Here is a 115,343-nt window from a genome sequence, read left to right as displayed (position 1 = left end):
CGACCACGGTCCGCGCACGGAAACGGGGTTAGGGGCGCGGGGAACTGCGCGACCAGCCCCGCACGGTCCGCAGCTGAACCGGGGCCCCGGGGCGCAGCCCCCGGAAGCCCCACCCACCCCCATCCCCCCCCCGGAGGCCACGCGGCGGAGCCGCAAATGTCACAGCGGGAAGGGACGGGGAGGAGCCGAACCCCGGGGCCTGGGGCGGAGCCCCAGCGCACCCCAGGCCCGCACCCTGCCTCCGCCTCGGCGAGCAACGCAACACCTACTCAAGGGAGTTGAGAACCGACAACACCCCCTCACCCCACGTCGCGAGCTTCTTCTCCCCCACCCCCCCAATCGTGCCAAGCTCCCCCAAGGACCCCGGCCGAACCGCCGCAATCTCCCGAAGCGTCGCGTCATGGAAGATGACGTACGCCGGAACCCCCGCCTCCTTCGCCTGCGCCCCGCGCCACGCCCGCAGCGCCTCGAAGACCGGAAGCACCTCCGGCGGCAGGTCGGCCGCCACGGCGGACTTCTTCGCGGGGCCGCGCGCCGCCCGCACCGGCTTCTCGGGCTCCGTCCGCATCCGGACCTCCCGTCGGCCGGCCAGGATCTCGCCGCTCGCCTCGGTCAGGACCAGCGTCCCGTACTCGCCCTCCACCGCGAGCAGCCCCATCGCGAGCAACTGACGCGCCACACCACGCCATTGGGCCTCGGACAGCTCCTCGCCGATGCCGAACACGGACAGCTGGTCGTGGTCGAACTGGATGATCTTCGCGGTCCTGCGCCCGAGCAGGATGTCGATGATCTGGCCCGCCCCGAACTTCTGGCCCCGCTCACGCTGGAGGCGTACGACGGTGGACAGCACCTTCTGCGCGGCCACCGTGCCGTCCCACGTCTGCGGCGGCGTCAGACACGTGTCGCAGTTGCCGCAGTTCTCGGCCTCGGACTCCTGGCCGAAGTAGCCGAGCAGCTGGGCCCGCCGGCACGAGGCGGTCTCGCAGAGCGCCAGCATCGCGTCCAGATGCGCGGCCGCCCGGCGCCGGAACGCCTCGTCACCCTCGCTGCCCTGAATCAACTTCCGCTGCTGGACGACGTCTTGGAGGCCGTACGCCATCCACGCCGTCGAGGCGAGCCCGTCCCGGCCGGCGCGGCCGGTCTCCTGGTAGTAGCCCTCGACCGACTTGGGCAGGTCGAGGTGGGCCACGAACCGTACGTCCGGCTTGTCGATGCCCATGCCGAACGCGATCGTCGCCACCACCACGAGCCCGTCCTCCCGCAGGAAGCGGGACTGGTTGACCGCGCGCGTCCCCGCGTCGAGGCCCGCGTGGTAGGGGACGGCCCGCACGCCGTTGTCGCTCAGGTACTGCGCGGTCTTGTCCACGGAGGCCCGCGAGAGGCAGTAGACGATGCCCGCGTCCCCGTCGTGCTCCTCCTTGAGGAAGCCGAGGAGCTGCTTCTTCGGGTCGCTCTTGGGCACGATCCGGTACTGGATGTTCGGCCGGTCGAAGCTCGCCACGAAATGACGGGCGTTCGGCATGCCGAGGCGCTGGGTGATCTCGCGGTGCGTGGCATCCGTGGCGGTGGCGGTGAGCGCGATGCGGGGAACATCCGGCCAGCGCTCGCCGAGCAGGGACAGGGCCAGGTAGTCGGGCCGGAAGTCGTGGCCCCACTGGGCGACACAGTGCGCCTCGTCGATCGCGAAGACGGAGATCTTGGCTCGGGAGAGCAGATCGAGGGTGGCCTCGACGCGGAGCCGCTCGGGGGCGAGGTAGAGCAGGTCGAGCTCGCCCGCGAGCAGCTCTGCCTCGACCGTGCGGCGCTCGTCGAAGTCCTGCGTGGAGTTGATGAACCCGGCCCGCACGCCGAGCGCGCGCAGCGCGTCCACCTGGTCCTGCATCAGGGCGATGAGGGGGGAGACGACGACGCCCGTGCCGGGCCTGACCAGGGCGGGGATCTGGTAGCAGAGGGACTTTCCGCCGCCGGTGGGCATGAGCACGACGGCGTCGCCGCCCGCCACGACGTGGTCGATGACCTCGCCCTGGGCGCCGCGGAACGCCTCGTACCCGAAGACCCGGTGCAGTGTTGCCAGGGCCTCCGTCTCGGCGTCCGTCGTCTGCGTTCCGCCGGTTGCGCTCATCGCTCTGTCCCCCGTACTGGTCCGTCGACTGCCTCACCATTCACGCAAGCAACGGTAGCCGTCCCGGCCGACACCCCACGAAGTTATCCACAACCCCCGCTCTTCCCGACCGGCCCCGGGTGCACCGGGGCTCCGCCCCAGACCCGGGGTTTGGCCCCTCCGCTCCCCTTCCCGCTGTGACATTTGCGGCTCCGCCGCGTGGCCTCCGGGGGGAATGGGGGTGGGTGGGGCTTCCGGGGGCTGCGCCCCGGGGCCCCGGTTCAGCTGCGGACCGTGCGGGGCTGGTCGCGCAGTTCCCCGCGCCCCTAACCCCGTTTCGGTCTGCGGGCCGTGGTCGCTTCTCGCGCAGTTCCCCGCGCCCCCAACCCCGTTCCCGTGCGCGGACCGCGGTCGCTCCTCGCGCAGTTCCCCGCGCCCCCAACCCCGTTCCCGTGCGCGGACCGCGGTCGCTCCTCGCGCAGTTCCCCGCGCCCCTGAACCCGTTCCCGTCTGCGGACCGCGGTCGCTCCTCGCGCAGTTCCCCGCGCCCCTGAACCCGTTTCCGTGCGCGGACCGCGGTCGCTTTTCGCGCAGTTCCTCGCGCCCCTGTAGGTGGCCCCGAATGGCTCGGTGCTGGCCCGCATCGGCATCCTCAGCCCGTCATGGGGGTCCCCCCTGGCCCTTAAGGCCTTGGGGGAGTTTGAGGACGAGCGCCCTTAAGGCGCGACGGGGGGTGCAGGGGGCGGAGCCCCCTGCGGGGGGCCGAGGGGCGCAGCGCCTCAGCGGGGCCGGGCGGGGTGGGGAAAAGCAGAGGGGCCCCGGCGCCACCCACCCGCGCCGAGGCCCCACCACCCCCCGCTACCGAACGAACACGCTCGCGTTGTGCGCCAGGTCCAGGAAGTACTGCGGGGCGACACCCAGTACGAGCGTCACCGCCACCCCCACCCCGATCGCCGCCGTCGTCAGCGCCGACGGCACCGCCACCGTCGGCCCGTCCGCCTTCGGCTCGCTGAAGAACATCAGGACGATCACCCGGATGTAGAAGAACGCCGCGACAGCGGAGGAGATCACACCGACCACGACCAGCGCCCCGGCACCCCCTTCCGCCGCCGCCTTGAACACCGCGAACTTCCCGGAGAAGCCGGACGTCAGCGGGATGCCGGCGAAGGCGAGCAGGAAGACCGCGAAGACCGCCGCCACCAGGGGCGAACGACGGCCCAGGCCCGCCCACTTGGAGAGGTGCGTCGCCTCGCCGCCCGCGTCCCGCACCAGCGTGACGACGGCGAACGCGCCGATCGTCACGAACGAGTACGCGCCCAGGTAGAACAGCACGGACGAGATGCCGTCGGCGTTGGTGGCGATGACACCGGCCAGGATGAACCCGGCGTGCGCGATCGAGGAGTACGCGAGCAGCCGCTTGATGTCGGTCTGGGTGATCGCGACGACCGCGCCGCCCAGCATCGTGATGATCGCGACGCCCCACATGACCGGGCGCCAGTCCCAGCTCATGCCGGGCAGCACCACGTACAGGAGGCGGAGCAGCGCGCCGAAGGCCGCGACCTTGGTGGCCGCCGCCATGAAGCCCGTGACCGGGGTGGGCGCGCCCTGGTAGACGTCCGGCGTCCACATGTGGAACGGCACCGCGCCGACCTTGAACAGCAGGCCCATCAGGATCATCGCGCCGCCGATGAGCAGCAGCGCGTCGTTGCCCATGGTTCCGGCGAGCGCCGGGTCCACGTTCTGGACCGAGCCGCTGACGACATCCGCGATCGTGGCGTACGAGACGGAGCCCGCGTAGCCGTAGAGGAGCGCGATGCCGAAGAGCAGGAAGGCCGAGGAGAACGCGCCGAGCAGGAAGTACTTGACCGCCGCCTCCTGCGACATGAGCCGCTTGCGGCGGGCGAGGGCGCACAGCAGGTAGAGCGGGAGCGAGAAGACCTCCAGGGCCACGAACAGGGTCAGGAGGTCGTTCGCCGCCGGGAAGACCAGCATGCCGGAGACCGCGAACAGGGCGAGCGGGAAGACCTCGGTGGTGGTGAACCCGGCCTTGACCGCGGCCTGCTCGCTGTCGCTGCCCGGCACCGAGGCCGCCTGCGCGGCGAAGGAGTCCACCCTGCTGCCGTGCGCCTCCGGGTCCAGGCGGCGCTCGGCGAAGGTGAAGACCGCCACCACGGAGGCCAGCAGAATGGTGCCCTGGAGGAAGAGCGCGGGGCCGTCGACGGCGATCGCGCCCATCGCCGCGATGTGCGCCTTGGTGGTGCCGTAGCCGCCGGCCGCGAGGCCGACCACCGCCGCGAAGGCGGCGGCGAGCGCGACCACCGTCAGGAACACCTGGACGTAGTAGCGGCTGCGGCGCGGGACGAAGGCCTCGACGAGGACGCCGATCAGCGCCGCGCCGAGCACGATCAGCGTGGGTGCGAGCTGGGCGTACTCGATGTGCGGCGCGGGGATCTTGCCCAGCTTTCCCTCGGCCGCCGTGGTCCACAGGCTGTGGACAGCTGATGAGCTCACTTGGCCGCCTCCACCACCGGGTTGGGGTCCTTCTTCTGTACGTCCGACATGGTCTGGCGGACCGACGGGTTCACGATGTCGGTCAGCGGCTTCGGGTAGACCCCGAGGAAGATCAGCAGGCCGATCAGCGGGGCGACCACGAGCAGCTCGCGGACCTTGAGGTCGGGCATGCCCTGGATCTCGGCCTTGACCGGCCCGGTCATCGTCCGCTGGTAGAGGACGAGGACGTAGAGCGCGGCCAGGACGATGCCGAGGGTGGCGACGATGCCTGCCGCCGGGTAGCGGCTGAACGTGCCGACCAGGACCAGGAATTCACTCACGAAGGGAGCGAGGCCCGGCAGTGACAGGGTGGCCAGGCCGCCGATCAGGAACGTGCCGGCGAGCACCGGGGCGACCTTCTGGACGCCGCCGTAGTCCGAGATGAGCCGGGAGCCGCGGCGCGAGATCAGGAAGCCGGCCACCAGCATCAGGGCGGCCGTCGAGATCCCGTGGTTGACCATGTACAGCGTGGCGCCGGACTGGCCCTGGCTCGTCATCGCGAAGATGCCCATGATGATGAAGCCGAAGTGCGAGATCGACGCGTACGCCACCAGGCGCTTGATGTCGCGCTGGCCGACCGCGAGCAGTGCCCCGTAGATGATGCTGATCACGGCGAGCACCACGATCACGGGCGTCGCCCACTTGCTGGCCTCGGGGAAGAGCTGGAGGCAGAAGCGCAGCATCGCGAAGGTGCCGACCTTGTCGACGACCGCGGTGATCAGCACCGCGACCGGCGCCGTGGCCTCGCCCATCGCGTTGGGCAGCCAGGTGTGCAGCGGCCACAGCGGGGCCTTCACCGCGAAGGCGAAGAAGAAGCCGAGGAACAGCAGGCGCTCGGTGTTGGTCGCCATGTGGAGCGAGCCGCTCGCGCGGGCCGCGGCGATCTCGTTCAGCGAGAACGAGCCCGCCACCACGTACAGACCGATGACGGCGGCCAGCATGATGAGCCCGCCGACCAGGTTGTAGAGCAGGAACTTGACGGCCGCGTACGAGCGTTGGGTCGCCGCCGCCTCGTCGCCCTGAGCGTGTGCCCGGTCGCCGAAGCCGCCGATGAGGAAGTACATCGGGATGAGCATGGCTTCGAACAGGATGTAGAAGAGGAAGACGTCGGTGGCCTCGAAGGAGAGCACCACCATCGCCTCGACGGCGAGGATCAGGGCGAAGAAGCCCTGGGTGGGCCGCCAGCGGCTGCTGTTGGTCTCCAGGGGGTCGGCGTCGTGCCAGCCGGCCGCGATGATGAACGGGATGAGCAGCGCGGTGAGCCCGATGAGGGCAACGCCGATGCCGTCCACGCCCAGCTCGTAGCGGACGCCGAAGTCCTTGATCCAGGCGTGCGACTCGGTCAACTGGTAGCGCGCGCCGCCCGGTTCGAACCGTACGAGCTGGATCGCGGCGAGCACCAGGGTGCCCACCGAGACCAGCAGGGCCAGCCACTTGGCGGCGGTCCGCCGTGCGGCCGGGACGGCCGCGGTGGCGATCGCGCCGAGCGCCGGAAGGGCGGCCGTGGCGGTCAGGAGAGGGAAGGACATTGCGTTACACCGCCCTCATCAGCAGAGTCGCGGCGATGATCACCACAGCACCTCCGAACATCGAGACCGCGTAACTGCGGGCGAAGCCGTTCTGCAGCTTGCGCAGCCGGCCGGAGAGCCCGCCGACCGAGGCGGCGGTTCCATTGACGACTCCGTCGACCAGGCTGTGGTCGAGGTAGACGAGCGAGCGGGTGAGGTGTTCGCCGCCGCGGACCAGGACCACGTGGTTGAAGTCGTCCTGGAGCAGGTCGCGGCGGGCGGCCCGGGTGAGCAGCGAGCCGCGCGGGGCGACGGCCGGCACGGGCTTGCGGCCGTACTGGGCGACCGCGAGGCCCACGCCGATGAGCAGGCAGACGATGGTGGCGGCGGTGACCGTCCACTCCGCCACCGGCGAGTTGCCGTGGTCGAAGGATGTGACCGGCTCCAGCCACTTCACGAAGCGGTCGCCGATGCCGAAGATGCCGCCCGCGAAGACCGAGCCGAAGGCCAGGACGATCATGGGGATCGTCATGGACTTCGGGGACTCGTGCGGGTGCGGTTCGTCGTGGGCACCGTGCGTCTCGGCGGCGGGCTCCACGCCCGGCTGGTCCGGCGAAGCGGTCTTCGCGTGCTTCCAGCGCTCCTCGCCGAAGAACGTCATCACCATCACGCGCGTCATGTAGTACGCGGTGATCGCGGCGCCGAGCAGGGTGACCGCGCCGAGGATCCAGCCCTCGGTGCCGCCCTTGGCGAACGCCGCCTCGATGATCTTGTCCTTGGAGAAGAACCCGGACAGGCCGGGGAAGCCGATGATCGCCAGATAGCCGAGGCCGAAGGTGACGAAGGTGACCGGCATGTACTTGCGCAGGCCGCCGTACTTGCGCATGTCGACCTCGTCGTTCATGCCGTGCATCACCGAGCCGGCACCGAGGAAGAGCCCGGCCTTGAAGAAGCCGTGCGTCACCAGGTGCATGATCGCGAAGACGTAGCCGATCGGGCCGAGGCCGGTGGCCAGGACCATGTAGCCGATCTGCGACATCGTCGAGCCCGCGAGGGCCTTCTTGATGTCGTCCTTGGCGCAACCGACGATCGCACCGAACAGGAGCGTGACCGCGCCGACGATCACGACGACCGTCTGGACGTCGGGCACCGCGTTGAAGATCGCGCCGGAGCGGGTGATCAGGTAGACGCCCGCGGTCACCATGGTCGCCGCGTGGATGAGGGCCGAGACCGGGGTCGGGCCCTCCATCGCGTCGCCGAGCCAGGACTGGAGCGGGACCTGGGCCGACTTGCCGCAGGCGGCGAGGAGCAGCATCAGGCCGATGGCGGTGTTGCGGCCCGAGCTCGCCCCGCCGGTCTCACCGAGGACGGTGGAGAAGGCGAACGAGCCGAACGTCGTGAACATCACCATGATGGCGATGGACAGGCCCATGTCGCCGACCCGGTTGACCAGGAAGGCCTTCTTGGCGGCGGTCGCCGCGCTGGGCTTGTGCTGCCAGAAGCCGATGAGCAGGTAGGACGCGAGGCCCACGCCTTCCCAACCGACGTACAGCAGAAGGTAGTTGTCGGCGAGGACCAGGAGGAGCATCGCCGCGAGGAACAGGTTGAGGTAGCCGAAGAAGCGCCGGCGGTTCTCGTCGTGCTCCATGTAGCCGATCGAGTAGATGTGGATCAGCGTGCCCACACCGGTGATCAGCAGGACGAAGGTCATCGACAGCTGGTCGAGCTGGAAGCCGACGTTGGCCTGGAAGCCTTCGACCGGGATCCAGCTGAACAGGTGCTTGGTCACCGTCCGGTGATCGGCCGAGCGGCCCAGCATGTCGACGAAGAGGACCGCGCCGATCACGAAGGACGCGCCGGCGAGCAGCGTGCCCAGCCAGTGGCCGGCCTTGTCCAGTCTCCGTCCGCCGCACAGCAGTACGGCCGCTCCGAGCAGAGGCGCCGCGATGAGCAGCGCGATGAGGTTCTCCACGATTCAGCGACCCCTTACAGCTTCATCAGGCTGGCGTCGTCGACCGAGGCCGAGTGGCGGGAACGGAAGAGCGACACGATGATCGCGAGCCCGACGACGACCTCCGCGGCGGCGACGACCATCGTGAAGAACGCGATGATCTGGCCGTCGAGGTTGCCGTGCAGCCGGGAGAAGCAGACGAACGCGAGGTTGCAGGCGTTGAGCATCAGCTCGACGCACATGAAGACCACGATCGCGTTCCGCCTGATGAGCACTCCGGCCGCGCCGATGGTGAACAACAGGGCTGCCAGATAGAGGTAGTTGACCGGATTCACTTGACCGCCTCCTCGTCCCGGCCGAGCCGTTCCTCGGAGCGCTGCTCCAGGGCCTTGAGGTCGGCGATCGCCTCGCTGGAGACGTCCCGGATCTGGCCGCGGCCGCGCAGCGTCTGGTTGACGGTGAGCTCGGACGGGGTGCCGTCGGGCAGCAGGCCCGCGATGTCCACCGCGTTGTGCCGGGCGTAGACGCCGGGCGCGGGCAGCGGGGGCAGGTGCTTGCCGCGTACGCGCTCCTCGGACATCTCCCGCTGGGTCTTGGCGCGCTCGGTGCGCTCCCGGTGGGTGAGCACCATCGCGCCGACCGCCGAGGTGATCAGCAGGGCGCCGGTGATCTCGAAGGCGAAGACGTACTTGGTGAAGATGAGGGTGGCGAGCCCCTCCACATTGCCGTTGGCGTTGGCCGCGCCGAGGCCGGTGAAGGTGGTGAGCGAGGCGTTGCCGATGCCCGCGATGAGGAGCACTCCGAAGCCGAGCCCGCAGGCCGCGGCCCACCAGCGCTGGCCCTTGATGGTCTCCTTCAGCGAGTCGGCGGCCGTGACGCCGACCAGCATGACGACGAAGAGGAACAGCATCATGATCGCGCCGGTGTAGACGACGATCTGGACGATGCCCAGGAAGTAGGCCCCGTTGGCGAGGTAGAAGATCGCGAGGATGATCATGGTCCCGGCGAGGCAGAGCGCGCTGTGCACGGCCTTCTTCATCAGGATCGTGCACAGGGCGCCGATCACGGCGACCGTGCCGAGCACCCAGAACTGGAAGGCCTCACCGGTGGAGGTGTGCGAGGCGGCCGCGGCGAGCAGCTCGGTGGGCGCGCTCATGCCCCCACCACCTTTCCGGAGGCCGGCTCGTCCTCACCGAAGGTGGAGGCCGCCTCCTGGGGCCGCTCCCCCTTGCTGAGGGCGACCTGACGGACCGTGCCGGGCGCGGCCTCGGTGACCAGGCCGCGGTAGTAGTCCTGCTCGTCCATGCCCGGGTAGATGGCGTGCGGGCTGTCGACCATGGTGTCGTCGAGCCCGGCGAGCAGCTGCTCCTTGGTGTAGATCAGGTTCTCGCGGGAGGAGTCGGCCAGTTCGAACTCGTTGGTCATCGTCAGCGCCCGGGTGGGGCAGGCCTCGATGCACAGGCCGCACAGGATGCAGCGGGCGTAGTTGATCTGGTAGACGCGGCCGTAGCGCTCGCCCGGCGAGTAGCGCTCCTCGTCCGTGTTGTCGGCGCCCTCCACATAGATGGCGTCGGCGGGACAGGCCCAGGCGCACAGCTCGCAGCCGACGCACTTCTCCAGGCCGTCCGGATGCCGGTTGAGCTGATGGCGGCCGTGGAAGCGCGGCGCGGTGACCTTCTGCTGCTCCGGGTACTGCTCGGTCAGGCGCTTCTTGAACATGGCCTTGAAGGTCACGCCGAAGCCGGCCACGGGATTGAGGAACTTGTCCTCCGACTCCCCCGCCTGGTCCGGCTTTCCCGCCTGGCCCGACTTCCCGGCCGATGACTTGTCAGACACCGTCGTCCTCCCTTCCTTCTCCGTCACTGTGAGTATCCGCCCCACCACTGACAATCAACTCCCGCTCCCCTCGCCGCCGTCGGCGGGGTACGGGCGGCAGGGTCTGGCCGGGCAGCGGCGGCACCGGGAATCCACCGGCCATCGGGTCGAAGGCGGCGGGCGGCGCCTTGTCCTCGGCGTCGTCCTTCTTGCTCCGGAAGATGTCCGCGACGAAGGAGAGCAGCAGGATCGCGACGACCGCGCCGCCGACGTACAGCACGATCTTCGAGAAGTCGTAGCCGTCGTTGCGCAGCGCCCGCACGGTGGCGACCAGCATCAGCCAGACCACCGACACCGGGATGAGGACCTTCCACCCCAGCTTCATCAGCTGGTCGTAGCGGACCCGGGGCAGCGTGCCGCGCAGCCAGATGAAGAAGAAGAGGAGCAGCTGGACCTTGATGACGAACCAGAGCATCGGCCACCAGCCGTGGTTCGCGCCCGCCCAGAAGCCGCTGATGGGCCAGGGGGCGCGCCAGCCGCCGAGGAAGAGGGTGGTCGCGACGGCCGAGACGGTGACCATGTTGACGTACTCGGCCAGCATGAACATCGCGAACTTGATGGACGAGTACTCGGTGTTGAAGCCGCCGACCAGGTCGCCCTCGGACTCCGGCATGTCGAACGGCGCCCGGTTGGTCTCGCCGACCATCGTGATGATGTAGATGATGAAGGAGACCGGAAGCAGCACGATGTACCAGCGGTCGCCCTGCGCCTCGACGATCTTCGAGGTCGACATCGACCCCGAGTAGAGGAACACCGAGGCGAACGCCGCGCCCATCGCGATCTCGTACGAGATCATCTGCGCGCAGGAGCGCAGACCGCCGAGCAGCGGGTACGTCGAGCCGGACGACCAGCCCGCGAGCACGATGCCGTAGATGCCCACCGACGCGATGGCCAGGACGTACAGCATGGCGATCGGGAGGTCGGTGAGCTGCATCGTGGTGCGGTGGCCGAAGATCGACACCTCGTTGCCCGAGGGCCCGAACGGGATGACGGCGATCGCCATGAACGCCGGGATCGCGGCGATGATCGGGGCCAGGACGTAGACGACCTTGTCGGCCCGCTTGACGATGACGTCTTCCTTCAGCATCAGCTTGATGCCGTCGGCGAGCGACTGGAGCATGCCCCACGGACCGTGCCGGTTGGGGCCGATGCGCAGCTGCATCCAGGCGACGACCTTGCGCTCCCACACGATGGAGAACAGCACGGTCACCATCAGGAACGCGAAGCAGAAGACGGCCTTGACGACGACGAGCCACCAGGGGTCGCGGCCGAACAGGGAGAGGTCCTCCGCAGCGAGCGTGATCACGCCTCCACCACCTCCGTGGGAGCTTCCGTAACGGCCGGGCCGATGCGGACGAGCTGTCCGGGGACCGCGCCGGTGTCCGCGGTGACCCCGTCGCCGACGGAGTTCAGCGGCAGCCACACCACCCGGTCGGGCATCTCGCTGACCTGGAGCGGGAGTTGGACGCCGCCGGCCGGTCCGGTGACCTGAAGGAGGTCGCCGTCCTTGACCCCGGCCTCGGCCGCGGTGGCCGCGGAGAGCCGGGCCACGGCCGCGTGCCGGGTGCCGGCCAGCGCCTCGTCGCCCGCCTGGAGGCTGCCCCGGTCGAGCAGCATCCGGTGGCCGGCGAGGACCGCCTCGCCCTCGGCGGGCCGGGGCAGTTGCTGCGCCGACTCCAGGGGCTCGCTCGCCCGCGGCCCGTCCCAGGTGCCGAGCCGGGTCATCTCACCGCGTACGGACCGGACGTCGGGCAGCGCGAAGTGGACGTCCAGCGTGTCGGCCAGCATGTGCAGCACACGGGCGTCGGTGGGCGCCAGGCTGCGGGTCATCTGCTCCGGCTTGAGCGCGGCCTCGAACAGGCGCGCCCTGCCTTCCCAGTTGAGGAAGGTGCCGGGCTTCTCGGCGACGGCCGCGACCGGGAAGACCACGTCCGCGTGGGCGGTGACCTCGGTCGGCCGCAGTTCCAGGCTGACCACGAAGGCCTCGGCCAGGGCCTGGCGGGCCCGTGCCGGATCCGGCAGGTCCGCCGGGTCGACGCCCGCGACGAGCAGCGCGCCCAGTTCGCCGGTGGCCGCGGCCTCGACGATCTGGCCGGTGTCGCGCCCGTAGCGGTGCGGGAGTTCGCGCACGCCCCAGGCCGAGGCGACCTCTTCGCGGGCGCGCGGGTCGGTGGCCGGGCGGCCGCCGGGCAGCAGCGACGGGATCGCGCCCGCCTCCACCGCGCCGCGTTCGCCGGCCCGGCGCGGGATCCACACCAGTGCGGCGCCGGTCGCCGAGGCCGCGCGGACCGCGGCGGTCAGCGCGCCGGGCACGCCCGCGAGCCGTTCGCCGACGACGAGTACGGCGCCCGGGGAGCGCAGTGCTTCGGCCGCCTTCGCGCCGTCCGCGTCCAGGCCGACGCCGCCCGCGAGCGCGTCCAGCCACTCGGTCTCGGTGCCGGGGGCCGCGGGCAGCAGGGTGCCGCCCGCCTTGTGAAGGCCGCGGGTCATGTGGGTGGCGAGCGAGAAGGTGCGCTGGCCGTGCTTGCGCCAGGCCTTGCGCAGCCGCAGGAAGACGCCGGGTGCCTCCTCCTCGGACTCGAAGCCGACGAGCAGGACGGCGGGCGCGTTCTCCAGGGAGGTGTAGGTGGTGCCCCGCCCGTCGAGGTCCCGGCCGTGTCCGGCGACCCGGGCGGCCAGGAAGTCGGCCTCCTCGGCGGAGTGCACCCGGGCCCGGAAGTCGACGTCGTTGGTGTCGAGGACGATCCGGGCGAACTTGGCGTAGGCGTAGGCGTCCTCGACGGTCAGCCGGCCGCCGGCCAGGACGCCGGCCCGGCCGCGCGCGGCGGCCAGTCCGGTGGCGGCGGCCTCAAGTGCCTCGGGCCAGCTGGCCGGTTCGAGGACGCCGTCCTCGTTGCGGACCAGCGGAGTGGTGAGCCGGTCGGGCTGCTGCGCGTAGCGGAAGCCGAACCGGCCCTTGTCGCAGAGCCACTCCTCGTTGACCTCGGGGTCGTCGGCCGCCAGGCGCCGCATGACCTTGCCGCGCCGGTGGTCGGTGCGGGTCGCGCAGCCGCCCGCGCAGTGCTCGCACACCGACGGCGACGACACGAGGTCGAAGGGCCGGGAGCGGAAGCGGTAGGCGGCCGAGGTCAGCGCGCCGACCGGGCAGATCTGGATGGTGTTCCCGGAGAAGTACGACTCGAAGGGGTCGCCCTGGCCGGTGCCGACCTGCTGGAGCGCGCCCCGCTCGATCAGCTCGATCATCGGGTCGCCGGCGATCTGGTTGGAGAAGCGGGTGCAGCGCGCGCACAGCACACAGCGTTCGCGGTCCAGGAGCACCTGGGTGGAGATCGGGACCGGCTTCTCGTAGGTGCGCTTCCTGCCCTCGAAGCGCGAGTCTGTGTCGCCGACCTGCATGGCCTGGTTCTGCAGCGGGCACTCGCCGCCCTTGTCGCAGACCGGGCAGTCCAACGGGTGGTTGATCAGGAGGAGTTCCATGACTCCGCGCTGGGCCTTCTCGGCGACCGGCGAGGAGAGCTGGGACTTGACCACCATGCCGTCGGTGCAGGTGATGGTGCAGGACGCCATCGGCTTGCGCTGGCCCTCCACCTCGACGATGCACTGGCGGCAGGCACCGGCCGGGTCGAGCAGGGGGTGGTCGCAGAACCTCGGGATCTCGATGCCGAGCTGTTCGGCGGCACGGATCACCAGGGTGCCCTTGGGGACGCTGATGTCGATGCCGTCGATGGTCAGCGAGACGAGATCCTCCGGCGGCACGGCCGCCTCGCCGCCCCCGGAGGAAGCGCTACTCGTCGTCACAGTCATGCGTTCACCTCCGTGCTGTCGTCCGCCCAGGCGGTGGACCTGGCGGGGTCGAAGGGGCAGCCGTTGCCCGTGATGTGCTGCTCGTACTCGTCGCGGAAGTACTTGAGCGAGGAGAAGATCGGCGAGGCGGCGCCGTCGCCGAGCGCGCAGAACGACTTGCCGTTGATGTTGTCGGCGATGTCGTTCAGCTTGTCGAGGTCGTCCATCGAGCCCTTGCCGGCCTCGATGTCGCGGAGCAACTGGACCAGCCAGTACGTCCCTTCCCGGCATGGCGTGCACTTGCCGCAGGACTCATGGGCGTAGAACTCGGTCCAGCGGGTGACCGCCCGCACCACGCAGGTGGTCTCGTCGAAGCACTGGAGCGCCTTGGTGCCGAGCATCGACCCGGCCGCGCCCACGCCTTCGTAGTCCAGCGGCACATCGAGGTGCTCGTCGGTGAACATCGGCGTCGAAGAGCCGCCCGGCGTCCAGAACTTGAGCCGGTGGCCCTTGCGCATCCCGCCGCTCATGTCGAGCAGCTGGCGCAGCGTGATGCCGAGCGGCGCCTCGTACTGGCCGGGGCTGGTGACGTGCCCGCTGAGCGAATACAGCGTGAATCCGGGGGACTTCTCGCTGCCCATCGACTTGAACCAGTCCTTGCCCCGGTTCAGGATCGCGGGAACCGAGGCGATGGATTCGACGTTGTTCACCACAGTGGGGCATGCGTACAGACCGGCGACCGCGGGGAAGGGGGGGCGCAGCCGGGGCTGGCCGCGACGGCCTTCGAGGGAGTCCAGGAGTGCGGTCTCCTCGCCACAGATGTACGCGCCCGCGCCCGCGTGCACGGTGAGTTCGAGGTCGAGACCGCTGCCCAGGACGTCCTTGCCGAGGAAGCCGGCTTCGTACGCCTCGCGCACGGCCTCGTGCAGCCGCCTCAGCACGGGGACGACTTCGCCGCGCAGATAGATGAAGGCGTGCGAGGAGCGGATCGCGTAGCAGGCGATCACGATGCCCTCGATGAGGGAGTGCGGGTTGGCGAACAGGAGCGGGATGTCCTTGCAGGTCCCGGGCTCCGACTCGTCGGCGTTGACGACCAGGTAGTGCGGCTTGCCGTCGCCCTGCGGGATGAACTGCCACTTCATTCCGGTCGGGAAGCCCGCGCCGCCGCGGCCGCGCAGGCCGGAGTCCTTGACGTAGGCGATGAGGTCGTCCGGGGTCATCGCGAGCGCCTTGCGCAGGCCCTCGTAGCCCTCGTGGCGCCGGTAGGTCTCCAGGGTCCAGGATTCGGGCTGGTCCCAGAAGGCGGAGAGGACCGGCGCGAGCAGCTTCTCCGGGCTGCTCCCGTTGCCGTTTCCGTCGATCTCAGTGGCCAAGGTCATCACTCCCCCTCCTCGGCGGCGGGTCCGGCGGGGTGGGCCGGATCGGACGCTGAGGTCTGCTGCGGTGCGTCGTGCGAGCTCAAGTGCTGGGCGCCCGGCTGGGGTTCGTCGCGCGGTCCCTCGCCGCCGCGGCCTTCGCCGCGCGGGTGCACCACGCGCGCGCCCGGCGTCTCGCCCTTGGCGAGCCGGAGTCCGGCGAGCGAGGCGGGTCCGGCGCCGCCGGTCGCGGCGACCGCGCCGGGGCGCTCGTCGGGGAAGCCGGCCAGGATCCGCGCGGTCTCCTTGTACGTGCACAGCGGCGCGCCCCGGGTGGGTTCCACCGGGCGGCCGGCGCGCAGGTCGTCGACGAGACGCTTGGCGGTGGCGGGGGTCTGGTTGTCGAAGAACTCCCAGTTCACCATCACCACCGGCGCGAAGTCGCAGGCCGCGTTGCACTCGATGTGCTCCAGCGTCACCTTGCCGTCGTCGGTGGTCTCGTTGTTGCCGACGGCCAGGTGTTCCTTCAGCTCCTCGAAGATGGCGTCGCCGCCCATCACCGCGCAGAGCGTGTTGGTGCACACGCCGACCTGGTACTCGCCCGACGGCTTGCGCCGGTACATGGAGTAGAAGGTCGCCACGGCCGTGACCTCGGCCGTCGTCAGCTCCAGGAGGTCCGCGCAGAAGGCCATGCCGGTGCGCGTGACGTAACCCTCCTCGGCCTGGACGAGGTGGAGCAGCGGCAGCAGCGCGGAGCGGCTGTCGGGGTAGCGGGCGACGATCTCCTTGCCGTCCGCCTCCAGCCGGGCGCGCACATCGGCCGGGTAGTCGGGCGCGGGCAGTTGAGGCATGCCCAATTGGATGTCTGTCACCGGTCGACGCCTCCCATCACGGGGTCGATGGACGCGACGGCGACGATGACGTCGGCGACCTGGCCGCCCTCGCACATGGCCGCCATGGCCTGGAGATTGGTGAACGACGGGTCGCGGAAGTGGACCCGGTAGGGGCGGGTGCCGCCGTCGGAGACGACGTGCACGCCGAGTTCGCCCTTGGGTGACTCGACGGCCGTGTACGCCTGCCCGGAGGGGACCCGGAAGCCCTCGGTCACCAGCTTGAAGTGGTGGATGAGGGACTCCATGGAGGTGCCCATGATCTTCTTGATGTGGTCGAGGGAGTTGCCGAGCCCGTCCGGGCCGAGCGCGAGCTGTGCGGGCCAGGCGATCTTCTTGTCCTCGACCATGACCGGGCCCGGCTCCAGCCGGTCCAGGCACTGCTCGACGATCCTCAGGGACTGGCGCATCTCCTCCAGGCGGACCAGGAAGCGGCCGTAGGAGTCGCAGGTGTCCGCGGTCGGGATGTCGAAGTCGTAGTTCTCGTAGCCGCAGTACGGGTCGGTCTTGCGCAGGTCGTGCGGCAGCCCGGCCGAGCGCAGGATCGGGCCGGTGGCGCCGAGCGCCATGCAGCCGGTCAGGTCGAGGTAGCCGACGTCCTGCATACGGGCCTTGAAGATGGGGTTGCCGGTGGCGAGCTTGTCGTACTCCGGCAGGTTCTTCTTCATGGTCTTCACGAACTCGCGGAGCTGGTCGACCGCGCCGGCGGGCAGGTCCTGGGCGAGTCCGCCGGGGCGGATGAACGCGTGGTTCATGCGCAGGCCGGTGATCAACTCGTAGAGGTCGAGAATGAGTTCACGATCGCGGAAGCCGTAGATCATGATCGTGGTGGCGCCGAGCTCCATGCCGCCGGTGGCGATGCACACCAGGTGCGAGGAGAGCCGGTTGAGCTCCATGAGCAGCACCCGGATGACCGAGGCCCGGTCCGGGATCTGCTCGGTGATGCCGAGGAGCTTCTCGACGCCGAGGCAGTACGCCGTCTCGTTGAAGAACGGCGTCAGGTAGTCCATGCGCGTGACGAAGGTGGTGCCCTGCGTCCAGGTGCGGAATTCGAGGTTCTTCTCGATGCCGGTGTGCAGATAACCGATTCCGCAGCGGGCCTCGGTGACCGTCTCGCCCTCGATCTCCAGGATCAGCCGGAGCACACCGTGCGTGGAGGGGTGCTGGGGGCCCATGTTGACGACGATGCGCTCGTCGTCGGCCTTGGCCGCGGACTGGACGACGTCGTCCCAGTCGCCGCCGGTGACTGTATATACAGTCCCCTCGGTCGTTTCCCGAGCCTGCGAAAGGGGCGTCCCGGAGGGACTCGTCGAGGGGCGGCGGCCGGGTGACGGGTGGGCGTGTGGAGTGCTCATCAGCTGTACGACCTCCGCTGGTCCGGAGCCGGGATCTGGGCGCCCTTGTACTCGACCGCGATGCCGCCGAGGGGGTAGTCCTTGCGCTGCGGGAAGCCCTGCCAGTCGTCCGGCATCATGATCCGGGTGAGGGCGGGGTGGCCGTCGAAGACGATGCCGAAGAAGTCGTACGCCTCGCGCTCGTGCCAGTCGTTGGTCGGATAGACCTCGACGAGCGAGGGGATGTGCGGATCGCTGTCGGGGGCGCTCACTTCGAGCCGGATGAGCCGGCCGTGGGTCAGGGACCGCAGGTGGTAGACGGCGTGCAGCTCACGGCCCTTGTCACCGAGGAAGTGGACGCCGCTCACGCCCGTGCAGAGCTCGAAGCGCAGGGCGGGGTCGTCGCGCAGGGTGCGGGCGACCCGGGGCAGGTGCTCGCGCGCGATGTGGAAGGTGAGTTCGCCGCGGTCGACGACCGTCTTCTCGATGGCGTTCTCGGGGAGCAGGTCCTGCTCCTCCAGGGCGCCTTCGAGTTCGTCGGCCACCTCGTCGAACCATCCGCCGTACGGCCGCGAGGTGGCGCCGGGCAGCACGACCGTGCGCACCAGGCCGCCGTAGCCGCTGGTGTCACCGCCGTTGTCGGCGCCGAACATGCCCTTGCGTACGCGGATGACCTCGCCGGTGTCCTCGCGCGGGGCGGGGACACCGCTCTGCTCGGGGGTGTCCGGAGTATCGGGAGAGCTCACCGCAGCAGCCCCTTCATCTCAATGGTGGGGAGCGCCTTGAGGGCCGCCTCCTCCGCCTCGCGGGCCGCCTCCTCCTGGTTGACCCCGAGCTTGGAGCCCTGGATCTTCTGGTGGAGCTTGAGAATGGCGTCGAGCAGCATCTCGGGCCGGGGTGGGCAACCGGGCAGATAGATGTCTACCGGGACAATGTGGTCAACACCCTGAACAATTGCGTAATTATTGAACATTCCGCCCGACGAAGCACAAACCCCCATGGAAATAACCCACTTGGGGTTGGGCATCTGGTCATAGACCTGCCGCAGCACCGGCGCCATCTTCTGGCTGACCCGGCCGGCCACGATCATCAGGTCGGCCTGGCGCGGGGAGCCGCGGAAGACCTCCATGCCGAACCGGGCCAGGTCGTAGCGGCCCGCGCCCGTCGTCATCATCTCGATGGCACAGCAGGCGAGGCCGAAGGTGGCGGGGAAGACGGACGCCTTGCGCACCCAGCCCGCGGCCTGCTCAACAGTGGTCAGTACGAAGCCGCTAGGCAGTTTCTCTTCGAGTCCCATAGGTGCCCCTCAGCCCCTCAGTCCCATTCCAGGCCGCCGCGCCGCCACACATACGCGTAGGCGACGAAGACGGTGAGCACGAAGAGCAGCATCTCCACGAGCCCGAAAAGCCCCAGGGCGTCGAAGGTGACCGCCCAGGGGTAGAGGAAGACGATCTCGATGTCGAAGACGATGAAGAGCATCGCCGTCAGGTAGTACTTGATGGGGAAGCGGCCGCCGCCGGCCGGCGTGGGAGTGGGTTCGATGCCGCACTCGTACGCCTCAAGTTTCGCCCGGTTGTACCTCTTTGGGCCGATTAGCGTGGCCATGACCACGGAAAAGATCGCAAACCCTGCCCCGAGGGCGCCGAGCACGAGGATGGGCGCGTAGGCATTCACGCTCCTCGCTCCTTCCAGTCGTCCTTGACCGTTGGACCGCACACGGGTCTCGCGAAACGCCTCGCCGTCTCCCAGTTCCGCGCGAAGATCGCGTACATGTGAGGCAGTTCACAAGCCCGACTGCCCCGCATCCTATGCCCGCCGGTCTGTGATCTGCGACACGGGGTACGCCAACGTCTTTGTGATCTCCACCACCTGACGAAGGATCATGAAGTCGGATGAGCGGTGATCTTCACACGCGAAGCGCCTGAGTGATCACGAGACGTGACATCTTCAGGTGTTACCGCTGGTCGGCGGCCATCTGGCTTTATCAAGACATGTGCGCTACAGGCAAATTGGCGAGGAAAGCGCATCCAGTGATAAGCGGTCCGCGGTCACTCGCGGGAGGGACTCCGGGGCCTCCGGGTGGACGCGTGCGCGCGTTCACGAGAGCCGGCCCGGCCCTTCCATCGACTGGATCTCTCCACACTGTGACCTGCGTCACCCATCAACAGTCGTGAAATCAACGGGGCTTGGCCATCGACGTGAGGGGATGGTAAGCGCCGGGCAATTCGGGCGTTTCACAGAAAACCCATGATCACAGCCCTGATAGGGCGTGCCAGTTTTGTCCGTTACGGCGTCAATAAGTGCTGGCAAGAAGTGGATTCGGCCCTTCCGGCATCAACTGTGGCGCAGCACACGTTTCTTGAAGGGAACCCCGAACCCCTGATAGCGGTTGTCCCATGTCCCACACCGCTCACATACCCAGCCACCGGAAGCCCCGCCGCAGCGCCTCGAAGGTCTCGCTCCGGGCCGGAGTTGCCGGTGGCGTACTCAGCACCATCGCGCTGGCAGGTGCGGCCGCCCCGGCCATCGCCGCTCAGCCGGTCAACGAGACCATCGAGATGCCCACGCTGACGGGCGACCTCGCGACCACCGCCGCCGCGACCGCTCAGGCCACCAAGGCAGTTGCCGCCGACCTCCAGCTCCAGGCCGCACAGGACGCCGCCGCGTCCAGCGCCGCCAAGGACGCCAAGAAGGCCAAGGGCGACGCCGAGAAGAAGGTCGCCGAGGCCAAGGCGAAGGCCGACGCGGAGGCGAAGGCCAAGGCCGAAGCCGCCGCCGAGCGCGCCTCCCGCTCCGCCGAGCGCACCACGCTGAAGGCGTCGTCGTCCTCCTCCGGCGGCACGTCCACCGGCACGACCTCGTTCAAGGCGTCCAACGCCACGGGCTCCGCCGCCGCCATCGTCAACTTCGCGCTTGCCCAGGTCGGCAAGGCCTATGTCTCGGGCGCCACCGGCTCCAGCGCGTACGACTGCTCGGGTCTCGTGCAGGCCGCCTACCGCCAGGCCGGCATCGACCTGCCGCGCGTCTCGCAGGACCAGTCGACGGCCGGCACCGATGTGTCGCTGTCCAACCTCCAGCCGGGCGACATCCTGTACTGGGGCGGCAAGGGCTCCGCGTACCACGTGGCCATCTATGTGGGCGGCGGCAACTTCGTCGGCGCGCAGAACCCCTCCACCGGTGTCGTCGAGCGCAGCCTGGACTACGACTCCCCCTCGGGCGCCGTCCGCGTTCTCTGAGGCGTACAGCGGCCCTCTGAGCCGTACCCGCACCGCCTGCAAGGGCCGTTGCTCCCCCGCTCGGGAGGAACGGCCCTTCGGCATGCCCGGAATGTGTTGAACTCTGCCCGTTCCCGGGCAGAGTTCACCTATCAGGGGGTGGGCGCATGGACGAGCAGATACGGGACGCGGAACCGCAGCCGTACGAGGTCTACGCCGACGGGCTCGGCATGTTCGCCGCCATCGGGACCGTGTTCCTCGCGCTCGGCCTGTGGATGCTCACCGGCATCCGGCCGTGGCACGGCCCGGTCGACTGGGCCAAACTCGCCTTCGGCTGGGGCTTCGCGCTGTTCGTCATCGGCGCCGGCGCGTTCCTGGTGCTGGCCTGTGTGTACGGGACGGTGCGCCCGGTCATCCGCGCGGACGCGGCCGGCATACACCTGGCCACCCGCTTCGACGCGCCCTGGTCGCAGGTGCGCGAGATCGAGGTCGGCACCGTGGCGATCTGGGAGCTCGGGGACCAGGGCACCGCGGGCGGCTACGAACACCACCGAGCGGTCTGGGTGACCCTGCACAGCGGCAAGCGCCACGAATACATCGCCCGCCGCCAGGACGGGGGTCTCTCCCCGGACGAACTACGCACCGGTCTGTCCCGGTTCGCGGGAGAGATTCCGGTGCGGTGGACGGATGCGGTGGAGCGCCGCTGCTAGCACCGCTGTCGGCGGCACTGCTGGCGGCGCTCCGGATCAGACCTCGGGTCGGGTCTGCGGGTCGGGTCTGCGGATCAGGCCTTCGGGGCCACCTTCGACAACCCGTTGATGATGCGGTCCATCGCGTCGCCGCCCGTCGGGTCGGTCAGGTTGGCCAGCATCTTCAGCGTGAACTTCATCAGGAGCGGGTGGGTGAGCCCGCGCTGGGTGGCGATCTTCATGACCTTCGGGTTGCCGATCAGCTTCACGAAGGCGCGGCCCAGCGTGTAGTAGCCGCCGTAGGTGTCCTTGAGGATCTTCGGGTAGGCGTGCAGGGCGAGTTCGCGCTGCGAGGGGGTCGCGCGGGCGTGTGCCTGGACGATGACGTCCGCGGCGATCTGCCCCGATTCCATCGCATACGCGATGCCTTCGCCGTTGAACGGGTTCACCAGGCCGCCCGCGTCACCGACCAGCAACAGGCCCTTGGTGTAGTGCGGCTGGCGGTTGAAGGCCATCGGCAGGGCGGCGCCGCGGATCGGGCCCGTCATGTTCTCGGGCGTGTAGCCCCAGTCCTCGGGCATGGACGCGCACCACGCCTTGAGGATCTCGCGCCAGTCCAGCTCCTTGAAGGCGGAGGACGAGTTGAGGATGCCGAGGCCGACGTTGGACGTGCCGTCGCCCATGCCGAAGATCCAGCCGTAGCCGGGGAGCAGCCGCTCCTGCGGGCCGCGCCGGTCCCACAGTTCGAGCCAGGACTCCAGGTAGTCGTCGTCGTGCCGCGGCGAGGTGAAGTACGTCCGCACGGCCACGCCCATCGGACGGTCCTCGCGCCGGTGCAGGCCCATGGCGAGCGAGAGCCGCGTGGAGTTGCCGTCGGCGGCCACCACGAGCGGGGCGTGGAAGGTGACCGGGGTCTTCTCCTCGCCGAGCTTGGCGTTGACGCCGGTGATGCGGCCGGTGCGCTCGTCGACGATCGGGGCGCCGACGTTGCAGCGCTCGTACAGCCGGGCGCCGGCCTTCTGGGCCTGGCGGGCGAGCTGCTCGTCGAAGTCGTCGCGCTTGCGCACCAGTCCGTAGTCCGGGTACGAGGCGAGGTCCGGCCAGTCGAGCTGGAGGCGGACGCCGCCGCCGATGATCCGCAGGCCCTTGTTGCGCAGCCAGCCGGCCTCCTCGGAGATGTCGATCCCCATCGAGACCAGCTGCTTGGTGGCGCGCGGGGTAAGACCGTCACCGCACACCTTCTCGCGCGGGAAGGCGGTCTTCTCCAGGAGCAGCACGTCGAGTCCGGCCTTGGCCAGGTAGTACGCGGTCGTCGAACCGGCGGGACCGGCTCCTACGACGATCACGTCCGCGGTGTGTTCGGAGAGCGGCTCGGTCACAGCGGGATCTCCCGAAGACTCGAATTTGCGTGCCGAGAAGCACAGGACACGTGCAGTCTATGGGTGGCTGTTGATCGACATCGCGAAGGGTTGCCCACGCCATGAGCTCTGTGTCCCCCGGGTCCTCGGTACCGGAGAAGTCCCTGCCCGCAGTACGGCTGCGGGTGCCCACGGAGGAGGACGCGTACGCCTGGCACCGGGTGTTCGACGACCCGGAGGTGATGGAGTTCCACGGGGGCCGCGCGGCGGAGGTCTCCGTCTACGAGGAACTGACCGCGCGCCAGCGCAAGCACGACGCCGAACACGGCTTCTGCCTCTGGACGATGCTCGACGAGGACGACGAGGTCATCGGCTTCACCGGCGCCCAGCCCTGGCCCCTGGACGACTGGGGCCCGGTCGGCGAGATCGAGATCGGCTGGCGCCTGGCCCGCTCCCACTGGGGCCGCGGCTACGCGACGGCGGCGGGCCGCGCGACCCTGACCCGGGTACGCGCCGCCGGCGTCCCGCAGGTCGTGGCGATGGTCCACCCGGGGAACGCCCGTTCGGTGGCGGTGACGGAACGTCTGGGGATGACGCTGTCCGGAACGTATCCGTCCCGCAGGCTGGGGGTGGACGCGCTGTGCTTCCGGCTGGGGCTGGGTGGTTGAGCGCTTCCGGCGGTGGAGGAGCCGGGGTGCCCGGGAGGCGACGGCCCCCCGCGGGCCCCGGCTAGGCCGCCTTGAAGCCCCGGTGCAGGGCGACGACCCCGCCCGTCAGGTTGCGCCAGGCCACCTTGGACCAGCCCGCACCCTGGAGCCGCGCGGCGAGCGCGTCCTGGGCGGGCCAGGCCCGGATGGACTCCGCGAGGTACACGTACGCCTCCGGGTTCGACGACACCGCCGTCGCCACCGGCGGCAGCGCCCGCATCAAGTACTCCGTGTACACCGTCCGGAACGGCTTCCACGTCGGCTGCGAGAACTCGCAGATCACCACGCGCCCGCCCGGCTTGGTGACCCGGTACATCTCGCGCAGCGCGGCGTCCGTGTCCTGCACGTTGCGCAGCCCGAACGAGATCGTCACCGCGTCGAAGGTGTCGTCGCGGAACGGCAGCTTCGTCGCGTCGCCCGCCGTGAACGGCATGTGGGGCTGGCGCTCCTTGCCGACCTTCAGCATCCCGATCGAGAAGTCGCACGGCACCGTGTACGCCCCGGCCGCGGCGAAGGGCCGCGAGGACGTGGCCGTGCCGGCCGCGAGGTCGAGCACCTTCTGCGCGGGGCGCGCGTCGACCGCCTTCGCGACCTCCTTGCGCCAGAGCCGGGCCTGGCCGAGGGAGAGCACGTCGTTGGTGAGGTCGTAGTGGGCCGCGACGTCGTCGAACATCGAGGCGACTTCGTGCGGCTGCTTGTCCAGGGATGCGCGGGTCACGCCGCCCATTCAAGCAGTACGCGGGCCGCCACCGGGTGCCCGGGCCCCGGCGGCACAGGGGGGCCACGTACATTCGCCCTTCTGTGCCACGGGGGCGCGGGGATCACGAGAGCGGGTGCACACGACATGCGGAGATTCCTCGGAGTGCCGGTCGCGGGGGCCGGCGTCCTGGCCGCGCTGATGTGCGCGGGGTGCTCCTCGACGCCGGACCCCGCGGCCGCCCCGGAGCAGCTGCCCGCCGCCCCGGGTTCGCTGACGGACACGTACTCCCCCTACGTGAGCGCCACCACCGCCGCCCCGACCGACTCCGTCGGCGACCCCGCCGTCTACAACCTGTCCTTCGCCGTCGCCCACGGCAGCACCTGCCGGGCGGTGTGGGACGACGACACCGCGATCGCGGACAGTGACGTCAAGGACCGGGCGGCCGCGCTGAAGAGGTCGGGCGCCGCGGTGCGGGTGTCGTTCGGCGGGCAGGCCGGCAGGGAACTCGCGCTCACCTGCCGCACCCCGGCCCAACTGGCCGCTGCCTACGGCTCGGCCCTCGACGCGGCCGGCGCCACCGAGGCGGACTTCGACATCGAGGGCGCGGCCCTCACCGACCGGGCCGCGCTCACCCGGCGCGCCGAGGCGATAGCCCTGCTCCAGAAGCAGCGCGCCGGGCTGAAGGTGACCTTCACCCTCGCGGCGATGCCGACGGGGCTCACGCCCCAGGGGACGGCGCTGCTCAAGTCGGCCGAGGCCACGGCGTACGGATCTCGACGGTCAACGTCATGACGATGAACTACGGCACGTCGTTCGGCGGGGACATGGGCGACTACGCGGTACGGGCGGCCACCGCCGCGCAAGGTCAGCTCAAGCAGGTCCTGGGGCTCTCCGACCGCGCGGCCTGGCAGGGGCTCGGGGTCACCGCGATGATCGGCGTCAACGACGTGAAGGGCGAGACGTTCACGCTGGCCGACGCGGCGAAGGTGCGGGAGTTCGCCCGGGGCAAGGGTGTGGGGCGGCTCTCGATGTGGGTGACGTATCGCGACCAGCAGTGCGGGAGCGGGGTCAACTCGGCTGTGGCGCAGGCGAGTTGCAGCGGGGTGGTCCAGCGGCCCGGCGCGTTCGCGAGGGCGCTGTCCCAGCGGGGTGGGGCGGCCGGGGCTCCGCCCCGGACCCCGGGAGATGGCCCCTCCCCGCCCCTTCCCTAAACCCTCCGGGGGTGAAGCGCCCCTGGGGGCTCCGCCCCCAGACCCCCGTTCGCGCCTGAAAGGCGCTCGTCCTCAAACGCCGGACGGGCTGACTATGCCCCCGCACCGGTACCACCAGGGGCACGAGGCTGCGACATTCGCGTAGCTCCGCCACGGCGGGCGCGACCAACAGGCTCCGGGTCACCTACAGGGGCGCGGGGAACTGCGCGACCAGCCATCCACGGCTCGCGGACGAAATCGGGTTTGAGGGGCGCGGGGAACTGCGCAAAAAGGCGGACCAGGCACGCAGACCAGGCCCCGAGCGGAGCTGAGCGCGGAGCTAGGCGCGGCGGTGCCGCAGCCGCCCGCCGATGACGGTGGCGATACACGTCCCGGCCCCCCGCGCGGCGAGCGCGGCCGCGTCCGGTGCGGCGAAGACGGCGAAGCGGGCGGGGCCGTCCACCGCCAGCGGGGCCCGGAACGCGTCGGCGGGCGCGGTGCCGGCGAACGGATCCAGGGTGGCCGGGCCCTCCGCGTCGGGCATCGGGACGACCTCAAGTCCCGCTCGGTGCACGGCGGTTCGCACCGCGGGGGTGGTGAGCCGGGCCGCCACCGCCACCACACCGCGCGCCAGCAGCTTCTGGGTGCAGCGGCGTGCGCTGTTGCCCCGGCGGGACTCGTTCGGCGCCAGCCGCGCGAGGGCGGCCCCGGTGATCGGCTCGCCGCCCAGCTCGCCGAGCTCGAAGGGGTCGTCCGGGAAGTAGGTGTGCTCAAGGAGCGCCGTGCCGTGCCGGTTGAGCAGGCCGGGCGTGAGCACGCCGGGCCAGCGGCGGACCCGGGCGGCGGGGTGGCCGGCCGCCACGTCCTCGTACGGCCCGAGCGCGGCGATCCGGTCACCGTCGACGAGGACAGCGCCGCCCGGGACCGGCGCGCGGTCCCCGGGCAGCAGCAGCTCGGCGGCGTGGATCGTCAACACCTCAGGACCACAGCCTCAGTTGGAGGCGAGGAGCTTGAGCTCCGGGTGGGCGGTGCCGCCCTCGATCGCGGTCGAGGAGATGTGCGACTGGACGCGGGTGTCGACCGGGTCGTTCGCCGGGTCCTCGTGCACGACGAGGTGCTCGTAGGTGGTGGCGCGCTGCGCGGGCACCCGGTCCGCCTTGCGGATCATGTCGATCATCTCGATGAGGTTGGAGCGGTGCTTGGCACCGGCCGACGAGACGACGTTCTCCTCCAGCATCACCGAGCCGAGGTCGTCGGCGCCGTAGTGCAGCGAGAGCTGGCCGACCTCCTTGCCGGTGGTGAGCCAGGAGCCCTGGATGTGGGCGACGTTGTCGAAGAAGAGCCGCGCGATGGCGATCATGCGCAGGTACTCGAACAGGGTCGCCTGCGTGCGGCCCTTGAGGTGGTTGTTCTCGGGCTGGTAGGTGTACGGGATGAAGGCGCGGAAGCCGCCCGTACGGTCCTGCACGTCACGGATCATGCGCAGGTGCTCGATGCGCTCGGCGTTGGTCTCGCCGGTGCCCATGAGCATGGTGGAGGTCGACTCGACACCCAGTCCGTGCGCGGTCTCCATGATCTCCAGCCAGCGCTCGCCGGACTCCTTGAGCGGCGCGATCGCCTTGCGCGGCCGCTCGGGCAGCAGCTCGGCGCCGGCCCCGGCGAACGAGTCGAGCCCGGCGGCGTGGATGCGGCTGATGGCCTCCTCCACGCTCACCTTGGAGATGCGTGCCATGTGCTCGACCTCGGAGGCGCCGAGGGAGTGGATGACCAGCTGCGGGTAGGCCTTCTTGATCGCCGAGAAGTGCTCTTCGTAGTACTCCACGCCGAAGTCCGGGTGGTGACCGCCCTGGAACATGATCTGGGTGCCGCCGAGCTCGATCGTCTCCGCGCAGCGGCGCAGGATGTCGTCGAGGTCGCGGGTCCAGCCCTTGGCGGTGTCCTTGGGAGCGGCGTAGAACGCGCAGAACTTGCACGCCGTCACGCAGACGTTCGTGTAGTTGATGTTCCGCTCGATGATGTACGTCGCGATGTGCTCGGTACCGGCGTACCGGCGGCGGCGCACGGCGTCGGCGGCGGCGCCGAGCGCGTGCAGCGGCGCGGACCGGTAGAGGTCGAGCGCTTCCTCCGGGGTGATCCGCCCACCCTCGGCGGCACGGTCGAGAACGGACTGGAGATCGGCCTTCTCAGTCACCGGGGGGCCCTTTCAAGGGGGTACGGGCGGACCGATCCAGCGTACGCCAGCGGCCCTGCCCCGCTGCTCGGGGGCCGTGCCGCCCCGGGCTCACCCGACGGCCCCGCCGAGCAGCAGCGCCGCGAAGGCCCCGGCGATCAGGAACGGGCCGAGGGGGAACGCGGTCTTGCGGCTCGCCCGGCGGAACACGACGAGCCCCACCCCGTACACCGCGCCGAGCAGCAGCCCGAGCAGCGCCCCGGCCAGGAGGACCGGCCAGCCGTACCAGCCGAGGGCGACGCCGAGCCCGAGCGCGAGCTTCACGTCGCCGAAGCCCAGGCCGGCCGGATTGACCAGGAAGAGCACCAGGTAGCCACCGCCGAGCACGAGCCCGCCGAGCAGCGCGGTGGGCCAGGATCCGGCATGCCCGGGCAGCAGCGCGGCGAGCCCGAGCAGCGCGGCGGCCGCCCCGGCGAACGGGAGGGTGAGCGCGTCGGGCAGCCGGCGGACGGCCAGGTCGACGAGGCAGAGCAGCACCGCGAGGGGGGCGAGCAGCAGCCAGACCGCGAGTTCCGGGTGGGCCCCGGTGGCGGCGGCGAGCGCGGCACAGACGACCGCGGTCACCAGGGCGATGCTGACGGCTCGTCCGTGGCCCCCGCCCTCGTCGCAGTCCCGGCACCGGCCCGATCCGGCCCACCCGCCGATCGGATGCCCGGCCGGGCAGGCATCCCGCCAGGGCTCACCGGGTTCGACGGAGAGCCGGTAGCGCGGCCGGGCCAGCAGGAATCCCGCGCCCGCGCCCCATGCGGCGGCCACGAGGGTCAGCGTCAGGTGCACCGGGACAGTGTTCACCGGATCAGGGTGCCCGTCAGCCCGCCGGCACGGCGGCGGGGCCCGCCCCACCGCGCCAGGTCGGCAGGAGCTCGTCGAGCAGGGCGACGGTGCGCGGAGGCAGGCCGCGCGGCCCGCTGCGGGTGCCGAGCTCGCCGATCAGCGCGAGCAGGCCCTCCCGGTCGCCGGTGTCGTGGGTGGCCCGCAGCAGTTCGTTCCACAGCCGCTCGTCCGAGGGCGAGCTGGCCATCGCGGTGCGGAGCGCCCCGATGGCCTTCTGCGGCCGCTCCCGCTCCCGGTGGTGGGCGCAGAGCGCGAGGGCCACGTCCGCTACCAGGAGCGGGAGTTGGGTGTCGATGATCTCGTGCCCGAGCCAGCCGTAGCGCCCCTCGGGGCGGTCGGAGAGAAGCGGGCCGCGCACCAGGCCGAGGGCGTCGGTGAGCAGCCGCTCGCGTACCGAGGCGCGGCGGGTGCCGGAGCCCTCGGTCGCCTCGTAGTGCAGCGAGCGCAGCACATCGAGGTCGGACACGACCGACCGGGCGAGGGTGAGCCGCCCGGCGGCGTCCGTTCGCAGCCGGGGCAAGCCGTCCTCGTCGGTGCCGAGCCACTCCCTGAGTCGGCCGATCAGCGCCTCGCGCACCTCGTCGGTCACCCCGCGCGGCCACATCGCGGACGCGAGGACCAGCGGGTGGACGCCTTCGCGGTGCAGGAGCAGCAGGGCGAGCGCCTCGTGGAGGAGCGCGCTGCGGTCGTCGTCGGGTGTCGGTAGCCCGATGATCTCGTACGTTCCGACCAGCCGGGCGTACACCGCGGGGCGGCCCTGTTCGGTGATGTCCACCAGGAAGGCGTGCGGGGCGGGCGCCGGGTCGTCGCCGTCCGGGCCCGGCATCGCGTCGGCCGAGGCGAAGAGCCGTACGACCGCGTCGTGCACCGCGGCGGGCAGGAGTTGGGCGGTGAGCTCCAGGCCGAGCAGCGGGGCGGTGAGGCGGCCCGCCTCGGTGACCTCCAAGTCCCATGAGGCGCGCAGGTGTTGGGCACCCCCATCGACCCCGATGAGACAGCCGATGCCCAACTTGCCCGCGCCTGCCGTCAGTTCGGCGAGAGCGGCCGCCTCGGCATCGGTCGGCGTGCCGGCGATCATCACGAGATGCGGTGCCCAGCGGGTGTGCTCCGCGGGACCGGTGCGCCCGGTGAGGACGGAGTCGTGACCCGCCGCGCCCAGGGCGGCCCGCCGCCGCTGGATCTCCGCGCCGAGGTCCTCCAGGAGCACCTGGACGGAGTCGAGGTGGCGCAGCCGGGTCGGGGCGAGGGCGCCCAGCTCCCGGCCGAAGCCCACGACGGTGACGGTCATCCGGTCGGACCAGCCGTTGGTGGCGAGTTCGGCGGCGACCGAGGAGAGCACGGCGGCACGGGCCCCGTCGGGGCCACTGAGCGAGACCAGCCCGGGCGCGGCTTCGAGGTTCAGCAGGAGCCGCGCGCCGTCCAGTGTGCCGAGGCTGACCAGACCCGGGTAGGGGGCCGCCACCTCGGCGAGGTCGGGCCGCGCGCCCACGGGCGCGGCCGCGCGCTCCAGGCGCCACAGATTCGCGTCCGAGCCCTGCTGCCAGGGGGTGGGCGGCGGGCCGGCGGGCTGGGCCAGCTGGAGGTGCAGATCGGTGTCCGTGAACCAGGCGGCGTAGACGACGGGCAGTGGCCGGTTCGCCTCGCCGAGCGCGGCGGACAGGCCCCGCAGAGCCTGGTCGAGGAACCGTACGGCCTGCGGGTCGGCGCCGATCAGCAGGGCGTCGTGGACATCGGCGTCGGCGCCGGTGGGCACCGGCGGTTCCATTCCGCGTCGCCCCGCGACCGCCGTCATCGCGGACTGCCACAGCGCCAGCCGGCGGCGCCGGCCGAGCGCGCCGAGGATGCCGGCGGCGAGCAGCGGTGCCCCGATGAGCGCCTCGGACAGCCCGAACCCGCTCTCGGACGAGGCCGGTGTGGCGGTCTCCTGGGCCTGTTCCCGCTGCTGCGCGGGCCCGGCCGGGGTCCGCTGCTCCGGCGCGGAGCCGGTGTCCGCTCCCCCGGGTCGTGCCCCGGCCCCCTGCTGGGCGGGCTGGGCGTGATCGCCGGACTTGGCGTACTCGGCGATCTGCTGCTGCACCTTGGGCGGGGCCTCGGGCGCCTGCTGTGCCATCTCGACCAGGTCCCCGCCGTGGGCGTCGGCCGGCATCTCCATGATCCAGCCGGGCCGGATCAGGCTCGCCTCGGACAGCTTGGAGCCGTCCGGCTGCACCCGGTCCTTGTTGAGCTGATAGATCTCGTGGTAGCGCCGCCCGTCTCCGAGATGCCGTTCGGCGACCTCCCACAGCGAGTCGTGGTGCCGGCCCTCGGGTGGCTGGATCCGGTAGAACTTGGTGGCTCCCGACCCCGCTTCCGAGCCGCCCTGCTCCTCCGCCGCGTGATGTGCCTGTGCCGCCGCCTGTCGCTGCATCGCCTCGGCCACCGTGGCCGCCTGCTGCTGGCCCGGCAGTTGCTGGGCCGTCGCGACGGTCGGCCGATGGGTGTTCTCGACGGCCGGGCCGTGCTGTCCAAGACCCGGCGCGAAACTGGCGGCGGTGGCGGTGATGAGCAGTACGGCCGCGATCAGCTGGCGCGCGAGCAGCTGGCTCGGCCCGGCGCCGGGCACCCGCGAGGGCAGCCCGACTCCGGACACGGCGGCCTTGACCTCCACGAGCACACAAGCCGTGAACTGGGCCCAGGCCAGCCACACGACCAGCGTGAGGATCTTCACGAACACGTTCACGGAGATCTGCTGCTGCACCATGTCGAGCGACGGCATCCGGTGCGGCAGCGGCCAGCCCGCGAACGAGGCGAGCGCCGCGGGCACCCCCACCACGAGCCCGAGCAGCGCGACGAACGCGAGGAACGCCTTGGCGAAGTCGCCGGGCGTACGACGCCGCGGCAACGGCTGCGGCGTCCGATTTGCCGGACCCGTCGCGCGGGTGGGTGTGCGAGCCATGGGGGTTTTCCTGGGGTGAGGTAAGCGACCCGTCGGGCCGCGCCGGGGGCGGGGGTTGGGGGCCTTGGCCGCCAACACCCTTGGACCGGCTAGCGGTTGATGGACTGGATTTCCTGGACGGTGACGGTCTGGGGCGGGGTGGTGTAGATGCTGTCGGGCAGGTTGTCGCCACCACCTGTCGTGGCCGTCCAGCTGATCTTCCACGTAACGCTGGCCTTCAGGCCGTACGTTCCGGCCCGCTGATACGTGACGCCGCACGATGGCGTCTGCCCAGCCATACCGGCCACGAATTCATTGCCGATGCTGCCGTCGGCGTTGATCGAACAGGTTCCCGATGCCGGGAACAGCGTGGCGTCCGATGTTCCGGGGGCGAGGTGCAGGGCGACGGGCGTGGCGGTCGCAGTAGCGGTGATGCCTGCCACCGAGGCGGAGGCGTGCTTTTCCTTGAAGCCCTTGCTTGGCGTCCAGACCCATGTCGGCAGGTTCACGGTCGAAGTCGTGCTCGGCGCCATGGCGATTTCGGTGGGCGTCAGATCCACAGTGCCCGCCGCAGCCTCGCCGAGGACCCTCGGGCTCACTGCCAGTGGCTCCTTCGGGGTTTGCCCGTTGTCCACCCAGAAGGGCGGCTTGTCGCACAAGTTCGCCTCGGGGTCGTCCTCGCGGTCGGGGTTCTTCACCGCCGCCCAGAACATCCCCTTGCCTTCCTGGTCCAGGTTGTAGTCCTTGTACCCGCCGTCCTTCGGGTCTCCGGTCTTGTACTTGCTGTCGTACAGGTTGCCAATGAGGTCACCGATACCGAAGATCTTGATGTCACGCCAGTCCTTGACCATGGCCTCCATCTCCTTCGGCGAGTACGTGGGCTCGTACCAGCAGGCGGGCGGAGTCCAGTTGCCATCGACCGACTTCAGGTCGGCAGTCGACTGCGCACCCTTGCGCTTCGTGTCACCGGAGTAGCGCACCTTGGAGACCCCTACGGTCACCTGCTTGCCGTTCGTCGCAGCGTTCGCGGCACCCTGTCCGCTGGCCCCCGGCACCGAGACCGTCGCCTGAGCCGGGACGGCCTGAAGCGCGACGGCGGCTCCAACGGCGACCGTGACCGTGACGCCCTTCCAGTTCCTCACCGCTGGCATTTCTTGTCCCCCCGCACCGAAGAGAGCTTCGTGGCCTGCCATACGCCCTTGTCGCTCTTCCGCAGCACCAGGGCGTACGAGATGTACGAATCACTGTTGGCCGGCGTGACGTTGACCTTGCCCGTTTTCCGGTCCTTGGTGAATCCCTTGGTCTCGTCACCGCAGTACGTGAGTGTCGCCGCGCCATCCTGCCGGACGGAGACCTGCCGATCGAAGTAGCGGATCGTCCCGGTGATGGAGACGCCCTGCTTGGTGACCGCGGCGATCCACTGAAGGGCGCCCACCAAGGCGTCGTCCTTGGCGTAGAACGCCACCTTGGTCGCCTTGCCGTCTTGGTCGGCGATCGCTTCATCGACGGCGCGTACATACTCCGCGTTGTCCCTGAGCACCGCGTCCTTGACGGGATCGCCGGTCGTCTCCGGGTCGAAGGACAGCGTCTCCCCCGCCGGCAGCGTCACCTTCGGCCGGTTCGCCCGGTCGGCCGGAGTCGCCGAGGCCGACGCGGACGGCGTCGCCGAACCGGTGGTGTCCGCCCCCGGGACCGTCTTCGCCCCCGCGCCCTGGGAACCCCCACCGCACCCGGTCAGCAGAAGCGCGGCCGCCAGGGCAGCCGCGGCCGTCGTGGCCTTGTGGTTACGCATCGGGGGTCCTACCTCCATGAGAGAAAACAAAAGTCACCTCAGCCCACCTCGTTCTTCGCCACGGACCGGCCGTGCACCACGACCTCCCCGCCGTAGAAGAACCCGGTGAACACCGGCTTGTACGTCAACTGGATCTCGACCTCGACCTGTTGGGCATCGCCCCCCACGCAGTGGGAGGCCGCGATGTCGGGGCCGGAGAGGCCGGACGCCCGGGCGAAGGCCTTCACGCGGGCGCCGCAGTTCTCGTAGCGGATGGGCGCCCCCGCACCGGAGCCGTCGTACAGGGCTTCCTTGTCGATGTCCTGCGCCGCGTAGCGCGCGGCCTGTTCGGCGATGTCCGCCGCGCGTTCACGCTTGGAGATGGACAGGCCGCCGTCGATGACGAACGCCGCGAGGCCGAGGAAGAGCAGGGCGAAGACGATGACCGCCGCCGCGCCGGAACCCCGGTCGTCGAGGCGGGCGCGCCGCACCCGGAGCCAGGCGTAGGCGGGGTGGAGCACGGCCCGGTGCCGCGGCGCGCTCATGCGGTCTTCCTCTTGAACGGGTCGAGCGGCGAGGTCGAGGTACCGGTCAGCGTCGTGGGAACGTCCAGGCCCAGCATCGCGAGGCCCCTGATGCGGCAGCTGACCTCCACCGTGAAGAACTCCGCGTCGGTCCAGCCCGCGCTGGTCTGGCGTACGGTCACCGGCCCCGAGCAGACGTCCGCCAGGTCGGCCTGCGCGGCGGCCTTCGCCTCGGACAGGGCGGTGCCCAGGTCCTTCTGGATGGAGCCGGCCCGTGCCGCGTCCCGCGCCGCACCGTCCACCGCGCCACGCCCGTCGACGAGTTGCCCGAACGCCACCAGGACCAGGATGAACAGGATCATCACCGGCGCCAGGATGACCACCTCGATGGTGGAGAGGCCCCGGTCGGAGGCGGCCGTCACCCGGCGTCGCAGGGCACGGGCGAGCCCGGACGCCACGGTGCGTACCGAAGCGGGGGTGCGTACCGAAGCCACGACGCGTCCCCGCCGCGTGCCGCCCATCAGTTCGCCCCCTCGCGTACGAATCGTTCGACCGGCCCCTGCGAGCGCGCGTGAACGGTGAGGTGCAGACCGGGGAAGACCGTCGGCACCTTGGCCTTGATCTCCACACCCACCGTGTTCTGCTCGGGTTGGATCGCCTGGACGTCGGGGCCGAGGACGAGCTTCGGGCCGAGCTGCTCGATGTAGCTGGACGCCTGGTCGCGGGCCTCGCCACGCCAGGTACCGGGCTGCTCGTCGGCCATGGCCCGCGCCTTGCGGGCGCCCGCCTGGGCGGCGGCCTGCGCGACGTGGTCCGCGAAGAAGTACAGGCCGAACTGCACGGTCGCGAAGATCATGAAGAAGAGCACCGGGGTCAGCAGCACGAACTCGATCGCGGTCATGCCGGAGTCGCCGCGGGCGGAGGCTGCCTCCACCCGGCGGCGCACCAGGGCCCGGAGTCTGTCGCGCAAGGGAACGGCGCTCAGCAGGTCTTGTCGGCGCTCGCGCCCTTGATGCAGTCGCTGACCTTGGTGGCGCCGTCCTTGAGGGCCAGGTTGATGACCCCGGCGACCACACCGACGATCGCCACGACGACCGCGGAGATGATGACCCACTCGACCGCGGACGCGCCGCGGTCGAGCTCCCCGGAGCGGGCGCGCTGGACGCGGCCCTTCAGGAAGGTGACCAGGAGGTCGACGGCCGGGTGGCTGACCTTGGGGAACTGCGGGCGGTTCATGGTGTTCGTTTCCTCTCGACAGAAGTGGGGGGCGCGCTCAGACCTGGAAGACGCGCATCGCGGCGGGAAAGATCAGGAAGACCAGGAAGCCCGCGCAGAGCAGGAGCTGGGCGACGAGCATCGACTGGGACTTCTCACCCGCCGCACCCTCGATCTCGGCCATCTCCCGATGCCGCATCGTTTCGGCTCGGGACGCGAGGGACTCCCGTACCTTCGCTCCGTCGTCCGCCACCAGGGCGAGCGAGGAGGACAGGTCCTTCAGTTCCTCGACGCCGAGTTCCTCGCCGAGCCGGCCGAGCGCCAGCCACTGGCTGGTGCCGGTGATCCGGGCGTCCGCGAGGGTGTTGCGCAGTCTGCGCAGCGCCCAGCCGTCGCTGACCTCGGCAGCCGCCATCAGCGCCTCGGGCAGTCCTCGGCCGCCGGCCAGGTTCATGGCCACCAGGTCGAGGTAGGCCCCGATGACCCGGCGCAGATCACGGCGCTTGTCCGCGGCGTCCCGACGGATTTCGAGGTCCGGCAGGAAGAAGAAGACCGCCCCGCACAGCAGCGCCAGCCAGACCGGGACGATCGGGCTGCGGGCGAAGCCGAGCGTCGCGACGATCACGAAGACCAGCGGGCCGAAGACGAGCCCCGCCATGCCGAGCAGCACCTTGGTCGCCAGGAACCGTTCCCAGCCCCGCTCCAGGACCGCGAGGTCGGCGCGGATCGAGCGCTGCTCCCAGCCCTGCTTGAGGTACAGCTCGGCGACTCTCGCGCCGATGCCCGAGCGCAGCCCGGAGAGGCGCCCGGAGCCCGATGCCTCGGACTGCGGGGTGTAGCCGCCGCCGGCCGAGCGCATCGCGTCGATCCGTGCGACCTGCGACACCGCGGAGCGCTTGGTCCGCGTCAGCGCCCTGATCAGGACGTAGATGCCGAGGCCGAGGACCGCGCCGATCAGCACCGGCCCGGTGATGGTGTCGGTCACCGCACTCCCTCCCCAGCGGTAACAGGACGCTGTCCGCCCGCGTCCCGGTTCCCGGCCGCACCCCCGGCCGCGTCGGGGCGCACGAAGCGGGCATCGGGCTCGTGCCGGACCAGGAAGCGGTCCGGGGTCTCGATCACGGAGAGCTTGCGCAGCCACCAGAAACCGAGCGCGAACAGACCGCACACACCCGCAAGCACGAGCTGGCCGATCGTCGAGTTGTACGGCTCCACGAAGTCGCGGTTGAAGACGGCGAGGCCAAGCACGAACGCGATCGAAACGCCGACCACGATCTGCACACTGCGCCGCGTGGAGGAGCGCTGGGCCATCACCCGGTGACGCATGTCGATCTCCTCGCGCGCCGACTTGGCGAGCGCACCGAGTACCTGGCGCAGCCCGGGACCGCGCAGCCGGGCGTTGAGGATCAGTGCCGCCACGATGATGTCGGCCGACGCGTCGTCGATCTCGTCGGCGAGCAGCTGAAGCGCATCGGGCAGCGGCGTCCGCGCCCGCAAGCGGTCGACCAGCGCGTCGAGATGGGGCCGCAGCGCGGGAGCCGCGGCACGCGCCGAGGCGGGGATGGCCTGTTCGAGGCCGACCGCGCCCGCGATGGTGTCACGCAGCGACTCGGTCCACGCGGCGAGCGCCTCGACCCGCTTCATCGCGGCCTTCTCCTGCGCGGCGCCGCCGAAGAGCTTGTCCCAGAAGAAGACGAGCAGGCCGGTGGCGATGCCGGCCACCGTCCACCGGGTGAGCAGCAGCACGAGCAGGCCGACGCCGACCGCGATCGAGCCGCGTTTGCCCACGAACTGAAAGAACTCACCGGCGCGTTCGCCCCGGCTGCTGCGGTCGGCCGACTTCGGCTCGACACCGCGGATCGCGACGACGAGCAGGGCGAGCCCACCGCCGACCGCGAGTCCCGCCGCGAGCGCGTACAGGGTCTGGGCCTCGAAGAGACCTCCCATGGAGGGAATGCTGTTCATACGGCCCCGCTCACCCCCAGGCCCCGGAGGGCCGGTAGCCGTGCACGGCGAGATCCTCGATGCAGCTGACGGGGGCGTGCGGAACGACCCGCCCGTCCGGCGTCTCGGCGAAGACCTCGCTGGACAGGACGCGCCCGTCGCAGCCGTTCACCTCGCGCACCGAGGTGACCATGCGCTGCAACCGGCCGCCGCTCTCGTAGTTGTTGCGCCGCTCCACGAAGACGACGAAGTTGACGGCTCCCGCGATCAGCATCTGGCTGGCCTCGATGGGCAGCCGCTCGGTCGCCTGGAGGGCGTACGTCGAGATGCGGTTGAAGACCTCGGCGGAGCTGTTGGCGTGGATCGTGGAGAGCGAGCCGTCGTTGCCCTGCGACATTGCGTTGAGCATGGTGACGATCTCGTCGCCGAGCACCTCGCCGACGATGACCCGGGAGGGGTTCATACGCAGCGACCGCCGCACCAGGTCCGCCATCGGGATCATGCCGAGACCCTCGGAGTTGGGCAGTCGCTCCTCGAACGCCACGACGTTGGGGTGGAGTTCGGGGAACTGGTCGAGACCGAGCTCCAGGGCCCGCTCGACCGTGATCAGGCGCTCCTGGATCGGGATCTCATTGGCGAGCGCCCGCAGCAGCGTGGTCTTTCCGGCGTTGGTCGCGCCCGCGATCATGATGTTCTTGCGGGCTCGCACCGCGCAGGCCAGGAAGTGCGCCAACTCCGGCGTGACGGTGCCGTTTCCGACCAGGTCCGCCATGAAGACCTTGCCCATGCGGGCCCGGCGGATGGACAGCGCGGGCCGCCGTGCGACCTCCATGACGGCGGACAGACGCGAGCCGTCGGGCAGTCGCAGGTCGAGCTGCGGATTGGCGGAGTCGAAGGGCCGCGAGGAGAGGCCGGAGTAGGCACCGAGCACCTGAATGAGCTCGATGAGCTCCTCGTCCGTCTCGGCGACGGGATCGGCCCGTACCTCGCGGCCGTCCGCGTACCCGACGAAGACCTGGTCGCAGCCGTTGATGTCGATGTTCTCGACCTCGGGGTCGTCGAGGAGCGGCTGGAGCCGGCCGACACCGAACAGGGCCGCGTGCACGGCGGCCGCGTACTGCTCCTCGGTCTCCGCGTCGAGCGGAGTACGCCCGGAGTTGATCTCCGTACGGGCGTACTCCTCCAGTATCTGGGCGATGACGGCACGGGCGTACTGGCGCTCGTCCTCGCCCGACATCGCCGCCACACCGCGCGCCTGGTCGACGCGCCGCTGCTCGGCGATCCCGTCACCGGCCTCCTGGCGGAACCGCTTGACGAGAGCGTGGTCCACTGCGCTCATCGGCCGACCCCGGCTCCGGCCCATGCGGCGCCGAACTGCTGGTACAGGTCGGCCGAGACCTTGCGGGCGCTGCGGATGAGCAGTGACTTGTCGAGCCGGCCGCGGCCCCGTCCGGACAGCAGGGCCGCACCCGAGGGGTCGTGCGCGAGGGTGCCCACTACGCGGGCCCCGGTCTGCCCGGCCACCAGCATGTCGTTGACCTGGTGGGCGAGCTTGGCGGAGGCACCGGCCTCGGCGACCAGGACCACGCCGATGAAGGGGGTGGCGAGGGCGTTGCCGCGCGGGGCGCCGTGGAGTTGTGCGGTGAGCGTCGCGGCCCGGTCGCGCACCCGGGCCAGGTGCTCGGGTTCGGTGCGCGAGACGAGCAGCGCGAGGGCCGCGTGCGGCAGCAGGTCGAGGGCGGGTGAACCGCCGCTGATGCGGCCGATGTCGGCGATCACGTCGGCGGGGGCGTGCGGCGACTCGCCGAGCGAGGCGAAGGCCCGGCCGAGCGTCGGCCAGCTGCCGGCCAGGCCGGCGGCCTGCTCGGCGGCGCCGAGCCCCACGAGCAGGTCGAGGCCGCCCGCCATCGGCTGGGCGTGGTCCCAGAGCTGGTCGGCGGCGAGACCGCGGCGGGCGGCCGCGGCCAGCGAGAGCAGCCCCGTGTTCGGGTTGAGGGGACCGCCGTTGGTGGCCGTGCAGCGGTACACCAGGTCCCCGCCGGCCGGGTCCGTCTCGGCGAGCAGCGCGCGGCGCGGCCATACGGCGGCCAGGGCCAGGGCCGCGGTGGTGACACCGGGGGACCCCTTGTCGGAGGCGAGTGCGATGAGCGCCATGTCTTCTGGGTCTTCTGTCTCTTCTACGTCGCCGGGTCGCCGTGCGACTCAGCCGTTGCCCGGGGCGACCCGCACGACGGCGACTTCACCGGCGGACGCGGCCTGGGTGAGCGCGGCCGCGTCGGCGGTGCTGACGGTGAGGGTGACGGCGAGGTTGCCGCTGCCGAAGGACTTGTCCTGGGCACCGGTGTCACTGACGACGGCACGCTGAACCAGCGGCGCACCGCCGCCCGTCGACCCGGAGCTTCCGCTCCCGCTGGACCCGCTCCCCTTGCCGCTGCCGCTGCTGCTGCCGCCGGCACTGGACCCGACCCGGTAGACGGCGACCGTCTCGCCGGCCTTGAGGCTGCTGGGGTACTGGCCTTCCTTGAGCGAGACGCCGACGGAGGCCTTGCCGGCCTGGATGCCGCCGTCCTCGGCGAACATCTCGCCGACGAGGACGGACCCCGCGTACAGGTTGGACTTGGCCCGCAACTTGCGCAGTGCTTCCCGCTCGTCGGGGTGGATGTAGTGGGTCTTGTCGTCCGCGGCCACCATCACCGTGGTGAGGTCGCCGTCCTGGACGGCGTGCCCGGCGGCGACATCGCCCTTGAGCTTGTACACCTCGACCCGGTTACCCGCCCGCAGTACGAGCACGGTCGCCCCGAGGGCGCCGATCAGGATGAGCAGGACGGCAAGGGCAGCAAGAGCCGGCTTGCGCTCCCGAGGCGGCGCCGGAAGCCGCTCACCAAGTGGCTGCCCGGGCACCGAGCCCCGGTGGGTCCCGGCCCCGCCGCGCTCCTGGACCTTCACGTCGCTTCTCCCCGTGGTAATTCTTTTGCGACCGCGTCTGGTTGTACAACGCAGAACCAATACCGGCGCACACCTGAAAATCAAGTCACTTCAAGCAGCGGCGACTTGCACTTGATTCGCCAGCCGTGGCTTGCCAGAGGCCTTGCGCGAGGCCGTCGGAACGCTGTCAGATCATGTGATCTGACCGTAGCAGCAGCCCATAAGCGCCCTCAAGGCGAGTTAAAGATCGCGAACACCACTCGCCCCATCAGTTCCGCCACGAACTCGACACAAACCACGCACAATGGCGCCGCTCCCGTCCACCTTCGCCGCGTTTCCGTTATCACTGTGCAATCCGCAGCGTACGGACAACCGGACATACCAGGTCATCACCAGCCCTCCACTCGCGCAGGACTACTCAGGACGGCACGCTCGCCGTACGCACGGATCGTCATGCGGGCGGAACCCGGCAACACCAGCCCGAGCGACCACTCCTCGCCCGAACCGACCTCGCCCCAGCATCATCGCCATCATCTCCAGGCCCGTCCTGAGTACCCGTACTCATTTGGAACCAGGCCCCACACAGGACACTGGAATTCAGCGCGAACGACGCCTTCCGGAAGGGGAGATCGTGCAGGCGCACCTCCCAGGTCCATACCGATGAGTCCCCTATGCCCCACCCTGTCGCGAACTTTGCCCTAGCGAAACCGACTCACCCTCGATAACTTCCACTGACTCGCGACCACACCTGTCCCACCGGGAGCACCCTTGAACCGCCGCATCCTGCCGCCGGCCGCAACCGCACTCGCCGCGACAGCCGCGCTCGTACTGACCGCGTGCAGTAGCAATGACGCCAAGTCTCAGAGTTCGGACAAGATCGCAGGAGCCAACCAGAACAGCGGCTCGTCGGCGACTCCGAGGGCATTGGCCTCAGCGTCGGCGCCCTCGACGGACCGGCCGAAGATCGAGCTTCCCTCGGACCTGTCCTACACCTTCGACTGGCCCAAGAACGGCGACACGGCGCAGAGCGCCGTCCTCTCCGATGCCGAGCAGTTCATCAAAGCCATCGACTACGCCATCGTCAAACAGGACCCTCTCCAGGAGGCGTACCGCTTCTATTCGGAAGGAGAGTTGGCCGCCTCAACTCAGGCGTACGTCCAGGAGTACGTCAAGGCCAAGTCGCGCGTCACCGGCTCTTCCCGCTACTACAACGCGACCCCGCTGGTCAGCGACCACGGAACGGCTTCCCTGTCCTACTGCCAGGACCAGAGCAAGGCCTACGACATGGCCATCCTGACGGGCAAGGTCGACAAGACGCCCGCCACCAAGAACAGTTACGTGCTCTACAACACCGCACTCCGCAAGAACGACCGAGGCATCTGGATCACCACCAAGATGCTCTCCACCAGGGGGAGTTCGAAGTGCCAGCCTTGATGTCGCGCAGCTTCGCGGTGGTCGGCACCGCCGTTGTGGCATCGCTACTGCTCTTGGGCGACCCGGCAGCCGCGGACAACAGAATCGGCGGCGGTGCCAAGGGTGCCACCCCGACGGGTGGCAGCTCCACTTCCGACGGGACCCTCTCCGCCACCGCGGGCGGCGTGGTCTACGACCGCTCCAAAAACGGCACCGGCAACTCCACCGGCCCCGTCACCGCAGTCGGCAACTGGACGCCCCCCGCCTGCTGGTACGCACCCAAATACTCCCCCGCACAGTTCAAGGCATACGTAGAGCCGATCTGGAACGCCGAGTCCACCGGCTACGAGTGGGACAACCAGCAGCGGGACAAATACGTCAACGGAAAGCCATACACCAACTTCAACCTGGACAAGGCCGACAAGGGCTACTGGTGGGACTCCTACGTCAACCCGAGCTACCCGCCCGGCTGGGACACCTGCAACAAGCCCTACTTCTGGGTCGACAAGGGCGCACCCCCGCCCGCCGACGCACCCGAGGCCATCACGCCCGAGGTACTCGCCAAGCTGGCATACGCGGAAATCCGCGTGCCATCCACCAAGGTCACCCTCAAACCCGACGGCACCACAAAGGTGAACCTGCCGACCTGGGCCTGGCTGGACAAGACCGACTTCCACCCCGTCTCGGTCACCGCATCCGTCCCGGTCCTCAACATCTCGGCAACCACCACCGCCACCCCGATCTCCCTCAAACTCGAACCCGGCACCGGCGACGCCACCGTCTTCCCCGCGACCGGGGAGTGCCCGATCAACGCCGACGGCTCCATCGGCACCCCGTACGAGGCGGGCAACGCCGACAAGACCCCGCCCTGCGGCGTGACCTACCTCCGCGCCACCAGCACCACCCCCTACACCCTCAAAGCCACGGTCACCTGGAAGATCCACTGGACCGGCACCGGCACCCCCGGCGGCAACCTGCCAGACGGCACATTCGGACAAGACCAGCAAGTCACCGTCCAGGAAATCCAAGCAATCAACCGCTGAGCCCCCAGCCGATCCCACAGCAAGCTTCCACCACGCTTCCACCACGAGACAGAGGACGATTACATGGCCACCGCGGGCCTCCGGAAGATCTCCACGGCCGTATTGATCGTGCTTGTCGCATGCGGTTGCTCAATGAGTTCAAGCAAGAAGAGTGAAAGCGGCCCCACATACCAGCAGGCCATGGAAGCTCTGTATCCGGACGTGCTGAGCGCCATGCGGGCCACGATGCCAGGTGTTCGACCCGACGAGTATTCGGGTGGCACGGAAAACTGCGGCGGGTCCGAGTGGCTCGACAGCAAGGACGCCAGCAAGCGCACCATATCGTCATACATCTCGCTGCCGGGCGCCCCCTCGGACAAGCGGACGCCTGCCTCTCTGGTCGATGGCGTGCTACAGCAACTCCGTGTTCACGGCTGGACGGAGGACACCCATCGACCATCAAATGTCCCAGGCAACGAAGTTACCAAATATGCGAAAAAACAAGGCGGAAACGGCATCGTGGTCATATCTGCCTCTCCGTTCAAAACGGCCTCGGGAGACAGGATTCAGACACTCGTTGCCCAGGTGGTGACGGACTGTCTACGAAATCCGGACTACAACAAGAGTTGACCGAGGGACGACCCGGCTCCGATACGGACGAGACAGCAGCCGTGGCGACTCATCTACGCCCCTTCCCGTCCCCTTCAGGGTCCTTCCGATTCGCTGCCTCCCCCTCGATCGCATCGGCCATGATGGCCAACTTCGACTTGCGTCCAGAAAGTTCGCTGCGGATTCGTTCTGCATTCGGCCCGGCCCAACGCTCTTCCGTCGGCACGTTCCGGTCTGATGCGAGGGCAATGGGCTCGTCGAGCAACCTTCGGATGTCGTCGGCCAATTTTCTCAGATCGCCAGCTTCGCGTGATGTCATACTCGCTACCCCGTCTCACAAGATCATCTGATCAACCGTGTACCGCAATCGTCTCTCAGGCGCTACGGTACTCGATCATGGGTTTAGTTTTCGCGGATCCGAACATGCTGGAGCGCTTGGCGAGATCATTCGATGACAGGGCGGGAGCGATACCACAACTAAAGAGTCGAGCCACGGCCCTGAACGTGGGCAGTGACGTGTCTCAATTGCCCATGATTGCACGCTGGCTTGAGGATGAAGCGCGTGATCTACGACGCCGGGCAGGGATCCTCCGGACACCTTCGGAATCTCCCTTTGCCTCGCTCAGTAAGTTCGGCCTGCCCACTCCGACAGCTACGGAAGCCGACGCCGGAAAGAAACTGGACGCCGGCCTCAGGGCCATCTTGGCGACCCACAAGAACGGAACCCCGCAGGAACAGGCTGCAGCCGTCAAAGAATACTTCGCCTCCCTATCCCCCACACAGCAGGCAGTCGTCGCAGCAGCAGACCCGTCGTTCGTAGGAAATTTGGAGGGGGTCCCCCCGAAAGTCCGCTTCGCGGCAAACCGAATATCCATACAGAAGGAATTCGATGAGGAAAATTCCTACTTCCAAGGTCTAGCCACCAATGATCCCGCCTACAAGCGCACCAAGGCTCGGATCGAAACCCTCCGGAGTTTTCTCAACCCCCGCCTCAAGAAGACAAGTGACGGGAACGGCAGAATAGTGGACGTAGAAGCCACGAGACAGTTCCTGATATTCGATGCACACTTCGGCTCGACCGGCGACCCGAAAGCATCCCCCTTCCCGGACGGCAGGGTAGCGGAGGTCGTGGGCGACCTGGAAAAGGCCGAGCATGTCGCCTTCCGGGTACCTGGCATCCTCAACCGCCTGGACAATTTCAACGATTTTTCCAAAGGTGGATACAACCTGATCCAGGATGCCAAGAGGGTTGAGCAGCCGGATACCGCGGTCGTGAGTTGGCTCGGGTACGACACTCCGGAGGTCGGCGATTCCGTCGACCCGACCAAGGCGATCTTGGGCGGATATCAGCTCAATGCATTCCGCCAGGGAATATCCGTGAACCTGCGCCAGGACGCGAAAACCTCCTTATTTGCGCACAGCTACGGAACTCTGGTGACCAGTAAGGCCCTTCAAAGCGGCCTCACGAATATTGACAACGTCACTTTCATGGGTAGCCCCGGCCTTGGACCAAACATTCACTCGGTCGCCGACTTTCATATGCCGAACACCAACTTCTTCGCGATGCGGGCAGTCGGAGATCCGGTCTCCTACACGCAAGGGCACGGCGATGACCCGGCCGACTTCCCCGACATCAAACGGCTGGGAACCGACGGCGCCACGGGGCACTCGGATTACTACAAGGTCGGCACGGGATCCTTGGCGAACATGCAGCAGATATTGTTCGGCGACACGAAAAAGCTTACCTTTACAAACACAACTCTCGACCAGGAAAAGGTGGGCGCCGCCGAAGTCCGTGAACTGGTGATGTTCCTGCATGAGCGCGTGGATCCGGAAGTCGTCAACAAGATGGGGGCAGACCTGGACCCCATCGTTCAAGGGATCCTCAACGGCAGAAGCTCACTCAAAGACGTCATTTTGCCGATCCACTCCGTACTCAACAAGTACAACATGCTGGACAGGGTCAAGCCGGATGAATTGTTTGGCGAGGTTCAGAAACTGGCCGGAAACCTCGCGTACAAACAGACGTACAAGGCGGCAAAGGACCGAGGGGCACCGGACTTCGTTGCCAAGATCGCCGCCAATACGGCAGCGACGAGCTCCCGAGGTCTGCTCACTGTGGTGACGTGGCCCGTCGTCAAGGTCCTTGAGTTTGACCGGCTGCGGAATAACACGCGTCAACTCGTCGACGGACTCAGGTCGGACGGCAGGAAGATGCTGGGGGACGGCCAAGAAATGACCTCCGAAGTCGCGCAAGATGGCCGCCGGATCGTCTCGGACGGAACACAAATGGGGGGCACTCTCTTCAAGGACGGCGGCAATATTGCGCTGGGCATCGGCGACACCTTCGTCCATCCCGGCCACGTCATCGACAATACGGCCGGCGCCCTGAAGTCGATGGATCATGCCAAGAGCCAATTCCTAAGCAAGGGGGGCGATGCCGTCGCTGCCTTCAACCGCGCTACGAATACCGTGGTCGACAAGAGTGGAAGCATCATCCACACAGGTAGGGACATGGGCAGCAAAGCCCTGCACAAGGGGACAGACGTAATCGATTCGGCGTTGAACTTCGTCGGGTTCTAAGCTGTCGCAATCACCACTGGAGGGAAGCAGCATGGGGCACGGGCCGAACCAGGCGCGGGTGCGCTTCGTCGACGAGATCACAGCAGTCGTGCGGGCGACACTGAGAGACGCAACCGTGATGGACCTGCCGTCGTCCATCGCCAAGGAGGCCGTCGCCATCACCGCCTTCGACGAGTCGGAGACGCGACAGACGCAGGAGTTGATCGACGCGCTGATCGACGCGCTGAGCGCCGGCGGCTGGTCGGTTGACGCCCGCGGGCGTCGTGAGACCGAGCCGTCCCTGTACGCGGCCAAGCTCGATGTCGGCGGTGGCTCGTTCGCCGTGCAGTCCCCTGCCATCTCCTTCAACGGGTTGGTGGACGGTGCTGAGCGCTTCGGTTGAGCCGCAAAGGGCCACAACGACCTGAGCACCCCGAGAGACGACGAGTGAGTCTCCCCAGAACACTACGAGGGACAAGGAAGACGGTATGGCAGGCATTACGGCGTCCTCCCCCGAGGAAGCTCGTCAGCAGGTTTCCGCCCAGATCCGTGACGCGATCAAAGAGGCTACCCCGCACGCTGTTTACCCGGACGACGAGTTCGAAGGGCGTTCCGTGCGGGTCGCCGGATGGGACCCGGAGGAGACGCAGTCCAACGAGGCGCTGCTCCAGCGCAGCACTGCGCGGCTGGCGGCCCGCGGGTGGCAGGTTTTCCCCGAGGCCACTGATAGCGAAGACCGCTCGGCACTGCTGTTCAAGGACGGCCTCGCCAACGGGCGTCTATACGCTGCCAATCAGTCCCTGACGTTCGTCGGTGACCTGGAGGCTTGATGCGCTCCTCGGACGGCGCAGGCCGCGGTGGCGTGAGCCGGCTCCTGGCGGTGCGCCGACCGGGATCAATGGCGCACGTCGACGCGAAGAAGCTTGCGACACCGCCGATCGCATGATCCGCGTCGGTGCCCTGATCAGGAGACGAATGCCGAGGCCGAGGACCGCACCGCTCAGCACCGGCACGGTGGTGGTGTCGGTCATCGCGCTCCCGCCCCAGCGGTAACCCGTGCGAGCCAGCACGAAGCCACGGTTGGAGACGGCAAGACCAAGAACGAACCCGATCGACACACCGACCACGATCTGGACACCGCGCTGTGCTGAAGCGCCTCGGGCAGCGGCGTCCGCGCCCGCAAGCGGTCGACCAACGCGTCGAGATGGGGCCGCAGCGCGGGAGCCGCGGTACGGGCCGAGGCAAGTATGGCCTGTTCGAGGCTGCGTTCCGCGGCCCTTTGGCACTGCCTCATAAATCGCGGTGACTGACCCCCCGAGATCCGCCGCTCAGTGCGTTTGCAAACAGCTGCCGCGGCCAGCGGGGAAGGCCAGAGCACACCAAGGACGTCATTGCCTATCCCGGCGTCCGGAGAGTCCACCAACGCGGACGACTCCATCGGCTCAACGTACATCCAGGCAAAGCCAACCGACGCAATCCCTCAATCACCTACAGGCCACGGGATTTCCGGACTTTACGGGCGGCGAGCAACTGCGGCATGGTCAAAGGTCGGTCCTCGTTTTCCCAAGAAATCGGAACGAAAGCGCTCACGCCGTAGGATCAAACGCTGTTGTCTGCGCGCGGGAACGCCGGGGCACCATGTGTGCGGTGACGTCGCACCGCCGGGCTGACGGATCGCTGGGTGGGGGCAGCTCGCGCACGGCGGTCACCGTAGCTCGGCAAAACTCTGGAAATCGTCCCGACCGCCAGTCTCCGGACCGCCGCACCGCCGGGACGAATGCAAGTGAAAGGCATTGTGTTCATGGGGGACTACGTCGGCGTCGATCCCGTACGGGTGCGCAAACTCGCGGACCGCCTCGCGGACTTGGAGGGTGCCCTGGCAAAGCACGGGGCATTGATCCGGAAGAACTTCACGTCCTGGCAGGGCGGTCTCGACCTGTCCCTGCTGGCCCAGCAGACACAGGCGGTGGGCGATGACGCCCGCAGCATGTCCAAGCGCGCCGATCTGGCCCGCGAGCTGGAGAAGGCCGGCGAAGCCACCGGAATGTGCACGCCGGACGGGAACATCATCAACATCCCGTGGGACATGGCGGACGTCAACGCGCAGAGCGCCAAGGAGGCGGCGCTGGAGGCCGCCACGCTCAAGAAGGCACTGGACGACCCCAAGGGCGCGGGCTCCCGCGACGACATCGAGGCCATCTCCCGCTCCCTCGCCGACCACCAGGACGACCCCACCTACCTGGCCGCCTTCGCCAACGCCGGCGGCATCGTCGACGCGGCCCGTGTCCCCCGCGCCCTGCACGAGGAGGACGGCACCCACAAGGACGAAGTCCTCAGCAAGGACTCGCAGAACGTCGTCAACCAGTACGCCACGGCGGTCAACCGCATCCTCACTCTCCAGTCGGCGGGCAAGATCCCGCCGAACCCGGACTATGTGAAGGCACTCACCAACCCGCCCAATGACGACATGTGGTCCGTCGGCGCACTCTTCAAGTACGGGCCGAGCGGCGACAAGTGGGACACAAAGGCGCTGACCGCGGTCGGCAGCGCGATGCTCGACTGGCGCAACGCCCGCCAGATGCGGCCCACCTACAGCAAGGGCCAGGTCTCCGGGTACACGTACGTCGGTCCTGCCTTCGTGGATCCCGACAAAGCCTGGTATGGATCGCTCGGACTCACGCACTCCTACGTCGACGAAAACACGGACGACGCCCAGAGGAGGGTCATGGCCATCAATTCCAACGACCCTTCGCTGGCGCTGATGCAGCGCGTAAGTGAGAACCCCGACGCTTCACGCCAACTGCTCACCGGCCCCGACGGAGTCCGGCACACGCAGGAACTCGTCAATGACCACTGGGCCACCCCAGGAATGGCGGCGAACAGCTACACGTGGCCGAGCGCCGTACTCCGCGCCGCCACCAGCGATCGTCAGCACCATCCCAAGGAGTCCGCCGAGGCGGCCGCGAACATCATCAACGTGGGTGCGGCGAAACTCGACTCCGACAAGAAGAAGAGCGACTTCGAGAAGGAGCAGCATCCGGACGACCCGGCGGTTTCGACGGCGCTGTCCAACATCTTCCAGTCGTATGTGCCGGACTTCGCCGCGTCGACCGGTGTCTCGCAGAAGACCGCGACGGTGAACGGCGATGGCACGATCACCGTGGGCGGGGAAGCGTCCAAGGCCTTCCTGAGCGAAGTCATGAAGAACCACGACGAAGCAGGCAATGTGATCCAGGCCATCAACGCCCAGATCAGCTTTACGTCTCAGCACGGAATTACCGGTGATGAGGGCACATACCTCAAGAACCTGGCGGAACTCCGCGGAGAGGTTTCGGTTGCCGGCCATGCCAACGACATGGACCAGGCGGCCCTGAGGGACGCCGAACACGCCAAGCAGTTGATGTGGTTCAACATCATCTCCAGCGGCGCGGCCGCCGTCCCTCTACCGGAGGTGGCCGGCCTCGGGGGCAAGTGGGTCCAGGCCGCGATCTGGGCGGCAATTCCGTACGGCGGCGCCCAATTCCCCTCCGGCGAGGCAGGCAAGGTGGAGAGCGACTACAAGGACATCAAGTTCGACGACTCGACCTCCATGCAGATCCCGCTCATGCAGGGTCTCGTTCGAGCGGGCGATATCAAGGCTCCCGACGGGCACCCGGAGTGGGCGAACGGCAACATCGTCATCCACAACGATGCCGACCGGGCCGCCTTCAACCAGTGGTGGGTGAAGACGAAGAGCGGCAATCACGGTCAGCTGGACAACTTCGACGACGACATGCGGGATGCCTTCAGCCGTGGGGTCGGCTGAGATGTCCGGACTGGTGGAGCACGTGAATGGGGTTTGTCCGTGATGCGACGCAGTAGGGGGTGGCTGGCGGCCGGAGCGGCGGCGGCTGCCCTGCTTTCCCTGGGAGGCTGCCTTGGAGGCGGCGAAGACAAGTGGCATGAGCCGGCCGCAGGACAGGCCGAGGCGCTGCTGCGTACCGGTGACGAGGGCGGCGGAACGTCGGGGACGGCCTGGCTCGCCTTCGATGGCGATCCCGACGGCCTCACCGTCGGCCCCGACGGGAAGGTCTACGGCATGAGTGCTTCGCTGGCCGTGATCGAAGAGGACCACAAGGCCCGGGGCATCCTTGACAGCGAAGTACACGGTGCCAGCGGCCTGGTCGTGCTGTCCCCGAACTCGTTCGTGGTCGGCAACCGCTCGCAGTTGCTGAATGTGCTGGTTTCCGGGAGACAGCGAACGGTCCTCGCCGGTTCGCCCGGCGAGCCCAGGAAACTCGGACAGCCGGTGCCGTCCACTGCCTCGGCGAAGGACTTCCACTTGTCCAACAACCCCATCGAGCCCTTCGGAAGGCGGCCTGACGGCACCATTCTGTTCACGGACGGCGATGTGGTCTGGCAGCTCAATGGAGGGCGCCTGACGCGCCTGTACCAGGCACCGGCGAACACCGAAGACAAGGCCGAGCGCACCATCGCCCACGGGAGTGCCGTGAGCCGATCCGGCACGGTCTTTGTGCGCACCTCAACGGAGGGTACGGGCGGGCGACTTGGTGACGTCGTAGCCGTGCGCAAGGACGGATCGGCCGCGAAGCTCGCCATTCCTCAGCAGGTCACCGGAGTGAAGGGGAACCTGGCCGATGTGGAACCGACCTGGATGGCGGGGGACGACGCAGACGGCGTCTACGTGCGCGCGCGGGACGATTCGGCCCAGTACGTACTTCACCTGACATCCGGAAAGGCCACCCTCGTTGCCAAGCAGACCTCCGGAAGCGACTCCGATTCGGGTTGCAGGGAGGGGTATTCGGTCGATGCGCTGAAGCTGCCCTGCAAGATGCCCGAGGCCCTGACCTATTCATCGGGAAGCCTCATCATGGCGGGCAACGCTCCGTTCGTCCTGAAGATCGCGACGAAATAGCACACTCGAACTCGGGGAGGGAAAGCCACCGATGGGAATACCCCAGGAAGACCGCCTGGATTACGTCTGCCGCCAGGACATGAATGCCATAGAGACCGCCGTCAGTGAGATCCGGACGGCCATCAGGAACGTCGAGTCAACAATGCCGAAGGCCTGGATAGGCAAGAAGGCCGACAACTGGCGTGCCGACCACGATGGCCGCATGTCGCGGCTGAAGACCCTTTTCGACACGTTCCCGGCCGAGGAGAACCGGCTCGTGGAAAAGGCCCGGCAGGACCAGGCGACGATGGACAGGAAGATGCACGGGGGAGGCTGAATCCCGGGGTGCCGGACTCGGAGCCCGACCTGCGTGCCTGGCATGTCCGGCGCCCCAGGGAAAGGTGGCCTCTCCCATCCGTGGCGATGCGTCCCAGTTGCCCGCATACCCAGGGGAGTTCGCTCTGGTGAACCCGGCGTTCCGTCGCTAACGTCGGTCCCTCAGACCACAACCGTCTCACCGGGAGCTCCAGTGAACCGCCGCACCCTGCCGGCCGCCGCCGCACTCACGGCGACAGTCGCTCTTCTGCTGACCGCGTGCAGTAGCAATGACGACAAGCCCAAGAGCTCGGACAAGATCGCCGGAGCGGACCAGGGCTCCAAGGCCCCGGCGACACCGAGTGCGTCGGCCTCGGCAAGCGGTGGGGACCGGCCGAAGATCGAGCTGCCCGCGGACCTCAAGATGACATTCGAGGCCTCGAACACCGGCGATCCGGTCAAGGACGCAGTGCTGGCCGACGGTGCAGAGCGTATGCGCGCGGTCAATGGCGCCATCGCCGGTGTGGACCCGAAGTACGCCGCGCTGAACTACTACAACGCCGGCAAGGCGTTGGAGGCCGCCTCGACGTGGGTGGAGAAGTTCAAGAAGGCCGGACAGTCGATGACCGGTTCGCTGAGCTACTTCAACCGTCAAGTCACCTTGAACGAGGACAAATCCGCGTCACTCGTGTTCTGCGCGGACGAGAGCAAGGGCTACACGAAGGACATCAAGACCGGCCGGGCCAAAATCACTACTCCGTCGAAGAACGACTACATCCTGTACAACACCAGGCTGGAAAAGAACGCCGCCGGCGTATGGCAGACCACTCGGATCGTTTCGACTGCGGGGGCAGCTCAATGCGTGAAGTGAACAGAGGCAGGTTCAGCGCGGGCATAGCGGCGGCTGCAATCCTCACCGTCCTGTGCGCTCCCAACGCTTGGGCCGGTGTCACGCCTCCGGACGGAAGCCGGGAATCAGACACCCCACCGCCGAGGGGCAGCTCCACTTCCGACGGGACCCTCTCCGCCACCGCGGGCGGCGTGGTCTACGACCGCTCCAAAAACGGCACCGGCAACTCCACCGGCCCCGTCACCGCAGTCGGCAACTGGACGCCCCCCGCCTGCTGGTACGCACCCAAATACTCCCCCGCACAGTTCAAGGCATACGTAGAGCCGATCTGGAACGCCGAGTCCACCGGCTACGAGTGGGACGCCCAGCAGCGGGACAAATACGTCAACGGAAAGCCATACACCAACTTCAACCTGGACAAGGCCGACAAGGGCTACTGGTGGGACTCCTACGTCAACCCGAGCTACCCGCCCGGCTGGGACACCTGCAACAAGCCCTACTTCTGGGTCGACAAGGGAGCGCCCCCGCCCGCCGACGTACCCGAGGCCGTCACGCCCGAGGTACTCGCCAAGCTGGCGTATGCGAGGATCCGCGTGCCATCCACCAAGGTCACCCTCAAACCCGACGGCACCACAAAGGTGAACCTGCCGACGTGGGCCTGGCTGGACAAGACCGACTTCCACCCCGTCTCGGTCACCGCATCCGTCCCGGTCCTCAACATCTCGGCAACCACCACCGCCACCCCGGTCTCCCTCAAACTCGAACCCGGCACCGGCGACGCCACCGTCTTCCCCGCGACCGGGGAGTGCCCGATCAACGCCGACGGCTCCATCGGCACCCCGTACGAGGCGGGCAACGCCGACAAGACCCCGCCCTGCGGCGTGACCTACCTCCGCGCCACCAGCACCACCCCCTACACCCTCAAAGCCACGGTCACCTGGAAGATCCACTGGACCGGCACCGGCACCCCCGGCGGCGACCTGCCAGACGGCACATTCGGCCAGGACCAGCAGGTCACCGTCCAGGAGATCCAGGCAGTCAACCGCTGAGCCCCCTGTCGATCCCACAGCCCGACTCGGCCCGCTCCGCTCCTCAGGCCCGCCGCCTTCTCAGCCTGCCGTACAGAATGAGCGCTTCCATCCCCGTGAGCAGGCCGCCGCAGGTCCACAGCATCGCCGGGGAGACACCGTGGACATCCGTGCTCAGCCGGGAGCCGAGCCAGCCCTCCGGGTCCGCGACCAGGGTGACCGACTGGCCCGGCCGCATGTCCTTCTCGCAGCCCTCGGTGTCCTCCACCGTGTACGTGGGTGAATGGGCGAGGTCGGTGCGGACCACCGCACACGTATGGCCCTCGCCGTGTTTCAGGTGGTACGCCTCGACGTCCGCGATCTTCGCTGGGTATCGCTCACCCCGCTGCTGCATCACGTAGTCGTTCATGGCGGGCCCGACGAACAGGGCGAGGGCGAAGCCGAACGCGGCCACCCCAGCGCCGGGCCCCGCCCCGCACAGGGCCCAGGCCACGCACAGCACGATCAGCAGCGGCACGATGGACAGGGTCAGGGCCAGTGATCCCGGGTGCTGCCCGAGCCATCCGCACCCGGCCAGGAGCAGCGGGGTGAGGACGACCGTCAGCACGGTGACGGGCAGCCTCCGAGGGCCCCGGACAGGCCGCCCGGCCGTCATGGGCGCCCCTGGTGCGGTGCCGTTGAGGTGCCCAGCCGTAGGCATTCCCGTCCCCATTACGCCAGCCCCTCGTCCCGGGAGCGGCCGAACAGGACGTTCCTGGGAAGGGCGAAGAGGGCCCCGGTGAGCGACAGGGCGGACCTGTCCACCTCCTCAAGCACGAGCGCGATCGCCAGGTCCGTCGCGTCCGCGTCCCCTTGGACCTTCACCATCCGGCACCCCGAGTTCACGGGGACGCGTCGGCCCCGGGTCGTAGCGATGGTGGCGCTGTCGCCGCTGAACCGGACGTCCTCGGCGCTCCCCGTGACGCTGTAGGTGTAGTGGCGGTCGCGAAAGGTCAACTCCAGCCAACGGGAGCCCTTTCGGAGTCCCTTGATCTTGAGGTCCATGTCGACGATCGTTCCGTCCACCTTCAGCCACCCCCCGTCCAGGGACGGACTCACACCTGCCCCTCCGCTGAACAGCGTCTCCGGGAACCGAGCCCCGATCAGGCCGACTTGGCGGCTGGGCGCCCGACCTGGTGCGCCGATGTCCGTGGTGACCTCGACGCCGCCGAACGGGCCGGCCACCCCGCGATATCCCCGGATCTGGCCTTCCCGCACCGGCTCAAGCTCGAACTCGAAGTCGCCCATGCAGACGTCTTCCTCTCCCTTGTTCATGTGCTCAGTCATTCGTGTGCTCAGCAGGCTCCATGGTCAGAACCAGTTCATCGGATTGGCCTTCTTCGCCAGGCTCTTCGCGCCGTTCTTGAGCCCCTTCGACTTTTCGTTCAGCCAATGGGCCGCCTTCTTGCCCCCGTCCTTGATGTCGTCCCAGTGCTCCACGATCTTGGCACCGCCATAGATCGCGCCGGTGACGGCGACCGCCCCGATCGTGAAGGGGTTGGGGGCGACCATGGCCGCGGTCATTGACGCGTTGAAGCCGACTTCGGCTACGTCGGCGACGTACTTGGCGCCGTGCTCGCGGTCCGTGAAGTGTGAGGCGGGGTTTCCCTGCGCCCAGACGTTGGCTCCGCTGTAGACGGTGGAGAAGACCCCGCCCGCCACACCCGCGCCGCGGAGGAAGCCGCCCGCCTTGCCGGCCGTGCTGAGACCCTTGCCGAGGGCGGCCCAACGTCCATTGCCGAAAAGGCGCGCATCGGCTGCCGCGTTCGTCGTCACCTTCAACAGGCTGGCGTTGGCGGCACGCCCGGGGATCTGGCCGGAGTGGGTGAGGCCGCCGTACATCTTGGCGAGCCGGTCGGACCCGACGAAGAAGTCGATGGCCGAGTTGCCAGAGATGCCGAACAACCGGGGCGTGGTCATCACCCCGCTGCGCCGCACCCAGTCCATTCCCATGCCGATCCGGGTGCCGAGATATCCGCTGACCGTGGGAATGCGAGAAGCGTCCTGGTAGGCGGCACTTCCAGAAGCCAGCGCGCCCAGTTTGCTGGGCAACCAGGTCCCGGGCGCGGAGAGTGAGCGGATGGGTGGCACCCACCGTTCCAGGTCCCGTCCCCACCGGGCCATGTTCGCCGAGCCGGGAATGCCTCCGGGCGTCAACTGAAGCTTCCGTGCGAAATACATCTTCGCCCCGTTCGCCCAGCCGCCCTCGGCAATCGAATTCCCTACCAGAATTCTGGTGAGGTTCCCGGAGTGGAAAAGTGCCGACCCTCCGTGCGATACAACCCCTGTGACATCCCCGTACGTACCGAGAAACTTCTCGATGTCCTTCTCGTACGGCTTGAGCGCCGGGATCGACGCGAAGGCATGGGCGCGCAAACGGTCGACCCATTCGTCGAGGGACTCCTGTGACTTGCGGTGGAACGCCGGATCGGGGGTATCGCTGCTGACCACGGCGTTGGCCAGTAGCAGGACGTCCGGCGCCGTGTAGATGAGGGCGCCCTTGGCGAGATCCTTGGCGTCGAAACCCGCCCACTTCGCCCCGGCCTCCGGGTCGCCGTCCTCCAGGCGTCCGATCGCGGCACGCCTGCGCAGGTCCGGCGCCGTGTTCGTCGCCCAGGCCCGCATCGGCTTCAGCTCGGAGAGCTTGCTGCTCACACCCAGGCTGGATGCTCGGGTGAAGGCTTCGTCGATCTTGTCCTGAACGCCGCCCCTGCCGTCTATCAGCTTCGCCAACTGATCCAGATCGTCCGGATTCACCGTCCTCTGGTCCGCGGCTGTCCCCGTACCCCCGCTGTTCCCCACGGACTTTCCTTACGCCTCGTCTATCAGGTCGGCCTTGTCCGGGAGCAGGTCCGTGACCTTGTCCCAGATCTCCCCAGGGCTCGTCCACGCCAGTACCAGGGCGCTCTCCGGGGTCACTTGGCCGGGCGTGATCGGCTCCTCGGGCTCCTCCCGGATCCAGTAGCCGTACGGGCCGCAGTCCCAGGCGGCGAGGGCGCGGATCATGGCGGCACGCTCGCCCTTGTGCTTGCCGTCCCAGGCCGTGGTGATGCGCCAGGTCGCATTGAGGGCGATGACCAGCTCCAGGAACTGATCCAGCTCAGCGCCGTTCAGGGCGCTGGTGTCCACCAGGGCCTTGCGGGTCAGGTCTCGGGCCGCAGCCTCGTCACCGGCCGCTTCAGCGAATGCGACGAACGCCCCGTCGAGGGCGCCCATCGTCGTCTCGACGCGAGCGATCGCCGGCGCCTCGGTGGGCTCCCCACGGTGGAGGTTCACCTTGCGGGCCAACTCCCAGACCAGAGTGTTCGGCTCGATGGGGACGTACTCGGACTCCTCATCGCCGGGCCAGCCGTCGTGCGAGATGACCACGTCCTGGCCGACGACCACACCGTGGTTCACCGGCCCGTGCTCGCCGGTGACCTCCACCTGGATCAGAACCATCGGATCCGACAGCGCACCGAGCAGGTCGCGGAGCAGCGGGGCGAGCTCGCCCTCCTCCCCCACCAGACCGATCCGCTGGAGTTCGACCAGCGCTTCCCACAGCTCTTCCGGTGGCGTCTCACCGTCCATGAGGCGGGCGAAGACCGCGATGTGGCGGTCGGCCAGCCGGAAGCGGGCGCGGGAACTGTCGTATGACGGCATGACTCTCGATTCCTCCCCAGGAGCCTGTGCGGGCCCAGCTCACTTCTTGGGGTTCTGCAGGTCCTTGGCATCCCGGGCGGCCTGCTGGGCCTCGGCCCGCAGCGAGTGGGCGACCGTGGAGCACGTGGTGCGCCAGCTGTTCAGCTTTCCCCGGACGTCCGTGGCGTTGGGCCCCGCCCACGACTTCATGGTGGTGACGCTGTGCGTACGGGGTGCGTCCATCAGGGACTCGACGAGGTCGGCCAGCGACCTCAACGCCGCTGCACGGTGGTTGAGTTCCTGAATGTCCGGATTCGCCATAGCAGCCTCCCCCGCTGTCACACGAGCGGCCCAGCATACCCTCAAGGTTTGGCAAAGCGATGGCGGGCGGGCCCTTGTCGCTCGGCCCTGGCCGGGCGCGGGGCGGGGCGGGCTGAGCCTTGACAGCCCGCCCCGCCCATCTCGTCCTCAGGCACCGCTCGATCAGCCAGAAATCGTGGGCAGGAGATTTCGCACGACCGTGACGCCGGCTCCGGCGCTGGCGAAGGTCCGTAAATTCTGGGGGCGGTGTTGACTGGAAACGCCTGGTCACCTTCCGAATCGACCAGAAGAGTGTGACCTTGGGAGAGGGGCTTGTAACCGCTGCACTCCGCCCTGACGACGTTGGCCACCCTCGGAATTCACCGACAGGCGGGCGCGCCTTCGCTGTCCGACCCCAACGCAGGACGACTGACACCCGAAAGGCCGTCAAACTGGCGCCGCATGTCAACTACGAAATCGTGATGGCGAGCCGTGCCATCACCTCATCGACCCTGACAATGACCGAACGGGGATTGACCCGGCCGGATCGCGCTCCAACGTGGCTCTACTACAGCGGAGTTCAGCCCGGCCGGCCACGCTCGGGCGGATGGTCTCCATCAAGACCGCGGACAGCGACGGTCGGCCTGCGCTCGCCCTCAAGGCTGGCCGGATCAACGAGTCCGTACGCGGCACATCAGTCCCTTCCCTTGACCGGCGACCTCATACCCGAGCCCACTCCACGGCCCACCGTCAAAAGACTCAGAGGTGCGGCCACTTGATGCCAATTGCCTCTATCGAAGGTGCGGTTGAGAATACACAAGAACCGGCACGTGAGGCGCAAATGCGCCAGCTGCCGCCAGAAGTCGCTCCGGGTCAAGCCGCCAGAAGTTGATGGGGCGACTCGCGAGAAAAAGATCGTGATCGACGTGCGGGGCCAGCTTCGCGGTCCGCTTTGGACTGAGGCGGCTGTTCATACCAGGCAAATCAGGTGATCCAGGTTTGCGCTGCACTCCGATGTAGTTGATTCCGTTTCCAGCTGTCCGCTGGCGCCATGCCACGATGGACGTGATATCCGCCCACGGCACGAACGCAGTCTGAGCCGCATAACGAGCCGGGGCGCCGCCGAGTAGAACCCCTTCGCTGTCGACTCGGAATGCGAGCAACCGCTTCCATCGTTCACGGGTCAGCAACTGGAAGGGAAGACGGATGAAGTATGCCTCGTATACGGCGGAGTTCGCGTCAGTCATCTCAACACCCCATCAACAGCGGTATCCGAATCCACAACCTACTTCGCGGCATCCGACTTCTTCTTCGCCTCTTCGTCCTGCACGCGCTGCAGAATCTTGTTGTACTGGCCCCGCGCCGCGTCCAGAGCATCGTGGATGGCCTTGCGCCGACCGTTCCACTCCTTGCGGAATCGATCAGCCGCCGGCCCCTGCCAGGCGTCCGTGCCGGATGTCGCGTCCACCGCGTCCAGCGTCCTGTCCACCTCGTCGGCGAACCGCTTCAGGTTGTTGAGATCTTTCCTGCACTCTTCCACACGATCGCTCATGGCTCTCTCCCCGTGCCTGCTTTCCTACGCGACCGGCTGCTTGATCAACTTGGTGATGAGTTCCGCGAGCGTTCGCTCACTGACGGCCCGCGCCGTGATGCCCGTCGGCGCCTGGGGCGAGTCCACGTTAACGGCCCACACCTCGCGGTCGGTCGCGTACGTCGTGAGGAGCGGCCCCGGCTCGTCGGCGAGCACGATGAGCTGACCGACCACCAGGGCCTTGTCGATCACTCGCGCCAGCGACTTGTCCACCGCATCGGTCGTCAGGACCGACGGGTCCAACTGGATCGCCTTGCCGTCCCGATCGGCAATCCCGAACGGGTCCACCAGTGCCTGGACGATCCCGGCGGCGTCCTGCACCTTGTTGGCCAGCGTGAAAATGTGCAGCCCGCCGCCGGTGACCTGCTCGATCAGCATCAGCTCGGGCGAGTGCACGAAAACAAAGGCCCTCACGGTGCCGCTGGACGTCTGCTGCTCGACCGCCAGGGCTCGCGCAGCGGTGCGCCGCAAGGCCAGTGCCATGCTGACTTCGGGCGTCACTCTCATGTCCACGTCTGCGGTGAGCCCCGAGTCGGTGCCCTCCGACCGCAGGACGGCGTCGAGTTCGGCGATGTTCGCGACCTCGACCGCCCCCCTGGAAACCAGAGAGCGAAGGGCCGTGGCAAGGACCCACTCGCGCTGCTCTTCCGAGAGAGTCGCCAGGTGCGGCGTCGGCACCACGACGTCTTCGAGGGCATCGGGGTCCAGAACCGCGAGTTCCTCATCGGTCAGCTTGATCAGTGGCTGACTGCCTCCTTCCGCGAGAGCTTTACCGACGAGTTCACGAAATTTTTCCAACTCGCTGTCGAGTTCAGGGTTTGCCATGCCAAGTCCTAGAGTCGCTAGCTTTTCACTGAAGGATTCTCAGTGCGGAAGTTCAGGATGATTTATTCGTCGCATAGGTGATACATACTCCGGCGAAATCGGGCGGAGGCGTTCCAGTGCCGTCCAGTAGAAGGGCGAGAGGGAGGATCGTAAGGCCGTACGCGATTCCACCGATCCATCGGAGGAGGAGCCGGATCGGGGACGCCCGCCCGCCATCAGACAGTCGAACGACGCGAGTTCCGACGATCAACTTGCCTACACTGCCGCGGAAAATTGCTGTCAACATGACTTGATTCACCAGAGAGAACCCGATGCAGACTGCCAGGATCCGCCCCGACAACGCGCCGCCGCTGAGCGAAGGCACCTCCGCTCCCGATTCGCTGATCAAGTACAGCAGCCCAGAGAGTGCGCCGGCGACGATCGCCAACGCGCCGTCGATTGCGGCTGCCCCATAGCGTCGAGCCGTCGACGCCAGCACCGGCGTCGGGCTTCGGCTGCCGGGCGGCTCCCTTACAACACCGAACAGGTCTTGCGATTCCATCCGAAGACCCCCTACCAGAACTTGTACTTCCTGATGGTGTTGGGAACTAGATTCGTGATTGCACTCTTGGCGCCATTCGCGATCTCCTTGCCCTTGTCGGCGATACCACCGGCCCATTTCGTCGTGGCGTTCCAGGCCTTCTTAGCGCCGTCCTTGATCGCTTTTCGGTTGTCGTAGGCCCAGGTGCCGAGGAAATAGGCCCCCGCCACGCCCAGAGCTGCCCAGCCGACCACTGGCACCGCTGCCGCCACGGTTGCTGATGCACCCAACCAGGCAGCCGCGCCCGCACCGCCGATCGCCGCAGCGGCTCCGCCGGCCTCCACGACCCCCATGCCCCGATCGAAGCCGCCCAGCGTGCCCTTGTGATCAGGGAGGACCATCTCCTTGACTCCATGGACGACCGCCAGTGGCAAACCAACCTTGTCGAAAAAGCTGAGGCCGGGCGCCTGCCTGAAGAGCTTCGCGGGCAGGGGAATCTTCAGCTTCGTGAGGAAGCTACGCGTCAGCTGCTGCCATTGCCAAGGTTCTTTGAGCGCCTCTCCAGCCTTCTGGAGCTTCAGAACCTCGGCCATGTATTCCAAGTTCTTGGCCTCCAATCGGTCACCGGTGACGCCGAAGTACTTGTTCAGTTCGAGAACTGCCCGCGCCCCGGCAACGTTCTGGCCTTGGGCCCAGAGCCGATACAACCGGAGGGACGCCTCGATTCCGGAGGCGACTTTGGTGATTCTGAGCGCGGTCTGCGGCTTCGCCTGCTTGAACTCGTCGACGTAATGGCCGATTTCACCCTTGCGCTCTTCGACGTACTGCCAGGTCTCAAGCACACCTGACAACCCCATGAAAAGCAGCTCAACGTTGGGGTCCGCTTCGAGGATGCCCAGCCGCCGACGCACATCACCGGCAGTATCACGGGACCATGACGCATCCTGTGTGAAGCGCTTGAGGTTCCCCTGGTCGCCTTCCCATTTGGCAAGCAGCCCGGACACCAACGGGCCTTGGATGGAAAGCGCGCCATCGACGATGTCCAGCGCGGCGGACAGTCGCTGCGCCTTTTCCTTGGTCATCCCTCTGAACGTCATACGGAAAACCCCCGTTGGCAATGTCCGAAGTACCCATAGGTGCGGAGCCTCGTCGCAACTCCGCCATCAACGCGCCTCGGAAGCGCACCGACCCGGCCCCGACGCAGCCCCTGGACGCGTCGCCCGCCCCGCACGGCGCGCCGTTACGTCGGGCGCGGCAGCAAACAGCACACACGGCGCGCGCGAGCGGATCCCTGGTGGGACAAGGGCGCGGCCAAGGATATTGACGTTAGCCGTGGTGCGCATGGTTTCGCCACCGCGAACTCGGCACCTCAAGAGTCCTGTTCGAGCCAACCACGAACGTCATCGCTCGACTTATCGGTCAGATACGGACAAGCAGCCCCTTCCCTCCCCACAACACCCGCTATTCGAAGCCCCTTTACGGGAACCATCGGTGGTGCGGTAGCGTCAGTTGTTGCCGAGGGTTTTTTCGGTAACACAGTGACACGGGGAGGAACGCAATGGAACGCGGAGCAAGTCTCAAGGAACTCAGGGACCTGGCGAAGCTGTTCGGTCGGAGCGCGCACGACCTGCAGACGATCATCAGCAACCTGAACTCGTCGACGTCCGGCAGCACCGGCTACTGGAAGGGCCCCAAGGCCGACCAGTTCCGCCACGACTGGGAAGACGCCCGGACCACGTTCTCCAAGTGGGTCGACACCCTGCACGACGCCCAGAAGTCCGCGTCGACCAGCGCCGACAACATCGAGCGCGCGACCTGATCCGTACGGGATCGGTTGGATGAAGTGCTCCGCGGGGCGCCCCGATTCATTCGGGGCGCCCCGCAGTCGTGCGCGCCACCGACCGGCATGCGGGCCGGCAGGCGGCGGCCCCTCAGCCCCGCATGACCCCCTGAACCGGCCGGAACGTCCCGCCCGACACCAGGAGTCCGCTGCCCGGCTGACCGCTGCCGATGTTCGACGGGAGGCGGATGTTGAACAGTTCGCCCTCCTGCGAGTTCTGGGGGTTGAGCAGCAGGCCGTTGCGGGACTTGCGGGCGGCGGTCGCGAAGCCGCGGTACTGGGACGAGAGGCTGTCCGTCGTGCCGGCCGCGATGAGGCCGAGCCCGCCGTCGGCGCCCTTGCGCAGCAGGGCTTCCAGGGCCTCGTCGAGCCGGGTGTCGTGGAGCAGTTCGGCGTCGTCGGCCAGCAGTACGTACGGACGGCCCTCGGCCTTCTCCAGCAGCTCCTCCAGGTCGTCCTCCCTGGCCTCCGCGTCCAGGAGGCCGAGGACGCCTTCGCGCCCTTCGAGGTCGCGCAGGGGAGAGCGGCGCGGGGTCACCAGGACCACCGGCGTGCCCTGGGCCAGGAGCGACTCCGCCGCACACATCAGCGCCGTGGAGCGGCCCGACTTCGGCGGCCCACCGATGACGAAGCCGGGGCCCGACTCCTCCAAGTCGACGCCCACGGGCGCCAGTTCGTCGCCGCCGACCGCGAGCAGCGCCCACAGCTTGGACGGCGGGGCGAAGTCGGAGTCGAGGGCCATCGCCTCGGCGGCCGTGATGCGGGCCGGGAGGGCGTCCACCCTCATCGGGGCGAAACGAGCGGGTGTACGTCCGTGGACCGCGCGGGCCTGCTCGGCGATCTCGCGGAGCATCCGTACCTGGGCCTGGCCGGTCGGGTCCTCGTCGAGGAGTGCGATCTGCGTCTCCTCCGTACCGGTGTCGGTGATCCGCAGGGCCCGGCCCGGTGGCATGTTCTTGGGCACCTCGCGTGGCTGGAGACCCGCCATCGAGTAGTCGTTGGGGTCGGCGAACCGCAGGATCAGCCGGTCCTGGAAGGCGGAGGCGACCAGTCCGCCGAGGCCGCTGCGGTCGGCGGTCATGACCACCTTCAGGCCGACCGCGGAGCCCTCCCGGAAGATCCGCTGGGCCTGCTCGATGAGCTGGCCGTAGTTGTAGTTCTCGAACGTGGAGAAGTAGCCCTCCCAGCTGTCGAGGAGCAGCACCATCCAGGGCAGCCGGTCCTCCGGGGCGGCCGAGGCCCGCTGCTCGGCGGCGCTGGACGCGCCCTCCAGGGCGAGGAGTTGCTGGCGCCGGCTGATCTCGGCGAGCAGCCGGTCGAGCAGTCGGCGGACCCGGTCCGGCTCGTCCCGGTTGACCACCGCGCCCACGTGCGGCAGCCGCACCAGCGGCAGCAGCGCGTTGGAGCCGCAGTCGATCGCGTAGACGTGCACATCGCGCGGCGATGCCGTCCGGGCGAGCGAACCTGCCAGGGTGCGCAGCGCCGTCGACCGCCCGGAACGGGCACCGCCGGCCAGCATGGTGTGTTCGCCTCCGACGAGATCGAGCGCGAACGGCTTCCGGGCCTGCTGGGCGGGCAGGTCGGTCAGGGCGTAGCCGATGGGCGGGACGTCGCCGTGCCCGGGCGCGGGGCCTGCCGCGGCGGTCAGCGAGTCAAGGGTGACGTGCTCGGGCAGCGGGGGCAGCCACGGGCTGCGCGGCGCCGGGAAGCCCATTTTGTCGGAGCCGTCCCGGATGGCTCCGACGAGTACGGCGAGGTCGGTGACCATCGTGCCGTCGTCCTCCGACTCCGCGGCGCGGGGCAGCGACCGGCTGAACGCGGTCCAGGGCAGCGGGGAGAGCGTCGCCTTGGGGCCACTCCTGCCCGTGGCCGGGCGACGGCCGCCGATGCGCGCGGACTGGACGCCGACCAGGGACTGGGCCCCGGAGCGGACATAGGCGCGTCCGGGGGTGGACTTCGCGATGGCACCCGCGTCCGCGGCGTCGATGACGTCCATGGATTCGGAGCCGTCCGTCACCCGCAGGGCGATCCGCAGGTTCGTGTTGGCCCGGATGTCGGCGCTGACCACACCGGCCGGCCGCTGGGTGGCGAGGACCAGGTGCACGCCGAGGGAGCGGCCCCGGCGTGCGATGTCGACGAGACCCGCGATGAAGTCGGGCAGTTCCGCCACCAGCGAGGCGAACTCGTCGATGACGAGGACGAGTCGGGGCATGGGCTCCAGATCGGGCCGCAATCGACGGGTGTCGTTGTAGTCCTCGATGTCCTTGGTGCCGGTGTCGAAGAGGATCGTCTCGCGGCGGTGCAGTTCCGCCGCGAGCGAGGCGAGCGCGCGTTCCGTGAGATGGGCGTCGAGGTCGCTCACCATGCCCACCGTGTGCGGGAGTTGAGCGCAGTCCATGAAGGCGCTGCCGCCCTTGTAGTCGATCAGTACGAAGTTGAGCGCGTCGGGCCGGTTGGCCACGGCCAGCGAGGCGATGATCGTCTGGAGCAGTTCGGACTTGCCCGCGCCGGTGGTGCCCGCCACCAGCGCGTGCGGGCCGTCCCTGCGGATGTCCAGGGTGAAGGTGCCGTCGGCCGCGATCCCGATGGGCGCCGCCGTCGTCGAGCCGCCCGACCGCCAGATCCGTTCGATGTCGGCGCCGGCCGGGTCGGGCATGCCCAGCAGAGCGAGCAGCCGGGCCGCGGTGGGCAGGGCGCCACCGGCGTCGTCGCGGCTGACGTCCCGGACCGGGGCGAGGGAACGGGCGAGCAACTCGCACCACTCGGGGCCCACTTGGTCCGCAAGGACCTCGCCCACGGCTTCGAGCCCTGAGCCGCGCAGTTTCACGTGAGCGGGCGACTGCGGTGTCCAGCACACGACGGCCTTGCACTCCTCGGGGAGCAGCCGGTCGTCCTCGTCGAGACAGAGCGCGAAGATCCCGTACTGCGGTCCCTCTTGCAGGAGTTGGGGCACGCCCGGCATGCGGCGCAGCAGGCGCGCCCCGTCGAGGACGAGCAGGACGTGCGGCTCGCTGCCGGGCAGGCCGCTCATCATGCTGCCCGAGCTCTCCCTGGCGGCCTTGCGCCGGGTCAGCTCGTTGAGGAGCTCGTTCACCCGGCGGGCGATGGTTTCGCTGTCGGAGCCGACCAGGGCGACGCAGTCCTGGCCCTGCTGCGGCGCGGCGTGCGGCAGCCAGTGCGCCCAGCTCCAGTCGGCGGCCGCCGGCAGGGAGGCCGACAGGAGGACGAGAGAGAGGTCGCGCGGGCTGTGCAGCACCGCGGCCTGGACCGTGAGCCAGCGGGTAGTGGCCAGCGCCCGCGCCCGGTCTCCCGAGACGCCGACGACGCCGAGTTCGGGGAACGACAGGATGACCGGCACGTCGGACAGCAGGGGCGGCGCGGGCTGCTCCTCGCCGTAGGACGCGCCCTGGCCGTGGGCGAGTTCGATGTCGGCGGGCAGGCTTCCGACACCGACCCGCAGCCGCAGGACGTCGATGTCGGTGTTCCGGCGCTCCCACAGCCGCCGCCGGGGCCCGGTGGCGAAGAGCAGGACCTCGGCCGGGTCGGGGTTGTCGGCCCGGCGATTGCGCTGGTCCTCCTTGCCCAGGCGGACCAACTCGGCCTCGTACTCGGCGAGATCCTTCTTGTACTGCTTGAGCGACTTCTTGTTCCGCTGCTTGCCCTCGCGGTTGTCGCTCACCCACTGGCCGATCATCATCACCGGCGTCATCGCGCAGAACAGCAGCATGTAGACCTGTTTGGTCATGAAGTACATGGCCAGGCCGAAGACCATCGGTGTGAGCGCGGCGATCATCTGGAACCGGGCGCGCTCGGACTTGGACGGCGGGACCGGCAGGAGGAGCCGCGGTCGGGGGCGCACGGGCGAGAGACGCGGCGGGCGGTTGTAGGCGAGGCCGCCCTCTCCGGTCGCGGACAGGTGGGCGTCCGGCTCCACGACCCGGTCGAGCACGAACAGCGAGTCCCCGGCCCTGACGAAGGCGCCGAGCGGCCAGTCCCGCGCCTGCTCCACCGGTTCCTCGTCGAGCAGCAGGGTGGCTCCGCCCTGCGGGGTCAGGGTGGCCCGGCCCTGGACGTCGACGGTGACGAGGGCGGCGACGGGCGCCAGCGCGGGGTCGGGCGTCGCCAGGGTGCACGTCGTGGCCGAGCCGAAGGTCGCGGTACCGACGGCGAGACGTACGACCCGCCCCGCGCCCGGACCGGCCGCCACGCGCAGCTCGAACCAGCCCACCGGCTCGCCGTTGCGGAGCAGGGGGCCCAGCGAGTCGTCGACCGATATCCGCATGCCGTCCCGCAGGATCCGGCCGGCCGGGGCATCCGGCTCGCAGCGGTGCCCGTCGGCCCACAGGGTCGGCTCGGCCCCACGGCCGCCGTACCTGGGGTCGAGGACAGTGCCGGGAAGCGCCACCACGGTGGGGTGCGCCTGGCCCGGCCCGATGCCCGAGGCCGCCGCCAGGGCCAGCGCGACGTCCCGTGCGGTCGCGTCGTCGTCGGCGTCGACCACGACATCGCTCGGGGGCGCCCCTTCTTGCACAACGGTCACCAGGACTCGCATGGTCGTCTTCACTCCCCCGTCGGCCCGCCCGGCCCATCGCCATCCGCTCGCCCCGAGGCTAGTGGCTCCCTCGGGAACGGGCATACGGAGGGTGTCGCCTCCCGGGCTGCGCCCCGCCCCCTGGAATCAGCCTCCCGCCTTGGCAAGCTCCCCCGTGGGCCGCCCCGCCGCCGCCTCCTGGGAGGCGAAGTGGAGTTTGCCGTCCGGCTGGAGGGTGTACGTCATCGTCGCCGTCGCGCCGGTGCAGCCGATGGTTCCCGGCTTCGTGGGGTCGGTGCGTTCGGTGATGTGCAGTTCGGTCGCGGTGGCCGAGTCGAGCGCACCGACGCCGTGGCATTGGAGCGGGCCGAGGGTCGTGGTCGTGTGCACGACGTCCGCGCCGTTCGCGCCCCTGGTGATCACCGCTGTGTACTCGTACCCCGAGGTGCCGTTGTCCTGGGTGAGTACGCCCTGCCACGTGCCGATGAACTCGCTTGGTACGCCTGCCTGTTGGGAGCCCGGAGACGCGGTCGAGGCGGGTGGCCTCGCGCCCGTGGCGGGGGCCTCGCCGCCGCGGCCCGGCAGCAGGTCGAAGAGGAAGGCCGAGCCGACCGTGACCGCGGCGAGGGCGCCCGCGACCGCGAGGGCGACCGTGCAGCTGACCCGGCGGCCGCGCCCGTTCGCACCCGGTTCGGCCGCGGCCCCCACGGTCAGGGCCACGCGCGGCGGAGCCGTCGGCGGGGGCGTGCCGGGGCCGGGCGGAGCGCCGGGCGGAGGGCCGGACAGGGGGCTCGCTGCGGGGCCCGCCGCCCGGTCGCCGGACGCCAGCAGGGGGCTCGCCGAATGGCCCGCCGCCCGGTCGCCGGAGGCGGGGGCGGTGTAGGAGGCGTCCGGCGGGCCGAAGACGCCGGCGGAGGCGCCTGCGGAGGCTCCGGCGGAGGCGGACTGCGGGCCGGTGTCCGGCTCCGCCGCTCCCCCGACTGCCGCGCTGGTGAAGGGAATCGGGCCCGAGCCGCGCGTCGGCTCCCCGGGCTCCAGGTCGAGCAGCCGCACCGCGGACCGGCTGACCTCCTCCACCAGCGGGCCCGGCAGCCAGCCGTCCCGGACCAGCCCGGCCGCGCCCGCCGGGGCCAGCCGGGCCGCGAGTGCGGCGGGGGCGGGGCGGGCCGCGGGGTCCTTGGCGAGGCAGGCGGCGACCGTCTCGCGCAGCTCGCCGGTGAGGCCCGCACCCAGTTCGGGCGACTCGTGCACCACCTTGTAGAGCAGGGCCGCCGAGGAGTCGCCGGGGAAGGGCGGCTCGCCGGTCGCCGCGTACGCGAGGACCGCGCCGAGCGAGAAGACGTCGGCGGCGCCGGTCACCCCGCGGCCCAGGATCTGCTCCGGCGACATGTAGCCGGGCGAGCCGATGGAGACTCCGGACGCGGTGAGCGAGGCGGTGCCGTCGGTGGCGCGGGCGATGCCGAAGTCGATCAGGCGGGGCCCGTCGAGGGTGAGCAGCACGTTGGACGGCTTCACGTCCCGGTGGACCAGGCCGAGCGCGTGCACCGCGGCCAGCGCCTCGGCGAGGCCCGCGCCGAGGATCCGAACGGACTCGGCGGGGAGCGGGCCGCGGCCCTGGACGGCCTGGGTCAGCGAGGGGCCCGCGACATAGCCCGTCGCCACCCACGGAACCGGTGCGTCCGGGTCCGCGTCGAGGACCGGGGCGGTCCACCGGCCGCCCACCCGGCGGGCCGCCTGGACCTCGTGCCGGAAGCGCGCCCGGAACTGCTCGTCCAGCGCGAAGTGCGGATGCACCACCTTGACCGCGACCGTGCGGCCGCCCGCGCTGCGCCCCAGGTAGACCCGGCCCATGCCGCCCGCGCCGAGCCGGCCGAGCAGCCGGTAGGCACCAATCGTGCGGGGTTCGCCCGCTTCCAGTGGCTGCAACGACAGCATCCGGTGCTCCCCCAACGTCCCCCTGGTCAAGCCGGTCGGACAGCAGCGTAGAGGGCGTCGGACAGCAGCGTGGGGGCGTACGTGCGCGGGATCACCCTCGAACGGGACGGATCCGGTGCGCGCATGAGCGAACCTGGTGGCTTGTTCCATCCTCTTGAATGGCGTAGTTCGGTCGCAATCATCCGATACACCGCCCGCACCCCGCCCGGGGCGCCCGGTTCCGGCAGAACATGGACCGGAAGAACCCGGAAGAACGCGGACCGGAAGAACGCCGTCAAGAAGAACGTCCGCAAGAACGCCCGTGCCCAGAACTCAGATTCCCGGAGCCCCCGAATGAACCGTCGTCGTCCCGCCGCCCTGATAGCAGCCGCCGCCATCGGCGCGGTCATGCTGGTCACCGGCTGCTCCGACGAGGGCAAGCCGGTCAGCTTCGACTCGGGCCCGAGCAGCCCGTCGGCCGGCGCCTCGACGCAGGGCGGCCAGAAGAACGGCGACGCCTCCGCTAAGGAGGACCCCTCCGGCAAGAACGGAGCCGCGGCGCAGACTCTGCTGCCGACCGGGCCGAAGGCCGCGTTCACCACGCAGAGCAGCCTCGGCGACGGCACCAAGATCGGCGTGACCACGCTCAAGGGCGCGAAGTCCGGCTTCACCGGCAAGGTGTGGGTGTGGGCGCCCAAGCAGTACTTCGACGAGAAGTACCGGAACAGCGGCTTCCCGGTGCTCATCGCGCTGCCCGGCGGAAACGGCTACCCCAAGAACTACTGGATGGGCACCGACCTCAAGCTCCAGAGCAGCATCTCGGAGTGGTCCAAGACCGGCAAGAGCCTGCCGTTCATCGTCGTCATGCCGGTCCTCAACCCGGACGCCAAGCACTACTACGACGGCAGCGACATCCCGGGGCAGCCGAAGATGGGCACCTGGATGACCGAGGACGTGCCGAACCTGGTGCGGGCCAACTTCCGCACCTTCAAGTCCCGCGACGGCTGGGCCTTCATGGGCTCGTCCTCGGGCGGCTTCGTCGGCCTGAAGTCGGTGCTCAAGCGGCCCGACCTGTTCAAGGCCGCGATCGCCTCGGGCCCGGACATCGTGCCGGACTCCCCGCTGTGGGCGGGGCACGACGCGGAGAAGCAGGCGAACAACCCGGAGAAGCTGGCCCAGGACCTCATCGACAAGAAGGGCCCCGAGGTCGCGCTCGCCTTCCAGGTGGGCACCAAGGAAGGCACCGTCGTGCCGAAGGTGAAGCAGTTCATCGCCACGTACGGCAAGGGCCCGGTGAAGACCCGCCTCCAGGTGATCCAGGACGGCACCCACAACGCGCACACCTACGTGAAGGGCATGGGCGAGGGGACCATGGAGTGGATCAGCAAGCAGATGCTCGCCCCGGTCCCGTCCTCCTGAGACCGGGCGGTCCTGGACCGCATGCGGTTACGGGGCGAGCAGCTCCACGTCGACGTCCGCGGCGAACCCGGTCGTCGGGCCGGTGCGCCGGGCGAACTCCCGTACGCCTTCGAGCTGTTGGGTCCCGAAGCGGAAGTCCAGCGTCGTGAAGTAGCGCTCCAGGAGCTCGGCGTCGAAGACCTCCCAGCGGGCGGCCTGCTCGGCGACCTTGGTGACCTCTTCGAGGGAGAGGTCGCGCGAGGCCAGGAACGCCTCGTGCACCTGCTGGACCAGCTCCGGCTCGCGGGCCAGGTAGTCCTTGCGGGCCGCCCACACGGCGAAGACGAACGGCAGGCCCGTCCACTCCTTCCACATCGCGCCCAGGTCGTGCACCTGGAGCCCGAGCCGCGGGGCGTCGTGCAGCGAGGCCCGCAGCGCGGCGTCCCCGATCAGCACCGCCGCGTCCGCCTCGCGCATCATCAGGCCGAGGTCGGGCGGGCACGTGTAGTAGTCGGGGGTCACCTCGTACCGCTCCGCGAGCAGGAGCTGCGCCAGGCGTACGGAGGTCCGCGAGGTGGAGCCGAGCGCCACGCGCGCCCCGTCCAGGTCCTCCAGGGGCCGCTGCGAGACGATCACGCAGGACATGACGGGCCCGTCGCAGCCCACCGCGATGTCCGGGAAGGCGACGAGATCCTCCGCGTTGCGCAGGAACTCCACGAGGGTGATCGGCGCGATGTCGAGATCGCCGTTCACCAGCTGCTCGCTCAGCTTCTCCGGACTGTCCTTGGTCAGCTCCAGATCGAGCAGCGTGCCCGTCCGTGCCAGGCCCCAGTACAGGGGCAGGCAGTTGAGGAACTGGATGTGGCCGACGCGCGGCCGGCCGCCTTGGCGCTGGGGGCTGGTTGAATTGTCCACATGGCGAGGCTAGACCCGTCCCACTCCGTGGACCGCGCCGGGCCCCGCCCACCTCCTCCCGGGAGCTTGCGCGATGCCTCCGGGGAGGGTGGTTGATCACCTGCTCAGCCGCCGGTCAAACGTGCGAGCGGAGTGATCTTTCCCTCTACCGCCGCACCTGAGCTGCGTGCTACGCTCAGCGCAAGTTGCAGTTTGGTTTCCCTTGCAGTACAGAGCCTGCGGAGCATGTAACCCGCAGGCTTTTGTAGTTTTCAGACTTGTTTGCAGGTTCTGGAGCAGGGCAACCCTTTGGCCCAAGGAGGGCTTATGGCTACCGGAACCGTGAAGTGGTTCAACGCTGAAAAGGGCTTCGGCTTCATCGCCCAGGACGGCGGCGGCCCGGATGTCTTCGTCCACTACTCCGCGATCAACGCGTCTGGTTTCCGCTCCCTGGAGGAGAACCAGGTCGTGAACTTCGACGTCACTCAGGGCCCGAAGGGCCCGCAGGCGGAGAACGTCACCCCGGCCTAACTTGCCCGGGTTGGCGATCGCTGACTTAGCAGTACCCAAGGAGCCCCGTCCTGATGGACCGGGGCTCCTGCCTTTTGGCGCACGGGACCACGACCGCGCCCCGGCCTCCCGGCGCCGGGCCCCCTCAGCCGTACAGGCCCTCGATCTCGGCCGCGTACCGCTCGATCACCACCCTGCGCCGCACCTTGAGCGTCGGGGTCAGCTCCCCGCTCTCCACGCTGAAGTCCTGCGGCAGGACCACGAAGTCCCGGATCCTGGCCGGCCGGGACACCTGCGCGTTGGCCGCGTCGACGGCCTCCCGGACCAGCGCGCGGACCTCCTCGGGCCCGCGCCCCGCCGTCTCCTGCCCGTCCACCGTGATCAGCGCGACCGGGTACGGGCGCCGGTCGCCGACCATCACCGCGTGCGAGACGAAGCGGGACCGCTCGATGGCCAGCTCCACGTGCGAGGGGGTCAGGTTCTTTCCGGCGGACGTGATGATCAGGTCCTTCTTGCGGCCGGTGATCGTCAGGTAACCGTCCGCGTCGAGCGCCCCCAGGTCGCCCGTGTGCAGCCACCCCTCCGCGTCGAGCGCCTCGGCCGTGCCGTGCGCGTTCGCGTGATAGCCGGGGAAGATCATCGGGCCCCGGGCGAGCACCTCGTCGTCGTCCGCGATCCTCACCTCGCACCCCTGGACCGGCCGCCCGACCGTGCCGTAGCGCACCGCCCCCGGGTGGTTCAGCGAGATCACCCCGGCGGACTCGGTCATGCCGTAGCCCTCGAAGACCCGGATCCCGCAGGCCCGCAGGAAGTCCAGGACGGTCGGGTCGATCGGGGCGCCGCCGGTGAGCGCCCAGCGAAGGCGGCCCCCGAAGGCCGCCCGGACCAGTTGGAACAGCGAGGCGTCGGCGGCCTCGTACTCCGCCCGGCGCTCGGCCGGAAGCCGCCCTTCCGCCGCGAGGACGCCCACGGCGACCGCCGCGTCGAAGCGTTCGCCGCCGCCCTCCTTGGCCTCGGCGAGCGAGCGCACCACCGAGTAGACCTTCTCGAACAGCCTTGGTACGGACGGCAGATGAGTGGGCTGCGCCTCGGCGAGCTCACCGACGACGTCCTCGATCCGGCCGCCGAAATAGCAGAGCTCGCCCCCGTACAGGAGGGTGGAGAACTGGATGAGCTGCGCGAGCAGATGCGCGAGAGGCAGGTAGAGGTACGTGCGGTCGCCGGGGGCGCCCTCGATGAGGTGCAGCGTGGCGTCCTGGACCGCGCCCATGTTGCCGTGCGTGAGCCGGCAGCCCTTGGGCAGACCGGTGGTGCCGGAGGTGTAGACGAGTTCGGCGTCGTCGTCCGGCCCGACGGCCTCGGCGCGGGCCAGGAGATCGGGGAGCGACACCGCCTCGGCCCGGTCCGCGAGGCCGGCCGGCGGCACGGCCGATCCCTCCGGCGCCCCCGTAGCGCCCTTCTGCCCCGTCTGCCCCGTCATCAGGAGGACGTGGTCGAGCGCGGGCAGCTTTCCGCGCAGCCCCTCCACGCGGGCCGCCTCGGCCGGGCCCTCGCAGATGACGGCCTTCGCGCCGGAGTCCGCGAGCACCCAGGCGGCCTCCTCGTCGCCCGCCGTCGGATACACCGGCACCACGACCGCGCCCGCCGCGAGGCAGGCGAAGTGCGCGTACGTCCACTCGGGGCGGGTCTCGGCGAGGATCGCCACCCGGTCCCCGGTCCGGATGCCGAGGGCGAGCAGTCCGCGCGCGGTGCGGCGCACGGTGTCGCGCAGCTCGGCGTAGCTGACCGACGCCCACCCCCCGTCCGCGTCACGGAACCGCAGGGCCGGCTGGTCCGGGTGGCGTCCGGCCGCCCACTCGGTGAACACGGCGAGCGTCGAGGGACGCGGGGACGGCTCCTGGTGCGGGCTCTGGAGGGTCATGTACCCGACGGTAGGTACGGCCCGGGGCCCTCGGGGATGACGGGAAACGTCACCCCGGCTGACCTCAACGCTCAACCCGGCTACCGTCGTTGACCATGGCGAAGCCGACGATCACCGTGCACCATGTACGGGCCGTGCTGCGCGGCGCCGAGCGGCACGGCATCGACACCGTGCCGCTGCTCCAGGCGTCCGGCATCCCCCCGCTGCTGCTCGGCGACGACCGGGCCCGGGTTACCCCGGCCCAGTTCGCCCTGCTCTTCCGGGCCCTGTACCGGGCGACCGGGGACGAATTCCTCGGGCTCGGCGGGGCCCCCAGCCGCCCCGGCACCTTCGCGATGATGTGTTACGCCGTGCTCGGCTGCCCCGACCTCGGCGGCGCGATGCGGCGCGGCACCACCTTCTACGGCCTGTTCGCGGGCGGCCCCGACCTCGCCCTCGAAGTGAGCGGCGCGGACGCGGTGTTCGCGGTACGGGGTGACCTCGGGGGCCGGGACGAGGACCGGTTCCTGACCGAGTGCCTCGTCATCATCTGGCACCGCCTGTGCAGCTGGCTGGTGGGCCGCCGCATCCCGCTGACCCGGGCCGCCTTCGGCTATCCGCCGCCTCCGCACCAGGAGGAGTACGAGTCGCTGTTCGGCTGCCCGGTCCGGTTCGGGGGCACCCGCACCCAGGTGACGTTCGACGCGCACTGGCTGACCGCGCCGCTCGTGCGTGACGAGGCCGCACTGGGGCAGATGCTGCGCCGCTCGCCCTTCGAACTGCTCAGCCGCCGGGCCTACGGGACGACGGTCGGCGAGCAGGTGGGCCGGGCCCTCTCGGCCGCCCTGCGCGCCACTCCCCGGCTGCCCACCCTGGAGGAGACGGCGGCCCGCCTCGCCATGTCACCCGCCACCCTGCGCCGCCGCCTCGCCCGCGAGGGCACCTCGTTCCAGCAGCTCAAGGACGCGGTGCGGCGGGACGCGGCGATCGCGGGCCTGGCCGAGGGCCGCGAGCCGATCGCGGAGATCGCGGCCCGGCTCGGCTTCTCGGAGGACACCAGTTTCCACCGCGCCTTCCGCCGCTGGACGGGCACGACCCCGGGCGCGTACCGCCTCGACCACTGAAGCCGCCGGGTCGGCGCGGCCGGCGACGGTGGGCGGTGTCCTCGGCGCGGCCGGCGGGAGCGCGCCGTGTCGTCGGCGAGGCCAGCGAAGGTGAGCGGTACGGTCAGCTCCATACCTACCGGTCAGTCACTACCTTCTCCTCAACTGCCCGCGCCCCACCGGACCGTTGGGAGAGCCGCATGCACGTCCGTACCAGAGTGGCCGGTGCCATCACCGCCGCACTCCTCCTCTCGGCAGCCACCCCCACCGCGTTCGCCGACGACACGGCGACCGCGTCGCCCGGCGACATCGTCACCCAGTCCCCCACCGAGTTCCACCCGCTGCCCGGCCAGTGGACCAACACCCGTGCCTGGCACGTGACTTACCGCTCCACCACCGCCAAGGGCGCCCCGAACACCGTCTCGGGCACGGTGATCGTGCCGAACGACGGCCGCACCGGCCCGCGCCCGGTCGTGACGTACGCCGTCGGCACGGTCGGCCTCGGCGACTCGTGCGCGCCGAGCGCCAACTTCCCCTACGGCACCGCCGTCGAGGCCACCCTGATCAACCAGGTCGTCCAGCGCGGCTGGGCGGTCGCGGTCACCGACTACGAGGGTCTCGGCACGCCCGGCGACCACACCTACACGGTCGGCCGCGCCGAGGGCACCGCCGTCCTGGACGCGGCCCGCGCCGCCGAGCGCCTCGGCATCCCCGGCGTGGACGCCAACTCCCCGGTGGGGATCATGGGTTACTCGCAGGGCGGCCAGGCCAGCAGCTGGGCCGCCGAGCTGCACGATTCGTACGCGCCGGACCTGAAGGTGAAGGGCACCGCGACCGGCGGCGTCCCGGCCGACCTGATGAAGGTCGCGTCCTCCAACGACGGCGGCCTCGGCTCCGGACTCATCTTCATGGCGGCGGCCGGCCAGGACGCGGCCTTCCCCGAGCTGAACCTGAACTCGTACCTCAACCCGGCGGGCAAGGCGCTCGTCGACTACTTCAAGAACAACTGCGTGGCCGTCGACACCACGGTGGGCTCGTTCAAGCACATCACCGACCTGACCGTGAACAACCCGCTCCAACAGCCCGACTGGCAGGCCAGGTTGGCCGAATCCAAGCTCGGCACCCACCGCCCGGACGCGCCGGTGTACCTCTACCACGGCACGGTCGACGAACTGATCCCGTACGCGGTCGGCCAGCAGCTCCGCTCCGACTGGTGCGCCAGGGGTACGAACGTGGAATGGCACGCGCTGCCGCTGCTCGGCCACATCGGCGGGGTGACGGTGGGCGGAATCCCGGCCGCGAACTGGCTGGCGGACCGCTTCGCGGGCAGGAGCACACACCCCAACTGCTAGCTCTGACAAGATAGTTGCAGACAGTCCGCCAGCCTGGACGCACGGTCCAGGCTGGCGGAAGTCGAGCTACAGCCGCGACGCGGGCGGCGCCACGAGCGCGACCGCACGCGGCTTCGACGGTGGACGTCAGCCCTTCATCAGGGCGTCCATGTACTCGTCCCAGGTGAGCACGTCCGACGCGGGCGGGGCCTGCTCCTTGGGGGCGACCCCGTAGTCCGAGTACACCTCGGTCACGTCCTCGTCGCCGTGCTTGCCCTTGCCCCGCTGCTGGGACTTCAGCGGGAGGTCGTCCTTGCCGATCCACATGTCCAGGACGACCGACGCCTGGCCCGCCTCCTTGGCGTCGGCGAGATAACCGTCGCGGACCTCCTTGCTCAGATCCGGTCGGTCGTAATGGGCGAGGTCCGCCATAGTGACCGTCGCCTGGTAACGGTCGGCGAGGCGGCCGTTGACGGTCTCTTCGCCGACTCGCCCCGTGGCCGAGGCGAGGAGCACGGCCAGACGGTCGGAGGCCAGGCCCTCGGTCCGCTGCGGATCGGTACCGGCCTTGGTCTCGATCTTGAACCAGCTCTTGCCGGACGCCGGGACCTGGTCGGTCTTGGTGTAGACGAATCCGCCGGTGACGATGCTGTAGGACTCCTTGCCCGGCTTGCCGGGGGCGTTGCTGATGGACTTGACGGTGGTGAATGGCGCCGGCTTCCTGCGCCAGGACTCCTCGACGCGCTTGTCACCCTCGTTGTTCTTCGTGGTCTGAACGATCTTGAAGGCCGTCGCTTCGGACGTCTTCTTGCTCGCCGATTTGAGCACCGCCCGCACGTCCAGACGGTCCGCGCTCTTGGCTGCCGCGCTCGCGCTCCCGCTCGGCTTCGCGCTCCCCGCGCTCTTCTTGTCGTCCCCGCCCCCGCAGGCCGTCAGACTCAGTACGAGTACCGCCCCGAGCACCGGAACGGCATACTTTCCCGCGTTCCCCACCACAGTGAAACCTTTGTTCGTTTTGTAAAGCCTTGGTGAGACTACCCGGCGGGATTCGGCCCTGGCGAACTGATTCCGGGGGCCAGAACAAGAGCGGAAGGGGCTGCCGATCCCGCTGCTCCCTTACGGCACCAAGCTGTTGAGGTCGATGTCGAGCGGGAAGGGCACCGAGGTCTTCAGCCTGGTCCGGTGGATGCCTGTGGGTACGTACGTACTGGTCATCCTGTCCAGTTCGTAGGTGTGGACGGCGGGCCCCCCGGCCTCGTCCTCGACCCGCCAGAAGTGGGTGATGCCGGCCTGGGAGTACTTGAAGGGCTTGAGGGAACGGTCCCGGTCGGCTGACTCCTCGGAGACGACCTCGACGACCAGTGCGACATCCCCGGGCGGTACCAGGTGCGGTCCGGGTCGTAAGCGACGGTGGCGATCAGAATGTCGGGCTCGGGGCGACTCTTGTTGTCGAGTCGGACGGTCATCTCCCGCTCGACCTCGAACCCCTGGGGAGCCGCCTGCCGCAGGGCGAAAGTCATGTTCTCCACCAGCCGGGAGTGCCAGGAGCGCTGCGGCGACATCCTGAAAATCAGGGCTCCGCCGATGAGTTCGGTGTGCCGCGGCGCCTGGGAGAGGTGGTCGAGGTCGTCGGCCTCCCAGCCGCTGGGCCGGGGCGGGATCATCCAGTCGGGGAGTTCGGCAGTCACGGCTTCCTCCGAGTGGTGCAGGGGGGAGCGGTCTGGGGCCTTGGTTCCACAGCGTGGCACGGTTGACCCGCCCAAAAGCCTTGCGCGTCAGCCTAGTCACTCCCGTCGCACACACGCCGACGCCCGCGCCCCCGGCAGGCGGGGCGCGGGCGTCGGGTGGTGCGGGGTGGTCAGACGGCGGCCGGGACCGGGGTCTTGTCCTCCGCCTGCTCCTGCGGCGTGCGGGACTCGTACTCGCCGTCCACCGGCGACAGGTGGACCGAGTCGAACGCGTCGCGGTTGAGGATGTTCTCCCGGGCCGACACGATGACCGGGACCAGCGCCTGGCCCGCCACGTTGGTGGCGGTGCGCATCATGTCCAGGACCGGGTCGATGGCCATGAGCAGGCCGACGCCCTCCAGGGGCAGGCCGAGCGTGGAGAGGGTCAGGGTCAGCATGACGGTGGCGCCGGTGAGGCCGGCCGTCGCGGCGGAGCCGATGACCGACACGAAGGCGATCAGGACGTAGTCGCCGATGCCGAGGTGCACGTCGAAGATCTGGGCGATGAAGATCGCCGCGAGCGCCGGGTAGATCGCGGCGCAGCCGTCCATCTTGGTGGTCGAGCCGAACGGCACCGCGAAGGAGGCGTACTCCTTGGGGACGCCGAGGCGCTCGGTGACCTTCTGGGTCAGCGGCATCGTGCCCACCGAGGAGCGGGAGACGAAGGCCAGCTGGATCGCGGGCCAGGCACCCTTGAAGAACTGGAGCGGGTTGACCTTGGCGACGGTGGCGAGCAGCAGCGGGTAGACGCCGAACATCACCAGGGCGCAGCCGATGTAGACGTCCGCGGTGAAGGTGGCGTACTTGCCGATGAGGTCCCAGCCGTAGTCCGCGATGGCGAAGCCGATGAGGCCGAGGGTGCCGAGCGGCGCGAGCCGGATGACCCACCACAGCGCCTTCTGAAGGAGTTCGAGCACGGCCTCGCTGAGCGTGAGGATCGGCTTGGCCTTCTCGCCGAGCTGGAGCAGCGCGATGCCGGCGACGGCGGCCATGAACACGATCTGGAGGACGTTGAGTTCGGTGAACGGCGTCACCACGTCCGTCGGGATGATGCCCGTCAGGAAGTCCAGCCAGGAGCCCGTGTGCTTGGGCAGCTTGCCGTCCTTCGGGGTCAGGCCGGTGCCCGAGCCGGGGTTGGTGAGCAGCCCGATGGCGAGGCCGATGGCCACCGCGATCAGCGACGTGATCATGAACCAGAGCAGCGTGCGGGTGGCGAGCCTGGCGGCGTTGTTGACCTTGCGCAGGTTGGTGATCGACACCAGGATCGCGAAGAAGACGAGCGGGGCGACGGCCAGCTTCAGGAGCTGGACGAAGATGTCACCGATCTGCCCCAGGGTGTCCTTCAGCCAGCTGATGTCCTGGCTGCGGGCGAGCCAGCCGAGCAGGCCGCCGAGGACGAGACCGGCGATGATCTGGGCCCAGAAGGGGAACTTCGAGGATATGGAGAAGCCGGACTTGGGCTTCTCCTCGGTGGTCGCGGAGGACACGGACACACTCCCGGTGCGCGAGGACGGAGACGTTCAAGGGGACTGAGCGTGGCGCCCGTTCACAGGGGACCGGTCCGCGAGGGACCGGTCGCGCAAGGCTGGAAGCGCCGCCGCATGAAGGCCGGAGGTCAGACGTCGCGGCAACAGACCGCGGACATGCAGCGGCAGAGGTCGACATGCAGACGCGCCACGAGCGGAACGGCTCCGCCGGTGGGGTGCTGGTGCACTGCTGCTGTCTTCATGTCGAACACGTTAACACTTGAACTTTGGGGACCTCAAAGCAGTTCTTTTACTCCAGGATGACCGGCCGGTCCGCGGACGGCACCCGAACACCCCGCCAACGGCCCCACCCGGGCCCGGGAATGGCGACGGCCCGGGTCCGGAGCGGGGTGCTCCGGACCCGGGCCGGCCGGGTGGTGTGAGGTGACTAACGCGGGGCGTCTCACCTGGTGGGCGCGGTGCGGGCGGGCCTACTGGGCGAGGCCGTCCTCCTGGCTGCGGTTCGCGTCCAGCTTCGCCTTGGCGCTCGCCACCTTGGTGACGATCTGGGCGGACATCGCGTCGCGCTGCTTGCGCAGCAGGACGAAGCTCAGCGGCGCGGAGATGACGAGCGCGAGCAGGACGATCCAGATGAGGTTCGAGTTGCCGTTGCCCTTGGGCACGATGCCGAACTGGACCAGCAGGCCGACGAACACCAGGCTGCCGATGAAGATCCCCACGCGCAGCATGGTGTACCAGATGGTGGCGCTCGGCTTTGCGGCGTTCACGACAGACCTTCTCTCTACGGTGGCCCCTGCCCGACTAGTGAAGCACGCCCACAATTGGATCAGTTAGGCGGGCGGTGAGCCGTCCGGCTCGGGCAGGCCGGGAGCGGCCCGGCCTCAGGTCAGGGGCAGCAGCATGATGATGTCGTCCCGGTCGTCGCCCTCGGCGACCCGGATCGCGCCGGGCACCCGCCCGACCTCCTTGTAACCGCACGAGCCGTAGAACCGGTCGACGCCGGTGCCGCCCCGGCAGGTGAGCCGGATCGCCTCGATGCCGTCGAGGCCGCGTACCGCGTCGGCGGTCGCCGCCATGAGGTCGCGGCCGTAGCCCCTGCCCTGGTGCCCGGGGTGCACCATGACGGTGTAGAGCCACACCCAGTGCGTCATCAGGCGGTGGGTGTTGAGCGCGATGAACGCGGTGGCGGCCACCCGCCCGTCCTCGTCGAACCCGACGAGCAGCCGCATCCGGCCCTCGGCCATCGCCGCGAAGTGCTTGACCAGTTCGGGGCGTACGTCCTCCACGGAGACCGGCGGTACGAAGCCGACGGCCCCGCCCGCGTTGGACACCTCGGCCCACAGGGCGAGGAGTCCGTCACGCAGGGCGGGGGTGACCGGCGGGTCGAGCCGGAACGTCAGTGCCACGGGGCCCGCTCAGAACCGCATGGCCTGGGGCGCTTCGCGCAGCCCCGCTTCCGGGCCCGGGTACTCGCGGATGATCTCGTACCGCGTGTTGCGCTCCACCGGGCGGAAGCCGGCCTCGCGGATGAGGTCGAGCAGGTCGTCCCGGGTGAGCTTGTTCGGGGTGCCGTAGTTGTCGGCGTCGTGCGTGATTTTGTACTCGACGACCGAGCCGTCCATGTCGTCGGCGCCGTGCTGGAGCGCGAGCTGGGTGGTCTGGAGACCGTGCATGACCCAGAAGCACTTCACGTGCGGCACGTTGTCGAACAGCAGGCGCGAGACCGCGAAGGTCTTCAGGGACTCGGCGCCGGTCGCCATCGTGGTGCGCGCCTGGAGCTTGTTGCGGACCTTGCCGTCCTGCATGTCCACGAAGTCGTGCTGGTAGCGCAGCGGGATGAAGACCTGGAAGCCGCCGGTCTCGTCCTGGAGCTCGCGAAGCCGCAGCACGTGGTCGACGCGGTGGCGCGGCTCCTCGATGTGCCCGTACAGCATGGTCGCCGGGGTCTTGAGGCCCTTCTCGTGGGCGAGGCGGTGGATGCGCGACCAGTCTTCCCAGTGCGTGCGGTGGTCCACGATGTGCTGGCGGACCTCCCAGTCGAAGATCTCCGCGCCGCCGCCGGTCAGCGATTCGAGACCGGCGTCGATCAGCTCGTCGAGGATCTCGGAGGCGGTCAGGCCGGAGATCGTCTCGAAGTGGTGGATCTCGGTCGCCGTGAACGCCTTGAGCCCGACGTTCGGCAGCGCCTCCTTGAGGGCCTTGAGCGAGCGCGGGTAGTAGCGCCAAGGGAGCGTCGGGTGGAGCCCGTTGACGATGTGCAGCTCGGTGAGGTTGTCGTTCTCCATCGCCTTGGCGAGGCGGACGGCCTCCTCGATGCGCATCGTGTACGCGTCCTTCTCGCCCGGCTTGCGCTGGAACGAGCAGTACGCGCACGACGCCGTGCACACGTTGGTCATGTTGAGGTGGCGGTTCACGTTGAAGTGGACGACGTCGCCGTTCTTCCGCGTGCGCACCTCGTGGGCGAGCCCGCCGAGCCAGGCCAGATCGTCCGACGCGTAGAGCGCGACGCCGTCCTCGCGGCTGAGCCGCTCACCGGCGCGGACCTTCTGCTCCAGCTCGCGCTTGAGTCCCGCGTCCATCTAGGCCGCCTCCCATACGTGTGTCTTCCAGGCTCCACCAAAGGTACGCCCCGCCCTACTCGGGAAGTTCCCCGACCCGGTTCTCCCACTTGGTGGAGAGCACGATCGTGGTGCGGGTGCGCGAGACGCCCTTGGTCGAGCCGAGCCGGCGGATCGTCTTCTCCAGGCCGTCCACGTCACCGGCGCGGATCTTGAGCATGTACGAGTCGTCGCCCGCGATGAACCAGCAGTCCTCGATCTCGGCCAGATCGCGCAGGCGGCGCGCCACGTCCTCGTGGTCGGCGGCGTCCGAGAGGGAGATGCCGATCAGCGCGGTGACGCCGAGGCCGAGCGAGGCGGAGTCCACGGTGGCGCGGTATCCGGTGATGACACCGGCGGCCTCCAGACGGTTGATGCGGTCGGTGACGCTGGGGCCGGAGAGCCCGACGAGCCGGCCCAGTTCCGCGTACGAGGCCCTGCCGTTCTCGCGCAGTGCCTGGATGAGCTGCCTATCGACGGCGTCCATATGCCTGAAGCCTTCCATTGTTCAGCGATACCGCGAGTTTAAGTGTAGAATCTAAGGCATGCAGGGCCAACACCCTGCGAATCATTCAGCTGCTTGCATAATTTTCCAGCAGATCAAAGACGATCTTTCAGGAGTTGTCACCGTGTACACGATCGAGATGGCCTACGCCCGGATGCGCGAGCTTCAGGACCTGGCCAACCGGTCCCGTGCCCACCAGCCGTCCGCGACGAAGCCCCGCGCCCCCAAGCGCGCCGCCAAGAAGCGCTAGTCCTCGCGGGGGCCTCCTTCGAGGTCTCGGCCTCGCTCGGCCCCGGGACGCCCCGAGCCGAGCTCTCCCTCCCAACGGCGGTACAGGCCGTGCGGCACCCCTGCCGCGTCCAGTACGCGCCCCGCGACGAAGTCCACCAGATCCTGGATGTGCGTCGCCCCCGCGTAGAACGCCGGAGAGGCGGGCAGCACCACGGCGCCCGCCTCGTCCAGTGTCACCAGGTGCCCGAGCGTCTGACCGTTCAACGGCGTCTCGCGCACCGCGACCACCAGCTTCCGCCGCTCCTTGAGCGTCACGCTCGCGGCCCGCTGCAACAGGTCCTTCGAAAGCCCGAGCGCGACCCCGGCCACACAGGCCGTCGACGCCGGCACGATCAGCATCCCCTTCACCGGATACGAGCCCGACGAGGGCCCCGCCGCCAGATCCCCGGCCGCCCAGTGCCGTACGTCCGAGACGTCCAGCGCCCCGAAGGTGTCGGGTTTCCCGTCGGCGCCCCGGGCCAGCCAGGTCCGCAGGTCCTCCTGCCAGTGCGCGTCGCGGAACGCGATGCCCGTCTCGTCGAGCAGCGTCAGGCGCGAGGCGCGCGAGACCACCAGGTCGACGCTCTCGCCCGCGGCGAGCAGCGCGCGCAGCACCGCCGCCGCGTACGGCGTCCCCGACGCGCCCGACACCCCGACGATCCAGGGGGTGCGCTGCTGACTGTGTACGTTCACGTGCTCCACGTGTCCGAGCCTATCCGGCGGCCGGCGGCCCCGGCCGGGTCAGGTGGCGCAGCCGGCCGGACGACCACTACACCGTCAGGCCGCGCACCAGCAGGTCGAGCAGCGCACACACGAACAGGGCGATTCCGATGAACCCGTTGACCTGGAAGAACGCCCGGTTGAGGCGGGAGAGGTCATGCGGCTTGACCAGGGTGTGCTCGTAGAGGAAGGCCGCGAGCACGATGAGCAGACCCAGCCAGAAGAAGAACCCGGCGCCGGTCGCGAGCGCGTACCAGACGAGCAGGGCCATGGTCACGGAGTGGCAGCCGCGCGCCCCGTAGATCGCCGCCGGGATGCCGAAGCGGGCCGGCACCGACTTCACGCCGTGGCCGCGGTCGGCCTCCACGTCCTGGCAGGCGTAGATCAGGTCGAAGCCGCCGATCCAGATGCCGATGGCAAGGCCGAGGATCACCGCGTCCCACGACCACGAACCGGTGATCGCGATCCAGGCGCCGACCGGGCCCATGGCCTGTGCGATGCCGAGGATGGCCTGCGGGAAGTTGGTGAACCGCTTCCCGTACGGATAGACCACCATCGGGATCACCGCGACCGGTGCGAGCGCCAGGCAGAGCGGGTTGAGGGCGGCGGCCGCGCCGAGGAAGACGACGAGCGCGATCGCCGCGCCCGTCCAGGCCGAGCGCACCGACACCGCGCCGGTCACCAGCTCGCGGCCCGCGGTGCGCGGGTTGCGGGCGTCGATCTCGCGGTCGATGATCCGGTTGCAGGCCATCGCGAAGGTGCGCAGGCCCACCATGGCGACGGTGACCAGGAGCAGCCGGCCCCAGTGGATGTTCTTGTCGAGCTGGAACATCGCGGTCAGCGCGGCGATGTAGGCGAAGGGCAGCGCGAAGACCGAGTGCTCGATCATGACCAGGCGCAGGAACGCCTTGGTCCGCCCCGGCTGGGGCACTGCTGCGGCTGAGGCACTCACTAGAGCCCGTACTCCTTCCAGCGGCGGTCGACCTTCGCCGCCGTCTGCGGGTCCGACTCGACCATGGCGGGCCAGCCGCCGTCGCGCGTGTAGCCCTCCTCGGGCCACTTCGCGGTCGCGTCGATGCCCGCCTTGCCGCCCCAGAACTGCTGGTAGGAGGCGTGGTCGAGGTGGTCGACCGGGCCTTCGACGACGGTGAGATCGCGGGCGTAGTCGGTGTTCCCGAAGGCCCGCCAGGACACTTCGTGCAGATTGTGGACGTCGCAGTCGGCGTCCACGATCACGATCAGTTTGGTGAGCGACATCATGTGCGCGCCCCAGATGGCGTGCATCACCTTCTGCGCGTGCTTGGGGTACTTCTTGTCGATCGAGACGATCGCGCAGTTGTGGAAGCCGCCCGACTCCGGCAGGTGGTAGTCGACGATGTCCGGCACGATGATCTTGAGGAGCGGCAGGAAGAACCGCTCGGTGGCGCGGCCGAGCGGCCCGTCCTCGGTCGGCGGGCGGCCGACGACGATGGACTGGAGCAGCGGGCGCCTGCGCATCGTGACGCAGTCGATCGTCAGCGCGGGGAACGGTTCCTGCGGGGTGTAGAACCCGGTGTGGTCGCCGAACGGGCCCTCGGGCAGCATCTCGCCCGGCTCAAGCCAGCCCTCGATGACGACCTCGGCGTTGGCCGGGACCTGGAGCGGCACGGTCTTGCAGTCGACCATCTCGATCCGCTTGCCCTGGATGAACCCGGCAAAGAGGTACTCGTCGATGTCGCCCGGCAGCGGCGCGGTCGAGGCGTACGTGACGGCCGGCGGGCAGCCGAAGGCGATCGCGACCGGCAGCCGCTCACCGCGCTTGGCGGCGACCGCGTAGTGGTTGCGGCTGTCCTTGTGGATCTGCCAGTGCATGCCGATGGTGCGCTTGTCGTGGCGCTGGAGGCGGTACAGGCCGAGGTTGCGCACGCCCGTCTCGGGGTGCTTGGTGTGCGTGAGGCCGAGGTTGAAGAACGAGCCGCCGTCCTCGGGCCAGGTGAACAGCGCGGGCAGCTGGTCCAGGTCCACGTCGTCACCGGTGAGCACGACCTCCTGGACGGGGGCGGCCTCCTGCTTCACCTTCTTCGGCGGCACGTGCACCATCGAGCCGAGCTTGCCGAAGGCCTCGCGAATGCCGACGAAGCCCTGCGGCAGCTCCGGCTTGAGCAGGCCGCCGATCTTGTCGCTGATCTCGCCGTACGACTTGAGGTCGAGCGCCTTGAGCAGGCGGCGGTCGGTTCCGTACACGTTCATGGCCAGGGGCATGGCGGCGCCCTTGACGTTCTCGAAGAGGAGGGCGGGGCCGCCGGCCTTGTTGACCCGGTCGACGATCTCACCGACTTCCAGGTACGGGTCGACCTCGGCCTTGATGCGCTTGAGGTCGCCCTCGCGCTCCAGTGCCCTGAGCAGGGATCGGAGATCGTCGTAAGCCATGGGGTCAAGTATCGGGCACCCGATACCCTGGGCCGGTCACCGGGGCCGAGGCACGGCCCGCAACCGTTCCCGGGGGGACCGTTAGAACATGCTCAGGTATCTGCCGTTCCTGCTGGTCCTGGCGCTGTGGATCTACGCGTTCATCGACTGCCTGAACACCCCCGAGTCGGAGGTCAAGGGCCTCCCCAAGGTGGTGTGGATCATCATCGTGCTGCTCTTCGGCGAGGTCCTGGTCGGGCCGGTCGCCTGGCTGATCGCGGGCAAGGTCCGCCGGGCGCCGACGCGCTGGACCGCGCCGGACGACAACCCGGAGTTCCTCGCGTCCCTGGAGGACCGCAAGCGGCGCGACTTGGGCGAGGGCTAGCCCCGCGAGGGCGCTCGTCCTCAATCTCCCCCAAGGCCTTAAGGGCCAGGGGGGACCCCATGACGGGCTGGGTATGCCCCTGTTCCAGCCCCGCAAGGGGCGCGGGGAACTGCGCGATCGGCCACGGACGGTCCGCAGCCGTACTCAATCCCCCGGAGGGTTTCGGGAAGGGGCGGGGTGGGGCCAACTCCCGGGGTCCGGGGCGGCGCCCCAGGAGTCCTTGTCCGCGGACCGTGCGTGGTTGCTCGCGCAGTTCCCCGCGCCCCTGACAGCACCGGGGCAGGCCCGCGCCCAGGGGCTTACACGCCCGCGTACGAGTGCTTGCCGTTGACGAAGATGTTCACGCCGTAGTAGTTGAACAGCCAGCACCCGAACGCGATCAGCGCCAGCGTCGCCGCCTTGCGGCCCTTCCAGCCGGCCGTGGCACGGGCGTGCAGGTAGCAGGCGTAGGCGACCCAGGTGATGAAGGACCAGGTCTCCTTCGGGTCCCAGCCCCAGTACCGGCCCCACGCGTCGCCCGCCCAGATCGCGCCCGCGATGATCGTGAACGTCCACAGCGGGAAGACCGCCGCGTTCACGCGGTAGGCGAACTTGTCCAGCGAGGACGCGGCCGGCAGCCGCTCCATGACCGAGGTCGCGAAGGTGCCCGGCTTGCCGCCCTCGGCGAGCTTCGCCTCGTACCGGTCGCGGAAGAGGTACAGGATCGTGGCGACCGCGCCCACGTAGAACACCGCGCCGCAGAAGATCGCGGTGGAGACGTGGATCCACAGCCAGTACGAGTGCAGCGCCGGCACCAGCTGGTCGCTCGCGGTGTAGAGCACGGTGACGGCGAGACCGAGGTCGAGCAGGACCGTGGTGACCAGCGGGAGGCCGAGCCAGCCGACGTTCTTCTTCAGGGCGAGCAGCGTCAGGTACACGCCGACCGCGACCGTGGAGAAGGTCAGGTTGAACTCGTACATGTTGCCCCACGGCGCCCGCTGCACGGACAGCGCGCGGGTGAGCACACCGCAGAACTCGATGAGGAAGGCGAGCACCGTCAGGGAGACGGCGATGCGGCCGTAGAGGTCGCCCTTCGCGTCACCGCCCGAGGCACCGGGACCGTCCGGCACGTCACGCGTGCCGGCGGCCGAGCGGGTCACGACCTTGGGGCGCTCCAGGACCGCGGTGCCGCCGTTCTTCGTGGCGACCTCGACCTTCACGGTGCCCGCGTCCTTGGCCTGCTGCCCGGCACCGGTCAGCGCGGCGGCCGTACGGGCGACCTTGCTGCGGCTACCGAAGAGCCACTCGGCCATGTTGGCGAAGAAGGCCAGCAGATACACGGCCATCGACGAGTAGATCAGGTAGTTGCTGGTGTGGGCCAGGCTCTCATTGGTGGTGGCGGCGAGATTCACTTCTCAGCCCCTTCGGCAGGAACAACTGAGGGTTCGGGTACTGGATCCGGCGCGGTCGGCGCCTGCGGGATGAGCGTGACCGCGAGATCGGCCAGCTCCTCGGGAAGCTTCGCGGACTCACTGCGGCCGAGCCCGGCCATCTCGACGACGGTCACACCGTCGTCGCCCCGGACGGCCCGGACCCAGATCCGGCGGCGCTGGATGAACAGCGAGCCGGCGAGTCCCGCGATGGCACCGATCGCGCCCGTGAGGGCGAGACCGTTGCCCGGCTGGTGGGAGATCTGGAAGCTCGCCCACTGCTTGACGGGGCCCTTGTCGAAGGTGATCGACCCGGCGCCGTCGGGGAGTTGAAGGGTCTCGCCCGGCAGCAGCAGCTTCTTGAGGATCTTGCCCTGGTCGTCCTTGAAGGGCTTGATCGAGCGGCTGCTGGTGTCCAGCTGGTACACGTTCTGCGGCAGACCGGAGTTGAGGCCGAGGTCGCCGTGGTAGGCGCCGATGTTGAGGACCGGGAAGTCGGGCGCCGGGAACTTCGAGAACATCTGGGTCGCGCCGGTGCCCTTGCCGCCGAACGTCGGCACGAAGAACGCGGCGAAGCCGAGCTGGTCCTTGTTGCCCTTGGCGTCGCGGTAGCCGTCGAGCACCTTGATGGCGCCGCTGGAGGTCAGGTTGTTGTCCATCGGCAGCAGCGGCGTCGCGCCGTGGAAGACGACGTTGCCCTTGCCGTCCTTGACGGTTACCGACGGCGCGTAGCCGTGCGAGAGCAGGTAGACCTTCGAGCCGTCGACCACGAGCGGCTTGTTGACCTCGACGATCTTCTGCTGCGACTTGCCCTCGGCGCCCTCGGAGTACGTCAGGTGCGCCTTGAACTCGCGGGCCGTGCCCAGCTCGGGACCGCTGCGCTCGTACGACGCGTCGAAGCGGTCCAGGGTGAAGCTGAACGGCGCCAGGTCCCCGGTGTCGAAGAGCGAGCCCGAGCGGAAGTCGTCGTACTGGGTGAGGGTGTTGGAGAACCCGTCGCCCTGGACGATCAGCTTGCCGCCCTCGGACTTGAAGAGCTGGCCGGTGGCGAACGCCACCAGGATCACGATCAGCGAGACGTGGAAGATCAGGTTGCCGGCCTCGCGCAGATAGCCCTTCTCGGCGGCGACCGCGTCCGAGCTGATCCGGGCGCGGAAGCGGCGCTTCTTGAGCATGGCGAGCGCGGCCTCGCGGACCTGCTCGGGGTCCGCCTCGGTGCGCCAGGTCGTGTACGCGGGCAGCCGGGTGAGGCGGCCGGGCGCGGCCGGCGGCCGGCCGCGCAGCTGGCCGACGAACTGCCAGGTGCGCGGCACGATGCAGCCGATGAGCGAGATGAACAGCAGGATGTAGATCGCGGAGAACCACACCGAGCTGTAGACGTGGAACAGGCCGAGTTTCTCGTAGATCGGCGTGAGGGTGTCGTGCCGCTTCTGGAAGTCGGCGACCTTCATCTCGTCGACGCTGGTCTGCGGGATCAGCGAGCCGGGGATGGCGCCGAGCGACAGCAGGAAGAGCAGGATCAGGGCGACCCGCATCGAGGTCAGCTGCCGCCAGAACCAGCGCAGCCAGCCGATCACGCCGATGCCGACAGGGCCGTTGGACCGTTCCTCGGTGGGGGCGGTGGAGAGCTGTGCCCCGGCCTCGCCGAGGTCGGGCTCCGGAGTCGATTCGGTCTTGCTCATGCGTCAGACACCCACCTGAAAGCCTTGGGACCAGCCCTGTACCTGCTGGACGAGCTCCGCCCAAGCGCCGGTGAGCAGCAGCACGCCGGTCACGATCATCATGCCGCCGCCGATCCGCATCACCCATACGTAGTGCTTCTTGACCCAGCCGAAGGCGCCGAGCGCCTTGCGGAAGGCGACCGCCGCGAGCACGAACGGCAGCCCGAGGCCGAGACAGTACGCGACCGTCAGTATGGCCCCGCGGCCGGCGCTCGCCTGGTCCATCGCGAGCGCGTTCACCGAGGTGAGCGTGGGGCCGAGGCAGGGCGTCCAGCCGATGCCGAAGAGTGCGCCGAGCAGCGGCGCCCCGGCGAGCCCGGTCACCGGCCTTCGGTGGAAGCGGAATTCGCGCTGGGTCATCCAGGGCATGAGGCCCATGAAGAAGACGCCCATCAGGATCATCAGCACGCCGAGGATCTTGGAGAGCGTGGTGCTGTGGTCCTGGAGGTTCTGGCCGAAGTAGCCGAACAGCGCGCCGCCGGAGACGAAGACGGCGGTGAAGCCGAGGACGAACAGACCGGCGCCCGCGACCATCCGGCCGCGCCGGGCCTCGGCCAGGTCGGTGCCGGTGACTCCGGTGACGTACGAGAGATAACCGGGGACCAGGGGCAGTACGCAGGGTGAGAAGAACGAGACGAGGCCGCCGAGTACGGCGACCGGCAGGGCCACCAGCAGGGCCCCGCTGAAGACCGTTTCGTTCATCGAGCCGACGGCGGCCAGTGCCATCACGCGATCACTTCTCCGCGATCAGCGGGTCGATCATCTGGTGCAGCTTGGTGTCGTCGAGCGCCATCAGGGCGCGGGCGGCGATTTTGCCGTTCCGGTCGAGAACGATCGTCGACGGAATGGCCTGCGGATTCAGGCTGCCCTTCGGGAATCGCAGAATGAGCTTGCCGATGGGGTCGTACAGGCTCGCATAGTCGACGCCGAATTCCTGCTCGAACTTCTGGGCCGGGCCCTTGTCGGTGTCGCGGGTATTGATCCCGACGAACTCGACGCCCTTGGACTTCATCTCCTTGGAGACCTTGGCCAGATACGGCGCCTCGGCCCGGCAGGGCGCACACCACGAGCCCCACACGTTCAGCACGACGACCTTGCCCTTGAGCGAGGCGACGTCGAGCTGCTTGCCGTCGACGGTCTCGCCGGACAGTTCCGGGGCGTTCTGACGGTTCCCCTGGGCGACGGTGGCGATGCCGCCGGTACCGGTGACGAACTTGGTGTCACCGGAACCACCGGACGTACCACCGGAACCGCAGGCCGTCAGGGTCAGCGCACCGGCGGCCGCGGCAGCCGCGGCCAGCGTCAGGGTGCGACGGCGTCGGAAGGCAGGACTCACGGACATGTGAAAAGTTTCGCATGTCTGTTTCGGGGATCTTCCGCGCCCCCCTGACTGCCCGTAAAGCCCCTTGTCAGGAAGGCCTAAACGGCCTTGAGGAACGTGTTCCAGCCACCGGCGGGAGCCTGTCCCACACCGAGCGTGCGCAGCTTGGCGAGCACCTTCGGGTCCTGGACGTCGAGCCAGTCGCAGTACTGCTTGAAGGAGACGAGCCTCACATCCTTCTTCTCGTCCCGCTTCGCGACGATGCCCTTGAAGGCCTCTTCGACGGCGTCCATATAGATCCCGCCGTTCCACTGCTCGAAGTGGTTTCCGATGTAGAAGGGCGCGCGATTCGTTTCGTAGGCCCGCTTGAATCCGGCGAGATAGGCCTCGGTGGCCTGCTTGCGCCAGCCCGGGTAGTTGGCCGGCGGCGCCTTGGTCGAATTCTTCGACTGGTTGGCGAGGATGTTGTAGTCCATCGACAGGACCTGGAAGGAATGCCCGGGGAAGGGTATTTGCTGGAGCGGCAGGTCCCACAGGCCGTGCCGCTTGACCGGCCACACCTGGGTGCCGCCGGGCGAGGAGGCGTCGTAGCGCCAGCCCAGCTTCTGCGCGGTGGGCAGCAGGTTGTCCTGGCCGAGCAGGCAGGGGGTGCGGCCGCCGGCGAGCTCGCGCTTGTAGTCGAACGGGAGCGGGTCCTCGTCCGTCCAGCCGGTGTTGGTCTTCCACTTGGTGACGAAGTCGATCGCCTGGTCTATCTCGCTCTGCCACTGCGCGGCGGTCCAGTGCTCGACCGTGCCGCGTCCGGAGCAGAAGTGACCGTTGAAGTGGGTGCCTATCTCATGGCCGTCGGTCCAGGCCTGGCGGACGTACTTCAGCGTCTGCTTGAGATGGTCGTCGTTGAGGTAGCCGATGTCGGAGGCGCCGACCGGGTTGTTCGGCGGCCGGTAGAGGCGCTTCTTGGCCTCGGGCAGCAGATACAGGCCGGAGAGGAAGAACGTCATGCCCGCGCCGTGGTCCTTGGCGAGCTGGAGGAAGCGCGGGAAGAGGCCGTTGCCGACCTCGCCGGCGCCGTCCCAGGAGAAGATGACGAACTGGGGCGGGGTCTCGCCGGGCTGGAGCGGAACGGGCTTCTCGGGCTGGTGCGGCTGCTTGCCGGTGTCGGCCGTGGAACCGTCGCCTATCAGTTTCACGTCGGCCTTCTTGGCGGCCGCGTCACCGCTCTCGCCGCCGCCCTTGCCGCCCGATCCGCTACCGCCACCGTTGCCGCCCGAGGTACCGCAGCCGGCCAGGCCGGCCGCCGCCGCGGCCCCCAGACCGAGTCCCAGCATGCCCCGTCGGCTGACGTTCCGGCCGATCTCCCGCATAAGCCCGTCCGTTCCCATCGCTTCGCACCGTCGTCTCGTCGTCCTCGAAGCCCGTGTGCGTCACCGCAGTTGGGCAATCTGTGAGATGTCGGGTGAAACCTGGCCGGTTCCACACAGCTCGCACAAATCTTCGTAAACCGTACGAGATGCGGGTGCGGGTCCAGGGGGCGGGGGGTGAAGGTCGTGCGAACGGTGCGGCCGGGCGGACTGGTTTGGGGGTGCTTGGCCGGCCGGGTGGCCGGGTTGGGCGCGGGCCGGATCACCCTGGCCGGGCCGCGCCGACGGGCCGGCCGGGGTGATCCGGCCGGCCCGAGATGTCAGGCGCCGAAGGCCTTCGACTTGCCCTTGACCGGCTTGGCGCCGGCCAGCAGATGCGCCGGTACGAGATCGCGGGCGGGCTCGCTGTAGCCCACGGACACGATCCGGTCGCCCTGGTAGGTGAAGCTGGTGAGCGAGGCCAGCGTGCACTGCCGCTTGCGCGGGTCGTGCCACAGGCGCCGCTTCTCGACGAAGCTGCGCACGATCCAGATCGGCAGCTGGTGGCTGACGCACACCGCCTCGTGCCCACGGGCCGCGTCGCGGGCCGCGTCCAGGGCGCCCATCATCCGCACGACCTGCTCGACGTACGGCTCGCCCCAGGACGGGCGGAACGGGTTCGTGAGGTGCTTCCAGTTGGCGGGCTTGCGCAGCGCGCCGTCCCCGACGCCGAAGGTCTTGCCCTCGAAGACGTTGCCCGCCTCGATGAGCCGCGGGTCGGTCGCCAGATCCAGGCCGTGCACCTTGGCGATCGGATCCGCCGTCTCCTGGGCGCGCTCCAGCGGGGAGGCCACGACATGCGTGATGTCACGGCCCGCCAGGTGGTCCGCGACCCGGTCGGCCATCTGCCGGCCGAGCTCGGAGAGGTGGTAGCCGGGACGCCGCCCGTAGAGCACGCCGTCCGGGTTGTGCACCTCGCCGTGGCGCATCAGGTGCACGACGGTCAGTTCGTTTCCGGCGTTGTTCTCGCTCATGCGGTGGCCTCCGCTGCGGCACGGGCGGCGGCGGGCAGCGCGGCCGCGATGCGCTCGATCGCGCGCTCGTCGTGGGCGGTCGACACGAACCAGGACTCGAACGCCGACGGCGGCAGATAGACGCCCTGCGACAGCATCGAGTGGAAGAACCCGTTGAAGCGGAAAGCTTCCTGCTTCTTCGCGTCGTCGTAGTCGCGGACCTCGTCGGCCGTGAAGAAGACGGAGAACATGTTGCTCGCCGTCTGCACCCGGTGAGCCACGCCCTCCTTGCTGAGCGCGGCGGTGACCAGCGCCTGGATCTCCCGCGACACGGCGTCGACCTTGGCGTACGCGGCGTCATCCAGCAGCCGCAGCTGGGCGAGGCCGGCGGCGGTCGCGATCGGGTTACCGGACAGGGTGCCCGCCTGGTAGACCGGGCCCGCCGGGGCGAGGTGGCCCATGACGTCGGCGCGGCCGCCGAACGCCGCGGCCGGGAAGCCGCCGCCCATGACCTTGCCGAACGTCATCAGGTCGGGCACGACGCCGTCGACGCCGAACCAACCCGCCTTCGACGTACGGAAACCGGTCATCACCTCGTCCGAGATGTACAGCGCGCCGTTCTTCGCACAGGCCGCCTTCAGACCCGCGTTGAAGCCGTCCGCCGGCGGCACGACGCCCATGTTGCCGGGCGAGGCCTCGGTGATCACGCAGGCGATCTCGCCCGGGTTGGCGTGGAACGCCGCGTGCACCGCGTCCAGATCGTTGTACGGCAGCACGATCGTGTCGCCGGCCTGGGCGCCGGTGACGCCGGGGGTGTCGGGGAGGCCGAAGGTGGCGACCCCGGAACCGGCGGCGGCGAGCAGCGCGTCCACATGACCGTGGTAGCAGCCTGCGAACTTGATCACCTTGGCGCGGCCGGTGAAGCCGCGCGCCAGGCGGATCGCGGACATGGTCGCCTCGGTGCCCGAGGACACCAGGCGGACCTGCTCGACCGGCTCGATCCGGGCCACGATCTCCTCGGCGAGCGCGACCTCACCCTCGCCGGGCGTACCGAAGGAGGTGCCGCGGGCGACGGCCTCCTGCACGGCGGCGACGACCTCGGGGTGCGCGTGCCCGAGGATCATCGGGCCCCACGAACACACCAGGTCGACGTACTCGCGGCCGTCGGCGTCGGTCAGGTAGGGCCCCGTACCGGACACCATGAACCGGGGCGTACCGCCCACGGCCCGGAAGGCACGGACGGGGGAGTTCACACCGCCGGGCGTCACGGCGGACGCACGGTCGAAGAGGTTCTGCGAAACTGGGGCGTCGTATTCGTACGGATAGCTCACACCCGCCATGGTGGCAGAGGCCCGGACGTATCTGCGGACCGGTGTTTCACCGCACCCGCGCTGGGGAGGTCAATGACACGATGATCCGCAGATGATGGAGTGGCATCGGCGGATGATCGGGTTGCGCGGTGGGGGCCGCGGCATCTACAAAGCAGTCGGGCTACAAGCAGTCGGGTGAAGGATATGCATCGCGGTGGCGGACTGGGCGAGGGGACCGATGACCGGGGCCCCGAGCGCGCCCACCGGCGGGGACGGCACCGGCGGCGCGACGCCCAGGACCGGATCGAGCGGGTCGGGGACGGCGCTCTGGCGGGGAACGGAAGTGGCCGGGTGGGGGTGACCTACAAGTACTTCGGTGCCCCGGACGGCGCGACCGCGGCCCGGGTGCCCGTCACCATGCGCCCGGAGGAGCTCGGCGGCGACGAGCTGGGCATGGGCGGCATGTTCACCAAGATCAAGCCGGAGACGATGGCCGCGATGGTCCTCACCGGCATCCAGGGCATACCGCTGCACAAGGTACCTCCGCTGGAACTCGTCGTCCTGCACCCCGACTACGCGGTGGTCAAGCTCCCCATGACGGTCGTCGACCCGCTGCGCGGCGTCGGCGAGGAGTCGGTCGGCGCGGCGGCCTTCATATGGTCCACGGTCCCGGACCGCGGCGGCCCGCGTGACGCGTTCAACGTCTATCAACTCCTGCACGAATGGCAGGACTTCTCGCATCGGCTGCATGAGGCGGGACATCAGCCCTACTGCTTGGTGTGGCCCTGAGCGCCGACGCGTACTGGCCGGCCTGGATCCACATCTCATGAGCGCCCCACCCCGTTGACCACGGAGGGTGGCCGGCGAGGCGTCCTGGGCTGTGCGGAGGAGGCCGAGGGGGCGGCCGCCGGGGCCGTAGAGGGTGGCCGGGGACCGTAACGGGGGCCTTGGACCTTCGTCCATTCGGATCCGCAGCTGCGGTGTATGTTCCGACGGGTCCTTTGTGTATGCGGCGTGAAGACGCCTATCTTGTCGCACATGCAGTCCTACACCATCGGCCAGGCAGCGCGTCTGCTCGGCGTCAGTCCCGACACCGTGCGCCGCTGGGCCGACGGCGGCCGCGTCACGACCCATCGTGACGAAGGCGGTCGCCGACTCATCGACGGGCGGGATCTGGCCGCCTTCTCCATCGAGGTGGGCCAGTCCTCCAACAGCGAGGAAGAGGTGCCCTACACCTCTGTCCGCAACGCCTTCCCCGGCATCGTCACCGCCGTCAAGCTCGGTGACGTCGCCGCCCAGGTCGAGATCCAGGCCGGTCCGCACCGCCTGGTCTCCCTCCTGACCCGGGAGGCCGTCGAAGAGCTGGGCCTTGAGGTGGGCATGCAGGCCACCGCGCGGGTGAAGTCCACCAGCGTGCACATCGACCGCACCTAGGTCGACGACAGGCCACTTCACGTACGTCCCCGCGGCGTCGCCCTTCCCCGGTGACCGACGGACATCCGACCCGGATGGCCCGAGGAAACCCAGCGGGGGAAGCCCTCACCTCCCGGCGCGGCTCGTCAAGTATCCGAAGGAGTTCCAACCATGTCCCTCCTGGCTCTCAGTACCCAGCGCCGCCGCGCCGCCGCGGCCGTCGTCTCCGCCGCCCTGCTGATCCCGCTGGCCGCGGCATGCAGCAGCAGTAGCAAGGACAGCGGCAGCAGCGACAAGAGCGCTTCCCCGTCCGGCAGCTCCAGCTCCGCGCCCAAGGCCGCGCAGCTGACCGTGCTCGCCGCCTCCTCGCTGACCGACGTCTTCAAGGCGGCCGGTGCAGCCTACGAGAAGGAGAACCCGGGCACCCACATCAAGTTCTCCTTCGCCGGCTCGCAGGAGCTGGCCGCCCAGGTCAAGCAGGGCGCCCCCGCCGACGCGCTGGTCACGGCCGACACCAAGACGATGGACGGCCTCAAGGCCGATGTGAACGACTCGTCGGTCATCGCCAAGAACCGCCTGGTGATCGCGACGGGCAAGGGCAACCCGAAGAAGGTCGAAGACCTCAAGGGCCTGACCAACACCAGCCTGAAGGTCGTGCTCGCGGCCCCCGAGGTGCCGGTCGGCCGCTACAGCAAGCAGGTCCTGGACAAGCAGCACCTCACGGTGAAGCCCGTCTCCCAGGAGCCCAACGTCCGCGCGGTCCTGTCCAAGGTCGAGCTCGGCGAGGCCGACGCGGGCATCGTCTACAAGACCGACGCCGCCTCCGCCAAGGGCAAGGTCGACACCGTCGACATCCCGGACGCGCAGAACGCCGTCGCCTCCTACCCGGCCGCCACCCTCAAGGCGTCGAAGAACGCCGACGCCGCCACCGCATTCGTGAAGTGGCTCTCCACGCCCGAGGCGCAGAAGATCCTGGCGGACGCGGGCTTCCAGCAGCCGTAACCGACCCGGCCCCCCTGGCCACCACCGCTCCAACTCCCTTGCGTGGTCCGTCCGTTCGCGCCGCCCGTGCGCGCCGGACGGGCGGACCCCGCGCCATCAGGACACCGGGGGAATCCTCATGACCCGCAGCCGCTTCCGTTCCCGCCGGCGTCCACCCGTGGCCCTGGCGCTGCCCGCGCTGCTCGCCATCGCGTTCCTGCTGATGCCGCTCCTCGGCATCCTGGCCCGCACCTCCTGGGGCGAACTCGGCACACACCTGACCGGCCCCGACGTCACCGAGGCCCTGCGGCTCTCGCTCGTCGTCTCGTTCTGGGCACTGGGTCTCTCCCTTCTTCTCGGTGTGCCCCTGGCCTGGCTGCTCTCCCGGGTCGACTTCCCGGGCAAGTCCCTGGTGCGCTCGCTCGTCCTGCTGCCGATGGTGCTGCCGCCCACGGTGGGCGGTGTGGCCCTGCTGCTCGGATTCGGGCGGCGCGGACTGCTCGGCCCGTGGCTGGAGAACACCTTCGGCATCACGCTGCCCTTCCACACCTCCGGCGCCGTGGTCGCCGCCACCTTCGTCGCCATGCCCTTCCTGGTGATCAGCCTGGAGGGCGCGCTCGGCGGGCTGCGGCCCCGCTACGAGGAGACCGCGGCCTCGCTCGGCGCCTCGCCGTTCCGGGTCTTCCTCACCGTGACCCTGCCGATGGTGGCCCCGGGCCTGGCCGCCGGCGCGGCGCTCACCTGGGCCCGGGCGCTCGGCGAGTTCGGCGCGACGATCACCTTCGCGGGCAACCTCCCGGGCACCACCCAGACCCTCCCCCTCCAGGTCTACCTCCTGCTCCAGGACTCCCCCGAGGCCGCGACCTCGGTCTCCCTCCTGCTCCTCGCCATCGCCATGGCCGTACTCATCGCACTGCGCGGCCGCTGGACGGGCGGTGCCTCGGTACGCGGGGCCGCTCCTTCCCCGGCCGTCGACGACACCGACCCCGCACCCGTCGCGCCCGTCACACCGGCCGGCCCGGTCGGGCCGCAGGATTCGGCCCCGCCGAAGGGAGACGACCCCAAGTCGGCTGCGGAGCAGCCCAGTTGGCCCCTCGATGCCGATGTGACCGGGTTCAACGAGCTGACCCTGCACGCCGAGCCCGGCACCACCATCGCCGTCGTCGGCGAGAACGGCGCCGGCAAAACCACCCTGCTCCGCGCCCTGCTCGGCCTCACCGACCGCGCCCACGCCGTCCTCCGCCTCGGCGACACCGACGTCACCTCGCTACCCCCGCACCAGCGCGGTGTCTCCTGGGTCCCCCAGGACGGCGCCCTCTTCCCCCACCTCAGCGCCCTCACCAACACCGCCTACGGGCTCCGCGCCCAAGGCACCCCGCGCGCAGAAGCCCGCGCCGCCGCCCAGAGCTGGCTCGACCGTCTCGGCGTCGGCCACCTCGCGCACCGCAAACCCGCCCAACTCTCCGGCGGCCAGGCCCAACGTGTCGCCCTCGCCCGCGCCCTGGCGGCCAGGCCGCGGCTCCTCCTCCTCGACGAACCCCTCGCGGCCCTCGACCAGACCACCCGCGCCCACGTCCGCCACACGCTGCGCACGCACCTCGCCGACTTCCCCGGTGTCTGCCTCATCGTCACCCACGACCCCGTCGAGGCCGTCTCCCTCGCCGACCGCGTCCTCGTACTCCACGACGGACGCACCCTTCAAGACGCCCCGCCCACCGAAGTCACCCGGCACCCCCGCTCCCCCTGGGTCGCCCGGATGCTCGGCCGCAACGCCTGGCCCGGACAAGCCACCGCCGACGGCCTCGCCCTCACCGGCGGCGCCCGGATCGTCACGGCCGAACAACTCCCCCCGGACACCCGCGCACTGGCGATCATCGCCCCCGAATCGGTCTCCCTCCACCGCACCCGCCCCGACGGCAGCCCCCGCAACATCTGGCCCGGCACCGTCCGCGAGATCACCACCAGCGGCAGCCGCCTGCGCGTCCTCGTCGCCTCCGACCGAACCCCCGACCTCATCGCCGAGATCACCCCGCACGCGGCCGCCGAACTGCACCTCGCCGAAGGAGCCACCGTGTGGTCCAGCGTGAAGGCGACCGAGGTGACTCTGGTCTCTCTGTGAGCCGGCGCCTCTAGACTGGCCCCCGGAGAAGACAGGCACGGCCATCACACCGAGGAGACGGAGGCAACGGTGACGACGACGAGCAGCACCGATCCGTCGGCCCAGGTGCTCGGCGAGGCAGCGGGGGTCTTCGGACTCCTTGCCTCGCCCGCGCGGCTGCACATCATGTGGACGCTGAGCCATGGCGAGTCCGATGTGTCGGGTCTGGCCGAGAGGGTCGGCGGCGCGCTGCCGGCCGTCAGTCAGCACTTGGCGAAGCTGAAGCTCGCGGGGCTCGTCCGGTCCCGGCGGGAGGGACGGCGGGTCGTCTATCTCGTCGACGATCCCGATGTGGCTCAGATGGTGCGCTGGCTGGTCGCCCGTCTCGGCGGGGGCGTGAAGCTGCCGGGACCGTCGGGACTCGTCCGTGACCTGGGCGCCTGAGCGGAACTCTTCTCTGCAGTTGTCAAGGAGCACTCCGCTTCAGCTGCTTCGGTCGCTCGGTTCCGGTCCACGGGGACTCGTGGAGTCCGAAGCCGAGGCGCGACTTGTGCGATATGGGGAAAACGTCCTCCCCGCCCGCCGAGTTCCGTCCCTGCCGATTATTTTCCTGCGCAGTCTGCGCGACCCGTTCACCGCCGTACTCGCCTGTCTGGCGCTGGTCTCCGCGCTGGTCGCGGCCTGGGCGACGGCCTCGGTCATCGCGGTGCTCGTAGTGGTGAGCTGCGCGCTGCGGGCGGCCGGTGAGCACCGTGCCGACCGGTCGGCGGCCGGGCTGCGGGAGTTGGTGGCCAGCACCGCGACCGTGCTGCGCAGGACGGACGACGACGCGGCGCCGGTGCCGCGCGAGGTCCCGGTGGACCAGGTGGTGCCGGGCGATGTGGTGCGGCTCGCGCCCGGCGACCTCGTACCGGCGGATCTGCGGCTGCTGCGGGCGACCGGCCTGACGATGCATCAGGCGGCGCTGACCGGGGAGTCCGCGCCGGTCCTCAAGTACCCGGTGGACGAGCCCGCGGCGCAGGCACCGCCCGGAGCCGGCCGGGCGCACGCGCTCGACGACCAGGACTTCGACCGGCCCGAGGTCTGCTTCCAGGGCAGCAGCGTGGCCTCCGGCAGCGGCACCGGCGTGGTCGTCGCGACCGGGGCGGACACGCGGTTCGCACGGGCCGACAAGCCGCACCACGACGACCGGCGCACGACGGCCTTCGACCGCTCGGTGTACGGCATCTCCTGGATCCTGATCCGGTTCATGCTGCTCACCCCGCCCCTGGTCCTGATGGCCAACGCGGCGCTGCGCGGCCGGGGCCTGGAGACGTTGCCGTTCGCGGTCGCCGTCGCGGTCGGGCTCACCCCCGAGATGCTGCCGGTCATCGTGACCACCACGCTCGCGCGCGGCGCGTCCGCGCTCGCCCGCACCCACCAGGTGATCGTCAAAAGGCTGCCCGCGCTGCACGACCTCGGCGCCGTCGATGTCGTATGCCTGGACAAGACCGGCACGCTGACCCAGGACCGGCCGGTCCTGGACTGTGCGCTCGACCCGGCCGGGCGCCCCGACGACTCGGTTCTGCACTGGGCCGCCGTCAACAGCCTGTGGACCCTGCAACTCGCCGAACTGCCCGGCGCCGACGCCCTGGACGAAGCCCTGCTCGACGCGGCGGAGGAGCGGCTGCCCGAGGACGCCCTGGAGTACGACGCGGTCGCGGCCCTCCCGTTCGACCCGGTGCGCCGGCTCTCCACGGCCGTGGTCGCCACCCCGCGCCGCCTGGGCCACCACACCTTGGTCGTCAAGGGCGCCGTGGAGGACGTACTGGAACGGTGCAGGCTCTCCGACGAGGAACGGCACCGGGCGGTCGCGTTCGCCGGCCGCCTCGCCGCCGACGGGCTGCGCGTCCTCGCGGTGGCGCTCGCCGAACGGCCCGCCAGCGGGCGCCCGTACACCACCGCGGACGAGCGCGGGCTCACCCTCAAGGGCCTGGTCGGGCTGCGTGACGCGACCGCCGAGTCGGCGGCGGACGCCCTGGCCGCGCTGGGCCATCGGGGCATCGCCGTGAAGGTGCTGACCGGCGACCACCCCGGAACGGCCGCCCGCGCCTGCCGCGAGCTCGGCCTGGACCCGGGCGAGGTCGTCACCGCCGCCTCGCTCGATGCCCTGAGCGACGCCGAGGTGGGCGAACTCGCCGACCGTAGTACTGTCTTCGCCCGCTGCTCCCCCGAGCAGAAGGCCCGGATCGTCCGGGCGCTGCGCGAGCGCGGACACGTCACCGGATTCCTCGGCGACGGCGTCAACGACCTGCCCGCGCTGCGCGCCTCCGACGTCGGCATCTGCCCGCCCGAGGCGGTGGACGTGGCCCGCGAGACGGCGGACGTCGTGCTCGCGGCGAAGGACCTCACCTCGCTCGACCACGCCATCGTGGCCGGGCGCGGGGGCGGCGCCACCATCGCCGGCTATCTGCGAATCACACTCTCCTCAAACCTCGGCAACGTCATCGCGATGCTGACCGCCGGTCTGCTGCTGCCGTTCCTGCCGATGCTGCCCGCGCAGGTCCTGGTGCAGAACCTGTGCTTCGACGCGGCCCAACTGGCCTTCGCCTACGACCGGCCGCGGGCCGCGATGCTGCGCCGCCCGCTCAAGCTGCAACCGCGCGAAGTCCTGGCCTCCGTCACCGGGTTCGGTGTGATCAACGCCGCCGCCGACCTCGCGACCTTCGCCGTACTGGTCTGGGCGATCAGCGACACCCGGGGCGAAACCGCCTTCCACGCGGGCTGGTTCACCGAGAACTTGCTGACCCAGGCCCTGGTGATGGTGCTGCTGCGCACCGGCCGCGGCGGCGGCATCCCGACCACCGCGGGCGTGCTCGCGCTGACCGGCCTGCTGCTCCCGCTCTCGCCGCTGGGCCCGCTGATCGGCATGGCCGCACTGCCCCTGGCGTACTACCCGCTGCTCGCCCTCGTCCTCACCCTGTACGCGGCCGCCCTGTACTGGCTCACCCGGCGGCCCCGGGCCTTGCGCCCCTGACTTTCTGCCCCTGACCGTCCGTCCCTGGCCGTCCCTGGCCGTCCCTGGCCCCTCCGCCCCTGATCGGGGGCCGTTGTCAGACCCGGCGCCTACAGTTCTGGACATGAGCGACACAGCCCGTGAAGTTCCCCCGCGTATCCGGCTGCTGCCCTGGTCGGACGGCGATCTCGCCCTGCTCCGCAGGAAGAACGAGCCGGAGATGACCGAGCACCTCGGCGGCCCGGAGTCCGAGGAGAAGGTGCTGTCCCGGCACGCCAAGTACACGGCGATGAGCGCTCGCCCCGCAGCCGAGGGGCGGATGTTCAAGGTCGTCCTCGACGGGACGGGCGAGGCCGTCGGATCGGTCGGGTACTGGCCGCGAATATGGCAGGGCGAGCCGGTGTACGAGACGGGGTACGGCATCCTTCCCGAGTTCCGAGGCCGCGGTCTGGCCGTCGCGGCGCTCCGGGCGGTTGTGGCGCAGGCCCGCGCCGCGGGCGGCCGGCGCACCCTGCACGCCTATCCGTCCGTGGACCACACCGCCTCCAACGCCACCTGCCGCAAGGCCGGCTTCGTGTGCGCCGGCGAGGTCGAGTTCGAGTATCCGCCGGGCACGACGATCCGCTCCAACGACTGGTGGACCGGTCTGGAGGGCTAGCCGCAGGAGGGCTGGGCGCTGTTCAGCGGCTCGTGGCCGGCGCTGACGGCCCGGGTGGTTGCGGCAGGGACGAGCAGTGCGGATCAGGTGGGCGGATCAGGTGCGCGGATCAGGTGTTTCCTGCATGCTTCCCGCGGTGGACGGCGAACAAGGAGGCTGCTGTGGGGACTCGACGGCTGCACGGATTTCTCGGGGCGTCGGTGGCGCTGGTTCTCGCGGTGTCCGCTGCCACGCTGCTGGGCAGGTCGTGGGCTGCCTGTGACGTGGGGGTGAACAACGCAGCCAACAGCTTTTTCCTGGTGTGGCTGTTCATTCCGGGCGCTTGGACGGTCTTGCTGCTGCTCTGGGCTGCGGCGGGCACCCTCCTTGGGGACCGCCGCCGTCCCCTGCTCCACGCCCTTGCCCTGGCGGTGACGCTGCTCGGTGTTGTCTGGTGCGCCATCTCGATCTTTTGGGAGGGCTCCGCCGCGCCTTCATGTCCCGGCGGCGTGCCCCCGTGGTGGCCGAGCTTCCTCCCTGCCCCGGGATTTTGAGAGGTCCAGTCCCGGTCTTCCACGGCCTGGGCCATGGGCGAACCGGCACTGCGGGTCCAGCGGGCTCGGCCCCGTGGGCTCAGTCCAGCGGCTTGTCGAAGTTGAAGGCCGTCACCGCCATGCGCTCGCGGAAGTAGAAGCGGTGCGCGTCGGTCCGGTGGGTGGCGGAGTCGAGGTTCAGGGAGGTGCAACCCGCCGCCCTCGCGTGGGCCTCCAGGTGCGCGAGGAGGGCGTGGCCCACGCCGGTGGAGCGGGCGGTGGCGGCGGTGACCAGGTCGTCGACGTACAGCTTGCGGACGAAGCCGGTGTTGGCGATGATCCGCCACCCGGCGGCGCCGACGCAGGCCCCGTCGTCGCCGTACGCGGCGGTGAAGCGCAGCCCCTGGGCGTGCCCTTCCCCGTAGATCTCGGCGAAGAGCTCCTCCGTGAGATGCGGTCGGAGTTCGCTGAGTACCGGCAGCAGGTCGTCCGTCAGACGCGGGTCGCCCGGCTCAAGGTCGATGATCTTCATGCCGGAAGGGTAGAGGGCCCGCCCCTCGCCGCCCCGTACGCCCCCGCCTGCACCCTCGGGACTCCCTGCACCCTCGGGACTCCCTGCACCCTCGGGCGCCCTGCCGATATGCGCTTGACGGCCGTGACCTGGTCGAGGATATTTATTTATCTGCGCGGCGCAGATTATGTTTGATGCAGGCTAACGGGGTGCAGGTTAGTGAGGTGCAGGTTGATCGGTCCGACGGTCACCGACGTCAGCTCCCGCCGGCGCCGCCTCAATGGTCCCAACTTCCTTTGCCCAAGGGGTATTTCCACGATGACGATTCTGATCACCGGCAGCCGCGGCAAGGTCGCCACAGCCCTCGTCCCGCTGCTGCGTGAGCGCGGGCTCGACGTGCGTGCGGCTTCCGCGAGTCCCGACAAGCTGGCGCTTCCGGACGGTGTGCAGCGTGCCGTCTGCGACCTCGACGACCCGGCGACGTTCCCGGCCGCGCTGGCGGGCGTCGAGTCGGTCTTCCTGTACGCCAGCCCGAAGCACATCGAGGCGTTCCTCGCCGAGGCGGAGTCCGCGGGGGTGCGGCACGTCGTGCTGCTCTCGTCCAGTTCCGTCATCGAGCCCGGCACCGACACCAATGCCATCGCCGCGATGCACAGCGCGGTCGAGCGTGGCCTGGAGCACTCCGGCATCCCCTCGACCGTCCTCCGGCCCGGCGGCTTCGCGGGCAACGCCCTCGGCTGGGCCTGGGCGGTCAATGCGACCGGCGCTGTGGACCATCCGTTCCCCGGCGCCCAGTCCGCCGTCATCCACGAGGCGGACATCGCGGACGCCGCGGTCGCCGTCCTCACCCGGCCCGAACTGCGCGGCCGCGCCTACCACCTCACCGGGCCGGCCTCCCTGAGCGTCACCGAGCAGGTGGCGATTCTCGCCGAGGCGGCCGGGCGTCCGCTCGTCGTCAACGCCGTGACTGCCGAGGCGTGGCAGGCGTCGACGGCCGACTTCATGCCGCCCGCGATCGCGGAGGCGCTGCTCGACTACTTCGCCTCGCACAACGGGCAGCCCGACGCCGTCACCGACGCCGTACAGGAGTTGACCGGCCATCCGGCCCGCACCTTTGAATCCTGGGCCCGTGAACACGCGGACGCCTTCCGGCCTTAGCGGCAGCCGCGGTGGCGTCCGCGTTCGCGTTGCTCGCGTCCGCGTCCGCGTCCGCGTTCGCGCTGTTCGCGGTGGCGTCCGCATTCGCGTTGCTCGCGTCGGCTTCGCCTGCGCCTCTGCCCCCGTCGCCCTGTCCGCCCCCGGAGGCATCCCGGCGCGCCCCCGAAATCCCTGGCCCGCAGCGCCGGCGCAATGCCATCCTGACGGCGTGAACGGACCGGAGATCCATATCGACTTCGCCCCCGAGCTGCGGCTCTTCGTTCCGGCGAAGCGGCGCGACGGCGCCAGCAGCGTCGTGACCGACGGCGTGTCCACGCTGGGCCATGCCGTCGAGTCCCTGGGCGTCCCGCTCACCGAGGTCGGCCGGCTGCTCGCGGACGGCCGCGCGGTGCCGGTCTCCCACGTTCCGGTGGCGGGCGAGACCGTCGAGGTACGTGCCGTCGACCGCCCCCAGGAGGTGCCGGGCGCCCCGCTGCGCTTCTTGCTCGACGTCCATCTCGGCACGCTGGCACGGCGGTTGAGGCTGCTCGGCGTCGACGCGGCGTACGAGAGCGAGGACATCGGGGACCCGGCGCTCGCGGCGCTCTCCGCGCGGGAGCGGCGCGTCATGCTGTCGCGGGACCGAGGGCTGTTGCACCGCAGGGAGCTGTGGGCGGGGGCGTACATCTACAGCCACCGCACGGAGGAGCAACTCCGGGACGTACTCAGCCGGTTCAGACCCGCGCTCGCGCCCTGGACACGGTGCACCGCGTGCAACGCACCGCTGCGGGAGGCCGACAAGGAGTCGGTGGGCGACCGGCTGGAACACGGGACTCGCAGCACGTACGAGGTCTTCGCCGAGTGCGGCTCCTGTGAGCGGGTGTACTGGCGTGGCGCGCACCACGCCGCGCTTGAGGCGATCGTGGACTCGGCGGTACGGGAATTCGGCTCGGCGGCGGGGAGCGGCGGGCGCCCGGCCGAGCACGTCGGGCCGGCGTAGGGGGCCTAGAGCTGGCCGCTGCGGAGGCGTGCGACCTGCGCGGTGCTGAGGTCTACGGTGCGGCGCATGTGGGTGGCGATGAACGCGATCTCCTCGTCCTCGTACCCGTCGAACAGCTCCCACCAGGCTCCGTTGAGCCTGCTCCACACCTTGCCGAACTCGGCCATCCGCTTGGGCACCACCTCGACCAGGACCTTCCTACGGTCCTCGGTGTCGCGGTGCCGGGTCACATAGCCGGCCTTCTCCAGGCGGTCGACGAGGCGGGTCGCGGAGCCGGTGGTGAGTCCGGTCAGTTCGGCGATCCGTCCCGTGGTGACGGGGCCCGGTTCCAGGCCGAGGAGGTTCAGGCACTGGACGTCTGTGGGGTGCAGCCCCAGGTGGTCGGCGAGTGCCTGGTTGAACAGGGCGTACGAGGCCATGTAGCGGCGGGATACCGCGCCCAGGTCGTGGAGCAGGGTGGCTCGGGTGGGCGGGGTTGGGCGGGTCTTCTGTGCCATGCAGAAAGTGTACGAAGCAGAGTCTGCCCCACTTATGGGGCTCGGCCCCCTCAAGCCACCCCCTGGGGGTTCGCCCACCCGCCCGCCCGTGCGGCGGGGTTGAAGGGCTCGGGCCCTGGGGCTGCGCCCCAGACCCCCTGAGGGGCTGCGCCCCTCGAACCCCCGCAGGGGGCTCCGCCCCCTGCACCCCCGTCGCGCCTGAACGGCGCTCGTCCTCAAACGCCGGACGGGCTGGGAATGCCCATGCGGGCCAGCACCGAGTCTTTTAGGGGCGCGGGGAACTGCGCGAGAAGCGACCACGGTCCGCGGACGAAAACGGGGTTGGGGGCGCGGGGAACTGCGCGAGCAACCACGCACGGTGTGGGGCCGACAGAGGGTTAGGGGCGCGGGGAACTGCGCAAACAGCCCCCACGCCCCGCAGACAAAAACAAGGCCAGGGGCGCGAGGAACTGCGCGAGCAACCACGCACGGCCCGCGGCGTCAGCGGACCCAGGGCCGGGCCGCAGGGAACCGCGGAGCAGGCCGCGCGCGGCCCTCGGGCGGGAGGGGGTTGGGGGTACCTGGCAAGCCGGACGCTAAGGCCGCTCTGCCGTTAGGTACCGCTGAACCGTCGGCCCCAGCCAGTCCACGATGTCCTCGCGGGACATCGTGACCGCCGGCGGGAAGCGCAGCACATAGCGGGCTATCGCCATGCCCAGGATCTGTGAGGAGACCAGCGCCGCCCGGCGCGGGGCGTCCTCCGGGTCCGGGCAGATGCCCGCGACGACCGGGACCATCTGCCCCGTGAACACCGCCCGCACCCGCTCCGCCCCGGCCGCGTTCGTGACGCCGACGCGCAGCAGGGCGGTCAGTACGTCGTCGTTCTCCCAGCGGTCCAGGAAATGCTCGACGAGCGCCGCCCCCATCCCCACGGCCGGCAGCGTCTCCGGCCGTGGAATGCGCAGGTCGATCTCGGAGGCCGCCGCGAACAGGCCCTCCTTGTTGCCGTAGTACCGCATGACCATCGACGGGTCGATCCCCGCGTCCCGGGCGATGGCCCGGATGGTCGCGCGCTCGTAGCCGTCCGCCGCGAAACGCTCGCGGGCGGCGTCGAGGATCGCGGCCTTGGTGGCTCCGGAGGTGCGGCGCGGTCCTCCGGCGGGGGCTTCGGTCGTCATGCCAACGACTGTAGGCCAACAGTTGTTGACATGCCAGTTCCGACGGTTCTACATTTGCCAACAGGTGTTGACCAACAACCGTTGGCCTACGCCCGTTGACCAGTACGCACTGGCATCCGAGGAGGCAGCCATGAACGACACCCCGTACGCGTCCGGCTCCACCAGCCCCATCAGCCCCACCAACCCGCCCAGCAGCACCGGCCCCGCGGAGGCCGCAGAGCCCGCGGCGCCGTACGGATCCCATCGCGCACCCCGTCCCCAGCGGCCCTTAACCGCCGACACCCCTCGCACCGCCTCCGCCACTGACGCCACCGACACCGACACCGCTGACGTCACTGGCACCGTCGATGTCGCTGACATCGCTGACGTGGTCGTCGTCGGTGCCGGTCCTACCGGGCTGCTCCTCGCCGGCGACCTCGCCGCCGCGGGGCTGCGGGTCACCCTCGTCGAGCGCCGGCCGCACGGCATCAGCAACATGACGCGCGCCTTCGGCGTCCACGCCCGCACCCTGGAGGCGCTCGACGCGCGCGGCCTGGCCGAGGAGTTGATCAAGCGGGGTACGCCGATCGAGCAGATGGACATGTTCGGGCACGTCACCCTCGACATGACCCGGCTGCGCTCGCGCTTCCCGTTCCTGCTCATCAGCCCGCAGTACGAAGTGGAGCAGCTCCTGGAACGGCGCGCCGTGGCCGAAGGTGTGCAATTCCGTTATGGCGCGCGGTTGTTGAGCCTTCGTCAGGGTGGTGGAGGGGTTACCGCCGAGCTGGCCGAGCGGTACGAGCGTGCTGCCGACGGCCACCGCAGCGGTGCCGGGAACGGTGGCGGGAGCGGTGGCGGCGAGCGGCGCGTCGCGATCCGGGCCCGCTATCTCGTCGGCGCCGACGGCGTGCACAGCGGCGTCCGCGAGGCGCTCGGGCTGCCGTTCCCCGGCGCGGCCGTGATCCGCTCGATCGTCCTCGCGGACGTACGGCTCGACAAGGAACCGGACGTCATGCTCCAACTCAGCGGCTCGGGCGACTCGTTCGCCCTCGTCGCCCCGTTCGGCGACGGCTACTACCGGGTCATGGGATGGAACCGCAAGCGCCAGGTCCCCGACACCGAGCCCGTGGACCTCGACGAGCTGCGCGCCATCGCCGGCGAGGCCTTCGGCACCGACTACGGGATGCACGACGCCCGTTGGATCTCCCGCTTCCACAGCGACGAACGCCAGACCCCGTCCTACCGGGTCGGCCGGGTCTTCCTCGCCGGGGACGCAGCGCACGTCCACTCCCCCGCGGGCGGCCAGGGCATGAACACCGGCCTCCAGGACGCCGCGAACCTCTCCTGGAAGCTCGCCGCCGCACTGCACGGCCGCGGCGCCGACACCGAGGCGTTGCTCGACAGCTACCAGGCCGAGCGCCACCCGGTCGGCGCGATGGTGCTGCGCAGCAGCGGCGCGCTCGTGCGGCTCGCCATGGCCCACAACCCCCTTCAGCGGGCGGGCCGTTCACTGGTCGTACGCGTCCTCGACCTCGTGCGTCCGGTCTCCGACAAGGCGATGGGGATGATCAGCGGGCTCGACATCGCCTACCGGGCGGAGCGCGGTTCGCATCCGCTCACCGGGAAGCGCGCGATCGACCTGGACCTCGTCGAGGGGCGCCTCTACGAGCTGCTGCGCCGGGGCGAGTTCGTCCTGGTGACACCCCGGGACGGCCGGGCCGTCGCGCCGCGCGGCGTGGTGGCCGCGCACTGGCGGAGCGGGCGCGGCAGCACGCTGCTCGTACGGCCCGACGGATATGTGGCATGGGCCTGCGAGGGTCCGGACCCGGCCGGGCTGCATGCCGCGCTCGACCGCTGGACCGGGCACGCGTAGCCGTTACGGCGAATCGGGCCATGCCGACCCCCAACTGCCTTACCCGGCAGGGTGGTTCAGAAGCTGTACGGGTCGCCCGTGGCCGGAGCGAGGACCCGGTGCGTGTTGTTCGCCGGGTTGCGGTCGTCCGTGCCGCCGTTCCAGGCCGTGTCGATGTCGAGGCCGACCTCGGCCGGCTCGCCGACGACCGCCACATCCAGAGCGATCCGTACGCCGCTGCCCGCCGCCCGCATCGAGCCGGAGCCGCACTGCACGGTCGCCGCGCCGGTGCGCAGACAGCTGGACGGCAGGGTGGCCGCTGGGTCGAGCGGCACCGAGAAGCGCAGCCGCACGGTGGCCCCGGAGACCGGCGCCGGTCCGTGGTTGGCGGTGGTGAGCCAGACGCCGACCCGGCCGCCCCACAGGGAGACGTGCCCGTGGTACGCCACATCCGCCTCACGCATGGCAGCGCCGTCCCTGTCCGCGCCCGAAGCGGGGGCGGGGGCCGACGCCGCCGGGCGCACGCCCTCGTCGCCGGGCCCGCTCGCCCCGCTCGGCGTACCCGTGGCGATCAGCGTCGCCGCGGCCAGTACCGCGACGGCTACGGTCGCCAGGATCCCGCGGGCCCCGGCCGGGCGAGCCGCCCTCGCGCCGTGGCGCCGGGCCGGGCCCGGTCCGACAGACCCGTTCGACCCGCCCGATCTGTTCATCACACGAACCAACATGAGCGAAAGGTACCTTTCACCCCTTATTTCCCCAGCGCGCCACCCCGAGTACCTGCCGTGAACCGAGCGCGCGCCACCCCGTGCACCCGTCGCGAACCGAGCGCTCGCCCCGTAAGACCCGTGCCACCCTGATCCCATGCTCGTCGCACGCTCGGTCCTCCTCTTCGTTCTGGCCGCCCTCTTCGAGATCGGCGGTGCCTGGCTCGTCTGGCAGGGCGTCAGGGAGCACCGGGGCTGGGTGTGGATCGGCGCGGGAGTGCTGGCGCTCGGCGTCTACGGGTTCGTGGCCACGCTCCAGCCGGACGCCGAGTTCGGCCGCATCCTCGCCGCGTACGGCGGTGTCTTCGTGGCGGGGTCGATCGCCTGGGGCATGGTCGCGGACGGCTACCGCCCGGACCGCTGGGACGTCACCGGCGCGCTGATCTGCCTGGCCGGAATGGCCGTGATCATGTACGCACCGCGCGGCCGCTGAGGACGCCCACCCCACCGGAACCGGGCCGGCGAACCCGCCCCACCGGGGCCGGGCCCGACGAACCCGCCCCACCGGGCCCTGCCCCACCGGGCCCCGCCCCGACGAACCGCCCCGCCCCGGCCGGACCCGTCCGGGCCCGCCTATCCTGGCCGCGTACTCACCACACGCGCGAGGAGCACGACATGACTGCCGCCGGGACCCCGATCGCCGTCGTCACGGGAGCCAGCAGCGGGATCGGTGCCGCCACCGCCCGCGGGCTCGCCGCCGCCGGCTACCGCGTGGTGCTGACCGCCCGCCGCAAGGACCGCATCGAGGCGCTGGCCGCCGAGATCAACGAGGCGGGCCACCAGGCGACGGCGTACCCGCTGGACGTGACCGACCGGGCCGCCGTCGACGAGTTCGCCACCGCCTTCCGCACCATCGGGGTGCTGGTGAACAACGCGGGCGGCGCGCTCGGTGCCGATCCGGTCGCGACCGGCGACCCGGACGACTGGCGGCAGATGTACGAGACGAACGTCATCGGCACGCTCAACGTGACCCAGGCCCTGCTGCCCGCCCTTGAGGCGTCCGGCGACGGCACCGTCGTGATCCTCTCCTCCACGGCGGGCCACGCCACGTACGAGGGCGGCGGCGGCTACGTAGCCGCGAAGAACGGCGCCCGCGTGCTCGCCGAGACGCTCCGCCTGGAGATCCTGGGCCGTCCGGTACGGGTCGTCGAGATCGCGCCCGGCATGGTCAAGACGGACGAGTTCGCCACGACCCGGTTCCGCGGCGACACCGAGAAGGCGGCCAAGGTGTACGCGGGCGTGGCCGAGCCGCTCACCGCCGACGACGTGGCCGACACCATCACCTGGGCGGTCACCCGGCCCAGCCACGTCAACATCGACCTGCTCGTGGTCCGCCCCCGCGCCCAGGCCTCCAACACCAAGGTCCACCGGGAGTCCTGACCGCCCAGGCCGGACGGGCGGACGGACGGACGCGTCCGGGACCAGCCGCCCGTACCGAACCAACCGGCCGCCCGTACCGAACCAACCGGCCGCGCGTACCGAACCAACCGGCCGCGCGTGCCGAACGACCCGCCGCCATCACGCCTACCGCAGGTTCGCCCGCAGTATCGGCGCCCGCGTGTGGCGGCGCTCCTCGCCCGCGTGGAAGACCAGGATGATCAGCCGGGCGCCCGGCGCGGCCACCGGCTGGGCGGCGCACATCGTCACCCAGCCGGGGCCGAGGGACGCGTGGTTGAGCGGGCGTTCGTCGCCGTCGAGGTGGACGTAGCCGCTGGGCCGGTTGTAGATCCCGGCGGCGAGCGGGTCCGCCAGGACCTCCTTCTCGATCTGCGCCAGCGTCTGGTCGGTCGGGTCGGCGGCCAGTGCGGCGCGCAGCTGGGGCAGGACCAGGGGCGCCCAGGCGTGCTCCCAGTCGGTCAGGGTCTCGCGGGCCACCGGGTCGAGCGTCATCCACCGCATGGTGTTCCGCGGCACCCGGCCGCCGGGGAACAGCGCGGCCCAGGGCTGGTTGTGGGCGAGCAGGTTCCAGGAGCGGTCGGTGGCGTACGCCATGTGCTCGATGCCGTCGACGGCCTCCTGCCATACGCCGGGGATCTCCTCGCCGGACTGCGAGTGCAGCGGGAACGGCGGATCCTGGCCCAGGCAGTAGCGCCACAGCGCCACCCACTCCTGCTCGTTCATGCCGAGCAGCCGGGCCACGTCCTGGAGCAGGTCCGCGGGCGGGTTGGGGTAGCGGCCGGACTCCAGGCGTCCGTAGGTGTCGGGGGCGCGGTGCAGGATCTGGTCGATCTGGGCCTGCGAAAGGCCGGGCGCGCGCCGCCCCTGCCGGGTCGGTCGGCTCAGCCCGTGGCTCTCGGGTTTGATCAGCGCGCGGCGCTCGCGCAGCAGGGAACGCAGAGCGGACTTGTCCATCTGTGGTTCTCCCCCGGTTACGGGCGGCCGTCGGCTGACGCCGTCGGCCGCGCGGTTGGAACAGCCGCTCCCGACCCTCGGTCCCGACTCTGCGATCGGCTCCGGGCCGGGTGCTCGGCGTGCACCGGATGACCGGTGCGCATCCCATCGTCGGCGTACGTTCCATTGTGGGCGCACGTGCCCTGGCCGGAGCGGCTGAAATCCTCGCTCCCCCTGGCGACTGCCAGGCGACCGCCGGATGTGGATCGCCCTGCGGGCCGGTGAGAACCCGGCCGCCGCCGAACCGAAGCAATCCGGACGCGGGGGCCGGGGCCCGGCACGGCGGTCGGTGCCGGCTCTGCCCGGGACGGCGGTCGCTGCGGGCGGGGGCCCATCCGGCCACCTGACCTCGTCTTTACCGTGCGACGGGCCGGATCTTTTCCCATCCCGCTTTTCGGCGGATAAATCTTCAGCGGAAAACTAGCGGCGTTTGTTGCATGCTGAAGGAGGACGATCAACTGCCCTGTGAGGGGCGGGAACTGATCGCCAGACGTCCGCTTTCACGAGGGCGTTGTCCGCGTACGCCAGAACCGGCAGTGCAGGGCATGGGCAGACGATGCCCTGCCGGGCGTCCCGCGGACACCGGGCGGCCTCTGCCACTGCCGCCCGGACAAAGCCGGACCCCTCCCCGGTACGTCCTCGTGGTGCGGGCGCAGTGTCCGGCAGCCCTCGGCTCGCCGAAGGCACAGCCGCGCGCCCCTTCCGGCGCTTTCCCGGCATGCGGGCCGGGAAGAGGCGGCGGCCGGGGGCTCACGCCCCCGGCCCGGCCGCGCTCCCCCAAGACCTCGGAGCCGACCGGTTCGGAGCCCTGAAGCCTTCGCCGTACACGCCGAGGCCCGAAGCCCCGCCGTACACGCCGAGGCCCGAAGCCCCGCCGCACACGCCGAGGCCCGAAGCCCCGCCGCACACGCCGAGGCCCGAAGCCCCGCCGCACGCGCCGGGCCCCGCCGCCTCCGCCACACCCCCACGCCCCCCGCGGTCTCCGCGGTCTCCGCGGCCCGCAACGAATGCGCCCGGTCTCACCCCTTGACGCACACCACCTGCTTCAGCTTCGCCACGACCTCCACCAGGTCGCGCTGCTGGTCCATGACCTTCTCGATCGGCTTGTAGGCGCCCGGGATCTCGTCCACGACCCCCGAGTCCTTGCGGCACTCCACGCCCCGCGTCTGCTCCACCAGGTCCCGCGTCGAGAACGCCCGCTTCGCCGCGCTGCGGCTCATCCTGCGCCCGGCGCCGTGCGAGGCCGAGTTGAAGGACGCCTCGTTGCCCAGGCCCTTCACGATGTACGAGCCCGTGCCCATCGAGCCGGGGATGATCCCGAACTCCCCGGAGCCCGCCCGGATCGCCCCCTTGCGGGTGACGAGCAGGTCCATCCCCTCGTACCGCTCCTCCGCCACGTAGTTGTGGTGGCAGGAGATGACCGGCTCGAACGTGGCCCTGGCCTTCTTGAACTCCTTGCGGACCACGTCCTGGAAGAGCGCCATCATGATCGCGCGGTTGTACTTCGCGTACTCCTGCGCCCAGAACAGGTCGTTGCGGTACGCCGCCATCTGCGGGGTGTCCGCGACGAAGACGGCGAGGTCGCGGTCGACCAGGCCCTGGTTGTGCGGCAGCTTCTGCGCCTGGCCGATGTGGAAGTCCGCCAGCTCCTTGCCGATGTTGCGCGAACCGGAGTGCAGCATCAGCCAGACCGAGCCCGACTCGTCCAGGCAGAACTCCACGAAGTGGTTTCCGCTGCCCAGCGTCCCCATCTGCTTGGCGGCCCGCTCCTCGCGGAACCGCACCGACTCCGCGATGCCCCCGAAGCGCTCCCAGAAGCCGTCCCACCCGGAGGTGGGGAAGCCGTGCAGCCCGGACGGGTCCACCGGGTCGCGATGCATGCCGCGACCCACCGGGATGGCCTGCTCGATCTTCGAGCGGAGCCGGGACAGGTCGCCCGGCAGGTCGTTGGCGGTCAGCGAGGTCCGCACCGCGGACATGCCGCAGCCGATGTCGACACCCACCGCGGCCGGGCACACCGCGCCGTGCATCGCGATGACCGAGCCGACCGTGGCGCCCTTGCCGTAGTGCACGTCCGGCATCACGGCGAGGCCCTTGATCCAGGGCAGCGCGGCGACATTGCGCAGCTGCTGCATCGCTCCGTCGTCGACCGACGCCGGGTCGGTCCACATCCTGATGGGCACCCGCGCCCCGGGCAGCTCCGCGTACGACATGATTCCTCGATCCCCCGAAAACTGAAAACGGCACCAAAGCCGGAAAACGCACGTATGGCAAAAACAGGCACCGAAACCCACAACCAGGACAGTGGACCGGCGTTCACAGGTTCACGTGCGATACACATTGTGTCCGGCCACCGCCCTCGGGCGGCAACTACTTTTCCCCCAGCCGTCCCGCTGAAAGGAGCCCGGAAACCGTGCAGCGAAAGGCGTACGTGCCTGGTCTCGCGCTCCTGGTGGCGCTCGCCTCCGGCTGTTCCGGAGGCTCCGGAGGCGACGCCTCGGCCACCGATTCCAAGGCCGGCGACGCCAAGACGGCCGCGGCGCCCGCCGGCAAGTACCGCACCCTTCCCGAGCCCTGCCGGGCCGTGAGCAAGGGCGTGCTCAAGGACATGCTGCCGGGCGCGGCCTCCCTCGCCGAGGCGGACGCCACGAAGGAGTACGCGGGCAGCGCCGACCTCACCTACGACACCGACCGCAGGGTCGGCTGCCGCTGGAAGGACGAGACGCCCGACGGTGTGCGCAGGCTCACGGTCGATTTCGAACGGGTCGTCTCCTACGACCCGACGATCAGCGACGACGACCAGACCAAGCAGCTCTACGCGAAGAAGGAGACGGCGGCGAACCTGCCCGCCCCGCGGAGCGCCTCGCCCACGCCCTCCGCCTCCAACACCCCGAGCCCCGGCGGCTCCCCGTCTGGCGGAGCCCCCTCCACGATGGCCGGCCCGCCCACCGGCGCCCCCGCCTCGGCGGGCACGGCGGGCGGCACGGCCACCACCTCGCCGAGCCCCGCGGACGGCACCGACAAGGACGGCCTCCAGCCGCGCAGGCTCAGCGGGCTGGGCGACGCCGCGTTCCTGAACGACGTATCGTCCCCGTCCGGCACCGGCGGCGCCTCGGCGGCCGGACAACGTACCGTCACTGTGGTGTTCCGTACGTCCAACGTCATCGTGACCATCGAATACACCGACCAGGCCACGGCCACCGCCGCGGCCCCCGACAGCAAGGAGCTGCAAGAGCAGGCCCAGGCCCTGGCCGGCAAGCTCGTCGAGCAGTTCAGCGAATAGCGCGCCAGCGCGAGAGACGAAGAGCGAAGGAAACATGCACCGATCAGCCCCGGCCACCCCCGAAAAGGCCCACGCCCCGGCCCCGCGCATCCGGCTCGCCCGTGTCCTCGCCTGTGCCGCCGTACCTGTGATGCTCGTCGCAGTGGGCTGCTCCTCCGGCTCGGGCGGCGGCGACAAGAAGTCGGACTCGCCGTCGTCGTCGGCGTCCGCCGGCGGCGGCAAGCAGGCCTCCTCCTCGCCCTCGCTCGCACCGGCGAAGTTCACGAAGCTGCCCGACGCGTGCCCGTCGATCAGCGCGAAGTCGATCGACAAGTACGTGCCCAAGGCGAAGACGAAGGCGGGCGAGGTCGGCAAGACCTCCGACCCGCAGTCCCAGGCCAGCTGCACCTGGAACGGCCTGGAGGACAAGGGCGTCGACGGCTCGAACTACCGCTGGCTCGACATCGACTTCAAGCGCTACGACTCCACGCCCGGCCTCGGCAGCGGCGACTCGCTCGCGCAGAAGCAGTTCGACCGGGCGGTCTCGGGGGCCAAGTCGACGGGTGACGCGAAGAACGTGAAGACGTCGCCGGTCTCCGGCCTCGGCGACCAGGCGACGGCCATCACCTTCGACCTGAAGAAGGACGACGCGAACTTCCGCTACGGCGTCGTCGTGGTGCGCACCGCCAACGCCGTGATCGCCGTCGACTACAACGGCACCGGCTACGAGGGCGCCGACGCCCCCGCGGCCGGCGACGTCCAGGACGGCGCGACCGCCGTCGCCAAGGAAGCCGTCGCGGCCGTGGCCACCGCGAACAACAAGTAATCCCCGCGCGACCGTACGGAGTCCGGCCCTCCCCTGTGGGCCGGACTCCGTACGCATGTGCCAGGCTGTGCCCGCCAGTTGCTTGACAAGGGGAGGGGACGCGGGTGGCCGCGACTCAGCTGACACGGACGCACCGCATTCTGATCGGGGTGGTGGTCGCGGGTGCCGTGGTGATCGCCGGGATCGGTTTCGCGGGTTCGTACGCCGCGGTCCGCGAGCTCGCGCTGCACAAGGGCTTCGGGAACTTCTCGTACGTCTTCCCGATCGGCGTCGACGCGGGCATCTGTGTGCTGCTCGCCCTCGATCTGCTGCTGACCTGGATGCGCATCCCGTTCCCGCTGCTCCGCCAGACGGCCTGGCTGCTCACGGCCGCGACGATCGCCTTCAACGGCGCCGCCGCCTGGCCGGACCCGCTCGGCGTGGGCATGCACGCGGTGATCCCGGTGCTGTTCGTCGTCTCCGTCGAGGCGGCCCGGCACGCGGTCGGCCGGATCGCGGACATCACCGCCGACAAGCACATGGAGGGCGTCCGCCTCACCCGCTG

General features: G+C 69.7%; 104 protein-coding genes and 4 pseudogenes. 38 read left to right on the top strand and 70 right to left on the bottom strand.

The genetic code is table 11. From position 1 onward, the window contains the following. Positions 1-265: 265 nt before the first annotated feature. The 15 genes from recQ to CG740_RS31970 form a co-directional block, all read right to left on the bottom strand. A complete protein-coding gene (gene recQ / locus CG740_RS32040) occupies positions 266-2,122 on the bottom strand; it encodes a DNA helicase RecQ (RefSeq protein WP_100578797.1) in 1,857 nt (618 codons plus the stop codon). 837 nt (positions 2,123-2,959) lie between these two features. Next, positions 2,960-4,612: an NADH-quinone oxidoreductase subunit NuoN gene (nuoN, locus tag CG740_RS32035; RefSeq protein WP_100578796.1), complete on the bottom strand. Its 1,653-nt coding sequence runs from the start codon at positions 4,610-4,612 to the stop codon at positions 2,960-2,962. Beyond that, on the bottom strand, positions 4,609-6,180 hold the full coding sequence (locus CG740_RS32030) for an NADH-quinone oxidoreductase subunit M (RefSeq protein ID WP_100578795.1): 1,572 nt from the start codon (positions 6,178-6,180) through the stop codon (positions 4,609-4,611). The genes nuoN and CG740_RS32030 overlap by 4 nt, the downstream gene beginning before the upstream one ends. A 4-nt stretch (positions 6,181-6,184) precedes the next feature. Beyond that, the gene (nuoL, locus tag CG740_RS32025) at positions 6,185-8,131 is read right to left on the bottom strand and encodes an NADH-quinone oxidoreductase subunit L (protein WP_100578794.1); all 1,947 of its coding nucleotides are present in this window, start codon (positions 8,129-8,131) and stop codon (positions 6,185-6,187) included. A 14-nt stretch (positions 8,132-8,145) separates the two neighbouring features. Further along, on the bottom strand, positions 8,146-8,445 hold the full coding sequence (gene nuoK, locus CG740_RS32020) for an NADH-quinone oxidoreductase subunit NuoK (protein ID WP_100578793.1): 300 nt from the start codon (positions 8,443-8,445) through the stop codon (positions 8,146-8,148). Continuing rightward, the gene (locus CG740_RS32015; protein WP_100578792.1) at positions 8,442-9,266 is read right to left on the bottom strand and encodes an NADH-quinone oxidoreductase subunit J; all 825 of its coding nucleotides are present in this window, start codon (positions 9,264-9,266) and stop codon (positions 8,442-8,444) included. The genes nuoK and CG740_RS32015 overlap by 4 nt, the downstream gene beginning before the upstream one ends. After that, the gene (gene nuoI / locus CG740_RS32010; protein WP_100578791.1) at positions 9,263-9,946 is read right to left on the bottom strand and encodes an NADH-quinone oxidoreductase subunit NuoI; all 684 of its coding nucleotides are present in this window, start codon (positions 9,944-9,946) and stop codon (positions 9,263-9,265) included. The genes CG740_RS32015 and nuoI overlap by 4 nt, the downstream gene beginning before the upstream one ends. Then, positions 9,939-11,291, bottom strand: a complete 1,353-nt coding sequence (gene nuoH / locus CG740_RS32005; RefSeq protein ID WP_376209737.1) for an NADH-quinone oxidoreductase subunit NuoH — start codon at positions 11,289-11,291, stop codon at positions 9,939-9,941. Before nuoH ends, nuoI begins: the two co-directional genes overlap by 8 nt. Continuing rightward, entirely contained in the window at positions 11,288-13,789 is a 2,502-nt protein-coding gene (locus CG740_RS32000) for an NADH-quinone oxidoreductase subunit G (protein ID WP_100578790.1), read from the bottom strand. The genes nuoH and CG740_RS32000 overlap by 4 nt, the downstream gene beginning before the upstream one ends. Beyond that, positions 13,786-15,147, bottom strand: a complete 1,362-nt coding sequence (gene nuoF, locus CG740_RS31995) for an NADH-quinone oxidoreductase subunit NuoF (RefSeq protein WP_100578789.1) — start codon at positions 15,145-15,147, stop codon at positions 13,786-13,788. Before nuoF ends, CG740_RS32000 begins: the two co-directional genes overlap by 4 nt. Then, positions 15,147-15,974 (bottom strand): NADH-quinone oxidoreductase subunit NuoE, encoded by an 828-nt coding sequence (nuoE, locus tag CG740_RS31990; RefSeq protein ID WP_100578788.1) that lies wholly within the window; start codon positions 15,972-15,974, stop codon positions 15,147-15,149. Before nuoE ends, nuoF begins: the two co-directional genes overlap by 1 nt. A 17-nt stretch (positions 15,975-15,991) precedes the next feature. Further along, positions 15,992-17,368, bottom strand: a complete 1,377-nt coding sequence (locus CG740_RS31985) for an NADH-quinone oxidoreductase subunit D (RefSeq protein WP_100578787.1) — start codon at positions 17,366-17,368, stop codon at positions 15,992-15,994. Then, complete coding sequence (locus CG740_RS31980; RefSeq protein ID WP_100578786.1) at positions 17,368-18,093, bottom strand: NADH-quinone oxidoreductase subunit C; 726 nt, start codon at positions 18,091-18,093, stop codon at positions 17,368-17,370. Before CG740_RS31980 ends, CG740_RS31985 begins: the two co-directional genes overlap by 1 nt. Next, on the bottom strand, positions 18,090-18,644 hold the full coding sequence (locus CG740_RS31975) for a NuoB/complex I 20 kDa subunit family protein (RefSeq protein ID WP_100578785.1): 555 nt from the start codon (positions 18,642-18,644) through the stop codon (positions 18,090-18,092). The genes CG740_RS31980 and CG740_RS31975 overlap by 4 nt, the downstream gene beginning before the upstream one ends. A gap of 17 nt (positions 18,645-18,661) precedes the next feature. Next, complete coding sequence (locus tag CG740_RS31970) at positions 18,662-19,021, bottom strand: NADH-quinone oxidoreductase subunit A (protein WP_030494815.1); 360 nt, start codon at positions 19,019-19,021, stop codon at positions 18,662-18,664. Between the two features lie 722 nt (positions 19,022-19,743). Between CG740_RS31970 and CG740_RS31965 the strand changes: the two genes are divergently transcribed. Together CG740_RS31965 and CG740_RS31960 are read left to right on the top strand one after the other, a co-directional pair. Then, a complete protein-coding gene (locus CG740_RS31965; protein WP_100578784.1) occupies positions 19,744-20,583 on the top strand; it encodes a C40 family peptidase in 840 nt (279 codons plus the stop codon). 146 nt (positions 20,584-20,729) lie between these two features. Continuing rightward, a complete protein-coding gene (locus CG740_RS31960) occupies positions 20,730-21,272 on the top strand; it encodes a hypothetical protein (protein WP_100578783.1) in 543 nt (180 codons plus the stop codon). Positions 21,273-21,346: 74 nt separating this feature from the next. On the opposite strand, the gene CG740_RS31955 is transcribed toward CG740_RS31960, so the two are convergent. Continuing rightward, positions 21,347-22,630: a geranylgeranyl reductase family protein gene (locus CG740_RS31955; protein WP_100578782.1), complete on the bottom strand. Its 1,284-nt coding sequence runs from the start codon at positions 22,628-22,630 to the stop codon at positions 21,347-21,349. Positions 22,631-22,731: 101 nt separating this feature from the next. On the opposite strand from CG740_RS31955, the gene CG740_RS31950 reads away from it, so the two are divergent. After that, on the top strand, positions 22,732-23,277 hold the full coding sequence (locus CG740_RS31950) for a GNAT family N-acetyltransferase (protein ID WP_100578781.1): 546 nt from the start codon (positions 22,732-22,734) through the stop codon (positions 23,275-23,277). Between the two features lie 61 nt (positions 23,278-23,338). On the opposite strand, the gene CG740_RS31945 is transcribed toward CG740_RS31950, so the two are convergent. Beyond that, the gene (locus CG740_RS31945; RefSeq protein ID WP_100578780.1) at positions 23,339-24,034 is read right to left on the bottom strand and encodes a demethylmenaquinone methyltransferase; all 696 of its coding nucleotides are present in this window, start codon (positions 24,032-24,034) and stop codon (positions 23,339-23,341) included. 126 nt (positions 24,035-24,160) lie between these two features. Here CG740_RS31945 and CG740_RS41975 point away from each other — a divergent pair. Beyond that, positions 24,161-25,227 (top strand): annotated as a pseudogene (locus CG740_RS41975) (chitinase). Positions 25,228-25,546: 319 nt separating this feature from the next. Here the strand turns inward: CG740_RS41975 and CG740_RS31935 are convergent. From CG740_RS31935 to CG740_RS31865, 15 genes are all read right to left on the bottom strand, one after another. Continuing rightward, complete coding sequence (locus tag CG740_RS31935) at positions 25,547-26,182, bottom strand: imidazolonepropionase-like domain-containing protein (RefSeq protein ID WP_100578779.1); 636 nt, start codon at positions 26,180-26,182, stop codon at positions 25,547-25,549. A 15-nt stretch (positions 26,183-26,197) separates the two neighbouring features. Beyond that, entirely contained in the window at positions 26,198-27,397 is a 1,200-nt protein-coding gene (gene mqnC / locus CG740_RS31930; RefSeq protein WP_100578778.1) for a cyclic dehypoxanthinyl futalosine synthase, read from the bottom strand. Positions 27,398-27,487: 90 nt separating this feature from the next. Next, entirely contained in the window at positions 27,488-28,228 is a 741-nt protein-coding gene (locus CG740_RS31925; protein ID WP_100578825.1) for a prepilin peptidase, read from the bottom strand. 16 nt (positions 28,229-28,244) lie between these two features. After that, entirely contained in the window at positions 28,245-31,205 is a 2,961-nt protein-coding gene (locus CG740_RS31920) for a BTAD domain-containing putative transcriptional regulator (RefSeq protein WP_100578777.1), read from the bottom strand. 89 nt (positions 31,206-31,294) lie between these two features. After that, a complete protein-coding gene (locus CG740_RS31915) occupies positions 31,295-32,326 on the bottom strand; it encodes a hypothetical protein (RefSeq protein ID WP_234376596.1) in 1,032 nt (343 codons plus the stop codon). Then, entirely contained in the window at positions 32,323-32,976 is a 654-nt protein-coding gene (locus CG740_RS31910) for a hypothetical protein (protein WP_100578776.1), read from the bottom strand. The genes CG740_RS31915 and CG740_RS31910 overlap by 4 nt, the downstream gene beginning before the upstream one ends. Positions 32,977-33,014: 38 nt before the next feature. Further along, positions 33,015-33,500 carry a TadE/TadG family type IV pilus assembly protein gene (locus tag CG740_RS31905; protein ID WP_100578775.1) on the bottom strand — a complete coding sequence of 162 codons (486 nt, stop codon included), beginning with the start codon at positions 33,498-33,500 and terminating at the stop codon, positions 33,015-33,017. Further along, positions 33,497-33,937, bottom strand: coding sequence for a TadE/TadG family type IV pilus assembly protein (locus CG740_RS31900; RefSeq protein WP_384500215.1), 441 nt, complete (start codon positions 33,935-33,937; stop codon positions 33,497-33,499). The genes CG740_RS31905 and CG740_RS31900 overlap by 4 nt, the downstream gene beginning before the upstream one ends. Positions 33,938-33,999: 62 nt before the next feature. Beyond that, on the bottom strand, positions 34,000-34,380 hold the full coding sequence (locus CG740_RS31895) for a TadE family protein (protein WP_100578823.1): 381 nt from the start codon (positions 34,378-34,380) through the stop codon (positions 34,000-34,002). Between the two features lie 80 nt (positions 34,381-34,460). Beyond that, positions 34,461-34,715 carry a hypothetical protein gene (locus tag CG740_RS31890; RefSeq protein WP_100578773.1) on the bottom strand — a complete coding sequence of 85 codons (255 nt, stop codon included), beginning with the start codon at positions 34,713-34,715 and terminating at the stop codon, positions 34,461-34,463. A 37-nt stretch (positions 34,716-34,752) separates the two neighbouring features. Then, positions 34,753-35,679, bottom strand: a complete 927-nt coding sequence (locus CG740_RS31885) for a type II secretion system F family protein (RefSeq protein WP_100578772.1) — start codon at positions 35,677-35,679, stop codon at positions 34,753-34,755. Beyond that, positions 35,676-36,641, bottom strand: coding sequence for a type II secretion system F family protein (locus CG740_RS31880; protein WP_234376594.1), 966 nt, complete (start codon positions 36,639-36,641; stop codon positions 35,676-35,678). Before CG740_RS31880 ends, CG740_RS31885 begins: the two co-directional genes overlap by 4 nt. Positions 36,642-36,669: 28 nt before the next feature. After that, complete coding sequence (locus tag CG740_RS31875; RefSeq protein WP_100578770.1) at positions 36,670-37,977, bottom strand: CpaF family protein; 1,308 nt, start codon at positions 37,975-37,977, stop codon at positions 36,670-36,672. Further along, entirely contained in the window at positions 37,974-38,792 is an 819-nt protein-coding gene (locus tag CG740_RS31870) for a hypothetical protein (RefSeq protein ID WP_100578769.1), read from the bottom strand. The genes CG740_RS31875 and CG740_RS31870 overlap by 4 nt, the downstream gene beginning before the upstream one ends. Positions 38,793-38,840: 48 nt before the next feature. Next, positions 38,841-39,584, bottom strand: a complete 744-nt coding sequence (locus CG740_RS31865) for a hypothetical protein (RefSeq protein ID WP_100578768.1) — start codon at positions 39,582-39,584, stop codon at positions 38,841-38,843. A 747-nt stretch (positions 39,585-40,331) separates the two neighbouring features. On the opposite strand from CG740_RS31865, the gene CG740_RS31860 reads away from it, so the two are divergent. The 6 genes from CG740_RS31860 (at position 40,332) to CG740_RS31835 (ending at position 45,999) form a co-directional block, all read left to right on the top strand. Further along, entirely contained in the window at positions 40,332-40,997 is a 666-nt protein-coding gene (locus CG740_RS31860; protein WP_100578767.1) for a hypothetical protein, read from the top strand. Next, a complete protein-coding gene (locus CG740_RS31855) occupies positions 40,985-42,019 on the top strand; it encodes a hypothetical protein (RefSeq protein WP_234376593.1) in 1,035 nt (344 codons plus the stop codon). The genes CG740_RS31860 and CG740_RS31855 overlap by 13 nt, the downstream gene beginning before the upstream one ends. A gap of 63 nt (positions 42,020-42,082) precedes the next feature. Continuing rightward, positions 42,083-42,628 carry a hypothetical protein gene (locus tag CG740_RS39915; protein WP_159030444.1) on the top strand — a complete coding sequence of 182 codons (546 nt, stop codon included), beginning with the start codon at positions 42,083-42,085 and terminating at the stop codon, positions 42,626-42,628. 483 nt (positions 42,629-43,111) lie between these two features. Then, positions 43,112-45,190 carry an alpha/beta hydrolase gene (locus CG740_RS31845; RefSeq protein WP_159030443.1) on the top strand — a complete coding sequence of 693 codons (2,079 nt, stop codon included), beginning with the start codon at positions 43,112-43,114 and terminating at the stop codon, positions 45,188-45,190. 31 nt (positions 45,191-45,221) lie between these two features. Beyond that, positions 45,222-45,572, top strand: coding sequence for a hypothetical protein (locus CG740_RS31840; RefSeq protein ID WP_100578763.1), 351 nt, complete (start codon positions 45,222-45,224; stop codon positions 45,570-45,572). A gap of 85 nt (positions 45,573-45,657) precedes the next feature. Beyond that, the gene (locus CG740_RS31835) at positions 45,658-45,999 is read left to right on the top strand and encodes a hypothetical protein (RefSeq protein WP_100578762.1); all 342 of its coding nucleotides are present in this window, start codon (positions 45,658-45,660) and stop codon (positions 45,997-45,999) included. 308 nt (positions 46,000-46,307) lie between these two features. On the opposite strand, the pseudogene CG740_RS41970 reads toward CG740_RS31835, so the two are convergent. Continuing rightward, positions 46,308-46,436, bottom strand: a pseudogene (locus CG740_RS41970) (type II secretion system F family protein); the annotation flags it as partial. A gap of 534 nt (positions 46,437-46,970) precedes the next feature. Between CG740_RS41970 and CG740_RS31825 the strand changes: the two are divergent. From CG740_RS31825 to CG740_RS31805, 5 genes are all read left to right on the top strand, one after another. Continuing rightward, on the top strand, positions 46,971-48,974 hold the full coding sequence (locus CG740_RS31825; RefSeq protein ID WP_159030442.1) for a hypothetical protein: 2,004 nt from the start codon (positions 46,971-46,973) through the stop codon (positions 48,972-48,974). 39 nt (positions 48,975-49,013) lie between these two features. Next, a complete protein-coding gene (locus CG740_RS31820; RefSeq protein ID WP_159030441.1) occupies positions 49,014-50,084 on the top strand; it encodes a hypothetical protein in 1,071 nt (356 codons plus the stop codon). Between the two features lie 31 nt (positions 50,085-50,115). Further along, the gene (locus CG740_RS31815; protein ID WP_100578759.1) at positions 50,116-50,400 is read left to right on the top strand and encodes a hypothetical protein; all 285 of its coding nucleotides are present in this window, start codon (positions 50,116-50,118) and stop codon (positions 50,398-50,400) included. 192 nt (positions 50,401-50,592) lie between these two features. Beyond that, complete coding sequence (locus CG740_RS31810) at positions 50,593-51,249, top strand: hypothetical protein (RefSeq protein WP_100578758.1); 657 nt, start codon at positions 50,593-50,595, stop codon at positions 51,247-51,249. Beyond that, positions 51,237-52,277 (top strand): hypothetical protein, encoded by a 1,041-nt coding sequence (locus tag CG740_RS31805; RefSeq protein ID WP_100578757.1) that lies wholly within the window; start codon positions 51,237-51,239, stop codon positions 52,275-52,277. The genes CG740_RS31810 and CG740_RS31805 overlap by 13 nt, the downstream gene beginning before the upstream one ends. Positions 52,278-52,320: 43 nt before the next feature. Here CG740_RS31805 and CG740_RS31800 read toward each other — a convergent pair whose 3' ends face one another. The 10 genes from CG740_RS31800 to CG740_RS31755 all read right to left on the bottom strand — a co-directional run bounded on the left by CG740_RS31800 (position 52,321) and on the right by CG740_RS31755 (position 60,234). Then, complete coding sequence (locus tag CG740_RS31800; RefSeq protein ID WP_100578756.1) at positions 52,321-52,863, bottom strand: hypothetical protein; 543 nt, start codon at positions 52,861-52,863, stop codon at positions 52,321-52,323. A gap of 104 nt (positions 52,864-52,967) precedes the next feature. Continuing rightward, complete coding sequence (locus CG740_RS31795; RefSeq protein WP_159030440.1) at positions 52,968-53,570, bottom strand: hypothetical protein; 603 nt, start codon at positions 53,568-53,570, stop codon at positions 52,968-52,970. Between the two features lie 36 nt (positions 53,571-53,606). Beyond that, positions 53,607-55,097, bottom strand: coding sequence for a PE-PGRS family protein (locus CG740_RS31790; protein ID WP_100578754.1), 1,491 nt, complete (start codon positions 55,095-55,097; stop codon positions 53,607-53,609). 9 nt (positions 55,098-55,106) lie between these two features. Further along, positions 55,107-55,937, bottom strand: a complete 831-nt coding sequence (locus tag CG740_RS31785; RefSeq protein WP_100578753.1) for a hypothetical protein — start codon at positions 55,935-55,937, stop codon at positions 55,107-55,109. A gap of 39 nt (positions 55,938-55,976) precedes the next feature. Beyond that, on the bottom strand, positions 55,977-56,237 hold the full coding sequence (locus tag CG740_RS31780) for a hypothetical protein (protein WP_100578752.1): 261 nt from the start codon (positions 56,235-56,237) through the stop codon (positions 55,977-55,979). Between the two features lie 770 nt (positions 56,238-57,007). Further along, on the bottom strand, positions 57,008-57,463 hold the full coding sequence (locus CG740_RS31775; RefSeq protein ID WP_100578751.1) for a hypothetical protein: 456 nt from the start codon (positions 57,461-57,463) through the stop codon (positions 57,008-57,010). A 38-nt stretch (positions 57,464-57,501) separates the two neighbouring features. Beyond that, on the bottom strand, positions 57,502-57,768 hold the full coding sequence (locus CG740_RS31770) for a hypothetical protein (RefSeq protein ID WP_100578750.1): 267 nt from the start codon (positions 57,766-57,768) through the stop codon (positions 57,502-57,504). Positions 57,769-57,792: 24 nt separating this feature from the next. Beyond that, complete coding sequence (locus CG740_RS31765) at positions 57,793-58,632, bottom strand: hypothetical protein (RefSeq protein WP_100578749.1); 840 nt, start codon at positions 58,630-58,632, stop codon at positions 57,793-57,795. Between the two features lie 52 nt (positions 58,633-58,684). Then, positions 58,685-59,173, bottom strand: coding sequence for an RDD family protein (locus tag CG740_RS31760; RefSeq protein WP_100578748.1), 489 nt, complete (start codon positions 59,171-59,173; stop codon positions 58,685-58,687). A gap of 11 nt (positions 59,174-59,184) precedes the next feature. After that, positions 59,185-60,234, bottom strand: a complete 1,050-nt coding sequence (locus CG740_RS31755; RefSeq protein ID WP_234376592.1) for a hypothetical protein — start codon at positions 60,232-60,234, stop codon at positions 59,185-59,187. Between the two features lie 476 nt (positions 60,235-60,710). On the opposite strand from CG740_RS31755, the gene CG740_RS31750 reads away from it, so the two are divergent. Next, positions 60,711-60,971, top strand: a complete 261-nt coding sequence (locus CG740_RS31750; RefSeq protein WP_100578746.1) for a WXG100 family type VII secretion target — start codon at positions 60,711-60,713, stop codon at positions 60,969-60,971. Positions 60,972-61,083: 112 nt separating this feature from the next. Here the strand turns inward: CG740_RS31750 and CG740_RS31745 are convergent, their stop codons facing one another. Continuing rightward, positions 61,084-65,544 carry an FtsK/SpoIIIE domain-containing protein gene (locus tag CG740_RS31745; RefSeq protein WP_100578745.1) on the bottom strand — a complete coding sequence of 1,487 codons (4,461 nt, stop codon included), beginning with the start codon at positions 65,542-65,544 and terminating at the stop codon, positions 61,084-61,086. Positions 65,545-65,670: 126 nt separating this feature from the next. Continuing rightward, positions 65,671-67,449, bottom strand: a complete 1,779-nt coding sequence (locus CG740_RS31740) for a serine/threonine-protein kinase (RefSeq protein WP_100578822.1) — start codon at positions 67,447-67,449, stop codon at positions 65,671-65,673. A 342-nt stretch (positions 67,450-67,791) separates the two neighbouring features. Between CG740_RS31740 and CG740_RS31735 the strand changes: the two genes are divergently transcribed. Next, positions 67,792-68,856, top strand: coding sequence for an alpha/beta hydrolase (locus tag CG740_RS31735; RefSeq protein WP_234376591.1), 1,065 nt, complete (start codon positions 67,792-67,794; stop codon positions 68,854-68,856). Positions 68,857-68,883: 27 nt separating this feature from the next. On the opposite strand, the gene CG740_RS31730 is transcribed toward CG740_RS31735, so the two are convergent. After that, positions 68,884-69,750, bottom strand: a complete 867-nt coding sequence (locus tag CG740_RS31730) for a menaquinone biosynthetic enzyme MqnA/MqnD family protein (RefSeq protein WP_100578744.1) — start codon at positions 69,748-69,750, stop codon at positions 68,884-68,886. 306 nt (positions 69,751-70,056) lie between these two features. Here CG740_RS31730 and CG740_RS31725 point away from each other — a divergent pair, with 306 nt between their 5' ends. After that, positions 70,057-70,260, top strand: a complete 204-nt coding sequence (locus CG740_RS31725) for a cold-shock protein (protein ID WP_003967102.1) — start codon at positions 70,057-70,059, stop codon at positions 70,258-70,260. A gap of 124 nt (positions 70,261-70,384) precedes the next feature. On the opposite strand, the gene CG740_RS31720 is transcribed toward CG740_RS31725, so the two are convergent. Further along, positions 70,385-72,160, bottom strand: coding sequence for an AMP-dependent synthetase/ligase (locus CG740_RS31720; protein WP_100578743.1), 1,776 nt, complete (start codon positions 72,158-72,160; stop codon positions 70,385-70,387). Between the two features lie 95 nt (positions 72,161-72,255). On the opposite strand from CG740_RS31720, the gene CG740_RS31715 reads away from it, so the two are divergent. Together CG740_RS31715 and CG740_RS31710 are read left to right on the top strand one after the other, a co-directional pair. Beyond that, positions 72,256-73,263 (top strand): AraC family transcriptional regulator, encoded by a 1,008-nt coding sequence (locus tag CG740_RS31715; protein ID WP_100578742.1) that lies wholly within the window; start codon positions 72,256-72,258, stop codon positions 73,261-73,263. Between the two features lie 179 nt (positions 73,264-73,442). Further along, positions 73,443-74,594 carry a lipase family protein gene (locus CG740_RS31710; protein WP_100578741.1) on the top strand — a complete coding sequence of 384 codons (1,152 nt, stop codon included), beginning with the start codon at positions 73,443-73,445 and terminating at the stop codon, positions 74,592-74,594. 126 nt (positions 74,595-74,720) lie between these two features. Here the strand turns inward: CG740_RS31710 and CG740_RS31705 are convergent, their stop codons facing one another. The 7 genes and pseudogenes from CG740_RS31705 to CG740_RS31675 all read right to left on the bottom strand — a co-directional run bounded on the left by CG740_RS31705 (position 74,721) and on the right by CG740_RS31675 (position 80,871). Next, positions 74,721-75,566: a hypothetical protein gene (locus CG740_RS31705; RefSeq protein WP_100578740.1), complete on the bottom strand. Its 846-nt coding sequence runs from the start codon at positions 75,564-75,566 to the stop codon at positions 74,721-74,723. Positions 75,567-75,689: 123 nt separating this feature from the next. Continuing rightward, positions 75,690-76,237 (bottom strand): annotated as a pseudogene (locus CG740_RS31700) (Uma2 family endonuclease). A gap of 194 nt (positions 76,238-76,431) precedes the next feature. Then, positions 76,432-77,793, bottom strand: a complete 1,362-nt coding sequence (locus CG740_RS31695) for a dicarboxylate/amino acid:cation symporter (RefSeq protein WP_100578739.1) — start codon at positions 77,791-77,793, stop codon at positions 76,432-76,434. Positions 77,794-78,257: 464 nt separating this feature from the next. Then, positions 78,258-78,554, bottom strand: coding sequence for a DUF4229 domain-containing protein (locus CG740_RS31690; protein WP_100578738.1), 297 nt, complete (start codon positions 78,552-78,554; stop codon positions 78,258-78,260). Between the two features lie 114 nt (positions 78,555-78,668). Beyond that, positions 78,669-79,193, bottom strand: a complete 525-nt coding sequence (locus tag CG740_RS31685) for a GNAT family N-acetyltransferase (protein ID WP_100578737.1) — start codon at positions 79,191-79,193, stop codon at positions 78,669-78,671. 9 nt (positions 79,194-79,202) lie between these two features. Then, complete coding sequence (mqnE, locus tag CG740_RS31680; RefSeq protein ID WP_100578736.1) at positions 79,203-80,366, bottom strand: aminofutalosine synthase MqnE; 1,164 nt, start codon at positions 80,364-80,366, stop codon at positions 79,203-79,205. Between the two features lie 55 nt (positions 80,367-80,421). Then, positions 80,422-80,871, bottom strand: coding sequence for an Lrp/AsnC family transcriptional regulator (locus CG740_RS31675; RefSeq protein ID WP_100578735.1), 450 nt, complete (start codon positions 80,869-80,871; stop codon positions 80,422-80,424). A gap of 142 nt (positions 80,872-81,013) precedes the next feature. On the opposite strand from CG740_RS31675, the gene CG740_RS41640 reads away from it, so the two are divergent. Next, positions 81,014-81,139 (top strand): hypothetical protein, encoded by a 126-nt coding sequence (locus tag CG740_RS41640; protein ID WP_262985355.1) that lies wholly within the window; start codon positions 81,014-81,016, stop codon positions 81,137-81,139. Here CG740_RS41640 and CG740_RS31670 read toward each other — a convergent pair. The 3 genes from CG740_RS31670 to CG740_RS31660 form a co-directional block, all read right to left on the bottom strand. Next, positions 81,136-81,852 carry a UbiX family flavin prenyltransferase gene (locus CG740_RS31670; protein ID WP_100578820.1) on the bottom strand — a complete coding sequence of 239 codons (717 nt, stop codon included), beginning with the start codon at positions 81,850-81,852 and terminating at the stop codon, positions 81,136-81,138. The two genes, CG740_RS41640 and CG740_RS31670, sit on opposite strands and share 4 nt — an antisense overlap. Positions 81,853-81,928: 76 nt before the next feature. Next, complete coding sequence (gene mqnP / locus CG740_RS31665) at positions 81,929-82,831, bottom strand: menaquinone biosynthesis prenyltransferase MqnP (RefSeq protein WP_100578734.1); 903 nt, start codon at positions 82,829-82,831, stop codon at positions 81,929-81,931. Beyond that, positions 82,831-84,288, bottom strand: a complete 1,458-nt coding sequence (locus tag CG740_RS31660; protein ID WP_100578733.1) for a menaquinone biosynthesis decarboxylase — start codon at positions 84,286-84,288, stop codon at positions 82,831-82,833. Before CG740_RS31660 ends, mqnP begins: the two co-directional genes overlap by 1 nt. A gap of 88 nt (positions 84,289-84,376) precedes the next feature. On the opposite strand from CG740_RS31660, the gene CG740_RS31655 reads away from it, so the two are divergent. After that, positions 84,377-84,652, top strand: coding sequence for a PLD nuclease N-terminal domain-containing protein (locus CG740_RS31655; RefSeq protein WP_100578732.1), 276 nt, complete (start codon positions 84,377-84,379; stop codon positions 84,650-84,652). 299 nt (positions 84,653-84,951) lie between these two features. Here CG740_RS31655 and ccsB read toward each other — a convergent pair whose 3' ends face one another. From ccsB to hemL, 7 genes are all read right to left on the bottom strand, one after another. Next, a complete protein-coding gene (gene ccsB / locus CG740_RS31650; RefSeq protein ID WP_100578731.1) occupies positions 84,952-86,043 on the bottom strand; it encodes a c-type cytochrome biogenesis protein CcsB in 1,092 nt (363 codons plus the stop codon). Beyond that, positions 86,040-87,743: a cytochrome c biogenesis protein ResB gene (resB, locus tag CG740_RS31645; protein WP_100578730.1), complete on the bottom strand. Its 1,704-nt coding sequence runs from the start codon at positions 87,741-87,743 to the stop codon at positions 86,040-86,042. Before resB ends, ccsB begins: the two co-directional genes overlap by 4 nt. A gap of 3 nt (positions 87,744-87,746) precedes the next feature. Continuing rightward, complete coding sequence (locus CG740_RS31640; RefSeq protein WP_100578729.1) at positions 87,747-88,508, bottom strand: cytochrome c biogenesis CcdA family protein; 762 nt, start codon at positions 88,506-88,508, stop codon at positions 87,747-87,749. Between the two features lie 7 nt (positions 88,509-88,515). Next, a complete protein-coding gene (locus CG740_RS31635) occupies positions 88,516-89,124 on the bottom strand; it encodes a TlpA family protein disulfide reductase (protein WP_100578728.1) in 609 nt (202 codons plus the stop codon). Positions 89,125-89,201: 77 nt separating this feature from the next. Continuing rightward, positions 89,202-90,431 (bottom strand): hypothetical protein, encoded by a 1,230-nt coding sequence (locus tag CG740_RS31630; RefSeq protein ID WP_100578819.1) that lies wholly within the window; start codon positions 90,429-90,431, stop codon positions 89,202-89,204. A gap of 353 nt (positions 90,432-90,784) precedes the next feature. Then, the gene (locus tag CG740_RS31625) at positions 90,785-91,477 is read right to left on the bottom strand and encodes a histidine phosphatase family protein (protein WP_100578727.1); all 693 of its coding nucleotides are present in this window, start codon (positions 91,475-91,477) and stop codon (positions 90,785-90,787) included. Continuing rightward, positions 91,474-92,796 (bottom strand): glutamate-1-semialdehyde 2,1-aminomutase, encoded by a 1,323-nt coding sequence (gene hemL / locus CG740_RS31620; protein ID WP_100578726.1) that lies wholly within the window; start codon positions 92,794-92,796, stop codon positions 91,474-91,476. Before hemL ends, CG740_RS31625 begins: the two co-directional genes overlap by 4 nt. A gap of 174 nt (positions 92,797-92,970) precedes the next feature. Between hemL and CG740_RS31615 the strand changes: the two genes are divergently transcribed. From CG740_RS31615 to CG740_RS31580, 8 genes are all read left to right on the top strand, one after another. Continuing rightward, on the top strand, positions 92,971-93,555 hold the full coding sequence (locus CG740_RS31615; RefSeq protein ID WP_199846634.1) for a hypothetical protein: 585 nt from the start codon (positions 92,971-92,973) through the stop codon (positions 93,553-93,555). Between the two features lie 249 nt (positions 93,556-93,804). Next, entirely contained in the window at positions 93,805-94,200 is a 396-nt protein-coding gene (locus CG740_RS31610) for a TOBE domain-containing protein (protein WP_100578725.1), read from the top strand. Between the two features lie 150 nt (positions 94,201-94,350). Next, on the top strand, positions 94,351-95,181 hold the full coding sequence (gene modA, locus CG740_RS31605; protein WP_100578724.1) for a molybdate ABC transporter substrate-binding protein: 831 nt from the start codon (positions 94,351-94,353) through the stop codon (positions 95,179-95,181). 118 nt (positions 95,182-95,299) lie between these two features. Beyond that, positions 95,300-97,279, top strand: coding sequence for an ABC transporter permease (locus tag CG740_RS31600; protein WP_100578723.1), 1,980 nt, complete (start codon positions 95,300-95,302; stop codon positions 97,277-97,279). A gap of 69 nt (positions 97,280-97,348) precedes the next feature. Next, entirely contained in the window at positions 97,349-97,702 is a 354-nt protein-coding gene (locus CG740_RS31595) for an ArsR/SmtB family transcription factor (RefSeq protein ID WP_100578722.1), read from the top strand. After that, positions 97,686-100,274: a magnesium-translocating P-type ATPase gene (gene mgtA / locus CG740_RS31590; protein ID WP_100578721.1), complete on the top strand. Its 2,589-nt coding sequence runs from the start codon at positions 97,686-97,688 to the stop codon at positions 100,272-100,274. Before CG740_RS31595 ends, mgtA begins: the two co-directional genes overlap by 17 nt. Before the next feature lie 103 nt (positions 100,275-100,377). Further along, on the top strand, positions 100,378-100,911 hold the full coding sequence (locus CG740_RS31585; protein ID WP_100578720.1) for a GNAT family N-acetyltransferase: 534 nt from the start codon (positions 100,378-100,380) through the stop codon (positions 100,909-100,911). 161 nt (positions 100,912-101,072) lie between these two features. Then, entirely contained in the window at positions 101,073-101,444 is a 372-nt protein-coding gene (locus CG740_RS31580; RefSeq protein WP_234376590.1) for a hypothetical protein, read from the top strand. A 79-nt stretch (positions 101,445-101,523) separates the two neighbouring features. Here CG740_RS31580 and CG740_RS31575 read toward each other — a convergent pair whose 3' ends face one another. Next, positions 101,524-101,955 carry a GNAT family N-acetyltransferase gene (locus tag CG740_RS31575; protein ID WP_100578719.1) on the bottom strand — a complete coding sequence of 144 codons (432 nt, stop codon included), beginning with the start codon at positions 101,953-101,955 and terminating at the stop codon, positions 101,524-101,526. A 297-nt stretch (positions 101,956-102,252) separates the two neighbouring features. On the opposite strand from CG740_RS31575, the gene CG740_RS31570 reads away from it, so the two are divergent. Next, complete coding sequence (locus CG740_RS31570) at positions 102,253-103,092, top strand: NAD(P)H-binding protein (RefSeq protein ID WP_100578718.1); 840 nt, start codon at positions 102,253-102,255, stop codon at positions 103,090-103,092. A gap of 208 nt (positions 103,093-103,300) precedes the next feature. Next, positions 103,301-104,071 (top strand): Mut7-C RNAse domain-containing protein, encoded by a 771-nt coding sequence (locus CG740_RS31565; RefSeq protein WP_100578717.1) that lies wholly within the window; start codon positions 103,301-103,303, stop codon positions 104,069-104,071. Positions 104,072-104,076: 5 nt separating this feature from the next. Here CG740_RS31565 and CG740_RS31560 read toward each other — a convergent pair whose 3' ends face one another. Both CG740_RS31560 and CG740_RS31555 read right to left on the bottom strand, forming a co-directional pair. Beyond that, positions 104,077-104,568, bottom strand: a complete 492-nt coding sequence (locus CG740_RS31560; RefSeq protein WP_100578716.1) for a MarR family winged helix-turn-helix transcriptional regulator — start codon at positions 104,566-104,568, stop codon at positions 104,077-104,079. 575 nt (positions 104,569-105,143) lie between these two features. Further along, positions 105,144-105,725, bottom strand: a complete 582-nt coding sequence (locus CG740_RS31555) for a TetR/AcrR family transcriptional regulator (protein WP_100578715.1) — start codon at positions 105,723-105,725, stop codon at positions 105,144-105,146. A 130-nt stretch (positions 105,726-105,855) separates the two neighbouring features. On the opposite strand from CG740_RS31555, the gene CG740_RS31550 reads away from it, so the two are divergent. Then, positions 105,856-107,577 carry an FAD-dependent oxidoreductase gene (locus CG740_RS31550; protein ID WP_100578714.1) on the top strand — a complete coding sequence of 574 codons (1,722 nt, stop codon included), beginning with the start codon at positions 105,856-105,858 and terminating at the stop codon, positions 107,575-107,577. A gap of 56 nt (positions 107,578-107,633) precedes the next feature. On the opposite strand, the gene CG740_RS31545 is transcribed toward CG740_RS31550, so the two are convergent. Further along, on the bottom strand, positions 107,634-108,281 hold the full coding sequence (locus CG740_RS31545; protein ID WP_234376589.1) for a hypothetical protein: 648 nt from the start codon (positions 108,279-108,281) through the stop codon (positions 107,634-107,636). A gap of 136 nt (positions 108,282-108,417) precedes the next feature. On the opposite strand from CG740_RS31545, the gene CG740_RS31540 reads away from it, so the two are divergent. Next, positions 108,418-108,753, top strand: coding sequence for a YnfA family protein (locus tag CG740_RS31540; RefSeq protein ID WP_100578713.1), 336 nt, complete (start codon positions 108,418-108,420; stop codon positions 108,751-108,753). A gap of 182 nt (positions 108,754-108,935) precedes the next feature. Next, complete coding sequence (locus tag CG740_RS31535) at positions 108,936-109,700, top strand: SDR family NAD(P)-dependent oxidoreductase (RefSeq protein ID WP_100578712.1); 765 nt, start codon at positions 108,936-108,938, stop codon at positions 109,698-109,700. A 144-nt stretch (positions 109,701-109,844) separates the two neighbouring features. Here the strand turns inward: CG740_RS31535 and CG740_RS31530 are convergent, their stop codons facing one another. Together CG740_RS31530 and CG740_RS31525 are read right to left on the bottom strand one after the other, a co-directional pair. Then, positions 109,845-110,672: an MmyB family transcriptional regulator gene (locus CG740_RS31530; RefSeq protein WP_100578711.1), complete on the bottom strand. Its 828-nt coding sequence runs from the start codon at positions 110,670-110,672 to the stop codon at positions 109,845-109,847. Between the two features lie 1,058 nt (positions 110,673-111,730). Further along, a complete protein-coding gene (locus tag CG740_RS31525) occupies positions 111,731-112,924 on the bottom strand; it encodes an RtcB family protein (RefSeq protein ID WP_100578710.1) in 1,194 nt (397 codons plus the stop codon). 200 nt (positions 112,925-113,124) lie between these two features. Here CG740_RS31525 and CG740_RS31520 point away from each other — a divergent pair, with 200 nt between their 5' ends. The 3 genes and pseudogenes from CG740_RS31520 to CG740_RS41175 form a co-directional block, all read left to right on the top strand. Further along, positions 113,125-113,994: a hypothetical protein gene (locus tag CG740_RS31520; RefSeq protein WP_100578709.1), complete on the top strand. Its 870-nt coding sequence runs from the start codon at positions 113,125-113,127 to the stop codon at positions 113,992-113,994. Between the two features lie 34 nt (positions 113,995-114,028). After that, on the top strand, positions 114,029-114,799 hold the full coding sequence (locus CG740_RS31515) for a DUF3558 domain-containing protein (RefSeq protein ID WP_100578708.1): 771 nt from the start codon (positions 114,029-114,031) through the stop codon (positions 114,797-114,799). A gap of 104 nt (positions 114,800-114,903) precedes the next feature. After that, a pseudogene (locus CG740_RS41175) lies at positions 114,904-115,343 on the top strand (DUF2637 domain-containing protein); the annotation flags it as partial.

Origin of the sequence: Streptomyces sp. CB01201 (assembly GCF_002803085.1) — a bacterium.
GTDB lineage: Bacteria > Actinomycetota > Actinomycetes > Streptomycetales > Streptomycetaceae > Streptomyces > Streptomyces hundungensis.
Note: the sequence above shows the minus strand (reverse complement) of the source record. Positions and strands in the feature narration are given on the sequence as shown.

Coding starts and splice junctions, on each gene's coding strand:
- recQ (WP_100578797.1), bottom strand. CDS start 2,122: ATGAGCGCAACCGGCGGAACGCAGACGACGGACGCCGAGACGGAGGCC.
- CG740_RS32030 (WP_100578795.1), bottom strand. CDS start 6,180: ATGTCCTTCCCTCTCCTGACCGCCACGGCCGCCCTTCCGGCGCTCGGC.
- CG740_RS32015 (WP_100578792.1), bottom strand. CDS start 9,266: ATGAGCGCGCCCACCGAGCTGCTCGCCGCGGCCGCCTCGCACACCTCC.
- CG740_RS32000 (WP_100578790.1), bottom strand. CDS start 13,789: ATGACTGTGACGACGAGTAGCGCTTCCTCCGGGGGCGGCGAGGCGGCC.
- nuoF (WP_100578789.1), bottom strand. CDS start 15,147: ATGACCTTGGCCACTGAGATCGACGGAAACGGCAACGGGAGCAGCCCG.
- nuoE (WP_100578788.1), bottom strand. CDS start 15,974: ATGCCTCAACTGCCCGCGCCCGACTACCCGGCCGATGTGCGCGCCCGG.
- CG740_RS31985 (WP_100578787.1), bottom strand. CDS start 17,368: ATGAGCACTCCACACGCCCACCCGTCACCCGGCCGCCGCCCCTCGACG.
- CG740_RS31975 (WP_100578785.1), bottom strand. CDS start 18,644: ATGGGACTCGAAGAGAAACTGCCTAGCGGCTTCGTACTGACCACTGTT.
- CG740_RS31965 (WP_100578784.1), top strand. CDS start 19,744: ATGTCCCACACCGCTCACATACCCAGCCACCGGAAGCCCCGCCGCAGC.
- CG740_RS31960 (WP_100578783.1), top strand. CDS start 20,730: ATGGACGAGCAGATACGGGACGCGGAACCGCAGCCGTACGAGGTCTAC.
- CG740_RS31950 (WP_100578781.1), top strand. CDS start 22,732: ATGAGCTCTGTGTCCCCCGGGTCCTCGGTACCGGAGAAGTCCCTGCCC.
- CG740_RS31920 (WP_100578777.1), bottom strand. CDS start 31,205: ATGGCTCGCACACCCACCCGCGCGACGGGTCCGGCAAATCGGACGCCG.
- CG740_RS31910 (WP_100578776.1), bottom strand. CDS start 32,976: ATGCGTAACCACAAGGCCACGACGGCCGCGGCTGCCCTGGCGGCCGCG.
- CG740_RS31905 (WP_100578775.1), bottom strand. CDS start 33,500: ATGAGCGCGCCGCGGCACCGGGCCGTGCTCCACCCCGCCTACGCCTGG.
- CG740_RS31895 (WP_100578823.1), bottom strand. CDS start 34,380: ATGACCGCGATCGAGTTCGTGCTGCTGACCCCGGTGCTCTTCTTCATG.
- CG740_RS31890 (WP_100578773.1), bottom strand. CDS start 34,715: ATGAACCGCCCGCAGTTCCCCAAGGTCAGCCACCCGGCCGTCGACCTC.
- CG740_RS31880 (WP_234376594.1), bottom strand. CDS start 36,641: ATGGGAGGTCTCTTCGAGGCCCAGACCCTGTACGCGCTCGCGGCGGGA.
- CG740_RS31875 (WP_100578770.1), bottom strand. CDS start 37,977: ATGAGCGCAGTGGACCACGCTCTCGTCAAGCGGTTCCGCCAGGAGGCC.
- CG740_RS31870 (WP_100578769.1), bottom strand. CDS start 38,792: ATGGCGCTCATCGCACTCGCCTCCGACAAGGGGTCCCCCGGTGTCACC.
- CG740_RS39915 (WP_159030444.1), top strand. CDS start 42,083: ATGGCCACCGCGGGCCTCCGGAAGATCTCCACGGCCGTATTGATCGTG.
- CG740_RS31840 (WP_100578763.1), top strand. CDS start 45,222: ATGGGGCACGGGCCGAACCAGGCGCGGGTGCGCTTCGTCGACGAGATC.
- CG740_RS31835 (WP_100578762.1), top strand. CDS start 45,658: ATGGCAGGCATTACGGCGTCCTCCCCCGAGGAAGCTCGTCAGCAGGTT.
- CG740_RS31825 (WP_159030442.1), top strand. CDS start 46,971: ATGGGGGACTACGTCGGCGTCGATCCCGTACGGGTGCGCAAACTCGCG.
- CG740_RS31815 (WP_100578759.1), top strand. CDS start 50,116: ATGGGAATACCCCAGGAAGACCGCCTGGATTACGTCTGCCGCCAGGAC.
- CG740_RS31805 (WP_100578757.1), top strand. CDS start 51,237: ATGCGTGAAGTGAACAGAGGCAGGTTCAGCGCGGGCATAGCGGCGGCT.
- CG740_RS31795 (WP_159030440.1), bottom strand. CDS start 53,570: ATGAACAAGGGAGAGGAAGACGTCTGCATGGGCGACTTCGAGTTCGAG.
- CG740_RS31785 (WP_100578753.1), bottom strand. CDS start 55,937: ATGCCGTCATACGACAGTTCCCGCGCCCGCTTCCGGCTGGCCGACCGC.
- CG740_RS31780 (WP_100578752.1), bottom strand. CDS start 56,237: ATGGCGAATCCGGACATTCAGGAACTCAACCACCGTGCAGCGGCGTTG.
- CG740_RS31775 (WP_100578751.1), bottom strand. CDS start 57,463: ATGACTGACGCGAACTCCGCCGTATACGAGGCATACTTCATCCGTCTT.
- CG740_RS31770 (WP_100578750.1), bottom strand. CDS start 57,768: ATGAGCGATCGTGTGGAAGAGTGCAGGAAAGATCTCAACAACCTGAAG.
- CG740_RS31765 (WP_100578749.1), bottom strand. CDS start 58,632: ATGGCAAACCCTGAACTCGACAGCGAGTTGGAAAAATTTCGTGAACTC.
- CG740_RS31760 (WP_100578748.1), bottom strand. CDS start 59,173: ATGGAATCGCAAGACCTGTTCGGTGTTGTAAGGGAGCCGCCCGGCAGC.
- CG740_RS31755 (WP_234376592.1), bottom strand. CDS start 60,234: ATGACCAAGGAAAAGGCGCAGCGACTGTCCGCCGCGCTGGACATCGTC.
- CG740_RS31750 (WP_100578746.1), top strand. CDS start 60,711: ATGGAACGCGGAGCAAGTCTCAAGGAACTCAGGGACCTGGCGAAGCTG.
- CG740_RS31745 (WP_100578745.1), bottom strand. CDS start 65,544: ATGCGAGTCCTGGTGACCGTTGTGCAAGAAGGGGCGCCCCCGAGCGAT.
- CG740_RS31735 (WP_234376591.1), top strand. CDS start 67,792: ATGAACCGTCGTCGTCCCGCCGCCCTGATAGCAGCCGCCGCCATCGGC.
- CG740_RS31725 (WP_003967102.1), top strand. CDS start 70,057: ATGGCTACCGGAACCGTGAAGTGGTTCAACGCTGAAAAGGGCTTCGGC.
- CG740_RS31720 (WP_100578743.1), bottom strand. CDS start 72,160: ATGACCCTCCAGAGCCCGCACCAGGAGCCGTCCCCGCGTCCCTCGACG.
- CG740_RS31715 (WP_100578742.1), top strand. CDS start 72,256: ATGGCGAAGCCGACGATCACCGTGCACCATGTACGGGCCGTGCTGCGC.
- CG740_RS31710 (WP_100578741.1), top strand. CDS start 73,443: ATGCACGTCCGTACCAGAGTGGCCGGTGCCATCACCGCCGCACTCCTC.
- mqnE (WP_100578736.1), bottom strand. CDS start 80,366: ATGGACGCGGGACTCAAGCGCGAGCTGGAGCAGAAGGTCCGCGCCGGT.
- CG740_RS31675 (WP_100578735.1), bottom strand. CDS start 80,871: ATGGACGCCGTCGATAGGCAGCTCATCCAGGCACTGCGCGAGAACGGC.
- CG740_RS31660 (WP_100578733.1), bottom strand. CDS start 84,288: ATGGCTTACGACGATCTCCGATCCCTGCTCAGGGCACTGGAGCGCGAG.
- CG740_RS31655 (WP_100578732.1), top strand. CDS start 84,377: ATGCTCAGGTATCTGCCGTTCCTGCTGGTCCTGGCGCTGTGGATCTAC.
- resB (WP_100578730.1), bottom strand. CDS start 87,743: ATGAGCAAGACCGAATCGACTCCGGAGCCCGACCTCGGCGAGGCCGGG.
- CG740_RS31640 (WP_100578729.1), bottom strand. CDS start 88,508: ATGGCACTGGCCGCCGTCGGCTCGATGAACGAAACGGTCTTCAGCGGG.
- CG740_RS31635 (WP_100578728.1), bottom strand. CDS start 89,124: ATGTCCGTGAGTCCTGCCTTCCGACGCCGTCGCACCCTGACGCTGGCC.
- CG740_RS31630 (WP_100578819.1), bottom strand. CDS start 90,431: ATGCTGGGACTCGGTCTGGGGGCCGCGGCGGCGGCCGGCCTGGCCGGC.
- CG740_RS31625 (WP_100578727.1), bottom strand. CDS start 91,477: ATGAGCGAGAACAACGCCGGAAACGAACTGACCGTCGTGCACCTGATG.
- hemL (WP_100578726.1), bottom strand. CDS start 92,796: ATGGCGGGTGTGAGCTATCCGTACGAATACGACGCCCCAGTTTCGCAG.
- CG740_RS31615 (WP_199846634.1), top strand. CDS start 92,971: ATGCATCGCGGTGGCGGACTGGGCGAGGGGACCGATGACCGGGGCCCC.
- CG740_RS31610 (WP_100578725.1), top strand. CDS start 93,805: ATGCAGTCCTACACCATCGGCCAGGCAGCGCGTCTGCTCGGCGTCAGT.
- modA (WP_100578724.1), top strand. CDS start 94,351: ATGTCCCTCCTGGCTCTCAGTACCCAGCGCCGCCGCGCCGCCGCGGCC.
- CG740_RS31600 (WP_100578723.1), top strand. CDS start 95,300: ATGACCCGCAGCCGCTTCCGTTCCCGCCGGCGTCCACCCGTGGCCCTG.
- CG740_RS31585 (WP_100578720.1), top strand. CDS start 100,378: ATGAGCGACACAGCCCGTGAAGTTCCCCCGCGTATCCGGCTGCTGCCC.
- CG740_RS31575 (WP_100578719.1), bottom strand. CDS start 101,955: ATGAAGATCATCGACCTTGAGCCGGGCGACCCGCGTCTGACGGACGAC.
- CG740_RS31570 (WP_100578718.1), top strand. CDS start 102,253: ATGACGATTCTGATCACCGGCAGCCGCGGCAAGGTCGCCACAGCCCTC.
- CG740_RS31560 (WP_100578716.1), bottom strand. CDS start 104,568: ATGGCACAGAAGACCCGCCCAACCCCGCCCACCCGAGCCACCCTGCTC.
- CG740_RS31555 (WP_100578715.1), bottom strand. CDS start 105,725: ATGACGACCGAAGCCCCCGCCGGAGGACCGCGCCGCACCTCCGGAGCC.
- CG740_RS31550 (WP_100578714.1), top strand. CDS start 105,856: ATGAACGACACCCCGTACGCGTCCGGCTCCACCAGCCCCATCAGCCCC.
- CG740_RS31545 (WP_234376589.1), bottom strand. CDS start 108,281: ATGTTGGTTCGTGTGATGAACAGATCGGGCGGGTCGAACGGGTCTGTC.
- CG740_RS31540 (WP_100578713.1), top strand. CDS start 108,418: ATGCTCGTCGCACGCTCGGTCCTCCTCTTCGTTCTGGCCGCCCTCTTC.
- CG740_RS31535 (WP_100578712.1), top strand. CDS start 108,936: ATGACTGCCGCCGGGACCCCGATCGCCGTCGTCACGGGAGCCAGCAGC.
- CG740_RS31530 (WP_100578711.1), bottom strand. CDS start 110,672: ATGGACAAGTCCGCTCTGCGTTCCCTGCTGCGCGAGCGCCGCGCGCTG.
- CG740_RS31525 (WP_100578710.1), bottom strand. CDS start 112,924: ATGTCGTACGCGGAGCTGCCCGGGGCGCGGGTGCCCATCAGGATGTGG.
- CG740_RS31515 (WP_100578708.1), top strand. CDS start 114,029: ATGCACCGATCAGCCCCGGCCACCCCCGAAAAGGCCCACGCCCCGGCC.